The organism is Curtobacterium sp. MWU13-2055, assembly GCF_023242305.1.
In the GTDB taxonomy this organism is placed as follows: Bacteria; Actinomycetota; Actinomycetes; order Actinomycetales; family Microbacteriaceae; genus Curtobacterium.
On the sequence record NZ_JALLIO010000005.1, the window covers coordinates 54480 to 167782 of the forward strand.

Here is a 113303-nt window from a genome sequence, read left to right on the forward strand (position 1 = left end):
TGAGCGTGCCGTAGTAGAAGGCGCTGTTGAGCTTGCCCTTGCCCACGTCGGGGATGTCGACGTACGAGTCACGGGGGAACGAGATCATCGTCGCTTGCGTGCCGTCGGCGTTGATGTGCAGGACGATCATCGTGTCGGTGTTCGTCGCGCCACCGTCCGACGTCGTGCTGAGTTCCGCCATCTGCTCGGGGGTGGCGTTCTCCGGCCGGTGGTCGTCACCGACGAGCAGGATGTTCTGCGCCTTGCCGTCGACGTCGTCCTTCGTGTCCTTCTTACCGGTGATCGCGTTGACGATCGTGACCCCGCCGGACAGCTGGTTGTACGCGTACGCCGCGTAGCCGCCGCTCAGCACGACGGCCATGGTGAGCACACCCGCGATCGCCGGGAACACCACACCCGCTCGTCGCTTCTGGCGCCCGTGGCGCGGCGTCACGGCACCGCGGCGCGCGGGCTCCGTCGTCTGCTCGGGTTCGTTGCTCACCGGGAAACCATAACCGGAGCGCGCGCAGGGGACATGGAATCCGCCTGGAAGGTCACTCCACAGCCCCTGCGACCGGCCCGCGCTCGGCTCACTCGGCGACGAGTCCCTGCTTGTTCGTCTCGCGCGCCCGGAGCACCGTCACGCCGGTGATCGCGGCGGCGGCCATCACGTAGAAGGCCGGCGCGAACGTGTTGCCCGTCGCGCTGATCAGCCACGTGGCGAAGTACGGGGTGATGCCACCGAAGAGCGCCACGCTGATGTTGTAGGCGATGCCCATCGACCCGTAGCGGATGGCGGTCGGGAACAGTTCGGCCATCGCGGCGCTCATTGCCCCGTCGAACGCGGCCATGAACAGCCCGAGCACCACCATCGCGGCTGCGGCGGCCCAGAAGTTGCCGGCGTCCATGAGCATGAGCGTCGGGTAGGTCAGCACCAGGAACCCCGCGCACCCGGCGAGCATCACGGGCTTCCGGCCGATCTTGTCCGACAGCAGGCCGAAGAACGGGACGAGGCCGGCGATCACCAGGAAGCCGATGACGACGACCCCGTACGAGACGAGCGGCGAGTACCCGAGGTCCGCCTGCAGGTACGAGGGCATGAAGGTCTGCAGGATCCAGTGGCCGACGGCCTTGAGGACGACGAACCCGACGCAGAAGAGCAGGGCCTTCCACCCGGTCCGGAGCGAGCGGCGGAGCGGGTTCTTCGCGAGTTCCCCCTTGGCCTTGAGCGCGCGGAACTCCGGGGTGTCCTCGAGCTTCGTGCGCAGGTACAACCCGACCAGACCGAGCGGCACCGCGACGAGGAACAGGACGCGCCACCCCCACGACTCGAGGGCTCCGTCCCCGGCGATCGCCGTGAACAGGAAGACCAGGCCACCACCGACGATGAACGCCGCGAAGCCGAAGACGTCGATGAAGCTCGTCACGAAGCCGCGCCGGTTCGACGGGGCGTACTCGGCCAGGAGCGTCGTCGCCCCGGCGCCCTCGCCACCGGCGGCGAAGCCCTGCACCAGCCGCACCACGACGAGCAGGATCGGTGCGAGCATCCCGACGCTCTGGTACGTCGGCAGGATGCCCATCACGGCGGTCGCGCCGCTCGTGATCAGGATGACCGTGGCCAGCGTGGTCTTCCGGCCGACCCGGTCACCGAGCGACCCCCAGAACAGCCCACCGAGCGGACGCATCACGAAGCCGGCACCGAACACGGCGAAGGCCGACAGCAGTGCGACCTGCGGGTCGCCCTGTTTGAAGAAGTACAGCGAGATGACGGTCGCCAACGTGCCGTAGAGGCCGAAGTCGAACCACTCGACGAAGTGTCCGACGCCGGCGGCGACGATCACCTTCCGCATGCCCTGGCGGCGTGCGTCGTCGCCCAGGGCCACCTGGACGTCGGGGGCGGTGGCGGCATCGACGCTGGGTTGCGTCCGGGTTCCGTCGCTCATGGGTGGGGCCTCACACTTCGTTGTCGAGAATTCGTTGACGATAGCACTCGCCGGGCACACATTGCCACACAGTGGGAAAGACACGCCACCGAGTGATACCGTTCCGACCATGCAATCCCGTGAACAGCACCACGACGTCGTGGTCGTCGGCGGCGGTCTCGCCGGTGTCAGCGCGGCCGTCGCCGCCGCCCGCCTCGGCTCGAGCGTCGCCCTCGTCACCAACCGGCCGGTCCTCGGCGGCAACGCCTCGAGCGAGATCCGGGTGTGGGTGGTCGGCGCGACGGCGCACGGCACGCAGCGGTTCGCCCGCGAGACCGGGATCATGGGCGAGCTCTTCCTCGAGAACCAGTACCGGAACCCGCAGGGCAACGCGGTCTACTGGGACCAGGTCGTGCTCGACCTGGTCCGGGCCGAGCCGAACGTGCACCTGCACCTCAACACCGACGTCCGGACCGTGCAGACCACGGACGACGACAGCGGCGCACCACGCATCACCGCCGTCACGGGGTGGACCATGGGGTCCGAGATCGAGACGACGTTCACCGCACCGGTGTTCCTCGACTGCACGGGCGACGGCCTCGTCGGGGCTCTCGCCGGCGCCGAGTACCGCATCGGGCGCGAGGGCCGCGACGAGCACGGGGAGGAGTGGGCGCCGGAAACGGCTGACGACGAACTGCTCGGCAGTTCGATCTTCTTCTCCACGCACGGCACCGGCCGCCCCGAGAAGTTCGTGCCGCCGTCGATCGCGAAGGACCTCGGCACGACGCCGATCCTGGCGAACCGGGCGATCCGGACCGGCGACAACGGCTGCAACTACTGGTGGATCGAGTGGGGCGGCGAACTCGACACCGTCGCCGAGAACGAACGCATCCGCGACGAGCTCTGGGGCGTCGTCTACGGCATCTGGGACCACATCAAGAACTCGGGGGCGTTCGACGCGGACACCCTGACGCTCGACTGGGTGGGCGCGATCCCCGGCAAGCGCGAGTACCGCCGGTTCGTCGGCGACCACACCCTGACGCAGCAGGACCTGCTCGAGCAGCGTTCGTTCCCCGACACGGTGGCGTTCGGCGGTTGGTCGATCGACCTGCACCCCGTCGAGGGCGTCTACGCCGAGACCGCCGGCGCCCAGCAGCGGTACACCGACGGCACCTACGACATCCCGTTCCGGTCGCTGTACTCGGCGAACGTGTCGAACCTGCTGTTCGCCGGCCGGGACATCTCCGCGTCGCACGTCGCGTTCGGGTCCACCCGGGTGATGGCCACCTGCGCAGCCCAGGGGCAGGCAGCCGGCACCGCCGCGCACCTGGTCGCCCGGCACAGCACGACGCCACGGTCCCTCGGCACCGAGCAGATCGCCCTGCTGCAGCAGACCCTGCTGCGCGAGGACGCACCGGTCATCGGGGTCCGCGCCGACGACCCCGCCGACCTGGCCCGCACCGCCCGCATCACCGCGAGCAGCGAGCTGACCACGATCGACACGACGCCGTTCGCGACCGCCGACCGCTTCGACCTGGACCGCGACGTCGCGATCCTCCTGCCCGCCGACCCCGCGCTCGGCGAGTTCCGGCTCCGCACCGAGGCGGACGACGACACCGAGCTCACCATCGAGCTCTGGACCACCGGCAAGCCCCAGAACTACGCCCCGATCGACCACGTCAGCACGCACTCCGCACACGTCGCCGCCGGACCGGGCGAAGCAGTGGTCGACCTGGACTTCCACCCGGACGCACCCTGCAACGCGGTCGTCGTGGTCCGTCGGCAGCCCGGCGTCCGACTGGTCCTGACCGACGGCCACCCCTACGGCGTGATGGCCCTGCGCGCCCGCGCTGCCGACGACGAGCAGTTCGACGACCACATCCCCGAGGAGTCCGGACAGCCCGTGACGGACTGGGAGGCGCGCGCCCTGCGCGGACACGCGTTCGCGTTCACCGCAGCCGGCGAGACGGACGCGTGGCGGGCCTCCCGGGTCAGCGACGGCCACCAGCGCCCGTTCGGCGGACCGCACATGTGGTCGTCCGACGCGGGTGCCGGCGCAGCCGTGCTCTCGCTCGACTGGGCGGAGCCCGTCGACGTCCGCCAGGTGCGCATCGTCTGGAACGACGACGTCGACGCCGACCTCATCAACCTGCACCACCACCGGACCCCCTGGGACGCCGTGCCCACACTCGCCCGCGACTACCGGATCGAGGCGTGCGCCGACGGGACCTGGCGGACGCTCGCCGCGGTCGACGCGAACCGACACCGCCATCGCGTCCACGACGTCGATCCGGTGCGCACGGCCGCCCTGCGGGTCGTCGTGACCGCGACGAACGGGTCCCCGTTCGTCACCGCGAGCGCCGTGAAGATCTCCTGACGCGCGCCGGGACGGGCCAGAATGAGGGGATGGCGACCACCCCTCCGAACCAGAGCATCGAGCGAGCCGCAGCGGTCCTCGGTGCGCTCGGCGCGTCCGACGGCGCGGTGCGCGCCTCCGACATCGCGCGGGCGGTCGGCCTGGGGACCTCGACCACCGGGCGGCTCCTGGCGACGCTCGAGTCGCTCGAGTACGTCCGACGCGATCCGGAGACCCAGGCGTACTCGGTCGGTCGGGCCGTGCTCGAGCTCGCCAGCCAGGGGCTCAACCACAACCCGGTGCACCGCGAGAGCCGCTCGGCGGCGCAGGAACTCGCGCACCGCGTCGGGCTGACCGCCAACGTCGGCGTGCAGGACGCCGCGTCGTGCATCTACCTCTGCCACTTCGAGGGGTCGCTCGCGCCGAAGTCGCACACGATGATCGGGATGCGGCAGCCGATGCACGCGTCCGCACTCGGCAAGGCGCTGATGCTCGACCTGTCTCCGGACGAACGGCGCTCGCTGCTCGGGGACGACCTGGCCCGGTACACCGACCACACGATCACGACGCACGACGCCCTGACGGCCGATCTCGCCGCCTCGGCGAAGCGCGGCTGGTGCGAGGAGAACCAGGAGCTGGCGCTCGGCCGGTTCTGCATCGCGGCACCGATCCGCAACGCCTCGGGGCGGATCGCGGCGGCGCTGTCGATCTCGGGGCGCCTGACGCAGCTGCGCGACCGTGACCTGGACTCCCTCGCCGAGGACCTCATCGAGGTCGCCGACCGCATCAGCGTCGGCCTCGGGATGATCAGCGCCGTCGCGCACTGACGCGCTGGTCGCGGCCCGCCGCCCGCCGGGACGGGATTCCCGCGAAAGCGACAGTCTGCCGCGGACTGTTCGCGGACATCTGTCGCTTTCGCGCCCGAGACGCGCGTGACGGCGGACGGGAGGCCCGTGGCGGGATCGCCACGGGCCTCCTGTCCGGCTCCTGGTCGCGCTGGGCGACGGGGCGCTACGCGCGCGACGGCAGCAGGTGGATGGCCTCCATCGCGAGCTCGGCCGCGATCGGGTCCTTCGCCAGGACGGCTGCCTTGAGGTTGTCGAGTTCGGGCAGGATCACCGCGGCCGGGATCAGCTCGGCGAGTTCGGGGACCCGGAGCTTGAAGGACAGCCCGTCGGTGGTCGACCGGCAGAGCTGCACGAGCGACGGGTTGCCGCAGGCGTCCGCCCACTGCGAGTAGATGTCGGCGCCGTTGCGGGCGACCTGGTCCTGCTCGTCGGCGCCGACCCGCGCGATGACGTCGTCGAGCATCTTCACGATCTTCTTGCGCTGCGGCTCGGTGAAGTTGGGCACCGCGAGGCGCACGACGCCCCCGTAGATGACGCCGAGCGTGCGGTAGGCGTCGAGGAGCTCGTCCTTCGTCGGGGCCGCCACACGGGTGTAGCGGTTCGGTGCCATCTCGATCAGGCCGGCGCGGGCGAGTTCCGCCAGTGCCTCGCGGATCGGGGTGCGGGAGACCCCGAGCCACGCGATCAGGTCGTCGTCGTTGAGCCGCTCGCCGGGCTCCAGCGTGCCGTCCATGATCGCGTCGCGGATCTTGTCCTGCACGGTGTCACGGAGGAGCTTGCGCTCGGCGGCGGGCTGCGTCGAAGGAACTGGCATGCACCCAGCGTGTCACATGTGATGGTTCGCGCGCGAGAGGCGCGACGGCCACCAGGCCCGCCGACCGAGGTCGTACGCGATCGCCGGCACGAGCAGCGAACGGACGACGATCGTGTCGAGCAGGACGCCGAACGCCACGACGAACGCGATCTGCACGAGGAACAGGATCGGGATGACGCCGAGGGCCGCGAACGTCGCCGCGAGCACCACGCCCGCCGAGGTGATCACCCCGCCGGTGACCCCGAGTCCGCGCAGGACCCCCTCGTGCGGACCGTGCCGCAGCGCCTCTTCCCGCACCCGTGTCATGAGGAAGATGTTGTAGTCCACCCCGAGCGCGACGAGGAACACGAACGAGTACAGCGGCACGCTCGGGTCCGCACCGGGGAAGTGGAACACGTGGTCGAACACGAGCGCTCCGACGCCGAGTGCGGCGGCGAACGACACGATCACGCTGCCGATGAGCACGAGCGGGGCGACGACGCTGCGGAGCAGGAGCATCAGGATGAGCAGGATCACGACCAGCACCACGGGGATGATCAGCGTGCGGTCGCGGATCCCGGTGTCGTTCGTGTCGACGGCCGTCGCGGTGACGCCGCCGACGATCGCGCCGGGATCGACCCGTTCGACGGCGGTGCGGAGGTCACGGACCGTCTGCTCGGCGGCGTCGGAGTCGGCCGGGTCGGACAACGTGGCCTCGAGCAGCACGTCCCCGCGCGACACCGTCGGAGCGGCGGCGGCGGCGCCGCTCGAGGTCGAGTCGCTCCTCACGGGCACCGTGCCGGACGGGGCGTCCTTCGCGGCGGCGACGACCCCGTCGACGCCGTCGACCCCCGTGACGACATCGACGAGTGCGTCGAGGTCGCGTTCCGACCCGATGACCTGCGCCGGGCTGCCGGAGCCACCGGGGAAGTGGTCGGCCAGGACGTCCTGCCCGTCGCGTGCCTGTGAGGCCCCGATGACCAGGTCGCTCTGCGGGACCCCGTCGGCCTTGAGCCCGACCAGTCCCGTGCCCATCGCGAGCAGCCCGACCGTGCAGACGATCCACACCACCCGGGAACGCTTGGCGACGAGCCGACCGACGCGGGCCCAGATGCCGCGGGCGTCCGGACCGGTGAGGACCGGATGGGCGCTGCCGTACGCGGGACGGAGCGGCCAGAAGGCGGCGCGGCGGAACGCGAGCAGCAGGGCGGGCAGCAGCGACAGGGCGGCGAGCAGGCTGAACGCGATGCCGATCGCCGCGACGGGACCGAGCGCCTTGTTCGAGTTGAGGTCGGAGAGCAGCAGGCAGAGCACACCCACGATGACGGTGCCGCCCGAGGCCAGGATCGGCTCGAGGCTCCCCCGCAGGGCCGCCTTCGTCGCACCCCAGCCCGTGCGGTGGTCGCGCAGCGCCTCGCGGAAGCGCGCCGTGTAGAGCAGGGCGTAGTCCGTCGCGGCGCCGATCACCAGGATCGACAGGATCCCCTGCACCTGGCCGTTGACGGTGACGATGTCGGCCTTGGCGAGCCACCACACCACGAGGATCGAGGCGCACAGGGCGAACGTCGCGGTGCCGAGCACGAGGATCGGCAGCAGCGGTGACCGGTAGACGATGATCAGGATCACGAAGACCGCGGCGAGCGCCACCCCGAGCAGCAGGCCGTCGATGCCGGCGAACGCCTCGGTCAGGTCGGCGGTGAACCCGGCCGGTCCGGTGACGTACCCGCTGACGCCGCTGGGCAGGGCGTCGTCGACGTCGGCGCGGATCGCCTCGACCGCGTCACCGGTGTCGGCTGCCGTGGTGAGGGTCGCGACGATCTCGACCGCGTCGCCGTCCTCGCTCGGGATCACCGGGCTGACGGCTTCGACGTCGTCGCGGTCACCGAGCTGGGTCGCGAGGTCCTTCGCCGCGCTCAGGTCGGAGGACGACATGCCGCCGTCGCGCTCGAGCACGATGATCGCGGGTGCGCCCGACTCCTGCCGGAACTCCGACGACCGCTCCTGCACCTTCGTGGCGTCGGCCGACGCCGGCAGGAACGAGGTCTGGTCGTTCGTCGACACCTCGGAGATCTTGCCGAAGTACGGACCGCCGACGGAGGCGATCGCGAGCCAGACCACGATGACGAGCGCGGGGAGGACGATGCGGAGGAAGCGGGACACGACGGTGAGCGTACACCGGTCGTCAGCATGCTGATTACTAGACGGTAGCCACTACGACTGCGACACCGACCGCGACACCGACCGCGACACCGACCGCGACAGCTGTCGACCGTAGACTGCGCCCATGGACGACACGACCGAGCAGTGGCCCCTCGGCCGGCTGTTGTCGGCCGCGGCACGCTCGGTCGAGCGGGACTGGGATGAACGCCTCCGCGCCATCGGGCTGCCGCACGCGGCCCTCATCGCGGTCGACATCCTGATCCGCACGGGCCCCACCGGTGCCGACACGATCGCGCGCACGGCACGGGTGCAGCCGCAGACGATGTCACGGACCCTCGAGCGCATGGAGCGGGACGGCCTCGTCGAGCGCACCCCGCACCCCGACGACCGACGCCGGCGCCTCGTGACCGTGACCGATCACGGACGCCGAGCGTGGGAGACCGCTCGGCACATCGAGCGCGAGGTCCTGCCGGACGACCCGGCACTGCGGACCGCGCTCACGGAGCTGCTCGGGAAGTCACGGCTACCGAACAACTGACACGCTGTACCTGAAATACCACATGCGGTACGATGGATCGGTCGGTGGCACGCCGACGCGAACCCGTTGGAGTCCCGCATGTCCGAACGACGGGCGGCCCGCCTGGCCGCCGACACCACCACCCGAGGCGAACGCCACCCGCGGCGCCGACGCCCGTTCCTCGTCGCACTGCTCGCGACGGTCGGCTCGCTGGTCGGCATCGCCACCGTGATCGCCGTCGTCGCGAGCATCTTCGTCGGCGGCCTGGCGCGCAGCTTCGACGCCCGCCACGACACGATCGCGAACCCGTTCCCGAGCGGGACCCGACCCGCTGCGTCCGGCGGTCAGGACATCCTGCTCATCGGGTCCGACTCACGAGCTGCACGCGGACCGGACGGCAAGCCATCCGAGGCCGGTGGCCGCTCGGACACCCTGATGCTCGCGCACGTCCCGGCCGATCGGCAGGCTGTGTACCTGATGTCGATCATGCGTGACTCGTGGGTCGACGTGCCGGGTCACGGGCGCGCGAAGATCAACGCCGCGTACTCGTGGGGCGGGGTCCCGCTCACCGTGCAGACGGTCGAACAGCTGCTCGACGTCCGCATCGACCACGTCGCGGAGGTCGACTTCGCCGGGTTCGAGGACATGACCGACGCCCTCGGCGGTGTCACGGTCGACTCCGGGCAGGCGTTCGCCGCAGGCAAGCACGAGTTCGTCGCCGGCGCGAACCGACTCGACGGCGACGCCGCACTGGCCTTCGTCCGCGAACGCCACGCCTTCGCCGACGCCGACCACACCCGTGTTCGGAACCAACAGGCGTTCATGCGCGGGGTCGTCGGCGGGCTGCTCTCCCGCGGCACGATCACGAACCCCGGGCGCATCCAGGACTTCGTGACCGCGACGAGCGAGCACCTCGCCGTGGACGCCGGACTCTCGTTCCCCGCCCTGGTCGGCCTCGGGTGGTCACTGCGCGACGTCCGGACCGACGACCTCAAGACGTTCACGGTGCCGACTGCGGGGTCCGGAACCTCGCCGGACGGGCAGTCCATCGTCATGCTCAACGATCTGACGGTCCGCTCGCTGTCGCAGGCGTTGCGCTCCGACGACGTCGCGGCCTGGTTGGCCGACAACCAGCAGTAGCGCTCCCGTCCCTCCCGACACGCACCACGCACGACGACGCCCCGCGACCGAGGTCGCGGGGCGTCGTCGTGTTCGTTCGATGGAACGATCAGGCGGGGAGCTGCAGCTCCTGGCCCGAGTAGATGAGGTTCGCGTCGTCGATGGTCGACGTGTTCGCGGCCCACAGCTTGTTCCAGCCACCGTCGATCTTGAGCTTGGTGGCGATGGTGTCGAGCGTGTCGCCCGAGGCGATCGTGTACGTCTTGCCGCTCGTCTTCACGGCGGCGGGCTTGCTCGGCGTGGTGGCTGCCGGGGCGGCCTCCTGCGCAGGTGCCGGAGCCGGAGTGCTCGGCGCGGCCTGCTCCGGGGCAGCGGGGGCCGGTGCGGCCTGCTGCGTCGGGGCCGGAGCAGCGGGGGCTGCCGGAGCCGGAGCAGCGGCGGCCGGTGCAGCACCGCTCGTGCCGCTCAGTCCGAGCTGGGCCGAGCAGGCAGGCCAGGCGCCCCAGCCCTGCGTGGCGAGGACACGCTCGGCGACGGCGATCTGGGCCTCGCGGCTCGCGCCGGCGGGGCTGCCGACGCCACCGTTCGCCTGCCAGGTGCCGAGGTTGAACTGCAGGCCGCCGTAGTAGCCGTTGCCGGTGTTGATGGCCCAGTTGCCGCCGGACTCGCACTGCGCGAGGGCGTCCCAGGTCGAGCCGGACGCAGCGTTCGCGGGGGTTGCCGCGAGGCCGACACCGGTCGCGGCGATGCCGGCGAACGCGAGGCCGCCGACGATGGTGCGGGTACGGGAAAGCTTCTTCATGTGATTGCTCCACCGGGGTCACGAGCCGCTTCGAACGCGGAATCCACTGCCCACCCCGACCGATCGCGGTCAGTTGTGGGGTGCGCCACCGGGGGCAGTGGTCATCGGGCCGGCGGCACCTCGGTCGGCAACCATAGGAAACTCTTCACCGTTATCAAACCGAGACAAACGGTTCTACCCGTTGGTGCTATGTACCCCGCACTCGAACCTGTACGCCTCGATGCCCATGGCCATGGTCATCGACCCGTACCCGGGTACGTCACCTTGGCAATTCCCTGGCAATGCCGGCCAGGAGGCCCGGATCACGCCCGCGACAGCAGCGTGACGGCCTCGAGATGGCCGGTCTGGGGGAACATGTCGAGCACACGAGCGCGGCGCAGCCGGAACGAGGGCATGCGCGCGAGGTCCTTCGCCAGGGTCACCGGGTTGCAGCTCGAGTAGACGACGTGCTGCACGCCGGACTCCTCGAGCCAGGTCGACAGCGCCTCGCCGATCCCGCGTCGCGGCGGGTTCACCAGGACGAGCTCGGGCACCGTGTCGGGTCGGGCGCGGAGTGCGTGCTCGGTGGCGTCGTCGGCGGCGAACCGGAGCCCCTCGAGCCCGGCCTCGCGCGCGGACTGCTTCGCCGAACGGATCGCCTCGGCACTGGTCTCGATGCCCGTCACCGCTCGGCCCGGTCGCGCAGCGTGCAGGGCGAACCCGCCCACGCCGCAGTACAGGTCCCACATCGACGCCGGGTCGAGCTCGTCGATCCACGCCGAGGCCTGCGCGTACAGCTCGGTGGCGACGGCGGTGTTGGTCTGGAAGAAGCTCTGCGGCCGCAGGTGCATCGTGATCCCGCCCAGGCGCATCGGCAGCGTCTCCTGCTCGGTGAGGACGATCTCCCGGTCACCCTCGGTCACGGCCTTGTGCTCGGGAAGCAGGTTCACCGTGACGACCACCACGTTCGGCAGGGCGTCGCGCAGCACATCGAGGTACTGCCGGATCCGAGCCACCTGCCCTTCGGACCGCAGGACGAACCGCACCATGAGTTCGCCGTCGGGCGACTCGGTGACCAGGACGTACTTCAGCTCGCCGCGTCGGGCAGCGACGTCGTACGGGATCAGCCCCGCGGTCTGGACGAAGTCGGCGAGCAGGGGCAGCGCGTGTCGGATGCCGGGCGTGCAGATCCCGCAGTGCCGCAGGTCGACGCCGCGCTGCCGGTGGTCGAGGATGCCGACGGTCGGGTGCTCGGTCGAGCCGCCGACCACCATCTTCGCCTTGTTCCGGTACCCGGACTCGGGGCTCGTGATCGCCGGTGCCCACGTGACTGCTGCGGGGCCGCCAGCCGCCTCGACGGCGTCGTGCAGGAGTTCGCGGGTGCGGAGCTCCTTGTCGAGGACCTGGTCGGCGTAGGGCTGCCCCATGAGCGTGCAGGACCGGCACACCCCGCGGTCGAAGTAGTCGCACTGCATGGCCGAGTCAGGATACGGCAGCGTCCCGCGTCGTCGTGGCGATCCGGTAGACCGACGTCGTCGCCGTCAGGAACAGCGTCGTGCCGTCGTCGCCGCCGAAGCACAGGTTCGACGTCACCTCGGGGACGGCCACCTCGCCGATCCGCTCGCCGGAGGGGTCGAACACGACGACGCCGCGGTGCGACGACGACCACACGTTGCCGTGCTCGTCGACCCGGATGCCGTCCGGTGCGCCCTCGCCCGGCTCGAGTCGCGCGAACACCCGGCCGTTCTTCAGCAGGTCGCCGCCGTCACCGCCGCGGTCGTAGGCGCGGATGACCGGTTCGTCCCCCGACGAGCTCGCGATGTAGAGGACCTGCTCGGACGGGTCGAAGGCGAGTCCGTTCGGCTCGTCGACGTCGGTCGCGACGGGGCGCAGGTCCTCGCCGGACGGTCCGCAGCGGAACGTCCAGTGGTCGCCGTACTCGCGCACGCCGGGGTGGCCTTCGCGCGGCTGGGTGATGCCGTAGGCCGGGTCGGTGAACCACACGCTGCCGTCCCGCGCGACGACGACGTCGTTCGGCGAGTTGAACCGCACGCCGGCCCAGGCGTCGACGATCGGCGTGACGACGCCGTCGCGGTCGCGCTCCACCCGCCGGAGTCCGTGCGAGCACTGGACGACACTGCCGTCGCGGTCGAGCGTCCGGCCGTTGGTGAACTCGACGCCCTCGGCGTACGTGGAGGTCTCGCCGGAGTCGGCGTGCCACTGCAGGACCCGGTCGCCGGGGATGTCCGACCAGCGCAGGGTGCGGGACGCCGGGATCCAGCAGGGTCCTTCGGCCCACGTGCTGCCGGTGGCGATGCGCTCGAGCGCGTCAGGGTCCGGTACGAGGTCGTCGAGCAGCACGGGTTCTCCTTCGAACGGTGTCCCCACCCTACGTTCGTCAGGCCGCAGCCGCCGCCTCGCTGCGTCGTCGCACGGCCTTCTCGATCGCCGAGATCGCGAGGCCGAGCAGGATCGACGCCACGACCGCGAGGGTCGTGACGAGGAAGGGCTGCTCGCGGCTCCAGCGCCCGGTGGCCGCCGCGATGCCGACGCAGTACGCGGCCCACACGACGTCGGCGAGCACGCAGCTCACCAGGAACCGCCGAACGTCGAGCCCGCTGTCCGCGCCGACCAGGTTCGTCGTCAGCCGGCCCATCGGGATGAAGCGTCCGAGGACCGCGATGCGCCCGGGAGCGGCACGGTAGCGGCCGTCGATGGCGTCCCGGGCCTTGCGGACCTTCGGACGCGCGAACCACGACCTCGAGCCGAGGTCGACCGAGCGCGCCAGGTGGTACAGCCCGAGGTCGCCGAGGACCATGCCGATCGAGGCCGCGACGACGAGGACGAGGACCGGCAGGAGGCCGCCGTCACCGCCCACCAGGAGCGTGCCGACCGCGACGACGAGCGCCTGGCTGGGGAGGAAGACCGCGACACTGCCGACGGCGAGCACGAGGCCGACCACGACGAACGTCCACGGGGTGCCGATGAGCTGGACGACCAGGTCCTGTGCTGCGTCCACGCTCACCCTCCACGGGCGCCGGAGGAGCGCACCGGACTCCATCTTCCCAGGTCGGCGGGGCACCGCTCACGTGCGCTCGACGATCGCCCGCATCGCCGCGGCCGCGTCGTCCGGGTGGCCGTCGACGACGGCACCGGCGAGCGCGAGGTGGAGGCCGACGTCGTGCCGGTCCGGGCGGATGCTCCCGCGTTCGCGCAGCACCTGGACCACGACGCGGTGCAGGCGTCGGTACAGCGTGTTGTCGGACAGGTCGAGCACGAGCGCGTGGAGCCGCACGTCCGCGGCCACGAAGTCGAGGCGGTCGTCCCGGGCCGCCGCGGCGGCGAGCTCGTCCGCGGTGGTGCGGAGCGCCTCCCGTCGGTCCGCGCACTCGTCGAGGGGCGCCCGCCGGGCTGCTGCGGCGGCTGCGGCGGGTTCGACCGCCGCGCGGAGTTCGCGGAGCTCGACCGCCACGCGGTCACCGTCCGGGCCCCGGAGCCGCCACCGCACGACCCGCGGATCCAGGACGTCCCACTCCAGCACGCCGAGGACGGTCACGCCGACCCGGCGCCGCGCGGTGAGCAGGCCGAGGGCGACGAGGACGCGGACGGCCTCGCGGACGATGCTGCGACTGGCCCCGGTCGACGCCACCAGGTCGTCGATGCTCCGGCGACTGCCCACGGCGATGACGCCGGAGACGACGGCGGCACCGATCTGGTCGAGGACGCGGTCGAACGTGCTGGTCACCGCTGGGACACCGGGCTGACCACGAGCTCGTCGACGCGCATGTACGACGGCGCCTCGAGCACGAACGACACCGCGCGGGCGATGTCCTCCGGCTGCAGCATCGCCGATCGTGCGGCGGCGTCGGGCACCGACGGCCGCTGGTCGAGGAAGTCGGTCGCGACGTCACCGGGGCACAGGTGCGTCGCCCGGACCCCGTGGTGCGCCTCTTGCTGGTTGAGGCTCCGGACGACCGAACCGAGCGCGGTCTTCGAGGCGGAGTACGCGACGCCGGCGCCGGGCTGGAAGGACCACCCGGCGTAGGACGACACCACGACGACCACGCCGCCGGACTCGCGGAGCGCAGGCAGTGCGGCGTCGACGACCGCGACCACCGCGGTGAGGTTCGTGTCCACGATCGCGCGGAAGTCCGGCAACGACTGGTCGTCCCACCGGCGCCGCGGCGCGTTCAGCCCGGCGGCGAGCACGACCGCGTCGAGTCGTCCGAACCGCTCGAGCACGGTGTCCCGCGCAGACGCGACGGCAGCGGGATCGGCAGCGTCGAGGGGCAGGACCGCCGCCGTGCCGCCGGAGGCCGTGATCGTCGCCGCGACCTGCTCGAGCCGGTCCACGCGCCGCCCGCTCAGGACCACCGTCCACCCGTCGCGCGCAGCGGCCTCGGCACTCGCGGCACCCATGCCGCTGCCGCCGCCGGTGACCCAGAGCACCCGTTGCTTCGCCATGCTGCAATAGTATGCCTATTGCAGCAACCGACGACAGGAGCAACGATGCACCTCGACCTGACCGACCGTGTGGTGGTCGTGACCGGCGCAGCACGCGGGATCGGACGCACGCTCGCCGATCGCTTCGTCGCCGAGAGGTGCCGCGTGGTCGCCCTCGACCTGGCCTTCGAACCCGACTTCCCGCTCGACCACGTCGTGTGCAACGTCGCCGACCCGGATTCGGTCCGGGCCGCCGTCGACGAGGTCGTCACCCGGCACGGCACGATCGACGTGCTCGTGAACAACGCCGGCATCAACGTCGAGGGCACCGTCGCCGAACTGCAGTGGGACGCCTGGCGCCGGTGCATGGACGTCAACCTCGGCGGCACCTTCCTGATGAGCCAGGCCGTCGCGCCGGTGATGCAGGCCGCGGGGCGGGGGCGGATCATCAACGCCGCCTCGTTCGCCGCGATCGTCCCGAGTGTCGGCAGCGCTGCCTACGCGGCGTCCAAGGCCGCGGTCGTCTCGTTCACCCGGGTGCTGGCGTCGGAGCTCGGCCCGTGGGGCATCACCGTCAACGCGTACGCGCCGGGCATGGTCCCGACGGCGATGAACGGGTTCGCGACCATGCCGGCCGAGGCCCAGGACCGCCTGCTCGACACCCTGTCGCTGCGCCGGTGGGAGACCGCGGACGACGTCGCCGACCTGCTCGTCTTCGTGGCGAGCGACGCCTCGGGCTACGTCACCGGCACCCTGCTCGACGTCTCCGGCGGCAAGCTCGCGACACAGATCCCGGCACGCGCGCACGGCCGCTGAGGGGTCAGCGCAGCATCCGCTCCAGGAGTGCGCGCAGCTGCCGCCGGTCCCGCTCCGGCAACCGGGCGGTGAGCGGCAGCAGTGCATCGCGGATCGCGCCCTCGAGCGAGCGCGCCACCTCGAGACCGGCGTCGGTGATCACGACGTCCACCGCGCGGGCGTCGTCCGCGTTCGGCTGCCGCGCGAGCAACCCCTTCTTCTCCGCGCGCGCCACCAACCCGGTCATCGTCGACTTCTCGAGCCCCAGGTACTGCGCCAGGTCACCGATCCGCAGACGACGGTCACGCAGGATCGCGAGGACCCGCAGCTGCGTCAGCGACAGCCCGGCATCGGCCGCGAGCCCGGTCAGCGGCCCCATCGTCCGGAACGCGGCCTCGCCCAGGGCATCGACGAGCTGCTCGTCCTCGGTCATCTCCTGCACCACTCCAGCCTAGTTGACGAACTTCGTGATGCGAACTACTTTGTTCGTAACACGAAGCAAATGGAGGACACCATGCACGCAGCAGTCGTCACCGAGTTCGGCCACGCCCCGACCTGGCACGAGTTCGACGAACCGACTCCCGGACCCGGCGAGGTCGTCGTCGACGTCGTCGCGGCCGGTCTCCACCCGCGGGTCCGCTCGCAGGCCGACGGTTCGCACTACACCAGCGAGGGCGCGCTCCCCCTGGTCCCCGGCGTCGACGGCGTCGCCCGGTTCCCCGACGGCACGCTCCGCTACGTGGCCGTCGCGAGCGACACCCGCGGCACCATGGCCGAGCGCGTCGCGGTCGACCCGCGGGCGAGCGTCGTCCTGCCCGACGGTGCCGACCCGGTCACCGTGGCCGCCGGCGTGAACCCGGTGCTGTCGTCGTGGGTGGCCCTGCGCCGGCGGATCGACTTCGCCCCGGGCAGCCGCGTCCTCGTGCTCGGCGCGACCGGGGCCTCGGGCACCGCGGCGGTGCAGGTGGCGAAGCACCTCGGTGCCGCACACGTCGTCGCGAGCGGGCGCAACCCGGAGCGGTTGGCGGCGCTCACCGCCCTCGGCGCCGACGTCGTGCTGCCGTTGGCCGACGTCGACGCCCTCGGCGCAGCGGCAGCCGACGTCGACGTGGTCATCGACTACGTCTGGGGCCAGCCCGCGGCCGACGTGATGCGCGCCGTCGTCACCGCCCGCACCGAACCGGGTCGCCGACTCGACTGGATCGCGATCGGTTCCACCGCGGGCCACGAGGCGACGATCCCGTCCGCGGCACTGCGCGCCTCGGGCCTGACGATCGTCGGCAGCGGGCAGGGGTCGGTCGGGCGTGCCGGTTTCGTCGCCGAGCTCCCGGGCATCGTCAGTGCGATCGCGGACGGCACCGTCCGGGTGGACGCGACGGCCGTGCGGTTGGCGGACGTCGAGGCGACGTGGGCCGGACAGCCCGCCGGGAGCACGGGCAGAGTGGTGTTCACAGTGTGAACCGAGCGCGAGCAGGCTGTCCGGTCGCACAGGTTCTCCACATCCCACTCTTCGTAGGCTGTGAGGGCCCAGTGAGCCGGACTGCAGCCCGACCCCGAGGAGGTGCCCGATGGTCCTCGTCCTCGTCGCGTTCGCGATCGTCGCCCTGATCGTCCCCGCCCTGACCCCCGTCCTCGGCCGCCGCGTGTTCACCGTGGCCGCCCTCGCGCCCGCAGCCGCCGCCGTGCTCACGGTGCTGCAGACGGACGCGGCCCTGCACGGCAGCGTCGTCGAACGGCATCGGTGGGTCCCGCAGCTCGACCTCGAGATCACGCTGCGGATGGACGCCCTGTCGTGGGTGCTCGCGCTCGTGGTGTCGATCGTCGGGGCCCTCGTGCTCGTCTACTGCGCCTCGTACTTCGGGCGCGACGAACCGGGGATCGGCCGGTTCGCGGGCGTGCTGACCGCGTTCGCCGGGTCGATGTTCGGGCTCGTCCTCGCCGACGACGTCATCGTGCTCTTCGTCCTGTGGGAAGCCACCACGGTCTTCTCCTACCTGCTCATCGGACACGACGCCGACAAGCGTGCGAGCCGTGCAGCCGCGATGCAGGCCCTCGTCGTCACCACCGCCGGCGGTCTGGCGATGCTCGCCGGTCTGGTCATGCTGTCGGTCACGGCGGGCACGACCTCGCTCTCCGGCATCATCGCCGCCCCGCCGACCGGACCGATCGTCACCGTCTCGGTGGTCCTCGTCCTGCTCGGCGCGCTGACGAAGTCGGCGATCGTGCCGTTCCACTTCTGGTTGCCCGCGGCCATGGCAGCTCCGACCCCGGTCAGCGCGTACCTGCACGCCGCAGCGATGGTGAAGGCCGGCATCTACCTCGTCGCCCGGCTCGCTCCGGCGTTCGCACTGCTCGACGGCTGGCGCGAGACGATCACCGTGCTCGGTGTCCTCGGCATGCTCATCGGTGGCTACCGAGCGCTCCGCCAGACCGACCTCAAGCTCCTGCTCGCCTACGGCACCGTCGCGCAGCTCGGGTTCCTCGTGCTCGCCGCCGGGTGGGGCGCGCCCGCGGTGGCGCTCGGCGGGGTCGCCCTGCTCGTGGCGCACGCCGCGTTCAAGTCCACACTCTTCCTCGTCGTCGGGGCGATCGACCACACCACCGGCACCCGCGACCTCGGACGCCTGAGCGGCCTCGGCCGGAAGGCACCGTGGCTGGCCGTCGTGGCCGCCCTCGCGCTCGTGTCGATGGCCGGCATCCCGCCGACGATCGGCTTCGTCGCGAAGGAAGCCGTGCTGACCGGCTTCACCGAGTCGCTGCACGGCCCCGACGCCGGCTGGGCCTGGTTCGCCCTCGTCGGCGTGACGCTCGGCTCGGTGCTCACCGTGGCGTACTCGCTCCGCTTCTTCTGGGGAGCGTTCGCCCGCAAGCCGGACGTCGCCCAGACGGAACCGCACGCCCTGCACGGTCTGGGTGTGGTGCCGTCGATCCTGGCGCTGACCGGTCTCGCCCTCGGCCTGCTGACCCCGGTCGTCGCGCACGGCATCGAGCCCGCGGCGACGGCGGCCTCGCTCCCCGGCGAGGAAGTCCCCCACCTCGCGCTCTGGCACGGCCTCGAACCGGCGCTCGGCATCTCGGCCGTCACCCTGGTCGGCGGTCTCGCACTGTTCGCCCTCCGACGTCCGGTCGAGGCACTGCAGCACCAGCTCGCCGGGTTCCCGAGCGCCTCGGGCACCTACCGGCACCTCATGCGCGGCCTCGACCGGTTCGCGACGGGCCTGACCGCCGGTGTCCAGCGGGGTTCGCTCCCCTACTACCTGACGGTGATCCTGTCGGTGTTCGTGGCGGGTGCGCTCGCGAACCTCGTGCTCGGCGGGCCGTGGGAGTTCCACGTCCGGTTCTCCGACTCGTGGGGCCAGATCCCGGTCGTCATCGTGATGTCCGTCGGCGCCATCGCCGTCCTCACCGCGAAGACCCGGTTCGCCGCCGCCGTCCTGGTGGGCGTGACCGGCTACGGCATGTCCGTCCTGTTCGTCCTGCACGGCGCGGTCGACCTCGCCCTCACGCAGCTCGTGGTCGAGACCGTCACCCTCATCGCGTTCGTGCTGGTGCTCCGGCGGCTCCCCCCGCGCATCGCGACGACGAACCCGAGCCGGTTCCGCATCGTGCGCGCGCTCTTCGCGGGGCTGGCCGGCCTCACGCTGGCGATCGTCGTCATCGTCGCCGCCTCGGCGCGCACCGCCGACCCGATCTGGCCGGACCTGCCCGCGCTCACGAGCTCGTTCGGGCACGGCCTCAACGTCGTGAACGTCGCCCTCGTCGACCTGCGCGGCTGGGACACCCTCGGTGAGCTCACCGTCGTCGTCGCCGCGGCCACGGGCGTCGCGAGCCTCATCTTCGTGAACTCCCGCGAGGACACGCTGCCCCGGCTCCGTGACCTGCCGGAGAAGCTGACGGCGGACGGCCAGCGCACCGACGGGGAGCCGCGCGCCTGGCTGCCGACGAGCGCCGCCATCCCGACCGGCCGCTCGGCACTCCTCGACGTGGTGGTCCGACTGCTGTTCCACGGGCTCATCGTCCTGTCGGTCTACCTGCTGTTCGCCGGGCACAACGCGGCCGGCGGCGGCTTCGCCGGTGGCCTCGTCGCCGGCATCGCGCTGGCGGCCCGGTACCTGGCGGGCGGCCCGGCCGAACTCGGCGCCGCCGCCCCGGTCCGTGCCGGTCGACTGCTCGGACTCGGTGTCGCGACGGCAGCGATCACCGCGATCGTGCCGCTGTTCTTCGGGCGCGAAGCGCTGTACTCCGAGTTCTTCGAGGCGACCGTCCCGATCCTCGGTCACGTCGAGTTCGTCACGGCCACGTTCTTCGACATCGGCGTGTACCTGGTCGTCGTCGGCCTGGTGCTCGACGTCCTCCGCAGTCTCGGCGCCGAGGTGGACCGGCAACGCCTCGAGGATGCCGGGGCGCCCACCCGCGACACCACCGAGGGGTCGGTCCGCGACACCCTCGAGGCCCCCACCCCGGAAGGGAGCGCCACATGACCGTCACCCTCGTCCTCGTGATCGCGATGGCCGTGCTGTTCTCCTGCGGCGTCTACCTGCTGCTCGAACGGTCCCTGACCCGGATGCTGCTCGGCTTCCTGCTGCTCGGCAACGCCCTGAACCTGCTCCTGCTGGTGATGTCCGGCGCCGCCGGCAACCCGCCGATCGGCAAGTCCGCCGAGGGCATCACCGACCCGCTCCCCCAGGCCTTCGCCCTGACCGCGATCGTCATCACCTTCGCCGTCAGCGCGTTCCTGCTCGCCCTCATCCACCGCTCGTGGCAGCTGTCCCGTGCCGACGAGGTCGAGGTCGACGAAGCGGACGTCGCCATCGGCCGCACGCGCGACGACCCCGACGACGACCCGGAAGCCGACTTCGACCCGAAGTCCCCCGAGGACGCCGACGATCCGCACGAACACCAACCGCACCAGGACGGAGTGAACCGATGACCTGGCTCGTCCCGCTCCTCGTCCTCGTCCCGCTGCTCGGCGCAGCCGTCGCACTCGGCCTCCTGCGGCACCAGAAGCTCCAGCGAGCGATCACCGTCGTGGTGCTCGTCGTCGCACTCGCCGTCGCCGCAACCCTCATGGTGCTCGTCGACCACCACGGCACCATCGTCGTGCAGGTCGGCGGGTGGGACGCCCCGTACGGCATCTCGCTGGTGGTCGACCGCCTGAGCGCCCTGCTCCTCACGGTGAGCGCCAGCGTGCTGCTCATCGTCCTGCTGTTCTCGATCGGCCAGGGGCTCGCAGCCGACGACGGTGAAGCCCCGGTCACGATCTTCTACCCGACGTACCTCGTGCTGGCCGCGGGCGTGCTCGACTCGTTCATCGCCGGCGACCTGTTCAACCTGTACGTGGCGTTCGAGATGCTGCTCGTGGCGAGCTACGTGCTCATCACCCTGGGCGGCAGCGAGCAGCGGGTCCGGGCCGGCACCACGTACATCGTCACGAGCCTGATCGCGTCGGCGATCTTCCTCGCCGCGATCGGCCTGGTGTACGGCGCGACCGGCACGGTCAACATCGCCCAGATCAGCGAGCGCGTCGCCGATCTGCCCGAGCACGTGCAGCTGCTCCTGCACACGATGCTGCTCATCGGCTTCGGCATCAAGGCGGCGGTCTTCCCGCTGGCGTTCTGGCTGCCGGACTCGTACCCGACCGCCCCGGCCCCGGTCACGGCCGTCTTCGCCGGTCTGCTGACGAAGGTCGGCATCTACGCGATCATCCGCCTCGAGACGGTGATCTTCCCCGGGCCGCAGTTGAACAACGTGCTGCTCGTGGTGGCGGTGTTGACGATGGTCGTCGGGGTGCTCGGTGCGGTGTCCCAGACCGACGTCAAGCGCCTGCTGTCCTTCACGCTCATCAGCCACATCGGCTTCATGGTGATGGGTGTCGGGCTCGGGACGGTCGCGGGGACGGCGGCCGCGGTGTTCTACACGGTGCACCACATCGTCGTGCAGACCACGTTGTTCCTGGTGTCCGGCCTGATGGAACGCGTCGGGGGGACCACGTCGACCCGGTCGCTCGGCGGGTTGTTGAAGGCCGCGCCGCTGCTGGCCGCGCTGTACCTGATCCCGGCGTTCAACCTGGGCGGCATCCCGCCGTTCTCCGGCTTCATCGGCAAGCTCGGGCTGTTCCGCGCCGCCGCCGAGGACGGCTCCCCGTTGGCGTACGTCACGATCGCCGCCGGCGTGGTCACGTCGCTCCTCACGCTGTACGCGCTGATGCGCGTGTGGGACGCCGCCTTCTGGCGGCCGAAGCCCGCGGCCGAGGCCGCGGCGCCGCACGCGACGACCGCCGAACCGCACGCAGCCCTGCGGTCGCCGGAACCCGCCCCCTTGACCGTCTCCGAGGAGACGGGTGAGGCCTTCCACCCAGGAGGCTCGGTGACGGTCACCGACGCACCCCACGCGAGCAGTGCCTCCCGTCCGACCACCGGGTCGACCGAGACGGTCGGCGAAGCGCCGACCAAGGTCCGGCTGCCGCGCATGCTCGTCGGTGTGACGACGGTCGCGGTCCTCGGATCCGTCGCCCTCACCGTGGTCGCTGGCCCGCTCTACGGGTACGCGAGCCGCGCAGCGGAGTCGCTCGAGTCGCCGGACCGGTACGTGCAGGCCGTCCTCGGGGGTGACCGGTGAACACCGACACCCGACACGTCGCGAACGCCCGCCGCATCGCGGTGGCGTGGCGGTACGACGTCCCGCTCGTCGCCGGACTGACCGTCCTGTGGGCCCTGCTCTGGGGCTCGTGGACACCACTGACCCTGCTCTGCGGCATCGTGGTGGCGCTCCTGGTCACCCAGGCGCTGCCGCTCCCGCCGGTCCCGCTGTCGGCCCGGTTCTCGATCGTGCACGCCGTCCGGTTCCTCGTGGTGTGGTCCGGACTCGTCATCACGGCGTCGTTCCGGGTCGCCTGGGTCGCGTTCCGCCCGCGAGGTGTCCGCCGGAGCTCCATCACGCTCGTGCAGCTGCACTCCACCGCCGAGATGACCTTCACGCTGGCGACCCTCGCGATCTCGCTGGTGCCCGGCTCGTACGTCGCCGACGTCGACCTCCGCCGCCGACGCCTGCTGCTGCACGTGCTCGACACCGAGCGGGTCGAACAGGTCGAGGCCGCCCGTCGCGAGGCCCTCGGCATCGAGGCCATGGTCATCCGTGCCCTCGGTTCGAAGCAGGACGTCTCCGAACTGTCCGAACCGCTGCCGGAGGTCACCCGATGAGCGCCGCCGTCGTCGTCATGGGGATCGGCATCGCCCTGGTCCTGGCCCTGCTCGGTGCCACCCTCGCGCTCGCGGTGTTCCGGATCGTGCGCGGCCCGACGATCCTCGACCGGATGATCGGATCGGACATGGTCCTGACGACCGTGCTCGTGGTGATCGCGGCGTCGATGGTGGTCCGGCGCGACCTGACCGGGATCCCCGTGCTCGTGGTGATCGCGGCGACCAGCGTGTTCGCGACCGTCGCGGTGGCCCGAGCGGTCACGCCGTCGTCGGACCCGTCGGACGAGGGCCTGAGCGTCACCACCCCCGAGCACGCCGCCGAAGAAGAGGAGCAGTCGTGACCGAGATGATCCAGGCGTTCCTCGACGGCGCCGGCGTGCGGGCGTGGATCGCGCTCGCCCTGCTGCTCATCGGCTCGCTGCTGTCCCTCGGCGCCGGGGTCGGCATCGTGCGCTTCCCGGACCCGCTCGTCCGCCTGCACGCCATGGCGAAGCCGCAGGTGCTCGGGCTGGCGTTCGGGCTGGCCGCGATCGTCGTCGCGGTGGGGACCTGGACGGCGTTCTGGGTCGTCCTGCCCATCATGGTGTTCCAGCTGTTCCTGGTGCCGGTCTCGACGCACATGATCGCTCGCGCCGGGCTGCGTGCCGACGACTACCGGCACGAGGACCTGTTGGTCGACGACACCGAGTCCTGATCTTTCGGGGTTTATCCCATTTTATCTGCGATGACTAAAACGCGGTAAATCCGCTAAGGTCTCGCGCATGGACAGCGTGAGGAATCCCTACACTCCGAACGCCGGAGCGACTCCCGAGATCGTTGCGGGACGCTTCGAGCACACCCGCGCTTTCGAAGTGCTCCTCCAGCGGCTCGCCCGTGGGCGTACAGACCAGTCGCTGATCATGACCGGGCTCCGAGGCGTCGGGAAGACGGTGCTGCTCAACGAGTTCGCGGAGTTGGCGCGAACGGCGAACTGGGAGGTCGTCGAGCTGGAGGCGAGCAAGCACGACGATGGACAGTTCCGGCAGACGATGGCCTCGCTCCTCCGGTCGGCACTGCTCCAGATCTCTCCACGCAAGCGATGGACGGATCGCGCGCGGCGGGCGGCCGAAGTCCTGACCGCCTTCGGCATGTCCGTGGACCACACCGGTACGTGGTCGATGACCTGGGACGTCGAGCCGGCCGAGGGGCTGGCTGATCACGGAGACCTCGCCCTTGATCTGACGGACGTCCTCGTCGCGCTCGGACAGGCTGCGCAGGAACACGGTCGGGGCGTCGCGATCCTCGTGGACGAAGTACAGTTCCTGCGGTCAGTGCAGCTCGAAGCCATGATCCAGGCCCTGCACAAGACAGTCCAGCGCAAGCTCCCGATCACCTTCGTCGGCGCCGGGCTCCCCCAGATCGCCGAGCTCGCTGGCGACGCGAAGTCCTACGCGGAGCGCCTCTTCAGATTCCCGGAGATCGACTCGCTCGGGGACGACGACGCCAGGGAGGCGCTCATCCGCCCCGCCGAGCTGGAGGAGGCCTCATTCGCTTCCGACGCCGTCGACCTCGCACTGGAGATCACCAAGGGCTACCCCTACTTCCTCCAGGAGCTCGGGTACCAGGCCTGGGAGATCGCAGCTGGTCCCGAGATCACCGCCGACGACATCGACGCCGCTCGCGAGGGGTACCTCACCAAACTCGACCGGTCCTTCTTTCGGGTGCGCCTCGACCGCGCAACAGGACTGCAGACCGCCTACCTCCGTGCCATGGCGGAGCTCGGACCGGACGCGCACAAGGCCGCTGATGTTGCTCGAGTCCTCAAGCGGGAGTCCACGCAACTCGGGCCGACTCGAGCGGAGCTGATCGACATGGGCCTCCTGTACACCCCCGAACACGGATACGCAGCGTTCACTGTCCCGGACTTCGACCAGTTCATGCTTCGAGCCGTGCCGGAGCTCGTGGTCCCGGAAGTCCGACGCCGCGCTCGTCGAAACAGCGACGGCCATCCCTGAACGGCGACCGGGACCGGACGCCGAGGAGACCGCGATCGGCCCGGTGCGATCTGCTTCAGGCGGCGGTGCGGCGCCGCAGCAGCAGGTTGACCACGGCCGCCAGCACGACGACCGCTGCCGAGGCCGCGGGGAGCACCATCGCGACGGACGTGCCGTGCTGCTCCGCCAGGTCGCCCGTGATGGCGGAGGCGATCGACTGCCCGACGATCACGGCGGATCCGAGGATCGTCATCGTGGTCGCGGACCGGCCGACCGGTGAACGGTCCGACCCGAGGCTGTACTGCGCGACGAGGGTCGGACCGATGCCGACGCCCATGATCGCCAGGACGATGCCGACCGCCACGACGGAGTCGGCCTGCGAGAACGCGATCGCGCCGCCGAGCAGGACGACACCGAACACGAGCCAGCGCCAGCCGAGGCCGAACGACCGCGGGAACGCTGCGGACCCGAGGGCGAGTCCGGCCGAACCGATGCCCATCAGGCCGTAGAGCAGGCCGGCCTGGGACGCCTCGCCGTGGGTCTCCATGAACGCCGTCAGCGACGTCAGCGTCGAGCCGAAGAACAGGCCGATGCCGAGGATCCCGACGACCACGACGACGAGCCGCGGACGCAGGAGCTGGCGCGCCGGGGCCTGGGTCAGTTCCTCGTGCTGCCCGAGCACGAGCTTGCCGGTGGGGTGCAGCGCGAAGGCGGTCACGAACACGAAGGTCAGGGCCGAGGCGCCGGCGACCGCGACCCAGGGGGCGATCGCGCTGGCGAGGATGCCGACCAGGAACGGGCCGATGATGAAGACGGTCTCGTCGGCGGCGGACTCGTACGCCATCGTGCCGCTGAGGGTCTTCTCGCGGCGGGCCGGTCTCATGCGCTGCGCGATGATGGCGACGAGCCGGGTCCGGGACATCGGCGCGACCTGGGGCGCGGACGCACCAATGCAGAACGCCATCGCGAGCACGGCGAGGTCCGGCGCGCTGCCGCTGACGACGAAGGGGAACGCGCCGAGCAGCGCGGCGTTGACGAGGCCGACGGGGACGAGCACGGCACGCTGGCCGAACCGGTCCGCGGCGGCGCCGACCATCGGTCCGAACACCGCGGCACCGATGCCGACCGAGGCGGAGTTGACGCCACCGAGGGCGACGGAGTCACGCGCGGCCACGACGAGGGTGAGGACCCCGACGACCATCATGGCGAACGGCAGGCGGGCGATGAACGCCACCGGGAAGTACCAGCGTCCGGCGAGGGAGACGAGCGAGGCGTCTCCGGCGGTCGCGGTGTCCGTGCGCTCCGGGGCGGGCGCGGACGGGGTGGGACTGGTGTGGAGCATGGGGGTGTGCCTTCTCGGCCCGGCCCGGTTCGGTGGGGGCGGACCCATCGGGTGCCGCCGTTGTCCGCCGGGGAGCCGGCGGCCGGTAGATACACACTGCGTGTTTCAGAACTGCGTCCATCGTACCAACCGTTCCGGTCGGGGCCAGGGGTAATGCTTCGTCACCGGACCGTCCTGCGGCCCGCACGGCCCATATCGTGGCGCGCATGGAACAGCGACGCATGGGGCGCACGGGGGCGCCCGTCAGCTCGCTGACGCTGGGGACGCGTGCCGTCGCCGGCGTCGCGGCCCACGACCCGTCGGCCGGTGTGACCCTCGTGCTCGAGGCACTCACCCGCGGCGTGACGTCGGTCGACGTCTCGGACGCCGACGGCGCGGGCCTGGCCGAGACCGCTGTGGGCGCGGCGATCGCCGGACGGCGCGAGGACGTGTTCCTGTCGGTGCGGTTCGGAGCCCCGGTCGACCAGGACCCGGCGCACCGGGGCAACGGGCGGCGGTGGATGTTCCGTGCCGTGGAGCGGAGCCTGCAGCGACTCGGCACCGACGTCATCGATCTGTACCAGCCGGCACTGCCGGACCCGGCGACGTCGCTCGACGAGACGCTCGACGCCCTCGCCGACCTGGTCGCACAGGGCAAGATCCGCGCGTTCGGCCTCCCCGGGTTCCCGGCCGAGGAGCTCGTCGAGGCGCAGTGGCTCCGGTCCGGGTCGAAGAGCGCCACCGCGACACACGTGCCCTACTCGATCCTCACCCGCACGGCGGAGCGCACGGTGTTCCCGGTCGCCCGCCGCTTCGGTCTCGGGGTCTTGGCCGGAGCACCCCTCGCCGGCGGCTGGCTCGCGGGCACCTACCGCAACGGCACCGTCCAACCACGCTCACCGCACGTCGACGAGCACCCGGACGCGTACGACATCGGCGCCCCGCGGAACCGTCGGAAGCTCGAGGTGGCCGACCGGCTCGGACGCCTGGCCGACGACTCCGGCTTCACGGTGTCGGAGCTCGCGGTCGCCTTCGCCCTGACCCACCCGGACGTGTCCTCGGTGGTGATCGGGCCGCGCACCGTGTCGCACGTCGACGCCTACGTGCAGGCCTCCGAGATCGTCCTCGACGACGGGCTGCTCGACGCGATCGACCCGATCGTCGCGCCGGGCACCCACGTGCTCGAACGGGACACCGGGTTCGCGCTGCCGGCGCTCAGCCGCGAGCGACTCCGCGGTCGCACCCCGGTGGGTGCCGGACCGAACCGCTCGTAGGTCCGCGGTCAGGAGACCTCGCCGGCACGTGCTCCCGCCCACAGGTCGACGTCGGTGATGCCGACGGAGTGCTCGTCGATGGTGCGGAGCTCCTCGTCGGTGAACGAGGTGTTCGCCAGCGCCGCGACGTTGTCCTCGAGCTGCGACACCTTCGACGCCCCGATCACGAGCGAGGTCACCCGCTCGTCACGGAGTGCCCACGCCAGGGCGAGCTGCGCCAGGGACTGTCCACGAGCCGCGGCGACGTCGTTCAGTGCCCGGAGGTGCGCGACGACCTCTGGTGTGATGCTCGACGCGTCGAGCGACTTGCCGGCGGCGGCTCGGGAATCAGACGGCACCCCGTCCAGGTACTTGCCGGTGAGCAGGCCCTGGGCGAGCGCGGTGAACCCGATCACGCCGAAGCCCAGCTCGCCGGCGGCGTCGAGCAGCCCCTCGGTCTCGATCCAGCGGTTGAGCATCGAGTACGACGGCTGGTGGATGATGAGCGGGGTGCCGAGGTCGCGCAGGATCGCGGCGGCCTGGCGGCTGCGTTCCGCGTCGTACGACGAGATGCCGACGTAGAGCGCCTTGCCCTGCTGGACCGCCGTGTGCAGTGCGCCCATCGTCTCCTCGAGCGGGGTCGAGGCGTCGAGTCGGTGCGAGTAGAAGACGTCGACGTAGTCCAGGCCGGTCCGCTGCAGGGACTGGTCGAGCGAGGCGAGCACGTACTTCCGCGAACCGCCGCCCTGGCCGTACGGCCCCGGCCACATGTCCCACCCGGCCTTGGTCGACACGACCATCTCGTCGCGGTACGGCCGGAAGTCCTCACGCATCAGGCGCCCGAAGTTCACCTCGGCCGCACCGTAGGGCGGGCCGTAGTTGTTCGCGAGGTCGTGGTGCGTGATGCCGAGGTCGAAGGCCCGACGGCTGATCGCGCGCTGCGTCTCGAACGGCACGTCGTCACCGAAGTTGTGCCAGTACCCCAGGGAGAGCAGCGGCAGGTCGAGGCCCGAGCGGCCGGTGCGGCGGTACGTCATCGAGTCGTAGCGGTCGTCGCTGGCGATGTAGGTCATGGTCCGAGCCTGCCACCAGCGCCATCGGACGAGCGCAACGAGCGTGATCGGACGAGCGCAACGAGCGTGATCGGACGAGCGCCACGAGCATGATCGGGTGCATGATCGACGCACCGACACGGAAGGCCACCACCATGGCACGGACGACGAAGACCGAGGGCACCTTCACCGACGAGGAACGCGCGGCGATGCAGGAGCACGCCGCCGAGGTCAAACGCACCCGCGGCACGAAGGGCACCAAGGCGGAGAAGGCGGCAGCGGACGCCGCCGCGGTCGAGGCGAAGATCGCCGAGATGCCCCAGCCGGATCGCGGACTCGCGGAACGCATCCACCGCATCGCGCTCGAGGTCGCGCCCGACCTCGCGCCGAAGCTCTGGTACGGCATGCCCGCGTGCTACAAGGACGGCAAGGCGGCGTTCTTCTTCCAGGACGCCGCGAAGTTCAAGGCCCGGTACGCGACGCTCGGGTTCCAGGACTCTGCCGCACTCGACGACGGGACGTTCTGGCCGACGTCGTGGGCGATCACGCCGGAGTTCTCCGAGGCGGACGAGGCGACCGTCGCCGACCTGATCCGCCGCGCGGTCGCCTGACCCCGCGGCCGGTACCGTGAGCGCATGACCGCGCTCCGTTCGGCCGACCGATGACCTCCGTGGGGGTGCCGGCCTGCTTCGCGCTGGTTTTCCTGCTGCTGTACGTCGCGAGCAGGCGGCGTGACCCGCGGATGCTCCGGAACGGGGTGTTCCTGACGGCCGCCGCGTTCTTCGCGCTCGCGACGGCCGTGACCGCACTGACGCTCGTGGTCCCCGGGTTCAGCCTGGTCGTCGGCACCGTGCTGCTGCTCGTCCCGCTCGCGGTGGCCGTCCTCGGTGTGGCCCTCATCGCGAACGGGTTCCGGATGCTCCGCTCCGAGGGGCGCAGTCTCGGCAACACCCTGTCGTTGGTCGCGGGGGTGCTCGTGTTCGTGCTGCCGGCGGTGGCGATCGCGCTGTTCGTGTCCGCGAGCGGCGAGGGGTTCACGCTCTGGGACGGCGCCCGGATCGCGGTCGCCGTGCTGATGGTGTTCGTCTGCGGGTACTTCGCCGCGTCCCTCGTCGCGTTCGCCGTGTACTCCGTCGTCTACGGCCGGATGCGTCACGGCACCGTGCCGGACACGATCGTCGTTCTCGGTTCCGGACTGATCCGCGGTGAGGTGCCGCCCCTGCTCCGCAGCCGCCTCGACCGCGCACTCGTCGTGTACCGCGCCGAACGGGCCGCCGGGCGTCGGCCGCTGCTGATCCCGTCCGGCGGGCAGGGCGACGACGAACCGCGCGCCGAGGGCACCGCGATGGCCGAGTACCTGCTGGCGAACGGCGCGGACCCCGACGACGTCCGGCCCGAGACCGAGTCCCGCAACACCCGCGAGAACCTGCGGTTCTCGCGCGCCGTGCAGGCCGAGGCCGGGCGCGACGGTCAGGTCGTCGTGGTGACAAACGACTACCACGTGCTCCGCGCCGCCACCCTGGCCCGCCGGCTCGGCCTGCCGGCACAGGTGGTCGGCTCGCCGACGGCGCCGTACTACGTGCCGAGTGCGTTCCTGCGCGAGTTCGTCGCGGTGGTCGTCGAACACCGCTGGCTCAACGTGGTGGCGTGCACGCCGTTCGTCCTGTTCACCGCGTTCCTGCTCTGGGAGTCGTTCCAGCAGCGGTAGACGCGACCGACGGGCGGACGGGAGGCCCGTGGCGGGCCCGCCACGGGCCTCCCGACCGGCCGTTCGTCGCGTCGAGATCCACCGTAGGATCTCGACCATGGTCGAGATCCAGCCGCCCCGCCCGACCGACCTGCTCCCGATCGGCGAGATCGTCCGACGCACCGGCGTCGCCGCGTCGGCCCTGCACTTCTACGAGCGCAAGGGCCTGATCCGGCCCGAGCGCACCGACGGCGGCACCCGGATGTACCCGCGACACGTCGAACGGCGGATCGCGATCATCCAGGTGGCGAAGCGCCTCGGCATCCCGCTCAGCGAGGTCGCCGAGCAGTTCGGCACGCTGCCGGCCGACCGGATGCCATCCCTGCGCGACTGGAACCGGCTGAACGAGCGGTGGCGTGCACGACTCCGGGCCCGCCAGCTGGAACTCGAGCGGCTGCAGCAGGAGATGACGCAGTGCATCGGGTGCGGCTGCGTCTCGCTCGGGGCGTGCTCGGTCGTGAACCCGGGCGACACGCTCGGCGACGAAGGCCACGGCGCTCGGCGACTGCTGCCGATCGAGGACGACGCCCCGCAGGACTAGACCCCGCGGAGTGCCTCGTCGATCCGGTCGAGCAGCGCGAGGGCCTCGGGCAACCCGGCGTCGTCGTCGCCGAGCGCGGCGCGGAGCTTGCCGGCCCAGTGCGCGCGGAGGCGTCCGATGCTCTCCCGTGCCACGTCGGTCGAGTGCAGCTGCACGGTCCGTGCATCGTCCGGGTCCTGCCGACGTTCGACCATCCCCTTCTCCACCAGGGACCGCAGCGCGACGCTGAGGTTGCTGCGCTTGAGTGCCGTCGCCTCGGCCGTCGCGCTCGGCGAGGTACCCGGGTTGCGGTCGACCCAGCGCATCACGAGTGCCTCGGTCCCGGTGAGCGGCACGATGTCGAGCGCCCCGGCACCGTGCGGGTCGATCTCCCGCGAGATCCGCAGCACGACGTCGGCGAGGTCGGCGAGGACGTGGTCGGACACGGCGGAGTGCATGTCCGTACTGTACCGAGGATCGGCAATGAGTTATGCTTTCATAACAATGACCACGGACACCGGAACCATCCGCGCGCACGCCGCGACACCCACGACCAGGCAGCAGGGCATCACGACACCGCTGCTGCTGGTGCTCGGCCTGCTCAGCGCCGTCGCCCCCTTCGCCACCGACCTGTACCTGCCGGCGTTCCCGCAGATGACCACCGAGCTCGGTGCGAGCGCCACCACCGTGCAGCTCACGCTGACCGCGTTCCTGGTCGGCGTCACGGCCGGCCAGCTCGTCTTCGGCCCGCTGTCCGACCGGTTCGGCCGCGTGCCGCCGCTCATCGCCGGCGCGGCACTGTGCGTCCTCGCGAGCGTCGCCGCAGTGTTCGCACCGAACATCGGCGTGCTCATCGCAGCTCGACTCCTGCAGGGCCTGGGCGGTGCGGCCGGCATGGTGATCAGCCGTGCGGTCATCTCCGACCTGGCGACCGGCAAGCCCGCCGCCCGCGCGTTCTCGCTCATGATGATCGTCGGCGGGGTCGCCCCCGTCGTCGCTCCGCTGCTCGGTGGCCTGCTCACCGGTCCGATCGGCTGGCGCGGCCTGCTGTCGATCGTCCTCGGCCTGTCCGTGGTCATGCTCGTCGCGGTGCTCGCCGTCATCCGTGAGACCCACCTGAAGGCGCACCGCGACGTGCTGCGCGAGGAGCGGAAGGGCTCCGGTTCGCCGCTCCGTGCGCTGCGCTCCCGTACCTTCCTCGGCTACATCGCCGTGTTCGGCTTCGCGTTCGCCGTGATGATGGCCTACATCTCCGCCTCGCCGTTCCTGTACCAGGACATGATCGGGCTCGGCACCGTCGGCTACGGCCTGGCGTTCGGGCTGAACGCGCTGGCCCTGATGGGTGTGAGCATCGTGTCCGCCAAGCTCACCGAGACGCGCTCGGTCACCGGCGTGCTGTCGCTCGGCATCGCCCTGGTGTTCGCGTCGACGGTGGCGTTCGCGCTGCTCGTCGTCTTCGCGGCGCCCGTGTTCTGGCTCGCGGTCCCGCTGTTCACCGCGGTCGGCTCGCTCGGCCTGGTGCTCGGCAACGCCACGGCGCTGGCGCTCGGTGCGGTCCCCGCCGCTGCCGGCAGCGCGTCGGCCGTGCTCGGTGCGCTGCAGTTCGGGCTCGCGGCGCTGGTGTCCCCGCTCGTCAGCATCGGCGGCTCGGTGACGGCGGCACCGCTGGCGATCGTGATGCTCGCGTCCGCCGTGGTGGCCGTCGTGGCGCTGCTCGTCGCCCGGGGTCGCACCCGCCTGGCCTGACCCGGTCGGTCACCGACCCCGCAGGAACGGGATCCGCGGCATGAGCCAGTCGACCCACACCACCCGCACCCCCGGGGCCACGGCGAGCGCCCACAGGATCGAGGCCACCGCGTCGGTCGGGTAGTGCACCGCGTCGATCGACACCGAGAAGAACACCACCACGATCGCGACGACCCCGAGCGTCAGTGCGAGTCGGTGCCACCGGGTCTCGCGCAGCAGCCAGATCAGCGCGATCACGAACGCCGTGATGTAGACGGTGTGCCCGCTCGGGTACCCGGGGTCGGGCTGCACCGGGAACGGGTGCGGCAGCACGGCGACGTCGGGCCTGGCGCGGTGGACGATCTCCTTCACGACCGCGGACGGCACCCACGTGATGGCGATCGTGCCGCCGAAGGCCAGGGCCGGGCGGAGACTCCGGGTGCGCCACCAGATCACGGCCACGACGACGACGGTGATCCCGATCGCCGGACCCGGACTGATGACGTGGTAGACCGCCGTGGTGAACGCCCCGATCGCGCCGGTGTGCAGGGCGTTCAGGGCCTTCGACAGTCCGAGGTCGACGGTGCCGAGGGCGAACCCGACGAGCGTGATGACGACCACGGCGATGACCGCGATCGCGACGGAGACGAGCGGGTAGGGCGACGGCTCGAGGATCCCGGCGCCGTCGGACTCCGGTCGGCGGGGGCGGAGCAGCGGCGCGTCGGTCATCCGACCATCGTCCCAGCCCGGACTCCGACCACGGGTCCGGCGAGCCTCTGAAAGCACTCAGCGCAGCCGCCCGCGAGTAGACAGGAGGCATGCCAACCGTTGCCGAGAACATCGTCGCCACCCTCCGCAAGAACGACGTCGCCCGCGTCTACGGCCTGCCGGGGGACTCCCTCAACGGCTTCACCGACGCCCTGCGCAAGGACGGCACGATCCGGTGGGAGCACGTCCGCCACGAGGAGGCCGCTGCGTTCGCCGCGAGCGCCGAGGCCGAACTGACCGGCGAGCTCGCGGTCTGCGCCGGCAGCTGCGGCCCGGGCAACCTGCACCTGATCAACGGTCTGTTCGACGCCAACCGGTCGCGCGTCCCGGTCCTCGCGATCGCCGCGCACATCCCCACCGCCGAGATCGGCTCCGGCTACTTCCAGGAGACCCACCCGCAGGAGCTGTTCCGCGAGTGCTCGGTCTACGTCGAGTACGTCGCCGACCCGACGCAGATGCCCCGCCTGCTCGAGATCGCGATGCGCGAGGCCGTCGAGAAGCGCGGGGTCGCGGTGCTCGTGATCCCCGGCGACGTCCTGCTCGCCGAGGCGAAGGACGACCGCACCACCCGCATCGAGCGCACGACGCCGCGCATCGTGCCGAGTGAGGCCGAGCTGCTCCGCACCGCCGAGCTGCTGAACGGTGCCGACAAGGTCACGATCCTGGCCGGTGCCGGTGTCGCCGGGGCGCACGACGAGGTCATCGCGCTGGCCGAGCGCCTGCAGGCCCCGATCGTGCACGCCCTGCGGGGCAAGGAGCACATCGAGTGGGACAACCCCTACGACGTCGGCATGACGGGCCTGCTCGGCTTCGCGTCCGGGTACCGGGCGATGGAGGACGCCGACGTCGTGCTCATGCTCGGCACCGACTTCCCGTACCAGCAGTTCTTCCCCGCCAAGGCGAAGCACGTGCAGGTCGACATCCGCGGGTCGCAGCTCGGCCGGCGACACCCCGTCGACATCGGCCTGGTCGGCACCGTCAAGGACACCGCGCTCGCGCTCATCCCGCTGCTCACCGGTTCGCACCCGACGAAGCACCTCGAGGAATCGCTGAAGCGCTACCGGAAGACCCGCGAGAAGCTCGACGACCTGGCCGTCCCCGCGGGCCGGAAGAAGCCGCTGCACCCGCAGTACGTCGCCCGGGTGCTCGACCGGATCGCCGCGCAGGACGCCGTGTTCATCCCGGACGTCGGCTCCCCCGTCGTGTGGGCGTCGCGCTACCTCACGATGAACGGCAAGCGTCGCCTGATCGGCTCGTTCGTGCACGGCACGATGGCGAACGCTGTCCCGCAGGCGATCGGTGCGCAGACGGCGTTCCCGGACCGCCAGGTGATCGCACTCGCGGGTGACGGCGGCCTGACGATGCTGCTCGGCGAGCTCATCACGATCGTGCAGAACAAGCTGCCCGTGAAGATCGTCGTGTTCGACAACTCGTCGCTGAACTTCGTCGAGCTTGAAATGAAGGCCGCCGGGTTCGTGAACTACGGCACCGAGCTGCAGAACCCGGACTTCGCCGCGGTCGCCGAGGCGATCGGCATCAAGGGCTTCAAGGTCGACGTGTCCGACGACTTCGAGGAAGCGATGGCCGCCGCGCTCGCGCACGACGGCCCCGCGCTCGTCTCGGTGCGCGCGAACCGGCAGGAGCTGTCGATGCCCCCGGCGGTCACGCTCGAGCAGGCGAAGGGCTTCACGCTCTACGCCATCCGCACGGTGCTGTCCGGTCGCGGCGACGAGCTGCTGGACCTCGCGTCGACCAACGCGCGTCAGCTGCTGTAGACGCGACCGGATGACGGCCTGGAGGCCCGTGGCGGCGCAGCCACGAGCCTCCAGGCCGTCACGACGTCACCACCCGAGCGGCTGGCCGTCCTCCAGGAACACGCCGGTCGGGCCCTCCGGGCCCACGCTCGCGGCGGCCGCGACGGTCGCCGCGCTCACCTCGACGGGGCGACCGTGCGGGTTCGGCACCCCACCGAGCTCGGTCGCCGTGTAGCCGGGCTCGAGGACCACGAAGCGCACCTCGGGTGCGATGCGGGCGTACTGCACCGTGAGCATCGAGACGGCCGACTTGCTCGCGCCGTAGACCGCGGCCTGCACGGTCGACGCCGCACTGTCCGGGTCGTGGACCGCCGTGAACGAGCCGAGCGCGCTCCCGACGTTGACGACGAGGGGGCTGGCCGATCGGCGCAGGATCGGCAACGCGGCCTCGGTCGTGCGGACGATGCCGACGGCGTTCGTGTCGAACACGGCGAGCGCGTCCGGTCCGTTGAGACCCCACATCGCGATGCCGGCGTTGTTGACCAGGACGTCCAGGCCGCCGTTCGCGTCGATGTGCGCGAAGGCCGCGCCGATCGAGTCGTCGTCGCGGACGTCGAGCTGCACGGAGCGGGCGCCGATCTCGGCGGCGACGGCCGCTCCCTGGCCGGCGTCGCGAGCGCCGATCCAGACGGTGTGGCCGGCTGCGACGAGTTGGCGGGCGGTTTCCTTGCCGAGGCCACGGGTGGCGCCGGTGATGAGTGTCGTTGTCATGGGGCCAGCGTCACGCTCGACGCGGTCGGCAGGGAGTCGCCCGGTTGTCGTAGGACTGCTGGGGCCAGGACGCGGCCGCGACGTGCGCGCAGACTGGTGACATGGCGGACACGGACTTCGGGCACACCCTGCGACGGCTCCGCGACCACGTCACCCCCACGGCCGCCGGCATGACCGTCGGGCCGCGACGTCGCGCGGCGGGACTGCGGCGTGAGGAACTCGCGGGCCTCGCGGGGATCTCCGCCGACTACCTGACCCGCCTGGAGCAGGGTCGCGCGACGTCGCCGTCCGCCCAGGTGGTCGAGGCGCTGACCCGTGCCCTCCGGGTCTCGGACGCCGAACGGGAGCTGCTGTACCGGCTCGCCGGACATGCGACGCCGGGCGCGGACGTCGTGCCGTCGCGGATCCCGCCGAGCGTGCAGCGGCTGCTCGACCGGCTGGCGGACACCCCGGTCGCGGTGCTCGACGCCGCCGGGAACCTGCTCGTGACCAACGCTCCACACGAAGCCCTGATGGGACCGATCGGCGGGATGCGTGGGAACGAACGGAACACCGCCTGGCGGCACCTGGTCGGTGCCGGCAGCCGCGCCGTGCACACGCCCGCGGAACAGGCGGCGTTCGAGGAGAACCTGGTCGCCGGACTCCGGATGACCGCGGCTCGCTACCCGCTCGACCGGCAGTTGCAGCAGCTCGTGCGGGACCTGCGGGCGGCGAGCCCGCGGTTCGTCGAGCTGTGGGACTCGGGTGCGACGACCTTGGGCGAGACGGCCCGCCGCAAGGTGATCGACCACCCCGACGTCGGGCTCATCACGCTCGACTGCGACACCCTGGTCGTCGGGCCGGAGGACCTGCGGATCCTGGCGTACACGGCGGTGCCGGGGTCGGTGGACGCCGAGCGGTTGGCACTGGCGATCGTGCTGGGGACGCAGTCGTTGGTGGAGTGAGCTGGGGGGCGGCGAGGCGCGGCGCGGCGCGGCGCGGACGCACTGCGCACAACCAAAGTGACCGCGAACCGTGTGTTCGCGCGGTTCGTAGTGACTTTGGTTGTGCCGCACGCAAGGAGCGCACCGTGTCGCGGAACGGTGCGCTGCTCTACGCGGAGTCCTCGACGTCGAACACCACGACCCGGGCACTCGCACCGCCGATGAACTCGGCCACCGGACGGTGCTCCGGATGCGGCAGGTACCCGGCGAGCGCCGCCCGGTCGCGGATCCGCACCACGAGCATCCAGTGGAACCCGCCCTCGAGCCCCTCGGTGCTCACGCTCGTCCCCGACTGCACCGACTCGACACCGTCGATCCGCGGCAGGTGCTCGCGCGACAGGGCATCGGCCTCGGACGACCGGTCCGCTCCGTCCCACTCGACCAGCACGGTGTGCGTCACTCCTGACACGGGGTCTCCTTCGTCTGTCACGACGCCGGTCAGAACGCGGGCGTTCCGCCGGCGATCGTGATCGTCGACCCTGACTGGTAGCTCGACTCCGGGCTCACCAGGTGCACGTACGCGGCACCGAGTTCGGCGGGCTGTCCCGGGCGGCCGAACGGCGAGGTCTCGCCGAAGTGCGACACGGTCTCGGCGTCGTCGGATCCCGGCTGCAGCGGCGTCCAGACCGGTCCGGGGGCGACGGAGTTCACACGGATGCCCTTCGGTGCGAGCTGCTGGGCGACGGCCTCGGTGAAGAGCTTGATCGCGCCCTTCGACACGGCGTAGTCGATCTTGTCGGCCGAGGGCGTCGATGCCTGGATCGAACCGGTCGTCACGATGGTGGAGCCCGGCTCGAGGTGCGGCACCGCTGCCTTGGTCAGCCAGAACAGCGAGTAGATGTTGGTCTTGAACGTCGAGTCGAACATCGACGTGTCGAGGGTCAGGATGTCCTCGTTGCTGTCCATGCGGCCGGCGACCATGACCAGGGTGTCGAGGCCGCCGAACTCGTCGACGCCCTTCTGCACCAGGTCCTTGCAGTACTGCTCGTCGGAGATGTCCCCGGGGAACAGGACGGCGCGACGCCCCTCGGACTCGAGCAGGTCGCGGACTTGTTCGGCGTCCTCCTGCTCGTCCGGCAGGTAGGACAGCACCAGGTCGGCGCCCTCACGCGACAGGGCGATGGCGGCGGCGCGACCGATGCCGGAGTCGGCGCCGGTGATGATGCCGCGGTAGCCGGTGAGGCGTTCCCGTCCGACGTAGCTCTCTTCGCCGTGGTCGGGCTTCGGGTCCATCTTCCACGCGGCACCCGGCAGCGACTGCTCCTGCTTCGGGTACGGCGGGGCCGGGTAGAGGGTGTTCGGGTCGCGCTTGTCGTACTGGCTCATGCGTTCCACTGTCGTCGTCGCGCGTGGACACGCGTTCAGCCGCTGCGGTCCTGGGACACGGCTGATGACGGACGGGAGGCCCGTGGCGGCGTCGCCACGGGCCTCCCGTCCGCCACGTGGTTCAGACGCCGGCCGTGGTCCGGATCCAGGACGAGGCCTGCGACAGCAGGGCGTAGTTCGAGCCGGCCTTGGTGTCGGCACCGGGGTCGGCGCTGTCACCGGTGGAGCAGACGGCGACGACCTTGCCGTTCACGAGCAGCGGGCCGCCGGAGTCGCCGTGGTTCGAGGCACCGGTCACGCCGGTGAGGTGCTGCGCACGACCGCTGTAGGCGTCGGTGCTCGCACCGGTGAGCGAGACGGTGGCCTGGTAGAGGCCGTCGGACTGGGTCGCGTTCGCGCGCAGGCCGTAGCCCTGGATGGTGCCGGTCCCGCTCGACTTGGCGGTCGCGGTGAGGTCGAGGGGCGCGTAGGTGGACAGCGAGTAGGCGGTCCGCAGGTGCACGAGCGCGATGTCACCCGCGGGCGAGGCGCTGACTCGGTCGACGGCGACGGCGGTGCCCCGGTTGGTCGTGGAGTTCGAGTGGTAGACGTTCATCGCGCCGATGCCGTCGATGCAGTGGCGGGCGGTGAGGATCCACGAGGCGTTGATCTGCTCGCCGGTGCAGTTGCTGACGTAGCCCGACGGGATGGAGCCGCCCGACGCTTCGAGCTGGACGGCCCACGAGGTGGTGGGGGCCTTCTCGCCACCGACGACCTTCGTGCTGGCCGGCAGTGCCGAGGCGGGTGACGCGGCGAACACACCCGCGGTGATGACGGCCGCGGCGGCGAACGCGGCTGCGATGGACTTCTTCATGACGACTCCTCTGTCGGGGGAAGCACCTGACCCGTTGCGCTGTGCAACTAGGCAGCATCCTGACCCTCGTTCGGGGGCCGCGCCAGTCCGCACTTCGGCGGACGACCGAAAGGGAGATAGTCTCCTCTTGCGAGTTCCGGAGACAGTCTCCGGTGAGAGGACTGAACCCGTATGGCGACCACCACCCGAGCAGGCCGCGCTCCCCGAGCTGACGCGCAGCGCAATCGGGACCACATCCTGGACGTCGCCGAGCAGCACTTCTCGGCGCACGGCGTCTCCGGCTCGCTCGATGCGATCGCGAAGCAGGCCGGCGTCGGCGCCGGCACCCTGTACCGGCACTTCCCGAACCGGGAGTCCTTGCTGGCAACCCTGCTCGCCGCCCGCGATGACGCCCTCGTCGCGCGACGCGATCGGCTCCTCGCCGGGTCGGTGGCCACCGCCGACGCGCTGGCAGGCTGGCTCGACGCAGTCGTCGAGTGGGCCAGCGCCTTCGACGGGCTGCCGGACCCGTTGCGCACCGCGACGATGACCGACTCTTCCCCGCTGTCGATGACCTGCGAGGGGTTCGTCACGACGACCGCTTCGTTCCTGCGCGCTGCGCAGGAGGACGGCAGCGCCCGACGCGACGTGCGCGCACGCGATCTGTTCCTCGCGGCATTGGCCATCAGCTGGGTGCGAGGAGCAGCCATGGCGGACGCCACGACCACCGGCGCCCTCACGGCGCTGCTCAGGAGCGGCTGGACGGCCCCACCCACCGACGACCACGAACCAGCGACGCAAGGAGCACGACCATGACACGCATCGGCATCATCGGCAGCGGAGCGATCGGGAGCGCGATCGCCAGACGGGCCGTCACGGCCGGGCTCGAGGTCCTCGTCGCGAACTCACGCGGGCCGGAGTCGCTCGCCGACCTCGTCCACGAACTCGGGCCCCGCGCGCAGGCTGGCGACGCTCGAGCTGCCGCCCGGTTCGGGGACGTCACGGTGCTGACGGTCCCACTCGCTTCCTACCGGGCCCTGCCGCTCGACGCGCTGGCCGGCAGGACGGTGCTGTCCACGGGCAACTACTACCCCTACCGAGACGGCCGGATCGAGGAGCTGGACACGCTGACGAGCACGACCGCCGAGTACGAGCAGTCGCTGCTACCGGGTGTCGCGCTGGTCAAGGCGTTCAACAACATCGTGGCCCACCACATCCCGACGCTGTCCGGCTCCGAGCCGCGCACGGCACTGGCGGTCGCGGGGGACGACGCCGGGGCGAAGGCGTCCGTCTCGTCGATCGTGGACGCCCTGGGGTTCGACACCGTCGACTCCGGGAGTCTGGCGGAGTCGTGGCGCTCCGAGCCGGAGTCCGGTGCCTACACGCCGATCTACGCGGCCGATCCGGAGGGGTTCGCACGCGACCACCTCGCCGACCCCGGCGCACCCGTCAGCGCGGACCAGCTCCGTAGACTCCTCGCGGCGTCGCAGCGACCCGACGTCGCCGCCCGCGAGTTCTGAGCAGACGACGAAGCCGTCAGCGGGTGCTCCAGAACGAGATCGAGCGGCTCTCGTCGCGGATGACGATCGTGTGCGACGCCGCACGGTCCGCCACCGGACGGTTGCCCTCGCCGCCGTACCAGTACGAGACGTACCGGCGCTGGCTCGGCGACCAGCCGACGACCTCGACCTTGTAGCGTCCGGGGCTCAGCACCGCGCCGAAGGTCCCGCCCCGACCGGGCGACCAGTAGCTGAGGTGCGTGTCGAAGGTGCTGCCGATCGACTCGCCGTACACGTGGACGGTGGCGCCGGTGAAGTCGGTGTCGAGCTGCGGGTTGAGGATCCCGGTGAGGGCGACGCCCCGGGTCGAGCTCGCATCGATGCCGTCCACGACCGTCTCGGTGCGGCCCCCGACCTGGTGCGCGACCCGGACGTACGAGCGCTCCGCAGTGGAGCCGGGATCACGGTGGAAGCCCCACGACTCGTTGCGCAACGCCGGCCACGAGTCGAGCGTCTCGTCGTGCGCGTTGACCTGCACGCTGTAGTCGTCGCTCGGCAGGCCGTGCACCCAGTAGTGACCGTCGGGCGAGGTGACGGTCCGCCGCACGGTGCCGGTGTTCCAGCCACGGACGACGACCGCTGCGCCGGACAGGTCCGCGCCGTACGGGTTGTGGGCGGTGCCGCCGATCGAGGCACCCCGCCGCACCACGAGCACGACGGTCTCGTGCCCACCGGCGCTGACCACGACGCCGGTCCGCTCCGCCGGGACCACGTCGTCGAAGCCGTACGAGCCCTCGCGTTCACCGTGCAGCGTCCAGGTGCCTGCCGGGACCGCGTCGAACGTCATCCGGCCGCGGCGGTCGCTCGTCGCCGAGTCAGCGGTGCTGCCGTCCGGGGTGCGGAGGTCGACGACCACGCCCTCCATCGCGAGCGGCCGCTTCTCCGGGTCGGTCAGCATGACGGTGAGCGCACCGTCGTCCGGAGCGGCCACCGCCGCGGTGACGGGCGCGATGAGCACGCCGATCAGTGTGAGTGCGATCGTGATCCCGACCGTCGCGCGTCGTCGTCCCGTCATGGTGTGCCCCTGGTCCCCTGGTGGGGCCGCCCCTGGCCCCGGTGGAGTGGAGCGTAGCCGCGACCCGCGCGGAGCGCGCGGTCGCTCTCCGCTCAGCTCACCAACCGCGACGCGTCGCGTTCCGTGCCACAGCGTCGGCGAGCTCTCGACCGAATGGCTCCTCCACCGTTGCCGCCGCCTGCGCGAACGCTGCGGCGACGCCGGAGGTGATGTTTCGGTAGCGATCGGTTGCCTCGTCCGGAGCGATGTCCAGGGACCTGCCGATGTCACGGAACTGCTCCTCACCGATCCCGTCGAAGCGGTACTCGTCGCCGACGGACATCGCGCCGCGCAGCGTCGAACCGTCAGCTGACGGGTACGCAGCGTGTGAGCCGAGGTCGTACAGCGGCGCCAGGCGGACAGAGGGGCCGTCGAGGAGGAGCGAGTAGTTCTTCGCGTGAGCATCCGTTCCGAGCATCGCGACGTTCAGCACCAGCGCCTCGAAGAACCGTCGCTGCGCATCACGGCGTTCGTCGGGCTGCGCGATGGCTCCGCGGAGGAGCACCGCGATCTGCTTCGCCGATGGTCCGCCCTCTTCCTGGTACTTCCTGGACGGGTAGACGGACAGCGCTTGGCAGAGGTCCTCCTGGTGGAGCCGACGCCATGACCCGTCATCGTCACGGACTCGGTCGTACCGCTTGCTGACGAACACCCGGGCGCCGGTTGAGGTCCGCAGCAACTCGTGGTCCGCGACCTGCAGCCCGAGGAGCCGAGCGGCCTCCATCGACACGTACTCGTTCACGTCGTGGTCCGGCATCGTCGCGATGACCGGCTTGATGATGTGGGTCGTCGGGGTCGAGTCCTGCGGCACACCCCAGGTCCCGTCGTCGAAGCGGAACAGGGCGGCTTTGCTCTGCGCGCCCGCGAGCGACCACCGTCCGGCATTCATCGTGCCGCCCCACGATCCCGGGTTGCGCGCGAGCGCGTCGACCAAGCCGTCGAAGTCGTCGTCCGTCAGGCGGTGCACGGCACCACGCCGGACCGCCGCGTCCGAGGAGTCCGTCGCCGGAGGGAGCAGCTGCACGGCACCAGCGGCATCACGGCCGAGGCGCTCAAGCAGCCGGAACGGGTTCTCGGTGACGTGGTGCTCCGAAGCGAGTTCGCGCAGCCGCTCCGGGCTGTCGGGAAGCAGTCCCGCGAGGAACGGTCCGGCCGCCTTTGCCTTCCATCTGGCGCGGCCGGTTCGCATCGACAACGACACCGGGGTCGCGTCGGGCAGGTTCCGGTACGCCTCGTCGTAGGTGAAGGTGGTGTTCCCACCGGTGCTCATCTCGAAGGTGCCGACCGGCACACCGTCGAGGAACGCGCGCAGCTCGCTCATCGGTCACGCTCGTTCGCCTCGAGGACAAGGCCGAGGACGGTCAGCGCGTCGAAGGCCAGACGGAGCTGCGCGGTGCCCTTTCCGCCCTCGAACTCGTTGACCCATCGGCGGCTGACACCCATCCGCTCGGCGAGTTCAGCCTGGGACCAACCGAGACGCGTGCGGCGTTCGTGCACGAGATCGCCCAGTGCAAGGGCAGTGTCGACTCGCATGTGCGCCTCCGCTGTAATCGTTCGGTTACAGCGTAACCCTGTCACCGATCGCTTACAAGTACCACCAGTAACCCATCGCTTACACAACGTGTTCGGAACCGATCGATCCCACGGAGCCTTGTGGTCGTGGTGGTCGCCGTGGTCGGCACGCCCGTGGCGATCGTCGTCCTCGCTTCACGATCGCGCAGTCCTGAACGACGCACGAGGGCCCCGCGACCGGAGTCGCGGGGCCCTCGCTCGGTGCACTGGTGTTACTTGATGACGATCGACTGCACCGGGCTGGTGCTCGGCGTCAGGGTGTCGGTGCCGGCGAAGACGGCGTGCAGCTTGTGCGTGCCCTTCTTCAGCGAGAGCGCCGAGGTGACCTTGCCGTTCTTGACGGTGACGGTTGCCAGGCGCTTCGTGCCCTGGTAGATCCGCGCGGTGCCGTTCACGGTGAAGCCCGTGGCCTTGACCTGCACGGTCGCCTTGCCGCCGCTGTACTTGAGCGCCGTCCGGGACGGGGCCTTCGTGACGGTGACGGTGGTGGCCTTCGCGGTCGCCGAGTCGGTGCCCGAGAAGGTCGAGTCCGCGTTGACGAACTTGGCGGTGAGCGAGTGCGTGCCGATGGCCAGGGCGCTCGGGAGCGTCATGGTCGCGGTGCTGTTCTTGACGGGGACGGTGCCGAGGACCTTCTTGCCGTCCGAGACCGTCAGCGTGCCCTGCTGCTTGCCGATGCCACCGGCGATGGTCGCGGTGACCGTGGCCGGCTTCGCCGCGTTGACGGTCTGCGACGCGGCGGAGACGGCGAGCGTCGTGGTCGTCGCGGGCAGCGTGGCGTGCAGGTCGAACTGGTCGACGGTCGAACCGATCGCGGCCGGGTCGGCGGTGGCGGTCGGCTGGAGCGTCACGCCGCAGCTGTCGACGTTGCCGTGCTGGACCGCCGAGTTGAGCGTGGTGCAGTCGCCGGCGCGGATGTCCTGCACGGAGAGCTTCTCGTCGGTGACCGAGACCTTGACGAAGGAGCGGACGTGCTCCTGGTTCTCGACCGAGTTGGCCCAGTGGCGCTTGCCCGTCGGGTCGAGCGGGTCTGCGCCGTAGCCGCTCTGGGTGGCGTCCGGAGCGGTCAGGTCGTAGTACTTCGAGCCGGAGGCCGAGTTCGCCGTCATGTAGATGACGCCGCCGGGGCCGGAGAAGACCTCGGGAGCAGCGGGCTGCTCGTTGACGTTGGCCTTCTTGCCGTTCTTGATCGCGTAGCTGCGCGAGTAGGAGTGGTCGTGGCCCTGCAGGACGAGGTCGACGCCCATGTCGGAGAACGCACGCGTGAAGTCGAACCGGCGCTGCTGGTTGTCCTTGTCGTTCGCGTGGTCGGCCGGCGAGTAGATCGAGTGGTGGTAGACCAGCGTGGTCCACTTCGCGTCGTCGCCGTAGCGGTTGATGACGTCGCGCACGTAGTTCACGTGGGCAGCGTCCGATCCGGCCGCGTAGGCGTTCGAGTTGATGTCGATGAACAGGACGCCCTTGTACATGTACCAGTAGTCGCCACCCGAGTTCGCGGTGGTGTTGCCGCCCGGGTAGAAGTCCGGCACCTTGAGCGAGTTCGGCACCTGGTTGTGCTGCTCGTACGCCTTGCCGCCGACGTCGTGGTTGCCGATGGTCGAGGCCCACGGGTAGCGCTTGAGGACGTCGCTGCTGTCGGCGAACGCACCCCACTCGTACTCGTTGTTGGCGTGCTCGATCTGGTCGCCACCGGAGACCAGGAGCTCGGCGTCCGGCTCGGTCGTCGTGGCGTACTTCAGCGTGTCCGCCCAGCCCGCGCCGTCGTCGTCGACGTAGCCCGACGAACCGATCTGCGGGTCACCGAAGAACAGGAAGTCGAAGTCGCCGGAGAAGCTCTTCGTGGTGAACGTGTACGACGCCGACCAGGCCGACCCGTCCGCCGCACCGACGTGGTACGTGTACGAGGTGTTCGGCTCGAGGTCCGAGATCGTGGCGTGGGCATTGATGTAGCCCGACTCGGCGGCGATGCCGTCGATGCTCTTCGTGTTCGAGTCCGTCGTGCTCGTGTCGACTGCGGTGTTGGCGGCCTTCGACGCGGCGATCGTCGACTTGGCGTCGGTGAAGACCCCGTCGGTCATCGACGCGGTCTTCTGGATCTCGAGCGACTGCGCGACGTTCGTCGGGAAGTACCACGAGGCGATGCGCTGGCTCTCGGTGGCACCGACGCCCAGCAGGATGTGGAGCGGGCCGCCGGTGGAGATGTTGGTGGTGGGGGTGTTCGTCGCGGCGGAGGCGACGTTCGTGCCGACCATCGAGGCGCCGGCGATGAGCGCGGCCCCGAGGACGGCTCCGCACACGCGGAGGGTGGTGGTTCTGCGCCGTGTGGTGGCGCCGGACAGGAGACTCATGGTGGTCCGTTTCTCAGACGTGGGATGGTGCAGCACGGAAGACTCTGCATGCACTGCGAAACGTCTTGGTAAACGCTGAGTGACAAGTCGTCGCTGTTCAGGAGCGGACCACCGTCATCCCGCCGCGAGTCGCTCGACGAACCAGATCATCCCCATCACGAACACCCCGGCGGTCACGACTCCGGTGACCCAGAGCGAGACCCGGTGGGCCTTCCGACGCAGGAGCGACAGCGGTGGGAAGACGATGACGATGATCGCGAGCTGCACCGCCTCGATGCCGACGTTGAAGACGAGGAGCGACACGAGCAGCTGCCACGAGAACGCCTCGTGGATGCCCAGCGCCCCGGCGAACCCGAGCCCGTGGATGAGCCCGAACGCGAACACGACGGCCAGGCGTGTCCAGCCCGCCCGGTCGAGCGAGAAGTGCCCGTGTTCACCGACCACGAGTTCGTCGGCCCGCGACCGGCGCCGCCAGAGCCGCCACAGGTACCAGCCGGCCACGGCGGCGATGGACAGGGCGATGAGCGGCTCGACGACGATCGCGGGCGGGCTGACCACCCCGAGCGCGGCGAGGATGAACGTGATCGAGTGCGCGATGGTGAACGCCGACGCGGTGTAGACCACCTCGCGCAGGCGCCGTGACCCGGCGATGAGCGCGACGAGGAACAGGATGTGGTCGATGCCGGTCAGCAGGTGCTCGGCACCGAGGCGGAAGAACTCCCAGAAGCGCTGCCCGGCCGACTGCTCGGTCGAGAACGACGGCTGCGAGGCATCGAGCGTCGCCGATCCCTGCTTCGCGTCGACGTTGTAGGTGACGATCGTCTTGGTGTCGCGCACGAAGGTCTCACTGTCCGGGAACAGTGTCGACGTCACGACGTGTCCGGTCTGCGTCTCCGACTGCGGCGGGCAGGTGAAGTCCGCCGTCACGTGGGCGTACGGCACCTCGTCCTGCAGGTCGACCGTGACGCTGTCGCCGAGCACGCCCGTGCAGGCCCGCCCACCCGCGCCGGACACCGAGAACCGGTCGAACACGTACTTCCCGAGCGCGTCAGTGTGCGCCTCGGCCGCCGACACCATCCCCGGGAAGTCGCCGTCGTCCCAGGCCTTCTGCCCCTGCGTGTGGAATGCGTCGTCGTGCTCGCTCGTGGCGACCGACACGAGCATCAGGTCGTACTCGAGCCCGAGTTCCGCGTGCACGACGGTCGGTTCCGTCGACGTCACCTTCGCGTAGACGACCGAGCTGAAGCCGTGCGCCGATGCCGGCGACGCCCCGGCCAGCACGCCGACGACGACCACCCCGAGCAGCAGGAGCGCGGCGACGACCCGTGCGATCAGCGCGGACGGGCGGGACGGACGGACAGGGCGGGCAGGACGGGCAGGGCGGGCGCGCAGCAGCGCGACGGGGGTTCCGGAAGGCACGCGCAGACGATCCGGCCCTCGGACGACCGGCAGGTGAACAGGTGGTGACCAGCAGTGGGACAGGTGCCGGACAGCCGCCGGAGCCGGCCCGGTGCGGCACACCGACGTGTTTCGATGATGCAGTGACCCGCCTCGCTGCCCGGACGACCGTCCTGCTGACCACCGTCGCCCTCGTCAGCACCGGCGTCGCCCTGCTGGCCGGGTGCTCGGCGACACCCGGCGGGACCGACGCTGGAGCCGGAACCGACGCCGGCGACGGCACCGGCACGTCGGCGACGGCGCACGCCACGGCCGGTGCCCTCGGCGCGGGCTTCTCCGACCCGACGCAGCCGCCGGCACCCGAGGCCACCATCCACCCGGAGCCGGGTTCGTGGTCCGGGGTCCACGCCCCCGACGACTACGACGTCGTACTCCTGTCGGACGCCGGTGACGCCGACGACGCCCCGACTCGGACCCTGCTCGACGCCGTCGCGTCGTGGGCGGCGGACGAGGACGTCACCGTCACGAGGGTGTCGGCGACGGACGCCGACGACCGGATCGCGGCGGTCACCCGGGCGATCGACGAGCGGTCCGACCTGGTGATCAGCGTCGGCAACCACATGGTCGACCCGCTCGCCGCGGTGTCGCCGACGGCGCTCCACCAGCAGTTCCTGGTCGTGGGTGCCGAGATCGCCGAGCCGACGTCGAACGTGACGGCCGCGGACTGGACCGGCGGCGGCTTCCGTGGCGAAGGACTCGGACCGTCGAGCCACTACGACCCGTCCACCTTCACGGAGGAGCGCGCCGACCGCGCGCTGCGCGCGGGTCTGGCGGCCGTGCTGCACGACCTGCGCGGCATCGTCGTCTGGGTGCGCTGACCCGACCCGCCCCGGGTCCGTCGCTACGCCGGCTCGGCCTCGCGCACGAGCGCGCGCACCTGCGACGCGGCACCGAGCGCCACGGCGTCCGACCCGAGGGTCGACTGCGCCAGCCGGATCGTCGCACCGCTCACCGGGGGCTCGGCCGCGATCGCCGCGGTGATGGCCGGTTCGAGCAGGTCCCACGACCGCGCGATGCCGCCGCCGATCACGATCGTCGTGACGTCGAGGATCCCCGCGGTGAGCAGGGCGGCGCGCGCCAGGCCCCACCCCGCGGCCTGGAAGACGGCAGCGGCGTCCGTGTCACCGGCACGTGCGGCGACGGCGACGTCACGCGCCGACAGCCGCCGGCCGGATCGTTCGGCGTACCGGTCGGCGATGCCACGCGCGCCCGCGATCGTCTCGAGGTGTCCGATCTGTCCGCAGGTGCACAGCGCGTCACCGAAGCCCGGCACGTGGCCGATCTCACCGGCGGCGCCGCGCGGCCCCGCGAACAGCCGTCCGCCGAGCACGAACGCACCGCCGACGCCGGTGCCGAGGGTCATCCCGAGCACGTCGGACTCCCCCGCGACGGCACCCGTGGCGATCTCGCCGAGCAGGAACGCGTTCACGTCGTTGTCGAGCGTCGCCGGCACGCCGAGGGCGTCGTTGACCGCGCGGGTCACGCCGTAACCGGCCCAGCCGGTGAACGAGTTGCCCGTCACCAGGACGGTGCCCGTGGCCGCGTCGACCACGCCGGCCGCGCCCACCCCGACACCCGTCAAGGAGGCCCGGTGCCGGACGAGCAGGCCCGTCACCGCCCCGACGGCGGCCGTCACGATCGCCGCCCCACCCGCGTGGGCGGGCGTCGGCAGGTCGACGCGGTCGATGACCTCGAGGTCGGGGGTCGTCAGCACGACCTTGGTGTTCGTGCCGCCGACGTCGACGCCGGCGATCACCCGGGTCACGCGGTCACCGCCGCGAGCGAGGCGAGACGCTCCGTCCGGCGCTGCCGTTGCAGGACGGGGTCGGGCACGGGTACGGCGGCGAGCAGGCGCCTGGTGTAGTCGGTCGTGGGGTGGAGCAGGGTCGTGCCGGTGGTGCCCTGCTCCTCGACGACACCCTGGCGCATCACCACGACGCGCTCGGCGAAGTGCTGCACGACGGCCAGGTCGTGCGAGACGAACAGGCACGCGAACCCCAGGTCGTCCTGCAGTTCACCGAGGACCTCGAGCACGGTCTCCTGCACGCTGACGTCGAGCGCCGAGGTCGGTTCGTCGGCGACGAGCAACCGCGGCTCGAGCACCAGGGCACGGGCGAGCGAGACCCGCTGGCGCTGCCCGCCCGAGAGCTCGCGAGGTGCACGCGAGGCGAGGGACCGCGGCAGCCGGACGGCGTCGAGCACCTCGTCGATCCGCCGACGACGGTCCGCCGACGACATCCCACGGCGGTGCACGGCGAGCGGTTCGGCGATGCACTCCGCCACGGACATCCGGGCGTCGAGCGAGGCCACCGGGTCCTGCAGCACGACGCCGATGCCGGCGCGGAGTGCACGGCGGTCACGGCCCTTCGCGGTCCGCAGGTCCTGCCCGAACAGCGACACCGTGCCGGACGTCGGCGTGATGAGCCCGAGCGCCACCCGGGCCGCGGTGGACTTGCCGGAGCCGGACTCGCCGACCAGGCCGACCGTCTCGCCCGCGTGCACGGCGATGTCGATCCCCTGCAACGCGTGGACGGCGCGCGCCCCGCGCCCGAACGTCACCGTGACGTCCCGCAGGCCGACCACCGGGGCCGCACCGGGCCTCCCGGCCGCCGCGTCAGCGGACCCCGTGTCGACCGGGGCGGCGGGACGGTCGCCCGCCACGTCGAGCCGCGGCACCGCGGCGAGCAGCCGCTTCGTGTACTCGTGCTCCGGACGGAGCAGGACGTCCTCGACGCTGCCGGTCTCGACGATCTCCCCCTGCAGCATGACCGCGACGCGGTCCGCGAAGTCCGCGACGACGCCCATGTTGTGCGTCACGAGCAGCACGCCCGTGCCGGTGTCGACGGCGAGCTTGCGGAGCAGTTCGAGGATCTCGGCCTGCACGGTCACGTCGAGGGCGGTCGTCGGCTCGTCCGCGATGAGCAGCTTCGGCGAGTTCGCGATCGCCATCGCGATCACCACGCGCTGGCGTTGCCCACCCGACAGCTGGAACGGGAACGACCGCGTGCGCGACTCGGGGTCGGGGATGCCGACGCGGCGGAGCAGGTCGACGGCCTCGGCCGCGGCCTGCGCGGCGGTGACCGTCCGGTGGTTCCGGATCACCTCGGCGATCTGCGCGCCGACCCGGGTGAGCGGGTCGAGGGCCGTCGCGGGCTCCTGGAAGACCATCGACACCGTCGAGCCCCGCAGGGCACGGAGCGACGGTTCGGGAGCACCGACGACCTCGTGACCGGCGACGAGCGCGCTGCCCGTCGCCGTCGCGTTGCCGGAGAGCAGCCCCATCGCGGCGAGCGCCACCGTGGACTTGCCGGAGCCGGACTCGCCGACCAGGGCGAGCGTCTCGCCGGGCGCGACCGTCAGGGACACGCCCCGCACGGCTGACACGGTGCCGGACTCGGTGCTGAACGAGACGCCGAGGTCGGTCGTCCGCAGGATCGGTTCGGTGGTCATCAGCGGCCCCTCACGTCGAAGGCGTCCCGGAGTCCGTCGCCCACGGCGTTGAACGCGCAGACGATCAGGATCACGGCCAGACCCGGCGGCACGATGAGCCACCAGCGTCCGGAGTACGCGGCGGTGAGTCCCGCCGAGAGCATGCCGCCCCAGTCCGTCGCGGGCGGCTGCACGCCGAGCCCGAGGTACGAGACGTAGGCGACGAGCAGGATCGCGTCGGCGACCTGGAAGGTCGCGGCGACGACGATCGTGGACACCGAGTTCGGCAGCAGGTGCTTGCCGATGGCGCGGGCGTGCGAGCCGCCGATCGCGCGCAGGGTGAGCACGTAGTCGCGATTCTTCAGCGTCAGGGTCTCGGCGCGGATCAGGCGGGACGGCACCAGCCACGACACCAGCCCGAGGATCAGGATGAGCCCGGCGACGCCGGGGGTCGTGATGGCCGAGATGACGAGCAGGATGAACAGCGCCGGGATCGCGATGCCCGCGTCGACGACGCGCATCATCAGCGCGTCGACCCAGCCGCCGACGTAGCCCGCGACGGAACCCCACAGGGTGCCGACGACCGTGGCCAGGACCCCGGCGGCGATGCCGACCATGAGCGAGACCTTGCCGCCGTACATCAGCCGGCCGAGCACGTCGTGGCCGACGGCGTCGGTGCCGAGCCAGTGCGCCGCGCTCGGTCCCTGGTTGGCCTGCTCGAGCAGGGTGTGGGTCTGGTCGGTCGGGTACAGGAACGGCCCGACGAAGCAGAACAGGACGATGACGACGATCACGGCCAGGCCGATCACGGCGAGCGTGTTGCCGCGGAACCGGCGGGCGGCGAGCCGGAACCCGGTGGCCGCGACCGTGACGGGAGCGCCCGGGGCTTCGGGTGCCAGTTGTACGGCGCTCATGCGCGGCTCGCCTTCACGTCATGGGTGGACGCAGTGTCGATGATTGACGCGGCGGTCATGCGCGGCTCGCCTTCACTCGCGGGTCGATGAGGGACTGCGCGACGTCGGCGAGCAGGGTGCCGATGACGGTCGCGATGGAGATGACGAGGACGCAGCCGAGCAGCGTCGGGTAGTCCGACGACTGCGCCGCGTTCCAGAACAGGAGCCCCATGCCGGGGTAGTTGAACAGCTGCTCCGTGACCAGGGCACCGCCGAACAGCACGGGCAGGTAGTAGCCGAGCATCGCGACGACGGGCGTCAGCGAGTTCCGGAACACGTGCCGGCGCAGGATCGTCATCGTCGAGGCGCCACCGGCGCGGGCGGTGCGGACGTAGTCCTCCTGCAGGTTCTCGAGGGTCGAGGCCCGCATGTACCGGCTGAACACGGCGATCATCGCGAGCGCTCCGGTGACGACGGGCAGGACGAGCCCGGCGGGGTCCTCGAACACCTCGGCGAGCGTGGTGCCGCTCGGCGCCTGCGACGGCAGCCACGGCAGCTGCTGGCTGAACACGATGATCAGGATGAGGCCGAGGAAGAAGGCCGGCGTCGAGTAGAAGACGAAGGCCAGCGCGGTGGCGGCGTAGTCGACCGCGCCGTTGCGGCGGGCGGCCTGGAGCATGCCGACCGGGATCGCGATGACGAGGCCGAGGACGGCGGAGATGCCGGTGAGGACGAGGGTCTTCGGCAGGCGCTCGGCGATGAGCTGCGACACCGGTTCGTTGAGCGTGTACGAGGTGCCGAGGTCACCGGTGAGCAGGCGGCCGAGGAACCGCAGGTACTGCACCGGCAGGGCCTGGTCGAGTCCCTGCGCCTGGTTGAACGCGGTGATCTGCGCGGGCGTCGCGGAGACGCCGAGGACACCGCGGGCGGGTCCGCCGGGCAGCGCGTGCAGCAGGCAGAACACCACGATCGTGACGATGAGGATCACCGCGAGCGCCTGCAGGACGCGCCTGGTGAGGTAGAGGACTGTGGTCATGCGGCTTCCGTCGTCTGGGTTGTTGCGTCGGAGCGGACGGGAGGCTCGGTGTGCGTCGGGCGCACACCGCGCCTTCCGTCCGTGGTCACGTTCCTACTTGGTCCACTTCCACTGGGCCGGGTGGAAGTTGGCGAGCGAGTCCTGGTCGAACCCGGACAGGCCCTTCTTGACGACCGAGATCTGGTAGTCGGGGCTCGGCAGCCAGATCACCGGCAGGTCCTTCGCGACCGCGGCGCTGTAGTCCTGCACGGCGGTGGCGTCGGTCGAGGTGGTGGTCGCGTCGATGAGGTCGTCGACCTCGCTGTTCGAGTAGCTGCCGAAGTTCGCCGAACCACCGGTCGAGAAGAGCGACTCACCGGTCGGGTAGGCCGGGAAGTACCAGCTGCCCGCGGTGCCGAAGAACGACAGGTCCCAGTCGCAGCTGGCCTCGTCGCTCGTGCACGTCGGGGTCTGCGACAGCACGCTCGACACCGGCGCGGTCTTGATGGTGAAGCCGATGCCGGTCTTGGCGAGCGAGGACTGGATCGCGCTCATCATGTTGTCGGTCACGGTCGAACCGGACTGCGACAGGACACCCATGGTGAACTTCGTGCCGTCCTTCACGCCCTCACCGCACTGGCTGTCGGACGTGCCGGGGTCGGTGCAGACCATCGTGCCGCCCTGCTCCTCCCAGCCGTGGCTGGTCAGCAGGTCCTTGGCCTTCGACGTGCTGAACGGGTAGGGGTTGTCCTTCTGCACGTCGGAGACGTAGTCGGACTCCTGCGCCTGCGGGATCGGGCCGTAGGTCGAGGTGGCGGTGCCGTTGAAGACGACCTTCGACAGGGACTTCTGGTCGATCGACATCTGCACGGCCTGGCGGGCGTACAGCTGCTTGAAGACGGCGCCCATGTCCGGGTTGTTGAAGTTGTACGGCATGTAGGTGATGGCCCAGCCGGTCCACGGCTCGACCTCGTAGCCCTTCGCCGTGAACGAGGACTCCTGGTCCATGTCCGTGGCGTTGATGTAGCCGTAGTCGACCTCGCCGGAGCGGACCGCGTTCACCTCGGCGTCGGCCGTCGTGAACGGCAGCAGGTTGACGGTCGTGATCGAGGGCTTCTCGCCGCCGTCGTACTTCGTGTTCGCGGTGAGGGTGACCTTGCCGGCGGTGGTGAACGCCTTGACGCCGTAGGGACCGGAGATGGTCTTCCACAGGTCGTCGGTGGCGTAGTCGGAGATCTTGCCGGCCGCGGTGTTCAGGTACTTCCAGACCTGCTTCGCGCCGGCGGTGGTCTCGTCGGCGTCGGTGACCTTGGCGCTCGCGCTCGTCTTGTCCCAGGCGTGCTGCGGCAGCGGGATGATGTGGCTCAGCTGGTTGGCGAGCATCCAGTCCGAGTTGTACGCCTTGTCGAACGTGATCGTGAAGTGGGTGTCGTCGACGGTCTTGAACGAGGTCCAGTTGTCCGGCGCCTTGCCCTTCGAGTACGAGCCCCACTGGTCCTTGTTCGCCTTGATCAGGTTGAACCAGAACTCGACGTCGCGGCTCGTGATCGCCTCGCCGTCGGACCAGTGCCGGTCACCGAGGGTGATCTCGACGCTCTTGCCGTCGTCGGCGAACTCCGCGTCCGTGGCGACGGACCCGTCCTTGTTCCACGCGATCTTGCCGGTGGAGCCGTCGTACGCGACGAGCGGCTCGTACAGCGACTGCGCGATGGAGCCGTTGTTCGTGTTGAGGTGCGCGGCGGTGCCGATCGGCAGGATCCAGTTGGGCGTGAAGTTCGCGGGGAGGGCGTAGTTGATCTCGTCCGGGTTCGCGTTCGAGGTGGCGGAACCGCCCCCGGAACATCCGGCGAGCAGGGCGCTCACGGCGATCGCTGCTCCGGTGAGGAGCGCCCAGCGGCGGGGCTTGGTCATGTGTGTCTCCTGGTGCGTGGGAGTTCTGGGGAGGTGGAGCACGCGTGCCGAGCGGCACGGACACAGTCAATGGCCAAAGCCGTTGGAAAAACAAACATCTTCGTGTAAAAACTGCGTTTCTGCCGTTTGGACGAAAGGGTGAACGGGCCGTTCCGCCGGTTAGGCTCCGGGTGTTCGGTCGGTTCGACCGTCGTTTCCCCCGGATTGGAGAAAGTCGTGACGGACCTCTCTGCTCGCGTCCTCGAACTCGTCGCGTCGGGTCAGGCCGCGAGTCGCACCGAGATCGCCACACTGCTCGGCGCCGCTCCGTCGACGGTGTCGCACGTCGTCACCCAGCTGCTGTCGCACGGGCTGCTCGCAGAAGAGGGCACCGACGTCTCGACCGGCGGACGCCCCCGCAAGGTGCTCCGCATCGGCGGCGTCGACGAGTACGCGGTCGCCGCCGACGTCGGCGGTGGGCACGCGCGGGTCGGGATCGTGCTGCCGGGAGGCGCGCTCGAGTCGGTCGCGAACGTCCCGTTCGCGCTCTCCGACGGTCCGACCGCCGGCCTGCAGCGACTGGCCGGCCTGCTCGAGCGGCTCGCCGACGACCGTGGCCGCGCCGGTCTGCGCGGGGTCGGCCTCAGTCTGCCCGGTCCCGTCGACGTCGAGGCCGGTGTCGTCGACCTGCCGAGCCGGATGCCGGGCTGGAACGGGTTCCCGGTGGCCGCCTGGCTGTCCGACCGCTTCGGCCTGCCGGCGATCGTCGACAACGACGCGAACTGCATGGCCGCCGGCGAGCAGAGCGTGCAGCCCCCGGGACGCCGGCAGACCATCACGATCAAGGCCGGATCGGCGATCGGCGCGGGCATCGTCATCGACGGCCGCCTGTACCGCGGGTCCACGGGCTCGGCCGGGGACATCACCCACGTGCGGATCGACGCCGCCGGCGACACCCCCTGCTCGTGCGGGAACACCGGGTGCCTCGAGACCGTCGCGTCCGGAGCCGCCCTGGTGCGGATCCTGTCGGGCGCCGGGGTCGACGTCTCCTCGACCGCCGACGTCGTCCGACTCGCCTCGGACGCCCACCCCGAGGCCACCCGTGCCGTGCGCCTGGCCGGTCGGTACCTCGGCGAGGTGCTCGCGGCCAACGTGAACTTCTTCAACCCGGACGCCGTCTACTTGGGCGGCATCCTCTCCACCCTCGACCCGTTCATCGCGGCCGTGCGCAGTCAGCTCTACGAGAGCTGCCACCCGCTCATGACGCAGCACCTGGCGATCGAGCCGGTGTCGCTCGGTGCCGATGCCGGGCTCGTCGGTGCCGGCCAGTTCGCACTGCAGCGGGGCCTCGCCGCCTCGCTCGAGGAGCTGTCCACCCCCATCCCGCAGTCCACCACCAGGAACAGGAGCGTCCGTGTCTGAGACCGTGTCCGCCACCCCCGCCGTCCCCGCCGGTGCCCGTCGTCCGGTCGTCGCCATCGCCGGGCTGGCGATCGAGACGTCGACCTTCACCCCCACCCGCACCCACGCACCGGCGTTCCACCCGGACCGTGGCGACGAGGTCGTGGCGCGGTACCCGTTCCTGTCCGCGATGTCGGACGCGGCGGACTTCCGCGGGGCGCTCATCGGGCATGCACTGCCCGGCGGCATCGTGGACCGGGCGTCGTACGAGGAGCTCGCGGCCGAGATCGTCACGCGACTGCGCGCGATCGTCGACGACGAGCACGTGGACGGCCTCTGGTACGACATCCACGGCGCGATGGTCGTCGAGGGCCTCGACGACGCCGAGGCGGACCTGCTCGGCCGGATCCGTGCGGTGATCGGCCCGGACGTCATCGTGTCGGCGTCGATGGACCTGCACGGCAACGTCACGCGCGAGCTCGCCCACCAGGTCGACCTCGTCACCTGTTACCGGATGGCCCCGCACGAGGACGCCATGGAGACCAAGGAACGTGCCGTCCGGAACCTGGTCGACGTGCTCACCACGCGTCCTGCCGGAGCGCAGCGCCCCGTGAAGGCCTGGATCCCGATCCCCGTCCTGCTGCCCGGCGAGCAGACCTCGACCCGCCTCGAACCCGCCGCCTCGCTGTACGCGCAGGTGCCGCTCGTCGAGCAGACCGACGGTGTGCTCGACGCCGCGATCTGGGTCGGCTACGCCTGGGCGGACCAGCCCCGCGACCAGGCCGTCACCGTCGTCACCGGGTGGGACGAGGCCGCCGTGGCCGCCGGTGCCGAGCGACTCGCCCGTGCCTTCTGGGACGTCCGCGAGGACTTCGTCTTCGTCGCACCGACCGGCACGTTCGACGAGTGCCTCGCCGCCGCGCTCGCACCCGGCGCCGCACACCCCTACTTCGTGTCCGACTCCGGCGACAACCCCACCGCGGGCGGCTCCGGCGACATGACCTGGGGTCTGACGCAGGTGCTCGCGAACCCGGCCTTCGCGAGCGCCGACGGCCCCACCCTGATCTACGCGAGCGTCCCCGGCGCCGCCGCCGTGGCGACCGCGGTCGAGGCCGGTGTGGGTGCGACCGTCACGGTGACCGCCGGTGCGTCGGTCGATGCCGTGCACGCCGGACCGATCACCATGACCGGCCGGGTCCACGCGATCAAGCACGGCGACCGCGACGCCGAGACCGAGGTCGTGCTGCAGGTCGGCAGCGTCTTCGCGATCCTGACGAAGCTGCGGAAGCCCTACCACCACGAGCACGACTTCACCGACCTCGACCTGGCACCGCGGCAGGCCGACGTCGTCGTCGTGAAGATCGGGTACCTCGAGCCGGAGCTGTTCGACATGGCCGCCGACTGGATGCTCGCGCTCACCCCGGGTGGTGTCGACCAGGACCTGCTCCGCCTCGGGCACCACAGGATCGAGCGGCCGATGTTCCCCTACGATCGAGTGTTCCCCGAGGCCCCGGACCTGACCGCCAGGATCATCCCGGCCTCGGACCAGCCACTCGGAGCCTCTGCATGACCCCTTCGCCCGTTGCACTCGAGATCGCGGTCACCTCGCCGCAGGGTGCGGTCGTCGCACGGGACGGCGGGGCCGACCGGGTCGAGCTCTGCGTCGGGCTCGAGCTCGGCGGGCTGACCCCGTCGCAGGCCCTGGTCGAGACGACCCACGAGACCGGGATCCCGGCGCACGCGCTGGTCCGGTGCCGCCCCGGCGGGTTCGTGCACACCCCTGACGAGGTCGAGCTCATGGTGCGCGAGGTCCGGACGGTCCTGCGCTCCGGTGCCGCCGGTGTCGTCGTCGGCGCGCTGCGCCCGGACCGGACACTCGACGAGGACGCCCTGCGCCGCTTCGTCGACGCCGCCCGCTCGGTCAGCACGACCGCCGAGATCACCCTGCACCGGGCGATCGACCACGCGGAGGACCCCGTCGCCGCAGCAGCCACGCTCGCCGCCCTCGGGTTCACCCGCGTGCTGACCTCCGGCGGAGCCCCCACCGCGGGAGCCGGCGCTGCCACGATCGCCCGGATGGTCGACGCCGCCGGGCCGGTGCAGGTCATGGCCGGTGCCGGCGTCACCCCGGCCGACATCCGGGCGCTGGTCGCGACGGGCGCCGCCGCCGTGCACCTGTCGGCGAAGCGTGCCGCGCCGGACAGCGCCCACGCCGGGGTCCCGATGGGTGGGGCCGACGACGGTTCGGCGCACTTCGTGACCGATGCCGAGGTCGTGGCGGCCGCCCGGCGCGCCCTCGACGCCTGACACCGAGCCCGCGTCAGCCGCGACGCCCGGCTCGCGTGGCGAAGGCGTCGAGCGCTGCCAGGACCTCGTCGTTGCGGTACAGGACCCCGTGCTGGTACTCGTTCTTCGACACCAGGATCCCTGCTCCGAGGAGTTTCTGGAGGTGCGGGTACGCGTTCCGCGGTTCGATCCCCATCTGGGAAGCGAGTACCGTCGCGTTCAGCACCGGCTGCCGCGCGACGACGTCGAGTGCGGCCCAGACGCCCGAATCGCTCCGAGCATCGACGCGGTCGCGCCAGCCCTGACGGATCCGCTGGATGTCGTCGACCAGTTCCGTGGCGTTGCCGATGGCGGTGAACGACGCTTCCGCCACCCGTCGGATGATCGGCTCGACGGCACCGCGGCGGTACGCCGTCAGCGCCTCGACGTAGCTGTCCGTGTCGGTCAGGAGGCCCGCCGACACGGGAACCGTCACATTCCGGGTCAGCTCGTTCGAGCGCAGCATCGCCTGCAGCAGGGCACGCCCCGTGCGACCGTTCCCGTCGGTGAACGGGTGGACCGTCTCGAACTGAGCATGCGCCACCGCGACCTGCGCCAACCGCGGCAGGTCGAGGCGCCGCGCGAACGCCATCACGTCATCGATCAGCGTTGGGACACGCTGCCAGGCCGGAGCGACGTAGTCGGCACCGACCGGGGAGCGTCCGTCCGTGCCGATCCAGACGGGCTCCCGCCGGAACGCACCGGCGTCGTGATGGGGATCGCCGTCCATCAGCACCGCGTGCATCGCAAGCACGGTGTCCGCTGTCAACTCATCGGACAACTCGATCGCGGTGCGCATGGCTCGGGTGTTGGAGACGATCGCCGTGGCGTTGCGTTTGCCCGGAGCACCGATCTCGGCGGCGAAGACCTGTCGGGCACTGGCCGTCAGGTGCTCGATCTGCGAGGACGCCGCGGCTTCGGACCGCAGGAGCAGGGACGAGAACGGTGCCACCTCGCCACCGAGTTCGCCGTCGAAGCGCACGAGCGCCGTGGAGGCCTCGTCGACCAGCGTCGCCACCTCGTCGCGCAACCGGAGGGCGGCCGCGGAGATGTGCGGCGGCACGGCGGCGAGGTACTGTTCGCGCACCGTGTTGCGTCGAGCGGCACGAGGACCGTAGTCGGCGTCACGCCGCTCCCAGTCGAGTTGCTCGTACTCCAGCGCGGGCCAGGTGCTCGTGGCCACTCCTGCCTCCAGACCTCAGAACAACTGCGTCAGATTTTCTGACTTGTGCCACTATCTCAGAAAATCCGTCCGACCGGTTCTGACATCGGCCCGACCACGGGACGGGAGGCACGGTGCCCGCTGGCACCGCGCCTCCCGTCCGCCGTCAGCGCGTCAGCCCTTGACCGGGATCGACTGCGCCTTGAGCGCCGCCACCGTCTTGGACTGCCCGGACTCGAGTGCCTCGAGCAGCGTGCCGTCACCGGACGCCGCCGAGCCGAAACCGTCGGAGACGTCCGAGTAGGTCTGCGTCATCGTCGGACCCCAGGTGAAGGGCTGGATGTCCTTCGCCGCGGTCGCGAACTCCTCGTAGATCTTCTGGTTGCCGTAGAACGGGAGTCCCTCGGTCAGCGCGGGGAGCTCGGCGCCGGTGGAGGACGCCGGGTAGAGGTTGGCCTCCTTGTTCAGTGCGGACAGCGCCTCGGTCGAGGTGTTCAGCCAGACCAGGAACTTCGACGCCTCGGCGGGGTGCTCGCTGCCGGCGAAGACGACGTTCGACGAACCGCCCCAGGCGGCCGACTTCGACTCGCCCTCGCTCCACTGCGGCATCGGCGCGACGGCCCACTTGCCGGAGGTCGACGGCGCACCGCTCGAGATGGTGTTCGCACCCCAGACGGCGGAGACCCAGGTCCAGTCCTGGCCGCTGTCGTACGCGGCGTTCCACTGGTCGGTGAAGCTCGGCAGGGTGTTGACGAGCTTCTTGTCGATCAGGTCCTGCCAGTAGTCGGCGACCTTCTTCGACTTCGCGTCGGTCAGGTCGACCTTCCACGAGTCACCCGAGTTCGCGAACCACTGGCCGCCGGCCTGTGACACGAGCCCGGCGAACTGGTTGACGTCACCCTTGGCGAAGTTCGTGATGTTGCCGCCGAGCGCCTTGATCTTGACGGCGTCCTCGGCGTACTCCTCCCACGTCTTCGGGGCGTCGAGCCCGGCCTTCTCGAACAGGTCCTTGCGGTAGTACAGCGCCATCGGACCGGAGTCCTGCGGCACGGCGTAGACGGACTTCGACTCGCCGAAGGTGACCTGGTTCCAGAGGCCGTCGGAGAAGTCCTTCTTCGCCGCCGAGATGCCGGAGCACGCACCGATGTCCTCGAGGCCGCCCTGCACCCGGAACGCCGGCAGGGTGTCGTACTCGACCTGGCCGATGTCGGGCGCCTGCTTCGCCTTGAGCTGGTTGAAGAAGTTCTGGTACGTGCCGCTGTTGCCGTTCGCGACGATCGAGGTCTTCACCTGGATGTCCGGGTTCGCCTTGTTCCAGATGGCGACGACCTTGTCCATGTTCGGCACCCAGGTCGTGAAGTCGAGCGTGACCTTGCCGCTCGAGGGCTTGCAGCTCGCGGCTGCGGTGTCGGAGGAACCGCCGCCGCTGCCGCTGCCGCCGGCACTGCAGCCGGCGAGGGCGACGGTCGCGGCGACCGCCAGGGCGGCGACGCTGAGGAACTTCGTTGTCTTCATGCTGTTTCCGTTCGGGATGTGGTGTGGGGAGGACTGGTGTGCGGAGGGAGTGCTGGTCGGGTGGCTACTTCAGACCGCCGGACCCGAGGCCGGAGCGCCAGAAGCGCTGCAGGCTCAGGAACGCGATGAGCAGCGGGATGATCGAGACGAACGACCCGATGAGCACGAGGGTGCGCAGGTCGGGGTACTGGTTCACGCTCGAGTTCCACGTGTAGAGGCCGAGCGTGACGGGGAACAGCGACGAGTCGCGGAGCATCACGAGCGGCAGGAAGAAGTTGTTCCAGACGGCGACGAACTGGAACAGGAAGATCGTCACGAGGGCCGGCGACATGAGCCGGACGGCGACGGTGAAGAACGTGCGGACCTCGCCGGAGCCGTCGATGCGCGCGGCCTCGATGATCTCGTCGGGCACGCTCGACGCCGCGAACAACCGCGACAGGTAGACGCCGAACGGGCTGACGATGCTCGGCAGGAACACCGACCAGAACGTGTCGGTCAGGTCGACCTGGCTGAAGATGAGGAACAGCGGCAGGGCGAGTGCCGTGGCCGGCACGAGGACGCCGCCGAGGAAGGTGTTGAACAGCGCCTCACGCCCACGGAACCGGTATTTGGCCAGGGCGTACCCGCACATCGCCGACAGCACGGTGCCGAGCAGCCCGGCGACACCGGCGTACGCGATGCTGTTGAGCAGCCAGCGCAGGTAGATGCCGTCCTGCCGGGTGAACAGCTCGGCGAGGTTCGCGAAGAAGTCCTGCACCGAGGTCGCGCTGAACCACAGCGAGAACGTGGTGTTGAAGTTCGCGGCCGTCTTGGTCGACGAGACCAGCAGCCAGAAGATCGGCAGCAGGAAGTACAGGGTGAAGACACCCATCACGATCATCGCGGCGCTGCGCGAGATGACGCTCTCCCGCGGCCCGCGTGCACCGTGCTGGTGCGGACGGGAGGCCCGGTTCGGCTCGAGCGGTCGGCCCGCGTCGCGCACGGTGTCGCCCGGGGTGGGTGCGTGGACGGTCACTGGGCGGCCTTCCGCTGGGTCAGTCGGAGGAACCCGATCGACAGGATGAACGTGGCGAGGGCGAGGACGACCGAGAACGCAGCCGCCAGGTTGAAGTTCGGCACCGACGAGGTCGAGTAGACGAGCATGTTGGGCGTGAACGTCGACGAGATCGTCGAGGTGAACTGCCGGAAGACGGTCGGTTCGGTCAGCAGCTGCAGCGTCCCGATCACCGAGAACACCGCGGTCAGCACGATCGCCGGCACGACCAGGGGGATCTTGATCGACAGCGCGATCCGGAGCTGCGAGGCCCCGTCGAGCTTGGCGGCCTCGTAGATCTCGGCCGGGATCGCCAACAGCGACGAGTAGATGATGAGCATGTTGTAGCCGACGAAGACCCAGGTCACGACGTTCGCGACGGCCCAGAGCACGGTGCCGGACCCCAGGAAGTCGACTTTCGAGGTCACGGCGGAGAACGGCGACAGGTCCGGGGCGTAGAGGTAGCCCCACATGATCGCGGCGATGACACCGGGGACCGCGTACGGCGCGAAGAAGGCCAGGCGGAAGAACCGCTTGCCACGCAGCAGCGGGGAGTCGAGCAGCAGCGCGAACAGGAGCGCGAGCCCGAGCATCACGGGGACCTGCACGACACCGAACAGCAGCACGCGGAGCACCGAGTCCCAGAACGCGCTGTTCTGGAACACGAGCGCGTACTGGCTCAGCCCGCCGAACACCTGTGTCGGGGCGCCGAACGTGCCCTGGCGCTCGATCTTCTGCAGCGACTGCCACACGGCGTACAGGATCGGGACGAGGTAGAACGCGGTGAACAGCAGGGCGAACGGGACCACGAAGATCGCGATCGCCAGGCGGTAGCGGGAGCCCCCGCCCCGACGACGGACGGCGCGGGGCCGCTGGGTGGTGGTGGTCATGATCGGTTCCTGTCGGTGCGGATGATCTGGGTGCTGCCGGCGTCGAGGACGGTGACGCCGTCGACGGGTCGGTCGGTGACGAGCTCGTGGCCCGTGACGGTGTGCGAGGCGGGCTGGTCGGAGTGGTTGAGCAGGAACACCCACTCGTGCTGGTCGTCGCGGCGCCGGACGACCTCGACACCCGGTGCGGTCGCGGGATCCGGGGAGACGCCGGCCTCGGCGAGCACGCGGCGGAGCAGGTCGCGCAGCGCGTCGGCCTCGAGCACGGTGGACGTGTACCAGGCGGATCCGGCGCCGTGGTCGTTGCGGGTGACCGCTGCGGAGCCGGCGAGCGGGCCCTCGGCGTACTCGACGACGCTCGTGGCACCGCGCAGCGCGACGGGCTCCGACCACACGGTGCCGGTGGTGCCGTCGGACAGCGCGATCGCCTGGTCCGCGGCGAGCGGCAGGAACTCGTCGACCCGGATGCCGAGCAGGTCGCGGAAGGCGCCGGGGTAGCCGCCGGTGCGGACCCGGTCGCGTTCGTCGACGATCCCGCTGAAGAAGGTGACGACCGCGTGGCCACCGGCGGCGACGTGGTCGGCGATCACGGCGGCGTGCTCGTCGCGCACCAGGTAGAGCTCGGGGACGACGACCGCGGCGTAGCCGTCGAGCGGGGCGCCCGGCGCGACGACGTCGACCGTGACCCCGAGGTCCCGGAGCGCGGCGTGGAACGCGTGCACCTGCTCCAGGTACCGGAGCGCAGTGGTGGGGTGGGCCTCCAGGTCGGCGGCCCACTGGTTCTCCCAGCTGAAGACGAGCGCGACCTCGGCGACGACCCGGGATCCGCGCAGTTCGCCGAGCCGCTCGACGAGCGACCCGAGGGCGACGACCTCGCGCCAGGTGCGCGAATCGGTGCCGGCGTGCGGCAGCAGTGCGGAGTGGAACTTCTCGGAGCCCTGCACCGACGCGCGCCACTGGAAGAAGCAGACGCCGTCCGCGCCCCGGGCGATGTGCGCGACGGTGTCCTGCAGCATCTGGCCCGGTGCCTTCGCGACGTTGTGCGGCTGCCAGTTCACGGCGCCGGTCGAGTGCTCCATCAGCAGCCACGGGGCTCCGCCGGCGAGTCCGCGGGTTGTGTCCGCGGCGAAGGCGAGCTCGGCGTGCGGGCGGGGCAGGCGGTGGTCGAGGTAGTGGTCGTTCGCGATGACGTCCATGTCGGCCGTCCACGACCAGTAGTCGAGCGCGGTGATGTGCGCGGCGACCATGAAGTTCGTGGTGACGGGCTTGTCGCTCAGTTCGCGCAGCACGGCGGCCTCGGCACGGTGGTGGCCGAGGAGTTCGTCGGACGAGAACCGGTCGAAGTCGATGGTCTGCGCGGGGTTCGTGGACGACAGCGTCGCGCGGGGCGGCAGCACCTGCTCCCACGCCGAGTACCGCTGGCTCCAGAACGAGGTGCCCCACGCGGCGTTCAGTTCGTCGACGGTGCCGTAGCGGGCACGGAGCCAGCCACGGAACGCCTCGGCCGAGACGTCGCAGAAGCAGTGCGCGTTGTGGCAGCCGAGCTCGTTCGACACGTGCCAGAGCTTGACCGCGGGGTGGTCGCCGTAGCGCTCCGCCGTGGCGCGGACCAGGGCGAGGGCGTGCTCGCGGTACACCGGGGAGCTCGGGCAGAACGCCTGTCGCCCGCCGGGCCAGCGCGTGGTGCCGTCCGCCACGACGGGCAGGACCTCGGGGTGCAGCGTGGTGAGCCACGGCGGGGTCGAGGCGGTGCCGGTGCCGAGGTCGACGCCGATGCCCGCGCCGTGCAGCAGCTCGATGACGGTGTCGAGCGCGGTGAAGTCGCACTCGCCCTGACGCGGCTCGACGTGCGACCAGCCGAAGACGTTGATCGCGACCAGGTTCACCCCGGCCTCGCGCATCAGCCGGACGTCCTCGACCCAGACCGCAGGGTCCCACTGCTCGGGGTTGTAGTCGCACCCGAAGGCGAGCCCGGTCGAGCCGAGGCCGAGCGCCCCGGTGGCGGGCGTCGGCAGGGTGGTCGTGGTCACGTCAGGGTCCTCGCTGATCGGGGCGACCGCTGCCGCTCCGGTCGTTGACGACCCCTTCGACGGCGAAGGTCACCCAGGTTCTGGGAGCGCTCCCAGTCCAGCCGGACCGAACGGGTTCGGGTCGTTCTGGGAGCGCTCCCAGAGTGAACACCAGAAGCGGACCGCTGTCAACAAGACGCGTGCTGGAGCCCGTCGTGGGACGGATATGGTTGCCGCATGTCCGAGGTCCGATCCGCACGCCAGCGCGCCACGATCCAGGACGTCGCCGACGAATCGGGGCTGTCCCGGGGCACCGTCTCACGGGTCCTGAACGACGAACCGTACGTGTCGCCCGAGGCCCGCGAAGCCGTGCAGGCAGCCGTCCGGCGCGTCGGCTACGTGCGCAGCGCGGCGGCCCGGAGCCTGGTCACCCGACGCTCCGGAGCGATCGCCCTGATCGTGCACGAGCCGTCGGTCCAGGTGCTCGACGACCCGAACATCGGCAACATCCTGATCGGCACCAACACGGTCTTGTCGCAGGCCGACCAGCAGCTCGTCACGATCATGGTCGACTCGGCCCGCGACAACGAGCGCGTCGTCGAGTACCTGCGCGGCGGGTTCGTCGACGGTGCCATCGTGCTGTCCGCCCGCGACGGCGACCCGATCACCCGGGCGATCGAGGAGATCGGCATGCCGGCGTGCTTCGTCGGCCACCCGTCCGACGCCGCGAACATCTCGTACATCGGCATCGACAACCGCGCGGCCGCCGAGCAGATCACGCGGCGCCTGGTCGCCACCGGCCGAAAGCGGATCGGCATGCTCGCGTCCGGGCTCGACCGCGACTCGGGGCAGGACCGACTGGCCGGCTTCACCGCGGCCCTCGGGGACCGCTTCGACCCCGAGCTGGTGGCCCGCAACCCGCTGTTCAGCTACACCGCCGGCGCCGACGGCATGCGTGAGCTCCTCGACCGGGCCCCCGACCTCGACGGGGTGTTCGCCGCCTCGGACGCCGTGGCTGCCGGCGCGATGGACGTCCTGCAGCGCAGCGGCCGGTCGGTCCCCGGTGACGTCGGCGTAGTCGGCTTCGACGACAGCGCCTGGGCACTGCGTTGCGACCCGCCGCTGTCGACGGTCCGACAACCCGCGCACACCCTCGGCGAGAGCGCGGCGCAGCAGGTGCTCGCGCAGATCGCCGGTGCCGACGAGGGCCCGCACGGACTCATCCTGCCGACCGAGGTGGTCTGGCGCGGCTCCGCCTGAGCACCACCCTCCGACCGCCGGCTCGGTAGCATGGCCCGGTCCCCGTCACCGTCGACCGGTCCACCCCGCGAAGGAGCCCCGATGCCCCCGACCCCTCCCCGGATCGGCCTCGTCGGCGCCGGCGGCATCGCCCACGCGCACATGCCCGGCCTCCTCCGCCTCGGCCCGGTCGTCGTGTACGCGCAGGACGGTGCACAAGAGCTCGCGGTCGCGTTCGCCCCAGCAGCAGCCGCCGCGGGGTCGTCGATCACCGTCGTCGACTCGCTCGACGACCTGTTCGCGGTCGTCGACGTCGTGGACGTGGTGACGCCGACCTTCGCCCACGCCGAGGTCGTGCGCGCCGCACTCGACGCCGGCAAGGACGTCGTGTCGGAGAAGCCGCTCGCCCGGACCGATGCCGACGCTGCCGACCTGGTGGCGCGTGCGCAGGACGCCGGCCGACAGCTCTTCCCGGCCCACGTGGTGCGCTTCTTCCCCGCGTACGTGCGCCTGCACGACGCCGTCACCACGGGCCTCCTGGGCGACCTGGCCGTCTTGCGGTTCGTGCGCTCCGGGGCCTTCCCGATCCGCACCGCGTGGTTCGCCGACCGGGCACTGTCCGGCGGCATCGTGATGGACCAGATGATCCACGACCTCGACATCGCGCGGTGGGTCGCCGGGCCGGTCACCACGGTGTCGGCCCTCGGCGTCCGCGCCGGCACCGAGGCCGAGCCGGTGGAGGCAGCTCACGTCCTGCTCACGCACGAGTCCGGGGCGATCAGCCACGTCGCCGGGATCTGGGGACCACAGCACCTCGCGTTCTCGACCGAGTACTCGGTGACGGGCACGCGCGGCAGCCTGGCGCACCGGTCGCTCGACGAACAGGACTACGTCGCCGACCTCGCGGTGCCCGACGCCGCGGACGGCTTCCTGCCCGAGGTCGACCCCGCCGACGACCCGTACGGGCTCGAGCTCGCCGAGTTCCTCGGAGCGTTCGCCGGCGGCGCCGCTCCGCGGGTGACGGCGGCGGACGGCGCCGAGGCGGTCCGGATCGCGAACGCGGCACTCGAGTCGATGGACACCGGGCAGCCGGTGTCCCTGACGACGGGGGCTCGCGCGTGACCGCTCTGAAGATCGCCGTGATGTCGTTCGCCCACACCCACGCGATCGGTTACCTCACCGCCCTCACCGCGATGCCCGGGGTCGAGGTCCGCGGTGCCGACCCGGACGGCGTCAGCACCGGCGAGACCGTCATCGAGCTCCGCGGCCGCGACTTGGCCGACGAGCTCGGCGTCGACTACGCGGACACGTACGACGAGCTGCTCGCCTGGGGCCCGGACGCCGTCGTCGTCACGAGCGAGAACGCCCGGCACCGCGAACTCGTCGAGGCCGCGGCGGCCGCCGGTGCGCACGTCCTGTGCGAGAAGCCGCTCGCGACCACGTGGGAGGACGGCCTTGCGATCCGCGACGCCGTCGAGGCCGCGGGGGTCATGCTCATGGTGGCGTTCCCGGTGCGGTTCACCTCGGCGTTCGACAAGCTCTGCGCGGCGCACGACTCCGGAGCACTCGGGCAGCTGTTCTCCGTCCGCGGCGCGAACAACGGCATGCTCCCCCTGACCCGGTCGTGGTTCACCGAGCCCGAGCTGTCCGGCGGCGGCGCGATCGTCGACCACGTCGTGCACATCGCGGACCTGCTCGAGGGCCTGATGGGGTCGGCACCCGTCACCGTGACCGCGGTGGCGAACCGCACGCTGCACGCGGCCCGGGCGCAGGCGGAGACCGCCGGACTCGTCACGATCACGTACGCGAACGGCGTCGTCGCCGCGATCGACTGCTCGTGGAGCAAGCCGGACACCTCGGCGGTGTGGGGTGGGCTGACGCTCGACGTCGCCGGGACGGGCGGCACGGTGTCGCTCGACTTCTTCGGGGCGGCTGCTCGCGGGATCGTCGCGGAGACCGGGCTGCCGATCGAGTCCCGTTACGGCGCCGACCCCGATGCCGCGATGCTCCGGACGTTCGTCGACGCCGTCCGGTCGGGCGTGCAGCCGCAGCCGGACGTGCACGTCGGGCTGCGGACCCTGTCGATCGTGCTCGCGGCGCAGGAGTCGGTGGTGTCGGGCCGCACCGTGCCGGTACCCACCGAGTAACGACACGACACGCGGGAATGGCCCGCGACCGGCACTGCTTGACGAACCCATGACCTCGACAGCAGAGCGCCGCGGGTGGCTCGGTGTCACGTCCGTCGCACTCGGATCCTTCGTCCTCGTGCTCTCCGAGTTCCTGCCGATCGGACTCCTGCCCGCCATCGCCGCCGACCTCGACGTCGGGATCGGCACGGCCGGGCTCATGGTCGTCGCCACCGGGCTGGTCGGTGCCGTCGCGGCGCCGGTCGTCACGGTCCTGACCTCGCGCGTGGACCGCCGTGTCGTGCTCGTCTCGCTGACCGTGCTGCTCGTCGTGGCGGACGGGCTCGCGGCGATCGCGCCCTCGTTCGGTGTGCTGCTCGTGGCCCGGATGCTCCTGGGCGTCGGCATCGGCGGGTTCTGGGCGATCGGCGCCGGCATCGCCGGTCGACTGGTCCGGCCGGCCGCCACGATCCGGGCGACCTCGCTCATCACCGCCGGGGTCTCGGTCGCGAGGGTCGTGAGCCTGCCGCTCGGCGCCCTCGTCTCGTCGCTCGCCACCTGGCGGCTCGCGTTCGTCATCGGCGGTGTGCTCGGCCTGGTCGCGCTCGTCCTGCAGCTCGCGATGCTGCCGCGCATCCCCGCGCAGCAGCAGGTCCGGTTCGCGACGCTCGGCTCGCTGCTCCGCGTTCCCCGTGCCCGTGTCGGTCTGATCGCCGCCGCGTTCCTGTTCGCCGCACAGTTCGCCGCGTACACGTACATCGCGCCGTACCTGCAGGACCTGGTCGGGGTCGGCCCGGACACCGTCACGCTCGCGCTCCTGGTGTTCGGCGTCGCGGGGATCGTCGGGAACTTCGCCGCCGGCTTCACCCTGGGACGGAGCGTGCTCGGGACGATCAGCGTGTCGAAGGTCGCCCTCGCGGTCGCCGTGGTCCTGCTCCCCCTGCTCGCGCACTCCGTCGTCGGGGTGTTCGTGCTGCTCGTGGTGTGGGGGCTGGTCTGGGGCGCGTTGCCGCTCGGCATGCAGACGTGGATGTCCACGGCGTCGCCCGCCGGGTCCGAGACCGGGCTCGCGCTGTTCGTCACGACCATCCAGCTCGCGATCGCCGCGGGATCGGTGCTCGGCGGCGCAGCGGTGTCGTCGTTCGGACTCGCCGCGGACTTCTGGTTGTCCGGAGGGGTCGCCGTCGTGGGCGCGATCGTGCTCGTCTCCCTCGGGCTGCGCCGCTCGAGCGCAGCGCCGGTCGCCGACGAGGCTCCGGCACCCGTTCCGGTGACGACCTCGACGGGTTCCGTCGCCGTCGCCTGCCCCTGACCGCCGCCCGCGCCATCAGAGCGCGGGGAGGGTGACCACGGCGTCGGCTGCGGCGATCGCCACCGGATCGTGTGCGGCGTGCACGACCACCACGCCGTCGGCAGCCTCGGCGGCGAGCGCCGCCACCACGAGCGCCGCGGACGCCGCGTCGACGCCGGCCGTCGGTTCGTCGACGAGCAGCACCCGCGCCCGCTGCGCCAGCCCGAGTGCCACGAGCGTGCGCTGCCGCTGGCCGCCGGACAACGCGTCGAGCGGGCGGTCGGCCAGTTCGGCGATCGCCATCCGCTCGAGCTGCGCGTCGACGACGGCGCGGTCGTCGCGTCCGAGCGGTCGCCACCAGGCCCGGTGACGCCACCGGCCCATCGTGACGGCCGCGCGGACCGTGAGCGGGAGCGTGGTCGGCGGGACGGACTGGCTCACGTGGGCGACGCCGTCGGACAGGAGGCCCGTGATGCGCCCGGCGGTCGGCCGCAGCACGCCCGCCACCACGTCGAGCAGCGTCGACTTGCCGGATCCGTTGGGTCCGGTCAGCGCGGTGACCCGGCCGGCCGGGAAGGCCGCGTCGAGGCCGTCGAGGACGGTCCGCTCCCCGCGCAGGGCGGTCACCTGCTCGAGGCGGACGACGGGTCGCGTGTCGGCTGCTGGCACCTGAACACGCTATCAGTATCGATAGTCGTTTTCATGTAGCGTCTCGGATCGTGACCTGGCTGACCGACCCCTTCACCGTCGACTTCATGGTGCGCGCCCTGACCGGCGGCGCCCTGGCCGCGGTGCTGTGCGCCGTCGTCGGCACGTGGGTGCTCGTGCGCGGGATGGCGTTCCTGGGCGAGGCGCTGTCGCACGGCATGCTGCCCGGCGTCGCGATCGCAGCGCTCACCGGAGTCCCCGCGGTGCTCGGCGCCGCCGTGAGTGCCGGGGTGATGGTGTTCGGCGTCGGGGCGCTGCGACGGCGCGGTGGCCTGTCCTACGACACCTCGATCGGGCTGCTCTTCGTCGGGATGCTCGCGCTCGGGGTCATCATCGTCTCGGCGTCACGGTCCTTCGCCACCGACGTCACCGCGATCCTGTTCGGCGACGTGCTGGCCGTCACCCGCGCCGACCTCGGCGGCCTGGCGATCGCGGTCGCCGTCGCCCTGCTCGTCGCCGCTGTGTTCCACCGACCGTTCACGGCACTGGCCTTCGACGTCCGCAAGGCCGCGACGCTCGGCCTGCACCCCCGCCTCGCCGAGGTGGTCCTCATCGGCCTGGTCACGCTCGCCGTCGTCGCCTCGTACCGGGCGGTCGGCACCCTGCTGGTCGTCGGGCTGCTGCTCGCGCCCGCCGCCGCGGCCCGCGCCTGGACGAAGCACGTGGCCTCGACGATGCTCCTCGGCGCGGTGCTCGGTGTCCTCGCCGTCCTGGTCGGCCTGCTCGTCTCGTGGCACGCCGGAACCGCCGCCGGCGCCAGCATCGCGGCCGTCGCCGTCGCCGGGGTCGCCCTGTCCCGAGGGCTGGCAGCCGTCGCACGCAGCACCGCGCGCGCGACCACCAGGCCCGTCGAACACCCCGTCCGAGCACCAGCACGAGAGGCATCATGAACCACGACCCGACCACCGACCGCCCACACACACGCGCACGACGCACACGACTCCTGGGTGCCCTGGGCCTGACGACCGGCCTCGCGCTGACGGCCACTGCGTGCTCCACCCCGTCGACACCGCCGGCCGACGACGCCAGCGCGACCACGGCCCCGCACGGCTGGGTGGCGGGCGCGACCGAGTCCCAGGAACCGCAGTTGGGCCTCCTGGCCGTCTCCGCGACCGGCGAGACCGCGTTGCACGACCTGCTCACCGGCGAGACGACCGACCTGGACCGCGTCGGCGCAGCCGAGCACTCCGCGACCGACGGTCGGTTCCTGGTGACGAGCGACGGCGACCGCACCACGGTCGTCGACGGGGGCTCCTGGACCGTCGACCACGGAGACCACACGCACTACTACGCCGCCGAGCCGCGCGTCGTCGGGACGCTCGAGGGCGGCGGTCCGGTCCAGGTGCACTCGTCGGAGACGATGACCACGATCGCCTGGCCGGAGCGCGGCGAGGCGGTGGTGCTCGACCGCGCGGCACTCGGGCAGGGCGAGCTCGACGAGACCGCACGACTCGACGCGACCGTGCTGCTGCCGCTCGGCGAGCGCCTGGTGGCTGCCGAGGGCGACACCGTCCGCGTCCTCGATGCCGACGGAGAGCAGACCGGGTCGACCGGGTCCACCGGGTCGACCAGCGCCGGACAGGCCTGCACCGACGCCGCTGGTGGCATCGTCACCCGGGCCGGCGCGGTGGTGGGCTGCGCCGACGGAGCGGTCGTCGTCGACGATGCCGGTGCGACCTCGTTCGTCAAACTGCCGGACGACGCCGAGCGTCCGACCGCCTTCGCCGCACGGGCCGGCCGCCCCACGGTCGCCGGACTCGCGGGCGACACCGGATTCTGGTTGCTCGACGTGCGGGAACGCGCGTGGCAGCACGTCGCGACCGAACGACCGCTGCGTGCGGTGGTCGCCGTCGACGACCAGGACGAGCACGTGGTCGGGGTCGACGACGCCGGTCGGGTGGTCGTGGTGACCGCCTCGACCGGGAAGGTCGCGACGACTGATCCCCTGGTCGACAGCGACACCGGAACCGACACCGCGCCGCTGCTGCAGCTCGACGCGCAGCGCGCCTACGTGGCCGACCCCACGGCCGCCGTCGTGCACGAGGTCGACTTCGCGGACGGCGCCCGCGTGGCCCGGACCATCGAGCTCCCGTTCGCGCCCGTCGCGTTCGCCGAGGTGGGACTGTGAGCGGAACCTTGCCGGTCGGGCGCACCGCGCGTGCGGTGGCAGCGGCCCTCGTCGCCACAGCCGTCGCCGTCACGACGGCCGGCTGCACCGCCGCCGGGTCGGACCGCCCGCTGGTCGCCGTGACGACGAACATCCTGGGCGACGTCGTGACCGAGGTCGTCGGCGACGGCGTCGACGTCATGGTGCTCATGCCCCCTGGCGGCGATCCGCACTCGTTCGAGGTGTCGGCGCAGCAGGCGGCGCGACTCCGGAGCGCAGACCTGGTGGTCGAGAACGGCCTCGGGCTCGAGGAAGGGGTGGCCCACCACGTCCGCGCCGCGGCCGACGACGGCGTGGCCGTCTTCACCGCCGGTGACGCGATCGACGCCCTGGAGTGGACCACCGACGACGACAGCGGCCCGGACCCGCACTTCTGGACGGACCCCGCGCGCATGGTCGACGTGGTCGAGGCCCTCGACGACGAGCTGGACGCCGTCGGCATCGACGCTCCCGGCACCGAGGCCTACACCGACCGGCTCGATGCCCTCGACGACGACATGACCGCCGCGTTCGACACCATCCCCGCCGATCGCAAGGCCCTGGTGACGAACCACCACGTGTTCGGCTACCTCGCCGACCGCTACGGGTTCCGGGTGGTGGGTGCCGTGATCCCGAGCGGCACGACCCTGGCGTCCCCGAGCGCCGCCGACCTGCGTGACCTGGCGGACGCGATCGAGCAGGCGGGCGTCCCGACGATCTTCGCCGACGCCTCGCAACCCGCTCGCCTTGCCGAGGTCCTGGCGGACGAGGTCGACGTGCAGGTGTCGATCCGCTCGCTGGCGACCGAGTCCCTGACCGAGGACGGCGCTGCGTCGACCTACCTCGGGATGATGCGCTCGAACACCGACTCGATCGTCGACGGCCTGACGCCTCCGATTTCTAGATGAGAATGAGAATCAGTACAGTGTTGTCCATGACCAGAACCAAGACCCTCCGCGCCGCAGCACTGCCGGCCGCGCTGCTCGGCACCGTTGCCCTGGCCCTGACCGGGTGCGCCACGAACGCCGCCGACGCCGAGAGCACCTCGGCCCCGAAGGCAGACAGCACCCGCATCACGCTGACCTACGACGGCGGCCTGCTCGTGCTCGACCAGGACCTGCAGGTCGTGGCCGACGACTCCGTCGATGGCTTCACCCGCGTGAACCCCGCCGGCGACGGCCGCCACGTGCTCGTCACGGTGCCCGAGGGCTTCCGGGTGCTCGACACCGCAGCGGACCCGGCCCTCACCGACGCGGTCTTCCCGGCCGACACCGGTGGGCACGCAGTCGTTCACGGCGACCGCACCGCCCTGTTCGCCGACGGCACCGGCGACGTGACGACCTTCGACAACACCGACCTCGACGGCGACGCCCTGCCCGACACCCGGGCCACCGAGTCCGAGGCGGCGCACCACGGCGTCGCGATCGAGCTCGAGGACGGCACGCTCCTGACCACCATCGGCACCGAGGAGAGCCGCACGGGCGTGCGCGCCCTGGACGCCGACGGCGAGGAACTCACCCGCTCCGAATCGTGCCCGGACGTGCACGGCGAAGGTGCGGTCCAGGACGAGGTCGCGGTCTTCGGCTGCACCGACGGCGCCCTCGTCTACGCCGACGGCGCGTTCGAGAAGCTCGACGCCCCGACCGAGTACGGCCGCACCGGCAACCTGTTCACCACGGACACGTCGTCGGTCGCGGTCGGTGACTACAACGACGACCCGGACAGCGAGGGCTACCTGCTCGACCAGATCGCCCTGATCGACGCGGCCTCGGGGAAGTACACCGTCGCGGACATGCCCGACGGCGTCGGCTTCACGTTCCGCGACCTGGCGCGCGGCCCCGGCGACGAAGCGGTGGTCCTCGGTGACGACGGCGCCCTGCACACCTTCGACGAGACCACCGGCGCCCCGCTCGACTCGTTCCCCGTGATCGACGCGTGGGAGGGCCCGGCCGAGTGGCAGGACGCCCACCCCGCCGTGAAGGTCGCCGGCGACATCGCCTACGTCACCGACCCCGCCGAGCGGAAGGTCCACGCCGTCGACCTGACCACCGGGAAGGTCGTCGCCTCCAGCGACGCGCTGCCGGGCGTGCCCAACGAGATCGCGGTCGCGTAGCGCTCTCGACGGAACCAGACGGCGGACGGGAGGCCCGTGGCGACACCGCCACGGGCCTCCCGTCCGTCCTGGGGTCGCGTCAGCCCTGCGGCGGCGCGTAGAACTGCAGGTCGTTGCCCTCGCTGTCCTTGAACGGGACGATCTTGCCCCACGGGTGCTCGCTGATCTCGCCCTGCACGTCCGCACCGCGCTCGCGGATGCTGGCCAACTCGTCCTCGATCGACCCGTCCGGCTGGAACGTGATGACCGCTCCCCCGCCGCTCGACGGACTCGCCGACTCACGGCCGTTCAGGCCGATCATCAAGCCGTTCGCGTCGATCTCGCTCCAGTCGTCGGACTCGTCCGTGACCGTCAGTCCGAGGGTGTCGCGGTAGAACGCGACCGCCCGCTGCATGTCGGTGACCGGGACCCATACCGCTGCGACTCCGCTTGCCATGGTGCTGCCTTCCGTCGGTGTTGCCGTACGGCGGAGCGTAGGCAGCACGCGATGCGCACCGACTCAGCGGTCCCTCGCGCGTTCGGAAATCGGATGGCACCTGCAATCCGACTGCGCATCGGCCTCGAATACCCTGTGCGCGACATCCGTGGCGCGATCGACAAGAGAGGTCTCACCATGACCAGCAACGCAGCAACCGCTCGCAACCGCACCGGCTCGACGTGGACCCAGAAGGGTGCGCTCCTCTTCGGTGTCGTCTTCCTGATCGTCGGCATCGCCGGCTTCATCCCCGGACTCACCATGGACATGGGCTCGATGTCGATGGCCGGCCACGGTTCCATGGCCCTGCTCCTGGGCCTGTTCCAGGTGTCCGTCCTGCACAACATCGTGCACCTGCTCTTCGGCATCGTCGGACTCATCGCAGCCCGTTCGGCGTCGGGCGCGCGCCTCTACCTGGTCGTCGGCGGCATCGTCTACGCGGTCCTGTTCGTCTACGGTCTGTTCACGGCCGGCATGGCGGACCCCGCGAACTTCGTCCCCCTGAACAGCGCGGACAACGTGCTGCACGCGTTCCTGGCCGTCGCGATGATCGTCCTCGGCTTCGTGCTGCCGCGGGTCGGCGCGCGCACGCGCTGATCGCTCCGGACGCGACCAGACGACCGACGGGAGGCCCGTGGCGACACCGCCACGGGCCTCCCGTCCGCCTCCGCGTTGCGTCCCGTGACCGCCCGCGGAACCGAGCGGCGTACTGTCCGCAACATGCCTGCTCTCACCGACACGTTCACCCTGTCCAACGGCCTGCACATCCCGAAGATCGGCTTCGGCACCTGGCAGATCCCGTCCGGCGACGACGCCTACGACGCCACGAAGACCGCCCTGGACGCCGGCTACCGCCACATCGACACCGCCCTGGCCTACGGCAACGAGGCCAGTGTCGGCCAGGCCATCCGTGACAGCGCCGTCCCCCGCGACGAGGTCTTCGTCACGACGAAGCTGCCCGCCGAGATCAAGACCGCCGACGGCGCCCGCGAGGCCTTCGAGACCTCGAGCCGCAACCTCGACGTCGGCGTCATCGACCTGTACCTCGTGCACGCACCGTGGCCCTGGGACGCCATCGGCTCCGACCACCGCGACGGCAACGTCGAGGTGTGGAAGGTCCTGGAGGAGGTCTACGACGCCGGCCGGACCCGCTCGATCGGTGTCTCGAACTTCGCCGTCGCCGACCTCGAGGACCTGCTCGGCCGCACCGACGTCGTCCCGCACGCCAACCAGATCCGCTGGTTCATCGGCAACACCCAGGACGAGACCACCGCGTTCGACCGCGAGCACGACATCCTCACCGAGGGCTACTCCCCGCTCGCCACCGGTGGCCTGCTCGAGAACACGCAGATCGCCGAGATCGCGGCGAAGTACGACAAGTCCGTCGCCCAGGTCGCGATCCGCTACCTGCTCGAGAAGGACGTCCTGCCGCTCCCGAAGTCCACCACCCCGTCGCGCATCGCCGCGAACGCCGACGTCGACTTCGTGCTGTCAGCCGACGACGTGGCCGCGCTCGACGCGCTCGAGGACACCACGAACTGACGCGATCCGACATCCGGCGACACGGGAACACCGCAGCCCCGTTGCCGGTTGCACCACACGGTGCCGCAGCCAGCGGCACGACGACCTCAGGAGGCCACCATGACCACCACCGAAACCGCCATCCTCGCCGGCGGCTGCTTCTGGGGAGCGCAGCAGCTCCTCCGCCGCCGTCCTGGCATCATCAGCACCCGCGTCGGCTACTCGGGTGGCGACACACCGAACGCGACGTACCGCAACCACGGTGACCACGCCGAGGCGGTCGAGATCGTCTTCGACCCGTCGGTGATCTCGTACCGCGACCTGCTCGAGTTCTTCTTCCAGATCCACGACCCGTCGACGAAGGACCGCCAGGGCAACGACGTCGGCCGCGCCTACCGTTCGGCGATCTTCTTCACCTCGCCCGAGCAGGAGCAGGTCGCGCGCGACACCATCGCCGACGTCGACGCCTCGGGCATCTGGCCCGGCAAGGTCGTCACCGAGGTCGAGCCCGCTGGTGACTTCTGGCAGGCCGAAGAGGAGCACCAGGACTACCTCGAGAAGTACCCCGCCGGGTACACGTGCCACTTCGTGCGCCCGGGGTGGAAGCTCCCGCACCGCGACGAGGCGACCGCGGCGGTCTAGGGCAACCCACCAACGAACGGGAGGCACGGTGCCAGCTGGCACCGTGCCTCCCGTCCGTTCAGGGGTCACGCCCACTGCATCCGGCGTGCGTCAGCCGCGCGGCACCAGTGCGTCGATCGCCGCGAGCTCCTCGTCGGTGAGCGGGGCACCCGCGAGCGAGTCGAGCGTGCCGTCCAGCTGACGGACGCTCGATGCCCCGACCAGCGCCGACGTGACGGCCGGCTGCCGGAGCACCCATGTGATCGCGAGCTGCGCGAGCGTCTGCCCGCGCGCCGCAGCGATGTCGTTGAGCGCCCGCGCCGTGGTCAGGTACTCGTCGTCGATGCGGTCCGCACCGAACCAGCGGCCCTCGGCCGCACGCGACCCCACCGGAACCGAACCGTCCAGGTACCGGTCCGTCAGCAGCCCACCGGCCAGCGGCGAGAACACGATCGCACCGGTGCCGAGACGCGTGAGCTCGTCGAAGAGCCCGTCCTCGGGGACCCGGTCGAACATGTTGTAGCGCGGCTGGTGGATGAGCAGGTGCATGTTCTCGGCGGCGAGCGCCTCGGCTGCCGCGGCGGTCTGCGCCGGGTCGTAGTTCGAGATGCCCGCGTAGAGCGCCTTGCCCGAACGGACCGCGGTCACGAGCGCGCTGACCGTCTCCTCGATCGGGGTCTCGGGGTCGGGACGGTGCGAGTAGAACACGTCGACGTAGTCGAGCCCGAGGCGCCCGAGCGACTGGTCGAGCGACGCGAGCATGTACTTGCGGGACCCCCGGTCACCGTACGGGCCCGGCCACATGTCGTAGCCGGCCTTCGTCGACACCACGATCTCGTCTCGGTACGGACGCAGGTCCGACTCGAGGATGCGGCCGAACTGCTCCTCTGCCGACCCGGGAGGCGGACCGTAGTTGTTCGCCAGGTCGAAGTGGGTGATCCCGCGGTCGAAGGCGTGCAGCACGATGTCGCGCTGCGTGGCGAGTGCACGGTCGGCGCCGAAGTTGTTCCACAGGCCGAGGGAGATGCGCGGCAGCATGAGGCCACTCCTTCCCACGCGCTGGTACGGGAGCTGCTCGTAGCGGTCGGCGGCAGGCAGGTGGACGTCAGGCATCGTTGCTCGATCCGGGGTCGGGGACAGGCCATCGAGAACGCTACCGCTTCGGGTCACGCAGCCGCTTGGTCACCTGAGGGACACGTCCGGTTGGGCAGTTGTCGGGTCACACAGGACAGGATGGGACCAGCCGACCGATCGGCGGGCAGAGGAGACACCGTGGACACAGCGCCGTACTCGCAACCACTCCGGGAGTACATCGAGCAGCTCCGGACCGAGGGCTACAGCGTCGCCGACGGGCACACCGCCGACCCGGACCTCATCGACCCGCACGGCAACCCCGTCCTGACGTGGCGCGACGACTACCCGTACGACGAGCGGCTGCCGCGCGAGGAGTACGAGTACGCGAAGTACCAGCTGCAGATCGAGCTCCTGAAGTGCCAGTACTGGCTCGAGGACACCGGCCAGAAGGTCGTCGTGCTGTTCGAGGGGCGTGACGCCGCGGGGAAGGGCGGCACCATCAAGCGGTTCACGGAGCACCTGAACCCCCGCACCTCGCGCGTGGTGGCGCTCAGCAAGCCGAGCGAACGGGAACGCGGTGAGTGGTACTTCCAGCGCTACGTGCAGCACCTGCCGTCGGCCGGCGAGATGGTCCTGTTCGACCGCTCCTGGTACAACCGCGCCGGCGTCGAGCGGGTGATGGGGTTCTGCGACGACGACCAGTACGAGTCGTTCATGACCCAGGTGCCGCAGTTCGAGCGGATGCTCGTCGACTCCGGCATCCACCTGACGAAGTTCTGGTTCTCGGTCACCCGCCGCGAGCAGCGCACCCGGTTCGCGATGCGGCAGCTCGACCCCGTGCGCCGGTGGAAGCTGTCCGACATCGACCTGCTGTCCCTCGACCGCTGGGAGGACTACACCGAGGCGAAGATGGCGATGTTCACGCGCACCGACAAGCGGTACGCGCCGTGGACCATCGTGCGGTCGAACGACAAGAAGCGCGCCCGACTCAACGCGATGCGGTACTTCCTGACCCAGTTCGACTACCCGGACAAGGCGGTCGACGTGATCGGCAAGCCGGACCCGCTCATCGTGCGGCGCGGCAAGCGGGACGTCGACATCGAGTGACGGTGGTGGCTCAGCGCCGCCAGGCCGCCCACTCGGGGTCGTGCCCGGGCCAGACCTCGACGCCGGGCTCGGCGGCCAGGTCCGCCAGCCGGTCGATCGAACGCTGCGCCTCGAGCTCGTCCCCGGCCCTCCCCACCCACCCGCACGGAGTCCGCTCGGTGAGGTTCCGCTCGAGGTCGGCGGCGTCGCACGCGAGCACCACGGTCCGATCCGGCAGGTCGACGCGGAACGACTGGTGCCCCGGCGTGTGTCCGCGGGTGTCGAGTGCAGTCAGGCCGGGTGCCAGTTCCGTGTCCCCGTCGAGCAGGAACACCCGGACGTCGGCGTCGAGCACGTCGTCGACGACGACCGTCTCCCGCCGGCCGATGCCGCTCTGCAACCAGTCCCACTCCCGTCGCTGCAGCGCGACGGGGGTGCCCGGTGGGACGAGCCGCAGGCCGCCCGTGTGGTCGAGGTGCACGTGCGAGATAGCGCAGAGCGCCAGGTCGTCCCAGGCCAGTCCCGCAGCCGCGACCCCCTCGGCGAGCGCGTCGCCGGGCGGTACGACCGCCGTGTAGCTCTCGTACTCGTAGTGCGCGGCCCGCTCCCGGGGATCACGCACGCGGTCGACGTTGAACCCACCGTCGAGGAGCACCCAGCCGTGGTCGAAGACGACGGCCGCGGCGGTGACGGGTTCGAGGAGGAATCGTGCGGGATCGCCGCCCCGCAGGGAGATCGACTCGGGGATCGGTTCCCACCCGAGCACGAGCGGCACGACCCGCTCTGGCCGACCGCCGACCACGAGTCCAGCGCGCGTCGTGTCGTCGAACGCGTTCGCCATGCCTTGCACCTCCGTGATGATTGGATACAATTTGCAACAATCCGAATCCATTGTGCCGGAGTTCCGGGAGGAAGCCATGACCGACGCGATCGACATCAACATCCCCATCTCCCCCGAGATGCTGCACTGGGGCCGGCGCCCCACCTTCGAGATGGTCGAGGAGATCGCGGACGGGTACCCGTCGGACGTGTCCCGCTGGCTGATCGGTGCGCACACGGGCACGCACGTCGACGCCCCGTCGCACTTCGTGCCCGGCGCGACGACCGTCGACGAGATCGCGCTCGAGAGCGTGGTCGGCCCGGTCCGCGTCCTCGACCTGCGACACGTCGTCGAGGAGATCACCGCCGACGACCTCGAGGAGGCGGGTGCGGCCGGCGCCGAGCGCGTGCTGTTCCGCACGCGCAACTCGACCGACGCGCTGACCCGGAACGAGCGGTCGGAGACGTGGGTCGGCCTCGGCCCGAGCGGCGCGCAGTGGCTGGTCGACCGCGGGGTCCGGTTCGCCGGCATCGACTACATGACGATGGAGGCCCCGGCGCACACCGAGGCGTGGCCGACACACGTCGCCCTGTGCGGCGCCGGCGTCGTGATCCTCGAGAACGCGGACCTGTCCGAGGTCGAGCCCGGCGACTACCTGATGGTCTGCCAGCCGGTGCCGTTCGCGGGGCGCGAGGCCGCTCCCGCTCCGACCGTCCTGCTCCCCCTCGCCGTGGCGACCCACGTATGAGCGTCCACGTGGTCCTGGTCCACGGTGCCGGCGGTTCGCCGTCCACCTGGTCGTCCGTCGCCCCGCTCCTGCGCGACCGCCGCATCCCGTACTCGCTCGCCGACAACGCGATGACCTCGCTCCGCGACGACGAGGCCTCGGTCCGCGCCCTGGTCGACGGCATCGACGGCCCGGTCCTGCTCGTCGGCCACTCCTACGGCGGCGCCGTCATCACGAACGCGGGCACGCACGACCGCGTCGTCGGACTGGTCTACGTCGCGGCCTTCGCTCCGGACGCGGGCGAGTCGGTCTCCGGGATCGTCGAGACCCGGGAACCCGCTCTCGTCTCGCAGTACATGCACCGCGGCCCGGCCGGCGAGTGGATCGCACAGGACGACGAGGAGTCGCGGCTGGCGCTCGCCTGGGACGTCCCGGAGGACGTGCTGCTCGCCGCACGTGCCGAGGGGCGGGTCACCGCCGACGCCGCCTTCCAGCAGCCCACGGCAGAGCCCGCCTGGCGGACCCGCCCGAGCTGGTACCTGGTCGCCACGAGCGACCGGCACCTGCTGCCCGCGATCCAGCGCGACTTCGTCGCCCGGATGGGTGCAGTGGTCGACGAGGTCGACACGAGTCACGCCGTCGCGCACGCCGCTCCGGACCGGGTCGTCGCCGTCATCGAGCGCGCGGTGGCCGCGCTGCGCTGACCACCGCCGGCTGCGCGGGTGGCGCCACGGTCAGGAGGCCGTGGTCACCAGTCCGTCCAGGTCCTTGACCACACGACCCGCCTGCAGGACCGCGCGCACGCTGGCAGCGTCGGCCAGCGCGCCGACGTCGGCGAGCGGGTCGACGCCCGAGACGACCAGGTCACCGGCCTTGCCGGGCTCGACGGAGCCGAGCCGGGCCTCCAGACCGAGCAGCCGGGCACCCTGCAGCGTCCCGGCCGTGATCGCGTCGAGCGGCGAGAGCCCGACCTGCACGAGGCGGGCGAGTTCGGCGAGGTTCCGACCGTGCGGGTGCACACCCGCGTCGGTGCCGAGCGCGACGGGCACGCCGGCGGCGACGGCACGTCGCACGCTGTCGAGGCCGCGAGCGTGCAGTGCCGCGCGCTGTGCGAGGCGTTCCGCAGAGGCGGTGGACGGGTCGAGTTCGCGCAGGAGCGTGCTGAGGGTGGGGACGAGCACCGTGCCGCGTTCGACCATGAGCGCGATGGTCTCGTCGTGCAGGTCGTAGCCGTGTTCGATGCTGGCGGCTCCGCCGAGCACGGCGGCACGGACCGCGGCGTCGGTGAGCGCGTGGGCGGTGACCGGGCGGCCGCCGCGTTCGCCGACCAGGTGGACGACGAGCCGTACCTGGTCCTCGGTGATGCCGACGTCGTCCGGGTCGTCGGTCGGCGAACCGACCCCTCCGGACGTGGAGACCTTGATCGCGTCGGCGCCGGTGCGGAGCAGCGAGCGGACCGTCCGGACGACGTCCTCGTCGGTGTCGACGACGCCCGGCGCGGGCATGCCCGGCCGGACGGCCCAGGCCGGCAGCGACCCGTTCGGCCGGACCGGGTCGGCGTGGCCACCGGTCGGCGAGAGCATGGCGATCGCGAGGTGCAGGCGCGGACCGACGACGGTGCCCCGGGCGACGGCCTCGCGGTAGCCGGGGGTCAGCCCGTCCAGGTCCCGCGCGGTCGTGACGCCGGCGTGCAGGGTGCTCCGGAGCACCTCGGCGACCTCGAGCACGTGCTCCTCCGGGAACCGTGCCCGCTGTTCCTCGGGCGTCGTCGGCACCATGCTGAGGTGCACGTGCGCGTCGACGAAGCCGGGCAGCAGCCACCGGCCGGTCAGGTCGACCGTCGGCACGTCCGCAGCCGGGGCGCGCCGTGGACCGACGTAGGCGACGTCGCCGTCACGCAGCTCGACCTCGGCGTCGGCGCGGGGCGGCGCACCCGTGCCGTCGACCAGGGTCGCGCCGACCAGTCGGAGCACGCCGTCGGCGTGCGGGGTCGTCGGGAGTCGTGCCGCCACAGCGGGCCTTCCGGGTCGGTCAGCCGGCCAGGCTGAAACGGGCGGAACCGGGGTCCGCGTCGAGGAGACGACGCGTGTACCAGTGCTGCGGATCGGCGTAGATCTGCTCGACCGGACCGGCCTCGACGACCTCACCCTGGTACAGCACGACGACCTCGTCGCTCACACGCTGCACGACCGCCAGGTTGTGCGAGATGAACATCATCGTCAGGCCGAGGGACTCCTTGATGTCGGCGAGCAGCTCCAGGATCTGCGCCTGCACCGAGACGTCGAGCGCCGAGGTGATCTCGTCGGCGATGACCAGGTGCGGGTCGATGACGAGGCCGCGGGCGATGGCGATGCGCTGCCGTTGCCCGCCGGAGAACTCGTGCGGGTAGCGGTGCATCATGTCCCGGGACAGCCCGACCCGCTCGAGCCAGCCGCCGATGCGGTCCTCGTGGGTGGCGACCCGGGGGCGGACGGGGTCGATCGCCTCGGCCAGGGTCTGCGCGACGGTCCGTCGCGGCGAGAGCGACGAGTACGGGTCCTGCGGGATCATCTGGATCCGGCGACGGTAGCGGCGCAGGGTCGACCGGTCGGCCGCGGTCAGGTCGACGCCGTCCACCGCGGCGCTGCCCGAGGCGGGCTTCACGGTGCCGACCAGGACCTTCGCGAGGGTGGACTTGCCCGAGCCGGACTCGCCGACGACGCCGACGGTGCGACCTCGCTCGAGGCGGAGGTCGACGCCGTGCAGGACGGTCGTCGAGCCGAACGCGACGTCGAGGGCGCGGACGTCGATCATGGGGGCCGTGTCGGTGTCGGTTGCGCGGCGTTCGCGTGTCGTCGTGGTGTCGGTCATGCGTGTGCCTCCGCCTGCTCGGTGCGCGTGGACTCCGTGGGCACGGTGGACTCTCTGCGCACCGTCACGACCGGGGTGGCCGCGAGGAGCTGCTTCGTGTACGGGTGGTCGACGGTGTCCGGGGAGAGCCCGGCGACGTCGTCGATGCGCTCGACGATCTCGCCGTTCCGCATCACCAGGACCCGGTCGCACAGTGCTCGGACGACGCCGAGGTCGTGGGAGATGAACAGCACGGCGGTGCCGGAGTCCTCGTTCATCCGCTTCAGCACCGTCAGCACCTCACGCTGGACGGTGACGTCGAGGGCGGTGGTCGGTTCGTCCGCGATGAGCAGGTCGGGCTTCGTGCTCATCGCCGACGCGATCATCGCGCGCTGCTTCATGCCGCCGGAGAGCTGGTGCGGGTACTGGCGCAGTCGACCCTCGGGATCGGTGAGCATCACGGCGCGGAAGCCCTGCGTCAGGAGTCGGATCGCGTCACGTCGGCTGTGTCGCAGCCGCATCCGCAGCACGTCGGACAACTGGATGCCGAGCACCATGGCCGGGTTCAGCGCGGTGCCCGGGTCCTGGTAGACGAGCCCGATGCGGGAGGCGAGCACGCGGTCCGGCACACGACCGAGCAGGTCGACGCCGCCGAGTTCGAGCCGCCGCGCGGAGCCCTCGAGCCCCTCGCCCAGCAGCTTGGCGACGAGCGAGGCCGTCAACGACTTGCCCGAACCGGACTCGCCGACGATCCCGAGCACCTCGCCCCGCCGGATGGTGAACGAGACGTCCTTGACCAGGGCGCGTCCACTGGCGGCGTGCTGCACCGAGATGCCGTCCGCGACGAGCACGGCGTCGTCCTCGACCGCGAGCGTCGACGGGCCGGTCGCGCGTGTGGTGCGGGACCGCGTGGTGTTCGACCGCGGGTTCGCGGCAGCGGCCAGTCCGTCCCCGACGAGCAGGGCGGCGAGGGAGGCGAAGGTCAGCGCGACCGCGGGGCCGACGATGACGACGGGGTTCACGACGATCCGGTCGAGTCCGTCGTTGAGCAGGGTGCCCCAGTCGAACGCGGGGGTCTGCGCGCCGAGGCCGATGAAGGACAGTCCGGAGATCTCGACGAGCGATCCGGAGAAGGCGCCGGCGATCAGGATCAGCGTCGGCTCGGCCATGTTCGGCAGGACGTGCCGCATCGCGACCCGGTGCGCCGGGACGCCCATCAGGCGCGCGGTGGTGACGTACTCGCTGGTGGAGATCTTCGCCGCCAGGTTCGCGGTCAGGCGGGCGAAGCCGGCGATGTTCGCCACCGCGATGGCGACGACGACCTGCACCATGCCCTGACCGAGGATCGCGGCGACGATGATCGCGACGAGCATCGTCGGGTAGCTGACCGCGAACTCGATCGCCCGCAGGCCGAGCTCGCGCACCCGTCGCGGTGCCAACCAGACACCGATGCCGAGGGCGATGCCGACCACCGCGGAGAGCGCCGTGGCCGCGAGCGCCATCAGGACCGTCGCCCGGGTGGCGACCAGGGTGCGCGCGAGCATGTCGCGCCCGAGCGTGTCGGTGCCGAGCGGGTGCTCGGCGGTGGACCCCAGCCCGGAGGTTCCGCCGATGCCCGTGGCCTGGGCGCCGAACACGAACGGGGCGACGACCGCCACGATCAGGATCAGTCCGAACATCGCGAGTCCGACGATCAGCCCGCCGTTCCAGGCGAAGGTCCGAGGGCGCGAGGCCGGGTCGGTGGTGGCGGCCCGGACGGCGGTGATGGTGTCAGCCACGCTTCTCCCCGAGGGTGCGCGGGTCGATGAGACCCAGGATGATGTCGATGACGAGCGTGATCACGAGCGAGATGAGCCCGATCACGAAGACCGCGGCGCGGATCACCGGGTAGTCCTTGTCCACCGCGATCGCCTGCACGATGACGCCGCCGAGGCCCGGCCACGCGAAGACCGCCTCCGTGATGAGCGCCGACCCGAGCAGGGCCGTCAGGATGATCCCGGACAGCGTCAGTGCGGTGGTGAGCAGGTTCGGCAGCATGTGCTTCGCGTAGATCGACAGCGCCGGCAGCCGCCACCCGCGGGCGGTGCGCATGTAGTCCTGCTCGAGGATCACGGCGGTCTCGCGGCGGACGATGCGGGCGACCGAGCACGTGCCGCCGACGGTGAGCGAGGCGATCGGCAGGACCGCCGCCGCGCCGAAGTCGTAGGCCGGCGAGTACGCGGGCGGCAGCACGTGCAGCAGGACCGCGAAGACGACGACGAACCCGGTGGCGAGCACGTACGTGGGGATCGACGAGATCAGGCCGGTGACCGCCGAGAACGAGACGTCGAGCCAGCGGTGCCGGTCACCGCGGGTGAGGACGCCGACGGTCATGCCGAGTGCGAGTCCGAGGACGAGCAGCAGCAGGACCGCGGCGATCGTGATCGTCAGCGTGTACGGCACGGCCGTCATGACGATGTCCATCGCCGGCGCGCGGTACTTGTACGAGTCACCGAAGTCGCCCTGCACGACGCCGGTGACGTAGTGCCACAGCTGGACGGGGATCGGCTGGTCGAGGCCGAGTTGGTGCCGGACGAGCTCAACCTGGGCGAGCGTCGCGGTGTCGCCGGCGATGGCCGTTGCCGGGTCGCCGGGGATGAGCTGCACGATGAGGAACGTCACGAGGACGAGCAGCGCCAGGTTGATGACGAGTCCGACGGCACGGCGGAGCAGGAAGCGGCGCCATGCGCCACCGAGGCTCGCGGCCCGGGGTGCGGCGGCGGTCGGGGTTCCCGGAGACCCGGGGGTGCCCGGACCGGGCACGGGGAGATGGTCGACGGTGGTGGTGCTCATCGCGGGTCCTCCTGGTGCTCCGGTCCGGGCTGGGGTGGTGCGGTGGTGCTCGTTGCGTGGTGCGTGGTGCTCGCTCGGTCAGGCGATCAGGAGACGATCCGCATCGCGGAGACGTCCCAGTAGCCCGAGAACACGTGGGTCTCGAAGCCCTTGCGGGCGACGTACCGGTGCGTGTCCGTGATGAGCGGGGTCATGTCGACGCGCTCGAGGATCGACTTCTGCGCGGTGGCGAAGTCCTCGCACTGCTGGTCGGCGTCCGACGTGGCCATCGCCGCCTGGTAGGCCGCGAGTCCCTCGGGGTTGTCGCTCGAGGACACGTTCGTGCCGCCCTCGGCGTAGGTCGGTCCGACGTAGCGCGCGATCGAGGTGTTGATCAGCCCGGTCTGCGCGTCCTCGGCCGCCACGGCGACGTCCCAGGTCTTGGGCTCGGTGCGCATCTGCTTGGTCCAGTCGGCAGGGTCCGGTGCCGAGACCTTCACGGTCGCACCGGCGTTCCGCAGCGACTCCGCCAGGAAGTCGGCGGCGGGGTCCCAGTTCGACATGATGAGCAGGCGGATCTTCTTGCCCGTGAGCTCCTTCGTCGCGGCCTTCGCGTCGTAGGACTGCACGAGCGACGAGTCGTCCACCGCGCAGCGGTAGCTCGCCGCGTTCACCGTGTTCTGCTCGACCCCGAGTCCGTCGAGACCGGCGTTGTTGAACCCCTTCGTGTCGATCGCCTGGGCGACCGCGGCACGGAGCGGCTGGTCGTCGGCGAACACCGAGCCGGAGCCCTCTGCCTCGTTGAACACGAGGTTGTAGGCCGAGCTGGCGAACTTCACGGTGGAGTAGTCGTCGCCGCTGAAGCGCTCGGCGTTCGAGTCGTAGAAGCGTGCGACGTCGACACCGCCGGACTGCAGCAGGTTGGCGCTCGTGTTCGAATCGCCCTGCACGGTCAGGTTGATCGTCTTGGCCGGCTCACCGGTGACGGTCTTCCACGCCGGCCAGGCGTCGTAGTCGGACCGCAGCGCGTAGGAGACGCTCTTGCCGGCCGAGGACTTCGCGAGCGTGTACGGGCCGGACCAGGCGCCGTCGACGGTGCCGGCCGCGAGGCCCTTCGTGTCGGCGAGACCGGCCGGGCAGATGATCCCGGTACCGGGGCGGGTCAGGCCGCCGAGCAGCTGCGAGTACGGCTCGCTGAGCGAGATCGTCAGCGTGCCGGCGGCGTCGTCGGCGGTGAACTTCGGGTCACCCGAGCCGAAGGCCTGGTTCTTCCAGGTCTGCGCACCCGAGTCGTCGAGGCCGACCAGGTACTCGAAGGACTTCTCGACGACCGTCGGCGTGATCTCGGTGCCGTCGGAGCACGTGGCGCCGTCGCGGATCGTGAACTCGTACTTCGACGCCGACTCGGCGTCCCACTTCGTCGCGAGCCCGCCGATGTAGCCGCCGTCGTCGCCCTCGCCCTGCCGGAGCAGGGTGTCGAAACCGAGTCGTGCGACCTCGACGTCCGAGCTGGCCGAGGCCTTCGCAGGGTCGAAGGTGGCCGGGGCGTACCAGAGCTCTGCGTTGATCGTGTCGGTGCTCGACGAGCTGTCGCCGCCGTCAGCGGAGCCGGACGCGGTGCACGCGCTCAGGGAGAGTCCGACGGCGGTCGCCAACGCGACGCCGACGAGGATGCGCTTCCTCACCATGGTGCTGTCCTCCAGTGGGATTCGGGGTGATGCCAGGGAGTCAGTCCCAGGGTCGGGTCCAACTTGGATCCAATTTAGAACAATCCGCATCCAACTATGTTTCGAGTGCATTACATCTGCCCGGGACGAGCCGCGGCGTCGAAGACCGTCACGCCGCCGACGTCGGTGCGCAGGACCCGCGCCGCGGCGAACTCGTCGACCGTGCACGCGGCCGGGTCCACGTCGAGCAGCACCCAGTCCGCCAGGGCGCCGGCGCGCAGCACGCCGCGGCGATCCTCGGCGAAGGACGCGTGTGCCGCACCGCGCGTGTAGGCCTCGACCGCCTCGAGCACCGAGAGCGCCTGTGCCGGGCCGATCGGCTCGTCGAGGCCGCGCATCCGACGGGCTGCGGCGACGGGGACCACCTCACGCGGGTCGAAGGGGAAGTACGGCGCGTCCGAGCCCATGGCGACCGTGGCGCCGGCGTCGGCCCAGGTCCGCATCGGGTTGACCTCGTCGACACGGCTGCCGAGCCGGCGCTGCAGCCCGGCGGCGTTCTTCCAGGCGATCGAGGGCTGCAGCGAAGCCACGACACCGAGGCGTGCCGCACGGTCGGCGCTCGCGACGCTCGGCTCGAGGTACGCGTGGATGAGCTGGCAGCGGAGTCCGGCGACCGATCGCCCCGTGTCCCGTTCCGCTGCCTCGAGCCCGTCGAGCACCTCGGCGACCGCACGACTGCCCACCGCGTGGACGCCGAGTCCCCACCCCGCGGCCACGCACGACGCCGCAAGGCGTGCGAAGTCAGCCGCCGAGATCCGCTGCACGCCGTGGTCGTCGCCGGTCCAGGGCCGTTCGAGCAGCGCCTGCCCCTTCATGCCCTCGCCGTCGTAGTAGACCTTGACCGGGCCGAGCCGGAGGCGGTCGTCGCCGTCACCGGTCACGCCGTCGATCGAGTCGAGCACCGCCAGGGCCGCATCGACGTCGGGAACCGCTGCACTGCCGAGCTCGGGGTAGGGCATCGCGACCACGCGCAGGGTCAGGAGTCCCTGCCGGTGCGCCTCCCGGTACCCCTCGAGCTCGGGCAGCGTGACGGCCGGGTCGACGACACCGGTGAACCCCATCGCGTGCAGCAGCGGCTGGATGCGGCGGATCGCGGCGAGCCGGTCCCCGAGCGTCGGCGGTGCGTCCCCGATCCAGTCCGGGGCGTCCGGGTCCGCGTCGCCGTCGGCGAGCATCGCGGCCGAGAACGTCGCGGCGTCGGCGTCGCCGTCCACGAGCTGCAGCGCTTTGAGTCCGGCGCGCTGCGCGTGCGCGTGGGCGTCGGTGAACCCCGGCAGGACGGTGCCCTCGACGTGGTCCTCGGCCGTGCCCTCCGAAGCCGCCGCCCGCACGTCGTCGAGCGTCCCGACCGCCGCGATCCGGTCGCCGACGACGAGCAGGGCCTCGGCGGTCGGTTGCACCGGGTCCATCGTCCGGACGTGCCCGACGACGATCCGCGCGGACCGGCCGGCCGCCTCACACACCGACGGCCTCCCGCTCGTCGAGCCAGGTGCGCACGTCCGCAGCGGTCACGAGGGCGTCCCGCTGCAGGTACCCGATCGCCTCCAGTGCCGCGTCGTGCGCGCGTTCGCTCGACCCGGCGACGCAGTCGGTCAGGACCCGGACGGCGTAGTCGTGCTGGTGGGCGTCGGCCGCCGTGTAGTGGATGCAGACGTCGGTGAGTCCGCCGACGAGCAGGACGGTGCCGGCTTTGTACGCCTTGAGCACGATCTCGAGCTCGGTGCCGAAGAACGCCGAGTAGCGCCGCTTGCGGATGACGAACTCCTCGGGCCGAGGGTCGATCCACGAGGCCAGCTCGGTCTGCTCCTCGCCCTCGATGCAGTGCGGGCCCTCGGCGCCGTCGAGCTCACGGCCGATGTCGACGAGGTCCGGCTTGTGGACCTCCTGGATGAAGACGACGGGCACACCCGAGGAGCGGCAGTGCTCGATGAGGTCACGGACGCGCGGTGCGCGCTCGGCACGGCCGCCCATCACGGGGATGCCGGGCGTGGGCATCGTCGAGGCAGCTCCGCCCTGGATGTCGACGACGATCAGGACGGGGTTGCCGGAGACGGCGAGCATGCTGGTGGTTCCTTCCGGGACGGATCGTGCAGCGGGTGGGGACCGGTGCGCGCCGTCGCCGTCATCCTCTGACGGGATCCGGCACCGCAGGGGTCCGGGGTGTTTCCGCGGTGTTAAACCTCAGGTGTCGCCGAACCGGGCGGTGTCGCCGAACCGGGCGGTGTCCCCGCGGGCGCCGTCACCGCTCCAGCCGCCGCCCGCGCGCTCCGCCGCCGCCGGAACGGCAGCAGCTCGGCGACCCCGACCGACCCGAACCCGTTCCCGACCGCGACCCACACCCGGGCGTCGGGCGCGTGGTCACCGAGCAGCTCCGCGCAGACCCCGCACGGCTCGATCAGGTGCATCGTCCCGCCCGGCCTGCGGAGCACCCCCACGACCGACACCACCGGCGACCCGGCGACGACGGCCGCGCTCACCGCAGCGGACTCGGCGCACACCGACGCGCGGCCGGCCGAGGCCTCGACGTGCAGCCCGGTGACCACACTGCCGTCGTCGAGCCGGAGTGCCGCGGCGACCTCGTGCACCCCCGTGCGGTACCGCCGGTCGAGCACGTCCGACGCGATCCGGAGCAGCTCCTGGTCCGCGGCGTCCATGCCGGACGGCGGGCCGGCGAGCACCGGACGGTCACTGCCGCCGGACGGAGCCCCGCCCGTCGAGTCGCTCACGACCAGCCCAGGATCCGCGCCATGTTGCCACCCTCGACCAGGGCACGGTCGGCCTCGTCCGGGATCGCCTTCGCGATCTTCATGCGCTCGAGGTCGAAGTCGCTGCCCGGCCACTCCGACCCGAGCAGGATCTTCTCCGCGCCGAGGCGCGCGTACGCCCGCTTGACGTCGGACATCAGGGTGGCCGAGGTCTCGAGGTAGACGTGCGGGTTCCGCTCGGCGACGATGATCGCCTCCGGCACGTTCCACACCGCACCCATGTGCGCGATGATCGTCGGCACCGTCGGGAAGTTCCTCGCGATCTCCTCGATCGAGAACGGTGCACAGAACGCGTCGTCGAGTGCGTTGATCAGCACGGGCAGGCCGAGCTCGGCGCAGACCTCGAACAGCGGGTCGAGCAGGCCGTGGTCTGCGACGTGGTAGCCGTGCAGGCTGGGGTGCAGCTTCAGGCCGACCAGCCCGCCCTCGGCGAAGCGACGGATCTCGTCGGTGGCGTTCTCCCACTGCGGCATGACCTGGCCGAAGCCGAACAGCCGGTCCGGGTGCGCGGCGACCAGGTCCATCAGGAAGTCGTTCTCGATCCCCTGCGCGAGCGAGCAGACCATGGCGCGGTCGACCCCCGCGGCGTCCATGCGGTCGAGGATCCGGTTCGCGTCGAACGGCGTGTACGCCGGCGGCTCCTCGCCCGGGCGCACGCCGCTCAGGTAGTCACTGCGGCCGCGGCGGTCCTGGGTGGTGTTGTAGGCGTCGATGATCATCGTGGGCGTCTCCTCGTCGGCGGCTCGTGGGGCGGAACTCCCCCACATGTGATCCGATACTGCCAGAATTGGATCCAATTTGGTAGCGCCGGGTCGCGGAACACCCCGCCTGGAGGAGCGACCCACCCCCGCCACGCGCCGCCGACTCAGTGCACGACGACCATCGCGCCCATGGTGAGCACGCTCACGAGCGAGGCCGCCCGCCGCACGGACTCGACCCGCGGCACCCGGCCGCCGACGACGTTCCACAGCACCACACCGGCGTGCACCGCGACCGCCACCCCGACCGGCAGCAGCACCGCAGCGTGGGAGTGCCCCGCGCCGGCATCGGCACCGGCATGGCCACCTGCGAGCAGCACGAACACCGCGCCGAGCAGCATCCCGAGCGCGTGCAGGTGGTCACCACCGGGGCGACTCCGGCGACGCCACCGGTCAACGGCAGCCGTGCCCATCGCGCAGCCACCGAGCAGGAGTGCCCAGAACGGCGCCGGCACCACGTGGAGCGCCGGCACGTGGACGTCGAGCATCGCGACGAGCATCGCCGACTCGGCGACGAGCGCCACCCGCCCGACCCGACGTCCGCCCGCGACCCCGAGCACGAGGGCGACGACGGCCGCGGCCAGCATCAGGACGAGCAGGACGGTCATGATTGGATCCAATCACGAGCGAGTCGGATACGGCAACGGGATCCAACAACTGGCAGGATTGGATCCGCAGCGGGGGTTCGCTGTGACGACGTACCGAGGGAGACCACGACGTGACCACCAGCGACGGCAACGCACTCGTCGACGACCTCGCCGCGCGGATCCGCGCGAAGATCATGTCCGGCGAGATCCCCATCGGCGCACCGCTCCGCCAGGCCGACCTCGCCGCGCAGTTCGGCATCAGCCGGACCCCGGTCCGCGAAGCCCTCCGGCAGCTGCAGACCGGCGGCCTCATCGAGGTCGTCCCCAACCGCGGCGCAGTGGTCCGGGTGCCCGTGCCGTGGGAGGTCCGCGAGGCCTACGAGGTCCGCGCCGAGCTCGAGTCGCTCGCAGCCCGACGCGCCGTCGACCGGCTCGACGACGCCACCATCGCGCAGCTCCGTTCGGTGAACCAGGCGATGTACGAGCGATCCCTGGCCGCGGCGGAGGGCGAGCAGCCGAAGCAGCGCGAGGGCAGCGACAACGACCAGTTCCACGGGCTGATCTACCAGGCCTCCGGCAACACCCGGCTGACCCGGATGCTCGTCGAGATCAACGACGCCTTCCCGCGCAACGTCTCGGCCCTGGTGCTCCGCGAGAACTCCCGGCACCGCGAGGAGAACTTCCGCGAGCACGAGGAGCTCATCGAGGCGTTCGTCGCCGGGGACCGCGAGCGCGCCGCCGAGCTCATGCGCGACCACGTCCTGCGCGCCGGCGAGCACCTGGCGCACTGGTACGAGCGCCGCTCGTCCACCGTCTTCACCGGCTGACCCGGCGCAACCAGCGGAAGCGGCGCGAGAGACCGGACCGCTCAGCGCCGCACCGACGGGGCGGGGCCGACCCGCGCCTCCCGACCGGACCGTCCCGGCCGTCTACAGGACCGGCGCCCGCCGGATCCAGCCGGTGGCCTCCTCGATCGCGCGCGTCACCGCGAGCAGCTGGGCCTCGCGGCCGTACCGCCCGACGACCTGCACGCCGACCGGCAGCCCCTCGGGCGTGAACCCGGCCGAGGTCACCACGACCGGGTGCGCCGTCAACGTCAGCCGGTTCGCGAGCATCTGCCACGTGAAGTAGCGGTCGAAGCGGTGGCCGTCGACCTCGTCGACCCACTCGACCTCGGCCGGCGGCGCGACCACCGGCGTCGCCGGCAGCACGAGCACGTCGTGCCGGTCGAGCACCGCAGCCGTGTCCCGGTACATCCGGGTCCGACGCTCGTACGCATCGGCGAGCTGCGCCGCCGTGGTGACGCGCCCCTGCTCGACGTTGCGGACGTAGTCCGGGCGGAACCCGGTGGCACCGGCGTCGACGGCGTGCCGTCCGCCCAGGAAGAACTCGAACGTCTCGATGGTCTCCCACGCTTCGTCGGCACCCGCGAAGTCGGGCTCGTCCGCCTCGACGACCGCTCCGAGCCCGGCGAGCTGCTCGCCGAACGCGCGGTGCACGGCACGCACGGCCGGGTCGATCGGCAGGCCGCCGGCGTCATCGCTCCACGCGACGCGCAGGCCGTCGAGCGCAACCGGCCGGACCGGGTGCTGCGTCATGGCGGACATCGGCCAGACGGTCTTCTCGACGGCCAGGGCTTCCATGAAGCGTGCGGCGTCGGCGGAGTCGCGTGCCATCGGGCCGGTGACGCCGTGCGGCGTCCAGGCGTTGCCGGTCCGGCCGCTCGGCACCCGGCCCGGGCTCGGCCGGACGCCGACGACGTTGCAGAACGCGGCCGGGTAGCGCAGGCTCCCGCCGCTGTCGGAGCCGTCGGCGATCGGCAGGATCCGCCCGGCGAGGGCCGCTGCGGCGCCACCACTGGACCCACCCGCGTGCCGCGAGGTGTCCCACGGGTTCACGGTCGTGCCGAACACCGGGTTGAAGGTCAGCACGCCCTGGCCCATCTCCGGCGTGTTCGTCTTGCCGATGATGATCGCGCCGGCATCGCGGAGCAGCGTCGCGAGGACGCTGTCCTGTTCGGCGGGGCGCGCGTCGGCGAACGCCGCCGACCCGTTCGTGGTCGGCAGGCCGGCGACGTCCATCAGGTCCTTCACCGCGGTGGGCAGGCCGTGCAGGAGCGGGAGCGGTTCGCCCGCGGCGCGTGCCGCGGCGGTGCGGCGGTCCGCCGCTTCTGCCGCGGCCAACGAGACCGAGTCGGGCTGCTGGGAGACGACGGCCTGGAGGCGCGGGTTGCGTTCCTCGATCCGCTCCAGGTGGGCGCGCATCACCTCCACCGCCGACACCTCGCGGTTCGCGACGGCGTCGGCCAGGCGGACGGCGGACCAGTCGGCGAGGTGCTCCGGGGTGTGCTCGGGCGCGGGCATCAGCGGCCGCCCTCGTGGTCGTGCTGCTGCTCGGCGTGGACGTGCCCGTCGTGCGCGGCGTCGGTGTGGTGGTCGTGCGCCGCGTGGTCGTGGTCGTGGCCGGCACCCGGCGCGCAGTGGTCGGTCGCCGACGGCGGGACGTCGAGCGAGGGGTTCCGGTCGAAGAAGCCGTCCGGTTCGAGCCGGAAGCCGATCGTGTCGACGGGCATGATCGGCCACTGTTCGGGACGCGGGAAGTGGTGCACGCCGAGGACGGGCCACAGCACGAGGCGCTCGTTCTCGAGGGACCGGTCCGCCTGCTGCCAGACGTGCACCCCGTCGTCGCCGAGCTCGCCCTGGTTCGGGTACTCGCCGGCGATGAAGCGCTCCTCGGGGTCGAAGGCGCTCGCCCAGAGGTGCTTCGCGACGAACGGCGCCTTCCGCTCGACGATGCTGCCCGGGCGGACGTGCAGCTGCGCGGTGTTCTGGACCGCCAGGCGGTAGGCCGTGCTCTCGCCGTAGCGGTTCTGCGCGGACTCGCTCTCGATGCGCCAGTGCAGCGCGCGGGCCGGGTCGGTCATCCGGGCGCCGTCGGCCTCGGAACCGATCGGCGTCTCGACCGCGATGCAGGCGTTGCCGTAGGGGTTCAGGGCCTCGTCGGGCTCGGGCTCGGCGTGCACCTCGACCAGCCGGTTCAACGGCCCGTCGACGGCGGTGTCGAGCCGGACGGCGAAGTAGTGCTGGTGCGTCGGGGCCTGCACGTTCGGTGCGACCATCCGGCCGTACCGCGGGGTCTCGCCGTCGGCGATGCCGGACACCGACATCAGGCCGGTGAGCTTCACCTCGAGCTCGACGGAGCCGTCCTGGTACAGCGACCAGTAGAAGCCGTAGTCGTAGTTCGCCACGGTCGCGAAGCTCGAGATCACGAGTCGGCGGCTGCGACGGACCTCGGCGCTGCCGGTGCGGGTGTTCACGTGCTTCCAGAGGATCGAGTCGTCCTCCTCGTGCAGGCAGATGCCGTTGACGATCGTCTGCGGTTCGCCGTGGCCGTCCAGGAAGTCGACGTCGAAGTACCGGATCTCCCCCAGGCAGTCGCAGCCGAGCTCCAGGCTCGCGGTCAGCGGGCCGGCGCCGTACTCGCCCCAGTCGAAGAAGTTCTTCCGGTACGCGGTCGGGTCGCTGTCCAGGTACGGCACGTACATCTCGTTGACGGCCGCACGGTGCAGCACCGGCCGCTCGACGTCGCCGTCACGGTAGGACAGGTCGTGCAGCACGAGCCCCTCGCGGTGCGAGAAGCCGACACGGAACGTCCAGTTCTGCCAGCGGACCTCGTGCCCGTCGATCGTGAAGCCGGGGCCGTTCGGCTGGACGATGTCGAGCGCCGACACCTCGCGGTCGGGACCCCAGGTGCCGGAGGTGTACGTGCCGGTCTCGCTCGCCATCGGGATGACGCCGTGGTCCTCGATCCGGATGACCTCGAGGGTGTCCAGGTCGAGGATCGGGACGAGCCCGGCGACGGGTCGTGCGTAACCGTTGTCCTCGGGGAACTCGCGGTACCAGACCGTGCCCCAGCTCAGGCGGCGGTCGGCGAGGTCCTCGGGCACGAAACCGGTGATCGACTCCGGGTCGACCCAGACGAGCGACGTGTCCGTGATCCCGCGCTTCGCGAGCGCCTCGATGACGAGCGGCGACTTCCGTGCGGCCTGCGCGATGAGCCGTGCTTCGTCACTCGAGACGCCGGGGCGACGGTGGTCCACGTCGGTCCACAGCTCGACGATCGCGGGCGAGTCCGGGCCGGCGGTCCACCCGCGCACCTCCCACGCGGCGTGGGCGTCCGGGTCCATCACGACGATCCGCACCGGACGGGCGCCACCGGCGGTCGTGCCCCTGGCCTTCTCCTCGTCGAGCGCGATCCCCCAGAAGCGCGGCCGGGCCCCGATGCGCCCGGAGGCACGGACGGCGGTGACGAAGGAGGCGATCTCGACGGAGGTCAGCGGATCGAGGACGTGGGTGCTGCTCATGGGCTTCCTTCTCGGGTGGATCGTGCGGTCAGTGGGCGTCGAGGACGACGGCGCGGCCGTCCGCGCGGGGGTCGCTCGCGGCGTCGAGGTGTCCGTCGGCGTGGAGCCGGACGGTCTGGACGTGCCCGGCCTCGTCGACGGGGCCGCCCGTGCGGGCAATGGGCAGGCCGAGGGCGTCGGCCGCGGCGATCGCGTCCTCGGAACCGGGTTCGGCGACGAGCGTCATCACCTCGTGCCCGAGGTCGCGCGCACCGAGCACGAACCGCGGTCGGCCGAGGACCTCGTCGGGGTCGCTGCCCGCGGCGACCAGGTCACGGGCGAGCTGCGCGAGGATCCACGGCTGGGCGCTGCCGCCCTGGCAGCCGAGGCCGAGCACCAGGTCGTCGGTCTCGGCGATCACCGGCAACAGGGTGTGCGGCGGCCGCAGGCCCGGTCCGACGTGGGCGGGGTGCGCGGGGTCGGTGCTGAAGGCGGAGCCGCGGTTGTGCAGCACCACGCCCGTCCCCGGGTCGAGGATGCCGGAGCCGAAGAGCTGGTAGACGCTCTGGATGAGCGTGACGACGGTGCCGTCGCTGTCCGCAGCGGTCACCGCGACGGTGTCGCCGAGGGCACGGCCGGCACGGGGCAGTGCGCCGACCCGACCGGAGTCGCGTGGGTCGAGCATGGCCGCGACGTCGATGGAGCCGCCGCGGGGGTCGCCGAGTTCGGCCTGGCGGACGAGCGCGGCACGGTGCACGGCGTCGACGAGGTCGGCGGTCGCAGTGCCGTGCTCGCTGCCGTCGGCGAGCGCTTCCGGCAGGATCCCGAGCAGCACGACGCCCTGCGTGGGCGGCGGCGCGACCCACCACCGGGCCCCGCCGATCGTCGTGCCGCGGGGCTCGACGAGCTCGGCGTCGTGCGAGGCGAAGTCGGCCTCGGTGTGTGCGCCCCCGAGTTCCCGCAGCCGGGCGGTGATCGAGGCGGCGATCCGTCCCCGGTACATCGCGCCCGGGTCGGCAGCGAGTTCGGTCAGGGTCGCGGCGAGTGCCGGCTGCACGAGCGGGTCGCCTTCGGCCAGGAGCGCCCCGACGTCGTCGGTGAAGACCTCGCGCATCCCGGGGTCGGCGTGGAGCTCGTCGGTCCGGACCGCGATCGCACGGCCGAGTCCGGCGGAGACGGGGACCCCGTCGGCCGCGAGTCGTGCTGCGCGGGTCAACGGGTCGGCGAGCCCGAGTCGGCCGCCGAGTGCGTCGATCGCCTGCCATCCCGCGACGACGCCGGGGACCGTGACGGTCTGGGCGCCCTGCCGGGGCATCCGGTCCTGCTGCGCGAGCGCCGCGACGTCGATGCCGGCCGGTGCGGCGCCGGCGGAGACCACGGCGACGACGGGCCGTCCTGGCCGACGGACGAGGGCGACGAGGTCCCCGCCGATGCTGCACTGGTGCGGGTAGACGACGGTCAGTGCCGTGGCCGCCGCGAGCGCGGCGTCGATGGCGTCCCCGCCGGCCGCGACCGCCTCGGCGGCGGCGTCGAGGGCGGCCGGGTGCGGTGCGGCGACGGCGACGCGTCGGGTGGAGGGTGCTGCTGGGGCGGTCATGCGGTGGTCACCATCCGTGCGGGGCTGAGGAACGCGAGGTCGGGGCGGTCGATGCCCTGCACCAGGTCGGCGACGGCCGCACCGATCGCCGGCCCGAACTTGAAGCCGTGGCCGGAGCAGGCTGCGGCGAGGAGCACCTCGGGCTGCTCGGGCAGGGCGCCGACGACGAACCGCTTGTCCGGGGTCATCGTGTACAGGCATGCGACTGCCTGGGCACCGGCGGTGACGATGCCGGGGACGAACCCTTCGAGGAGCTCGGCCAGGTGCGCGACCTCGGCCTCGGTCGGCGGTGCGACGGGCACGTCCGGGTCCCACACGGGTCCGGCGTCGATGCCGATCTTCGCGCCGGATCCGGCGGTCTCCGGGAGCCCGAAGACGAGCCCCTCCGGCAGGTCGATCGAGAAGCACCCGAGCGCGGGCGGCTGCGCCACGGTCTGCCCCGTCGGCGCGGTGAGCGTGACGATGCGCCAGACCTCGAAGAACGCGGCGGCCTCGGGTACCAGGTGCGACGCCCAGGCGCCGCCGGCGAGCACGAGCCGTCGCGCGCGGACACTGCCGGCGTCGGTCCGGACGGTGACGACGCCGTCGTCGACCTGCCAGTCGAGCACGGTCTCGCCGTACCGCAGGTCGGCGCCGGCCGCCGCGGCGGCGGACTGCGCGAACGCGAGCGCCCGCGCGGCCTCGAGCACACCGGCGTCGGGGTCGTGGACCGCGCCGTACGACTCGGGCGGACGCAGCGAGGGCGCGAGCGTCGGCCAGGCTGCGCGGTCGACCGGGAGGCTCGCCCCACCCTGCATCGTCGGCTCGCCCCGGTGCGCGTACAGTCCACCGGTCCGGTGCAGGAAGGGCGCGCCGGCGGCGGTCCCCCAGCGGTCCCACCCGCGGTACGCACGGTCGACGAGGTCGTTCCACACCGGGTGCGGGTAGGCGCGGCGGATCATCCGGGTGGCGCCGTGCGACGAGCCGCGCTCGTGCCCCGGTGCGAAGCGCTCCACCGCGACGACGTCGAGTCCGCGGCGCGCGAGCTCGTACGTGGCGGCGGATCCGTGGATGCCGAGTCCGAGGACGACGACGTCGTGCACGGCCGTCACGCGCGGACCTCGGCGACGACGTCCGCGACGCCCTCGAGCAGGACCCGGACGTCCTCGTCGTCGTTGTACACGTGCGGCGAGACGCGGACGACGCTCGGCAGGCCACGGGCGCCCAGGTCCCACTGCGCGTGGCTCGCGGGGACGGAGATCGAGTCGATGCGGCGCTGCCGGAGCCGGGCCGAGACCTCCTTGCCGGCGACGCCGTCGACCGTGAAGGTGACGATCGCGGACGCTGACGCGGACGGGTCCGCCACGGTGACGCCGTCCACGGCGTCGAGCGCGGTGCGCAGGTGGGCGCCGAGGCCGACCAGGTGCGCCTCGGTCGCCGCCGGCCCGCGGTCGAGCGCTTCGCGCAGCGCCACTCCGAGGCCGAGCCGTGCGGCGACGGAGCACTCCCACGTCTCGAGCTGTCGCGCGGTGCCGTCCATCGTCCACTCATCCTCGCCGGTCCAGACGGCTCCGCGGACATCCGGCGCCCACGCACCGACGCCCTCGAGCATCCCGCGGCGCAGGTAGGCGATCCCGGTGCCGCGCGGCCCACGCAGGAACTTCCGGCCGGTGGTGACGAGGGCGTCGCAGTCGACGGCGCGCACGTCGATGTCGATCTGGCCGACGGACTGCGTGGCGTCGACGACGGTCAGGGCGCCGTGGCGACGGGCGACGGCGCTGATCTCCGCGATCGGTTCGACGAGGCCGGACGAGGTCGGCACGTGCACCGCGCTCACGACGACACGGCCGCTCGCTCCGGCGACGGCGCGGTCCAGGGCCTCGAGGTCCATGGCACCGGTGGCGTCGCTCGGCACGACCTCGAGCCGCACGTCGTCGTGCCGCTGCATGGCCAACAACCGGAGCGCCTGGCTCACGTAGCTGGAGCGGGGTGCGACGACGGTGTCCCCGGCACCGAGCCGCAGCGCGTCGAAGACACCGCGCAGGCCGCTCGTGGCGCTGTCGAACAGGGCGATCTCGTCCGGCGCCGACCCGAGCAGGGTGGCGGCCGCGGTGTAGACGTCGGCGACCTCGTCGGCGACCTGGTTGGCGGCTTCGTACCCACCCACCCGCTGTTCCCGGCGCAGGTGGGTGACCACTGCCTCCAGGACGCCGTCGCTGACCAGGCCCGCGCCGGCCGCGTTGAAGTAGTGGCGCCCTGCGGTGCCGGCGGTGCGGGACCGCTCGGCGGCCACGTCGATCGCCGTCACTGCCTGGGCGGCCATCGTGCCGTCCTCGAGACCGATCGTCATGTCGCGGGTCCTCCCTCGTGCGCGCCACCCCCGGACGCTGAATGGATCCCATCATAAACAGGTTGTATCCATTACCGCCACCGCCGGATACTGTTGAGCCATGGAGCACTCCGCTGAAGCCCGCGCGCAGGAACTCGGACTCGTCATCCCGGACTACGCGAACCCGCCCTACGGTGGCCGGTACGGCAGCTCGCTCCGCGCGTTCCACCGCACCGGGGACCTGCTGGAGCTGAGCGGCATGACCCCGGAATCACGGGACGGCACGATGCTGCACCCGGGGTCGGTCGGGGTCGACATCACCCTCGAGCAGGCTCGTGAAGCGGCCCGCTACACCGCGGTCAACGCCCTCGGCATGATCCGCTACGCCCTCGGCTCACTCGACGAGGTCACTGCACTGTCCCGCGGGCTGTGCTTCGTCCTCTGCCCGCCCGGGTTCGAGCAGCTCAACCAGGTGTCGAACGCGGCCAGCGACCTGCTGTTCGACGTCTTCGGACCGGACGTCGGTCGGATGGGCCGCGCGTCGATCGGTGCGACCGCCCTGTCGCGGAGCGCCTGCTTCGAGCTCTGGCTCAGCCTGGAGTGCCGCCCCCGCCGAGCCGGGGAGTGAGACCGCTCGCCGAGACCGGCACGCGGGGGACCGCGTTCTGGCTCCTCGTCGTGGCGTCGACCGCCGGCTACGTCGTCAACGGTGCGAGCACCCCGGTGGTGCCACGGGTGGCGACGGACCAGCTCGGCGCCGACCCCGCCGTCGGTGGGCTGCTCGTGTCGCTCGCGGGGTTCGTGGCGATCGGCGCGATGCCACTCGCCGGCATCCTGAGCGACCGGCTCGGTCCACGACGTGTCCTCCTCGGTGCCGGGTTGCTGGCGGCGGCCGGACTCGGCATCGTGCTCGTCGCGCTGAGCGTCCCGAGCCTCGCGGTCAGCCGGCTCGTCTTCGGCGCCGGCAACGCGGCCACCGCCACCGGCCTGACTGCCTGGGTCGTCGCCGAGGTCCCGGTGACCCAGCGGAGCCGCGCACTCGGCCTGTTCGGGCTCGCCGTCTGGATCGGTCTCGCCCTGGGGCCCGTGGTCGGCGAGAACCTGTACCAGTCGGCCGGACACCGCACCGTGTGGGTCGTCGCGATCGGCATCCAGCTCGCCGGGCTCGGAGTGGCACTGCTCACGCGGGGCGGATCGGCTCCGGTGCACCGCAGCCCGGCACGACCGGCCGGTGCGGGTCTCGCGGCGGTGCTGCGGGCCGTCGTACGACCGGGCGCGGCGGGACTCGTGGCCTGGGCGGCCGAGGGCTTCATGATCGCGTTCCTCATCCAGCACCTGGTCGGGCAGGGCGTCGGCGCGCAGGGACTGACCGGGGCCGCGAACGTCTTCACGGTCTTCGCAGCGAGCGTCGTCGGGGTGCGACTGCTCCTCGGCGGACTGCCGGACCGGATCGGGCCCGTCCGCACCGCACGAGGAGCCCTGGTCGTCCTCGCCGCAGGGCTGGTCGTCCTCGCGGTCGCACACGACTTCCCGACCGCGGCCGCCGGTGCCGTCCTGGTCGGTGCCGGGTACTCGCCGCTGTTCCCGACGCTCACGATCCTGAGCACCCGGACGCTCGACGACCGCACCCGGGCCACCGGCGTCGGCGTCTTCTCGGCCGTCACCAGCGCGGGCTACGCCGTCGGCTCACTCGTGGGCGGGGTCCTGGTGTCTGCGGTCGGTTCCGGGTGGGCGCTCGTCGTCCTCGCCGCCTTGCAGCTCGCCGCGGTGCCCGCACTCGGCAGGCACGACGGCGGCGGCACCGGTCGCGACCTCAGAGCGCGATGACGACGCTCTTCGACTCGCAGAACGCGCGCAGGGCCTCTTCGCCGAGGTCGCGGCCGAGGCCGGACTCGCCGACCCCGCCGAAGGACAGTGCCGGGTCGAACAGGTTGTAGGTGTTCACCCACACGGTGCCGGCGTGCAGCCGCTGGCCCATCCGGTGGGCGCGGGACAGGTCACGGGTCCAGACCCCGGCGGCGAGGCCGTACGTCTGGTCGTTCGCGATGGCGATCGCCTCGTCCTCGTCGTCGAAGGGGATGACGCCGACGACGGGCCCGAAGATCTCCTCGCGCGCGATGGTCATCGTGTTCGAGACGCCGGTGAAGAGCGTCGGCTCGACGTAGTAGCCCGGGCGCTCGGGCACGCCGCCGCCGACCGCGACCGTCGCCCCCTCGGCCTTGCCCTGCTCGATGTACCCGAGCACCTGCTGCCGCTGCTCCTCGGACACGAGCGGTCCGACGGTGACCCCGCCGTCGAGCCCGTCGCCGACGGGGACCTTCCGGACGGCGGCGACCAGGCGCTCGGTGACCTCGTCGAGGACCGACCGCTGCACGAGCAGGCGGCTGCCCGCGGTGCACATCTGGCCGGAGTGCCCGAACGACGCACGCATCGCGGTGAGCACGACGGCGTCGAGGTCGGCGTCCTCGAACACGATGTTCGGGCTCTTGCCGCCGAGCTCGAGGGTCAGGCGCTTGAAGTCCGCACTCGCGGCGGTCATCACCTTGCGGCCGACCTCGGTGCTGCCGGTGAACGAGACCTTGTCGACACCGGGGTGCGCGGTGAGCGCGGCACCGACCCGGCCGTCACCGGTCAGGACGTTGACGACGCCGGCGGGCACACCGGCTTCCTCGCAGATCGCGGCGACCCGGAGCATCGTGAGCGGGGTCTGCTCGGCCGGCTTGACGACCACCGTGCAGCCCGCGGCGAGCGCCGGTGCGAGCTTGAACGCGCCGGTCATGATCGGGAAGTTCCAGGGCAGGATGAGCGCCGCGACGCCGACCGGTTCGAGGGTCGTGTACACGTGGTGCGCTCCGCCGTCGACGGGGACGACCGTGCCGGTCAGGCGCGAGGGAGCGCCGGCGTAGTAGCGGAACACCCGGGCCGAGGTCGCGGTGTCGGCGCGGGAGCGCTCGATCGGCTTGCCGTTGTCGCGGGTCTCGAGCACGGCGAGTTCTTCGAGCCGCTCCTCGATCAGGTCCGCGACGCGGTTCAGGATGCGGCTGCGGTCGTGCGGGCTCATCCCGCTCCACCGGCGGTCCTCGTGTGCCCGGCGCGCGGCGGCCACGGCGGCGTCGACGTCGGCCGGACCGGCCTGCGGCACCCGGGTGAGCAGCACCTCGGTGGCGGGGTCGAGCACGTCGAGGAGTTCGGCGCCGTCGGGTGCGGTCCAGGTGCCGTCGACGAGGAACGGCTCGAGCGGGGCCAGGGGTGCGAGCGTGTCTCTCATGACGGTTCCTCCGTGGGACGTGGGTGCGGTGGGTCGGGGTGCTCGGTCAGGGGCGGTCGAGCAGTCGAGCGGGCTCGTCGACCGTGATCCGGGTGAGGACCTCGTCGGGCACGCCGAGTGCGCGGAGGCCGGGGACGACCCGGGCGGTCAGGTGGTCGAGGCCGTGTCCGCCGTACCGACGGAGCTGGCCCTTCGTCCAGGTGGCGTGGCCGAAGACCCAGCGGGTGTCGGGGGTGCTCTCGCGCAGGGCCAGGAAAGCGTCGAGCCGTTGCGGATCGCTGGCGTTGCGGATGCGACCGACGTGCGAGCCCTCGTTGCCGAAGCAGAGTTCGAGCACGGCTCCTGCCTGGCCGAGGTCGCGCAGGTAGGGCAGGTCGAGGAACTCGTCGACGGTCGAGAACACGACCCGGCTCGGGTCGACCCCCTCGGCCACGACGTGCTCGAGCACCTCGAGGCCGTTCCGGGCGTCGGCGGCCAGCCGGACGACGACGGCCGCGCCGGTGGTCGCCGCCGCTCGTGCAGCCGCCGTGAGACTGCGGCGTTCCTCGAGTCCGTCGGCGGTCGCGAACGCCGTCGTCGTCCCCATCAGGCCGAGCAGCCCGGCGCGGTACGTGGTGCCGGGTACCGAGTCCGTCAGTGCCCGTTCGAAGAGCCCCTGTCGCCCGTCGGTGTCCAGGTCGAGGTACCACTCGGGCAGCAGTCGTGGCAGGTAGGCCCCGTAGCCGGCGACGATCCCGACGCCGCTCGCCCGTGACAGGTCGGGCAGCCGGGCGTGGTCGGGGCCGAAGCCGAGGGAGCTCAGGTCGACGGCGAGCCCGAGGCCGCTGCTCCGCGCGGTGCGGAGTTCGTCGGCGAGCAGGTCGACGTCGTCGAGGCGCAGGTTGTCCGCGAGTGCGAGCTGGCTCCACCGCAGGGCGGCAGCCAGGTCCGCGGTGACCGCGAGGCTCGGTTCCAGCGCTTCGACACCGGGCCGCTGCAGGGCGCTCGCGTCGGTCAGCAGGTGCTCGTGCATCGACACCGCACCGATCCCGGACGACTCGACGGGGCCGAGGACGGTCTGGATCACGACGTGCCTTTCGCGGTGGCGGACTTGACGGATCCAATCTACATCGGTTTGGATCCCTCTTGTCCACAGCAGTCGCCGAGCTCCTCGCTCGACTCCGAACGTTTACACGCGGGCCCCTTCCGTCACGTGCCCGAAACAGCCGGGCAACGACGGCGACACGGGTCCGCACGACACTGGTCGCACTACCTGTCGCCCGACAGGTACTCCGCGAAAGGTCTGCAGCCATGCGCTCTCCAGAGTCACCGCTCCACGCACCGCGCGCCACGTCCAGCGTCGACCCCGTCGACACCCAGGGCTCCGCCCGACTCGGCTACGAGCAGGAACTCCACCGCGGGGTCGGCTCGTTCTCGTCGTTCGCGGCCGGGTTCTCGTTCGTCTCGATCCTGACCACCGTCTTCCAGCTGTTCGGCCTCGGGTTCGGACTCGGCGGTGCCGCCTTCTTCTGGGCCTGGCCACTCGTCTTCGGCGGCCAGCTGCTCGTCGCGCTGAACTTCGCGCAGCTCGCCGCCCGGTGGCCGATCTCGGGCGCGATCTTCCAGTGGTCCAGTCGTCTGGCGGGCGCGCGCTTCGGGTGGTTCACCGGGTGGACGATGATCATCGGGCAGATCCTCACCGTGGCCGTCGCAGCCATCGCGGTGCAGGCCGTGCTCCCTGCGATCTGGAACGGGTTCCAGGTCGTCGGCGGCCCCGGAGCCGACCCCTCCCTCGCCTCGTCGACCGGTGCTGCGAACGCGGTGGTGCTCGGCATCGTGATGCTCGTCGTGACGACCCTGGTGAACATCACGAGCGTCCGGCTGATGGCGCGGGTCACGAGCTTCGGCGTGCTGATCGAGATCATCGGCGTCGTCGTGCTCATCGGCGCGCTCTTCCTGCTGCCGCACCGCAGCCCTGCGGTGGTGTTCACGACCGCCGGCTCGACGAGCACCGAACCGTACGTCTGGGCGTTCCTGGCATCGTCCCTGATGGCTGCCTACGTGATGGTCGGCTTCGACTCCGCCGGTGAGCTCGCCGAGGAGACGCACAACCCCCGCCGGACCACCCCGAAGACCATCGTCCGCGCGCTCACCGTCTCCGGCCTCGGCGGTGGGCTGCTCATCATCGGCGCCCTGGTCGCCGCCCCGAGCCTGACCGACGGCAAGCTGGCGACGCAGGGACTCGCCTGGGTGATCACCTCGACGCTCGGCGACGTCTTCGGCCGGCTGCTGCTCTGCACCGTCGCGGTCGCCGTGTTCGCCTGCACCCTCGCCGTGCAGACCGCCGGTGCGCGCATGGTCTACTCGATGGCCCGCGAGAAGGCCCTGCCCTTCCACCGCACGCTCGCTCGGGTCTCACCCCGGACCGGGACACCGATCGCCGCGTCGATCGTCGTCGGTGTCGGTGCCGGCCTCGCACTCGCCGTGAACATCGGTCAGTCCGCGATCTTCACCGCCCTGTCCAGCCTGTGCATCGCGATGCTCTACCTGGCCTACCTCGGCGTCACCGGCCCCCTGCTGGTCCAACGCATCCGGCTCCGACGGTCCGGCTTCCCCGCCGGCGTGGACGAGGACGGCAAGCCGCTGTTCACGCTCGGCCGGTGGGGCATCCCGCTCAACGCCCTCGCCGTCGCCTTCCAGATCGGCATGGCGGTCAACCTCATCTGGCCGCGCCCGGAGATCTACGACCTGACCGGGAACTCGTGGTGGCTGCAGTACAGCGCCCTGCTGTTCATCGGCGCCGTCCTGCTCGTGGGTTGGGTGTGGTCGGCCCGGCGGCACCGTGCGCACGGACCGATCACCCTCGCCGAGGTCCCGTCCACCGCCTCGGTCCCCGCCGTCCAGGCACCCGCCTCCGCGACCGCGACCGTCGAAGCCTGACCGAAGGAACCCCATGCGCGACCTCCACCAGACCGACAGCGTGCTCGCCTCGCGTTCCGATGCGCGCGCCCAGGCCGGGACGCAGTCCGAGTACATGCCGTACCTGCCGGCGTCGACGTCCCCGTTCGCCCCCGAGGGCGTGGACCGCGCACAGCTCGTCTGGGCAGAGACGGTGGCCCCCGGCGGGTACACGCACAAGATCCTGGCCAGGGGCTCTCGTCTCCGCTTCGACGACCCGACGGGGCAGGCCTGCGCCAACCTCCTGGTGTTCAACGCGCTCGAACCGTGGGAGCGGTTGAACGTCGCCGACACGCAGAAGATCCCGTGGCAGGCCTACCTCGGTGCCGGCACGCCACTGCTCAGCGGCGACGGCCGGGCCCTGGCGACGGTGGTCGAGGACACGTCCGGGCACCACGACGCCTTCTGCGGAACCTCCACCGACGCCTGGAACGAGACGAAGTACGGTGGCGCGGCGCCCGAGGGTCCGACGCCGAGCGGCCGGTCGCTGTTCGCGAAGGCAGCGGCGAAGCACGGGCTGACGAAGCGTGACCTGCCGCCGAGCATCTCGTTCTTCCAGGGCGTCCGGATCGACGACGAGGGGGCGATGACCTTCACCGGTTCGGCCGGAGCCGGGCACCACGTCACCCTCGTCGCCGAGCTGCCGCTGCTCGTGCTCGTCGCGAACGTCGCGCACCCGATCGCCCCCCGGCCGGAGTACGCCGTCGGCCCGCTCCGGGTGCACGCCTGGCGTGGGGCACCGACGACCGACGCGGACGAGCGGTTCACGGCCACGCCGGAACTCACCCGCGCCTACCTGAACGCGATCGACTACGCGGAAGCACGAGGCCTCTGATGCCCGACACGACGACGCACACCCGCACCTCCACCGTCCCGGTCGGCGCCGTCCACGCCCCCGACGTCGCCCTGGACTGGAGCGAGTCCCTCGTGCCCGGCGAAGTCGTCCGCGACGACCGGGTCGAGCCGCTCGCGCCCTGGTCCGCCGTCGTCCGCGCCGGCCAGGTGCTCACGATCGTCGACGTCGGCGGCAACCAGAGCGCCGACTGCCTGGTCTACGACGCGCACGACCCCGACGAGCGCTACAGCGTCCCGGACACCCTCGCGGCCCAGGGGAACGCCTACGTCCGCACCGGCACCGTGCTGATGTCGAACGAGGGGCACCCGCTCATGACGGTCGTCGCCAACGAGATCGACCGGCAGGACACCATCGGCGGCGCGTGCTCGAAGGAGTCCAACACCCTGCGGTACGGCCACCACACCCAGTACCAGCACGGCTGCCGCGAGAACTTCCTGGCCGAGGCCGGCCGGCACGGCCTCGGTGCCCGCGACATCGTCTCGAACCTCAACTGGTTCATGAACGTCCCGGTCGAGGCCGACGGCGCCCTCGGGATCGTCGACGGCATGAGCGCACCGGGCAAGCGCGTCGCCGTCCGGGCAGAACGCGACGTGCTCGTCATCGTGTCGAACTGCCCCCAGATGAACAACCCGTGCAACGACTTCTCCTGCACCCCACTGCGCATGATCGTGGTCCAGCCGTGACCGCCGCGCCCGACCCCACCGGGACCGACACCGTGACCCTGAGCCAGAACACCGTCCTCGTCGCCAACCGCGGCGAGATCGCCCGCCGGGTGATCCGGTCCGCGAAGGCCCTCGGCATGCGGACCGTCGCCGTCTACTCGGACGCCGACCGGGCCGCTCCGCACGTCCGCGAGGCCGACGTCGCCGTCCGCCTCGGCCCGGCCCCCGCCCGCGACTCGTACCTCCGCATCGACGCCGTGGTGCAGGCAGCGAAGGACACCGGCGCCGGCTTGGTCCACCCCGGCTACGGGTTCCTGTCGGAGAACACGGACTTCGCCCGCGCCTGCGAGGACGCCGGCATCCGGTTCGTCGGGCCGACCGCCGACCAGATCGTCCGCTTCGGCGCGAAGCACACCGCCCGCGAGCTCGCCGCCGCTGCCGGGGTCCCGATGCTCGCCGGCACCGGCCTGCTCGCCAGCGTCGACGACGCCGTGGCCGAGGCCGAGCGCATCGGCCTGCCGGTGATGCTCAAGGCCACCGGTGGCGGCGGCGGCATCGGCATGCAGGCGTGCGCGACCCTCGCCGAGGTCCGCGCGGCGTACACGAGCGTCACCCGCACGGCCACCGCGGCCTTCGGGTCGGCCGGCATCTTCCTGGAGCGCCTGGTGCGACCGGCCCGGCACGTCGAGGTCCAGCTCTTCGGCGACGGGAACGGCCGCGTCGCGGTCATCGGCGACCGGGACTGTTCCCTGCAGCGCCGCAACCAGAAGGTCATCGAGGAGTCCCCCGCACCGGCGCTCCCCGAGCACGTCCGGACCGAGCTGCACGAGTCCGCCCGTCGCCTGGCCGCGAGCGTCGGCTACCGCAGCGCCGGCACCGTCGAGTTCGTCTACGATCCGGTGCGCGAAGAGGCGTCGTTCCTCGAGGTGAACACCCGCCTGCAGGTCGAGCACCCGGTGACCGAGGAGGTCTTCGGAGTCGACCTCGTCGACCTCATGCTCCGCCTGGCCCGTGACGGCGCCGACGGCATCGGCGACGACGTCTTCGACCGCACCTGGACCCCGAACGGCCACGCCGTCGAGGCCCGTGTCTACGCCGAGGACCCGGCGAAGGGCTCGCTGCCCTCGAGCGGCCTCGTCACCCAGGCGGTGTTCCCGAGCGCGACCACCGAGTCCGGCGACCCGAGCGGACTCCGCGTCGACGGCTGGGTCGAGACCGGCTCCGAGGTCTCGGCGTTCTACGATCCGATGCTCGCGAAGGTCATCGCCACCGGCGAGACCCGCGACGATGCCCTCGACCGGTTGCGCGACGGCCTCGCCGCCACGCGGATCGACGGCATCGTGACGAACACCGGGCTGCTCCGTGCACTGACCGACGACCTCGAGCTCCGCACCGCCACGCACTCCACCTCGACGCTCGACGAGACCGACGACCCGGACCCGCGCATCGACGTCATCGCACCGGGCACCATGACGATGATCCAGGACCTGCCCGGCCGGGTCGGGTACTGGCAGGTTGGCGTCCCGCCGAGCGGCCCGTTCGACGCCGCGTCCTTCGCCGAGGCGAACCGCGCCGTGGGCAACCCCGACGGCGCTCCCGCGCTCGAGATCACGGCGACGGGTCCGACCCTGCGCTTCTCGACCGCCGGCGTCATCGCGATCACCGGCGCACCCGTGCCCGCGACCATCGACGGCGAACCCGTCGCGGCGTGGGAGCCGATCGAGGTCGGCGCCGGACAGACCCTGGCGATCGGCACGGCCCCCGGGCCCGGCCTGCGCACCTACCTGGCCGTCCGCGGTGGCTTCGACGTCCCCACCTACCTCGGCTCCACCGCCACCTTCACGCTCGGCGGCTTCGGTGGGCACGCCGGCCGTGCGCTGCTCGCCGGCGACGTCCTGCGGCCGGGCTCACCGGACTCCGACGCCGCGCACCCGGCGTTCCCCGCCGGCACCCGCCTGTGCCTGGTCGGCGGCCCGACCCCGGCCGATCGGCGCACGGCACTCACCGACACGTGGGAGATCGGCGTCACCGAGGGCCCGCACGCGGCACCGGACTTCTTCACCCGCGCCGACCTCGACGTCTTCTACGCCACCGACTACGGCGTGCACCACAACTCGGCGCGCACCGGCATCCGGCTGATCGGGCCCCGACCCGAGTGGGCGCGGACGGACGGCGGCGAGGCCGGCCTCCACCCCTCGAACATCCACGACACCCCGTACGCGGTCGGTGCGATCGACTTCACCGGCGACACCCCGATCATCCTGGGTCCGGACGGGCCCTCGCTCGGCGGCTTCGTCTGCCCCGCCGTGGTCGCCAGCGGCGACCTGTGGAAGCTGGGCCAACTCCGACCAGGTGACACGGTCCGGTTCGTCCCCGTCCGCGAAGCCGACGCCGCCGCGCTCGAGGCGAACCGGGCCTCCCGGACCGTCCCCCGCACCGGAGGCGACGGCGACGACGGCGTGATCACCCGCCTGGAGGCGACCGACGTCCGTCCGAGCGTCGCCTACCGACGCGACGGCGACGACAACGTGCTCGTCGAGTACGGCGACATGACGCTCGACATCGCGCTGCGCATGCGCGTGCACGCGCTCATGACGAAGCTGCAGGAACACACGCCGAAGGGGATCCTCGACATCACGCCGGGCATCCGCTCGCTGCAGGTGCACACCGACGCGTCCGTGCTCAAGGCGCGCGACGTCGCCGCGCTGCTCCGCGAGTTCGAGGACGAGATCCCGCCGACCGACCAGCTCGTCGTGCCCTCGCGCACCGTGAAGCTGCCGCTCTCGTGGGACGACCCCGCCACCCGCCTGGCGATCGAGCGGTACATGAACGGCGTGCGGAACGACGCCCCGTGGACGCCCTGGAACATCGAGTTCATCCGGCGCATCAACGGTCTGGAGAGCGTCGACGACGTCTTCCGCACCGTCTTCGACGCGAGCTACCTCGTGCTCGGCCTGGGCGACGTGTACCTCGGCGCCCCGGTCGCCACACCGCTCGACCCCCGGCACCGTCTCGTCACGACGAAGTACAACCCGGCCCGCACCTGGACCGCCGAGAACTCCGTCGGCATCGGTGGTGCGTACCTCTGCATCTACGGCATGGAGGGGCCGGGCGGCTACCAGTTCGTCGGGCGCACCGTGCAGATCTGGAACCGGTTCCGCCGCGGCGGGCTGTTCCAGGAGGACCCGTGGGCGCTGCGCTTCTTCGATCGCATCGAGTGGTACCCGGTCGGTGCCGACGAGCTGCTCGAGCTGCGGGCCGAGACCGACGCCGGACGGGGCTCGTTCGAGACCGTCGACGGCGAGTTCTCGATCGCCTCGTACAACCGCTTCCTCGAGGCGAACGCGGGCTCGATCGCGGACTTCCGGGCGCAGCAAGCGCGGGCGTTCGGCGAGGAGAAGGAGCGGTGGCGAGCCTCCGGCGAGTTCGACGTGCGCGACGAACCGGCCGCCGTCGTGGCGGACGAGGTCGTCCTGCCCGCCGGGGCGACGGCCGTGACCGCGCCCTTCACCTCGACGGTGTGGCAGGTGGACGTGCGACCGGGCGACCGGGTGGACGAGGGACAGAAGTTGTTGGCAGTGGAGGCGATGAAGATGGAGTCGATGGTGCACGCACCGGTGGAAGGCCACGTGTTGGAGGTCTACATCAAGCCGGGCGACCAGGTCGCACCGGGGCAGGTCCTGGCCGCGATCGGAGCGGCGGCGTGAGCGCGGCGAGCGCCGGGGCGAGCGCCGCCACCGCCGCTGCGGACCGCGTCCGCGACGCCTTCGCCCGCATCGACGCCGTCGACCGGCCCGAGGTCTGGATCACCCTGCGCGACCGCGCCGCGGTCCTGCAGGAGGTCGAGGCCGTCGACCCGACGCTCCCCCTCGCCGGCCTGCTGTTCGCCGTCAAGGACAACATCGACGTCGCCGGCCTGGCCACCACCGCAGCCGCCCGCTCCTACGCGTACGAACCCGCCGCCGACGCGACCGCCGTCGCCCGCCTGCGCGCCGCCGGCGCGGTCGTCGTCGGCAAGACGAACCTCGACCAGTTCGCCACCGGCCTGGTCGGCACCCGGTCGCCCTTCGGCGCGGTCCGGAACGCGTGGGACCCGACGCGGATCTCCGGCGGCTCGTCGAGCGGTTCCGCCACAGCCGTCGCGCTCGGCATCGTCGACTTCGCACTCGGCACGGACACCGCCGGGTCCGGCCGCGTGCCGGCGGCGCTCGGCAACCTGGTCGGTGTGAAGCCGACCAAGGGCCTGGTGCCGAACACCGGTGTCGTGCCGGCCTGCCGCTCGCAGGACTGCGTCACGGTCTTCGCCCGATCGCTCGACCTCGCCCGCACGGCGGCGGAGCTGATGGCCGGGCTGGACGACACCGACCCGCTCGCCCGCATCGACGTCGCCCTCGCCGACGTGCCGGCCGTCCCGCGGATCGCGATCCCGCTGCCGTCGCAGCTCGAGGGCCTCGCACCCGGCTGGGCGGAGGCCTTCGCCGCGGCCGTCGAGCGCTTCCGCGCACTCGGCCACGAGGTGGTCGAGGTCGACATCGCACCCCTGCTCGACGCAGCGTCGCTGCTCTACGACGGCGCGTTCGTCGCCGAGCGGTACGCCGCCGTCGGCGCGCACGTCGAGGCGCACAGCGACCTGGTCGGCGACGACCTGGACCCGTCGGTCGCCACGATCGTCCTGGGTGGCGCCCGACCCACGGCAGCGGACCTCTTCGCGGACCAGGAACGCCTCGACGTGCTCGGCGCCGCGGGACGCGCCGCCCTCGCCGGCACCACAGCGCTCCTCACGCCCACCACGACGTGGCACCCCACCCTCGACGAGGTCGCGGCCGATCCGATCGGCGCGAACAGCCGGATGGGTCGGTACACGAACTTCGCCAACCTGCTCGACATGGCCTCGCTCGCCGTCCCTGCCGGGTTCGTCGACGGCCTGCCGTTCGGGGTCATGCTGACCGGTCCCGCGTTCACCGACCGACGGCTCGCGGCGCTCGGCGCCGCGTTCCTCGCGCCCGGCGTCGACCTGTTGGTCGTCGGAGCGCACCTCCGTGACCAGCCGCTGAACGGCCAGCTGGTCGCGTCCGGCGGATCGTTCGTCCGGGAGGCCCGCACCGCGTCCGACTACCGGCTGTACGCCCTCGACACGGTGCCGCCAAAGCCCGGGCTGGTCCGCGTGGGGCCGGTCGCGTCCGGCGGCGGGGGTGTCGCGTCGCCATCCGGCATCGCCGGTGAGGTCTGGCGCCTGCCCGCCGCTGGGTTCGGCACCTTCGTGGCAGGCCTGCCCGCGCCGATGGCCATCGGCACCGTGGCACTCGACGACGGCGCCGAGGTCACCGGCTTCCTGGTCGAACCCTTCGCCGTCGAGGGCGCCCGGGACATCACCCACCACGGCGGGTGGCGCGCGTACCGGGAGCAGGCGTGACGGACC

General features: G+C 71.5%; 103 protein-coding genes (1 of these 103 only partly in view). 48 read left to right on the forward strand and 55 right to left on the reverse strand.

Annotated features, from left to right (window positions below; all coding sequences use genetic code 11):
* Positions 1-481, reverse strand: partial view of an LCP family protein gene (locus tag M4960_RS11930; protein WP_248704348.1) — the beginning only. The gene continues 1013 nt to the left of window position 1, outside the view; the window shows 481 of its 1494 coding nt (coding positions 1-481); its start codon is at positions 479-481; its stop codon lies beyond the left edge, outside the window.
* Positions 482-569: 88 nt separating this feature from the next.
* The gene (locus M4960_RS11935) at positions 570-1922 is read right to left on the reverse strand and encodes an MFS transporter (protein ID WP_248704349.1); all 1353 of its coding nucleotides are present in this window, start codon (positions 1920-1922) and stop codon (positions 570-572) included.
* 109 nt (positions 1923-2031) lie between these two features.
* Between M4960_RS11935 and M4960_RS11940 the strand changes: the two genes are divergently transcribed.
* Positions 2032-4278, forward strand: a complete 2247-nt coding sequence (locus M4960_RS11940; RefSeq protein ID WP_248704350.1) for an FAD-dependent oxidoreductase — start codon at positions 2032-2034, stop codon at positions 4276-4278.
* A 29-nt stretch (positions 4279-4307) separates the two neighbouring features.
* Positions 4308-5084 carry an IclR family transcriptional regulator gene (locus tag M4960_RS11945; RefSeq protein ID WP_248704351.1) on the forward strand — a complete coding sequence of 259 codons (777 nt, stop codon included), beginning with the start codon at positions 4308-4310 and terminating at the stop codon, positions 5082-5084.
* Positions 5085-5268: 184 nt separating this feature from the next.
* On the opposite strand, the gene M4960_RS11950 is transcribed toward M4960_RS11945, so the two are convergent.
* Together M4960_RS11950 and M4960_RS11955 are read right to left on the reverse strand one after the other, a co-directional pair.
* Entirely contained in the window at positions 5269-5919 is a 651-nt protein-coding gene (locus M4960_RS11950; RefSeq protein WP_248704352.1) for a GntR family transcriptional regulator, read from the reverse strand.
* A 12-nt stretch (positions 5920-5931) separates the two neighbouring features.
* Positions 5932-8058: an efflux RND transporter permease subunit gene (locus tag M4960_RS11955; RefSeq protein ID WP_248704353.1), complete on the reverse strand. Its 2127-nt coding sequence runs from the start codon at positions 8056-8058 to the stop codon at positions 5932-5934.
* Positions 8059-8182: 124 nt separating this feature from the next.
* Here M4960_RS11955 and M4960_RS11960 point away from each other — a divergent pair, with 124 nt between their 5' ends.
* Positions 8183-8596 (forward strand): MarR family winged helix-turn-helix transcriptional regulator, encoded by a 414-nt coding sequence (locus M4960_RS11960; protein ID WP_173170229.1) that lies wholly within the window; start codon positions 8183-8185, stop codon positions 8594-8596.
* Positions 8597-8674: 78 nt separating this feature from the next.
* The gene (locus M4960_RS11965) at positions 8675-9715 is read left to right on the forward strand and encodes an LCP family protein (protein WP_248704354.1); all 1041 of its coding nucleotides are present in this window, start codon (positions 8675-8677) and stop codon (positions 9713-9715) included.
* Positions 9716-9803: 88 nt separating this feature from the next.
* Here M4960_RS11965 and M4960_RS19780 read toward each other — a convergent pair whose 3' ends face one another.
* The 6 genes from M4960_RS19780 to M4960_RS12000 form a co-directional block, all read right to left on the reverse strand.
* Positions 9804-10496, reverse strand: coding sequence for a transglycosylase family protein (locus M4960_RS19780; RefSeq protein WP_131844842.1), 693 nt, complete (start codon positions 10494-10496; stop codon positions 9804-9806).
* Between the two features lie 302 nt (positions 10497-10798).
* On the reverse strand, positions 10799-11950 hold the full coding sequence (gene rlmC / locus M4960_RS11980) for a 23S rRNA (uracil(747)-C(5))-methyltransferase RlmC (protein WP_248704355.1): 1152 nt from the start codon (positions 11948-11950) through the stop codon (positions 10799-10801).
* A 7-nt stretch (positions 11951-11957) separates the two neighbouring features.
* Positions 11958-12833, reverse strand: a complete 876-nt coding sequence (locus M4960_RS11985; protein WP_216834957.1) for an SMP-30/gluconolactonase/LRE family protein — start codon at positions 12831-12833, stop codon at positions 11958-11960.
* A 40-nt stretch (positions 12834-12873) separates the two neighbouring features.
* On the reverse strand, positions 12874-13494 hold the full coding sequence (locus M4960_RS11990; protein WP_165901140.1) for a DedA family protein: 621 nt from the start codon (positions 13492-13494) through the stop codon (positions 12874-12876).
* Between the two features lie 66 nt (positions 13495-13560).
* A complete protein-coding gene (locus tag M4960_RS11995) occupies positions 13561-14220 on the reverse strand; it encodes a FadR/GntR family transcriptional regulator (protein WP_248704357.1) in 660 nt (219 codons plus the stop codon).
* Positions 14217-14939: an SDR family oxidoreductase gene (locus M4960_RS12000; RefSeq protein WP_248704358.1), complete on the reverse strand. Its 723-nt coding sequence runs from the start codon at positions 14937-14939 to the stop codon at positions 14217-14219. Before M4960_RS12000 ends, M4960_RS11995 begins: the two co-directional genes overlap by 4 nt.
* 45 nt (positions 14940-14984) lie before the next feature.
* On the opposite strand from M4960_RS12000, the gene M4960_RS12005 reads away from it, so the two are divergent.
* The gene (locus tag M4960_RS12005) at positions 14985-15734 is read left to right on the forward strand and encodes an SDR family NAD(P)-dependent oxidoreductase (RefSeq protein ID WP_248704359.1); all 750 of its coding nucleotides are present in this window, start codon (positions 14985-14987) and stop codon (positions 15732-15734) included.
* A gap of 4 nt (positions 15735-15738) precedes the next feature.
* On the opposite strand, the gene M4960_RS12010 is transcribed toward M4960_RS12005, so the two are convergent.
* On the reverse strand, positions 15739-16146 hold the full coding sequence (locus M4960_RS12010) for a MarR family winged helix-turn-helix transcriptional regulator (protein ID WP_111085883.1): 408 nt from the start codon (positions 16144-16146) through the stop codon (positions 15739-15741).
* Positions 16147-16227: 81 nt separating this feature from the next.
* Here M4960_RS12010 and M4960_RS12015 point away from each other — a divergent pair, with 81 nt between their 5' ends.
* The 8 genes from M4960_RS12015 (at position 16228) to M4960_RS12050 (ending at position 24906) form a co-directional block, all read left to right on the forward strand.
* The gene (locus M4960_RS12015; RefSeq protein WP_123937279.1) at positions 16228-17172 is read left to right on the forward strand and encodes a zinc-binding alcohol dehydrogenase family protein; all 945 of its coding nucleotides are present in this window, start codon (positions 16228-16230) and stop codon (positions 17170-17172) included.
* Between the two features lie 109 nt (positions 17173-17281).
* Positions 17282-20194 (forward strand): Na+/H+ antiporter subunit A, encoded by a 2913-nt coding sequence (locus tag M4960_RS12020; RefSeq protein WP_248704360.1) that lies wholly within the window; start codon positions 17282-17284, stop codon positions 20192-20194.
* Complete coding sequence (locus tag M4960_RS12025; protein WP_243648937.1) at positions 20191-20643, forward strand: Na(+)/H(+) antiporter subunit C; 453 nt, start codon at positions 20191-20193, stop codon at positions 20641-20643. The genes M4960_RS12020 and M4960_RS12025 overlap by 4 nt, the downstream gene beginning before the upstream one ends.
* Positions 20640-22331 carry a Na+/H+ antiporter subunit D gene (locus M4960_RS12030; RefSeq protein ID WP_123339137.1) on the forward strand — a complete coding sequence of 564 codons (1692 nt, stop codon included), beginning with the start codon at positions 20640-20642 and terminating at the stop codon, positions 22329-22331. Before M4960_RS12025 ends, M4960_RS12030 begins: the two co-directional genes overlap by 4 nt.
* Positions 22328-22912: a Na+/H+ antiporter subunit E gene (locus M4960_RS12035; RefSeq protein WP_123294606.1), complete on the forward strand. Its 585-nt coding sequence runs from the start codon at positions 22328-22330 to the stop codon at positions 22910-22912. The genes M4960_RS12030 and M4960_RS12035 overlap by 4 nt, the downstream gene beginning before the upstream one ends.
* Positions 22909-23253: a sodium:proton antiporter gene (locus M4960_RS12040; protein WP_131844853.1), complete on the forward strand. Its 345-nt coding sequence runs from the start codon at positions 22909-22911 to the stop codon at positions 23251-23253. The genes M4960_RS12035 and M4960_RS12040 overlap by 4 nt, the downstream gene beginning before the upstream one ends.
* A 5-nt stretch (positions 23254-23258) precedes the next feature.
* Entirely contained in the window at positions 23259-23606 is a 348-nt protein-coding gene (locus tag M4960_RS12045) for a monovalent cation/H(+) antiporter subunit G (protein WP_243648940.1), read from the forward strand.
* Between the two features lie 67 nt (positions 23607-23673).
* The gene (locus M4960_RS12050) at positions 23674-24906 is read left to right on the forward strand and encodes an ATP-binding protein (protein WP_173170208.1); all 1233 of its coding nucleotides are present in this window, start codon (positions 23674-23676) and stop codon (positions 24904-24906) included.
* Positions 24907-24961: 55 nt separating this feature from the next.
* On the opposite strand, the gene M4960_RS12055 is transcribed toward M4960_RS12050, so the two are convergent.
* Positions 24962-26227 (reverse strand): MFS transporter, encoded by a 1266-nt coding sequence (locus M4960_RS12055; RefSeq protein ID WP_131881058.1) that lies wholly within the window; start codon positions 26225-26227, stop codon positions 24962-24964.
* 206 nt (positions 26228-26433) lie between these two features.
* On the opposite strand from M4960_RS12055, the gene M4960_RS12060 reads away from it, so the two are divergent.
* Positions 26434-27480: an aldo/keto reductase gene (locus tag M4960_RS12060; protein WP_248704361.1), complete on the forward strand. Its 1047-nt coding sequence runs from the start codon at positions 26434-26436 to the stop codon at positions 27478-27480.
* 8 nt (positions 27481-27488) lie between these two features.
* Here the strand turns inward: M4960_RS12060 and mgrA are convergent, their stop codons facing one another.
* Positions 27489-28532, reverse strand: a complete 1044-nt coding sequence (gene mgrA / locus M4960_RS12065) for an L-glyceraldehyde 3-phosphate reductase (protein WP_248704362.1) — start codon at positions 28530-28532, stop codon at positions 27489-27491.
* A gap of 101 nt (positions 28533-28633) precedes the next feature.
* On the opposite strand from mgrA, the gene M4960_RS12070 reads away from it, so the two are divergent.
* The 3 genes from M4960_RS12070 to soxR all read left to right on the forward strand — a co-directional run bounded on the left by M4960_RS12070 (position 28634) and on the right by soxR (position 30799).
* Positions 28634-29122, forward strand: coding sequence for an iron chaperone (locus tag M4960_RS12070; protein WP_248704363.1), 489 nt, complete (start codon positions 28634-28636; stop codon positions 29120-29122).
* Between the two features lie 50 nt (positions 29123-29172).
* The gene (locus M4960_RS12075; protein WP_248704364.1) at positions 29173-30219 is read left to right on the forward strand and encodes a YdcF family protein; all 1047 of its coding nucleotides are present in this window, start codon (positions 29173-29175) and stop codon (positions 30217-30219) included.
* Positions 30220-30316: 97 nt separating this feature from the next.
* On the forward strand, positions 30317-30799 hold the full coding sequence (soxR, locus tag M4960_RS12080; RefSeq protein WP_111085894.1) for a redox-sensitive transcriptional activator SoxR: 483 nt from the start codon (positions 30317-30319) through the stop codon (positions 30797-30799).
* On the opposite strand, the gene M4960_RS12085 is transcribed toward soxR, so the two are convergent.
* Positions 30796-31236, reverse strand: a complete 441-nt coding sequence (locus M4960_RS12085; protein WP_243692348.1) for a MarR family winged helix-turn-helix transcriptional regulator — start codon at positions 31234-31236, stop codon at positions 30796-30798. The two genes, soxR and M4960_RS12085, sit on opposite strands and share 4 nt — an antisense overlap.
* Positions 31237-31261: 25 nt before the next feature.
* Here M4960_RS12085 and M4960_RS12090 point away from each other — a divergent pair, with 25 nt between their 5' ends.
* The gene (locus M4960_RS12090; RefSeq protein WP_228510644.1) at positions 31262-32524 is read left to right on the forward strand and encodes a multidrug effflux MFS transporter; all 1263 of its coding nucleotides are present in this window, start codon (positions 31262-31264) and stop codon (positions 32522-32524) included.
* A 9-nt stretch (positions 32525-32533) separates the two neighbouring features.
* Here M4960_RS12090 and M4960_RS12095 read toward each other — a convergent pair whose 3' ends face one another.
* Entirely contained in the window at positions 32534-33232 is a 699-nt protein-coding gene (locus M4960_RS12095) for a phosphatase PAP2 family protein (protein WP_134195604.1), read from the reverse strand.
* 89 nt (positions 33233-33321) lie between these two features.
* Between M4960_RS12095 and poxB the strand changes: the two genes are divergently transcribed.
* On the forward strand, positions 33322-35046 hold the full coding sequence (gene poxB / locus M4960_RS12100; protein WP_173170196.1) for a ubiquinone-dependent pyruvate dehydrogenase: 1725 nt from the start codon (positions 33322-33324) through the stop codon (positions 35044-35046).
* Between the two features lie 66 nt (positions 35047-35112).
* On the opposite strand, the gene M4960_RS12105 is transcribed toward poxB, so the two are convergent.
* Positions 35113-35796, reverse strand: coding sequence for an SDR family NAD(P)-dependent oxidoreductase (locus M4960_RS12105; RefSeq protein ID WP_173170194.1), 684 nt, complete (start codon positions 35794-35796; stop codon positions 35113-35115).
* Between the two features lie 101 nt (positions 35797-35897).
* Here M4960_RS12105 and M4960_RS12110 point away from each other — a divergent pair, with 101 nt between their 5' ends.
* Positions 35898-36740, forward strand: coding sequence for a helix-turn-helix transcriptional regulator (locus M4960_RS12110; protein WP_248704365.1), 843 nt, complete (start codon positions 35898-35900; stop codon positions 36738-36740).
* Between the two features lie 148 nt (positions 36741-36888).
* Here the strand turns inward: M4960_RS12110 and M4960_RS12115 are convergent, their stop codons facing one another.
* The 3 genes from M4960_RS12115 to M4960_RS12125 form a co-directional block, all read right to left on the reverse strand.
* Positions 36889-37188: a Dabb family protein gene (locus M4960_RS12115; RefSeq protein WP_248704366.1), complete on the reverse strand. Its 300-nt coding sequence runs from the start codon at positions 37186-37188 to the stop codon at positions 36889-36891.
* A gap of 29 nt (positions 37189-37217) precedes the next feature.
* Positions 37218-38105: an SDR family oxidoreductase gene (locus M4960_RS12120; RefSeq protein ID WP_131881036.1), complete on the reverse strand. Its 888-nt coding sequence runs from the start codon at positions 38103-38105 to the stop codon at positions 37218-37220.
* 121 nt (positions 38106-38226) lie between these two features.
* On the reverse strand, positions 38227-38958 hold the full coding sequence (locus tag M4960_RS12125; RefSeq protein ID WP_123671152.1) for a trypsin-like serine protease: 732 nt from the start codon (positions 38956-38958) through the stop codon (positions 38227-38229).
* Positions 38959-39129: 171 nt separating this feature from the next.
* Here M4960_RS12125 and M4960_RS12130 point away from each other — a divergent pair, with 171 nt between their 5' ends.
* Both M4960_RS12130 and M4960_RS12135 read left to right on the forward strand, forming a co-directional pair.
* The gene (locus M4960_RS12130) at positions 39130-39753 is read left to right on the forward strand and encodes a TetR/AcrR family transcriptional regulator (RefSeq protein WP_173170186.1); all 624 of its coding nucleotides are present in this window, start codon (positions 39130-39132) and stop codon (positions 39751-39753) included.
* The gene (locus tag M4960_RS12135; protein WP_248704367.1) at positions 39750-40457 is read left to right on the forward strand and encodes an NADPH-dependent F420 reductase; all 708 of its coding nucleotides are present in this window, start codon (positions 39750-39752) and stop codon (positions 40455-40457) included. The genes M4960_RS12130 and M4960_RS12135 overlap by 4 nt, the downstream gene beginning before the upstream one ends.
* Before the next feature lie 16 nt (positions 40458-40473).
* On the opposite strand, the gene M4960_RS12140 is transcribed toward M4960_RS12135, so the two are convergent.
* The 5 genes from M4960_RS12140 to M4960_RS12160 all read right to left on the reverse strand — a co-directional run bounded on the left by M4960_RS12140 (position 40474) and on the right by M4960_RS12160 (position 46889).
* Positions 40474-41511: a carboxypeptidase-like regulatory domain-containing protein gene (locus M4960_RS12140; protein ID WP_173170182.1), complete on the reverse strand. Its 1038-nt coding sequence runs from the start codon at positions 41509-41511 to the stop codon at positions 40474-40476.
* 97 nt (positions 41512-41608) lie between these two features.
* Positions 41609-42871 (reverse strand): type II toxin-antitoxin system HipA family toxin, encoded by a 1263-nt coding sequence (locus M4960_RS12145; RefSeq protein ID WP_248704368.1) that lies wholly within the window; start codon positions 42869-42871, stop codon positions 41609-41611.
* Positions 42868-43083, reverse strand: coding sequence for a helix-turn-helix domain-containing protein (locus M4960_RS12150; protein WP_123937260.1), 216 nt, complete (start codon positions 43081-43083; stop codon positions 42868-42870). Before M4960_RS12150 ends, M4960_RS12145 begins: the two co-directional genes overlap by 4 nt.
* Before the next feature lie 251 nt (positions 43084-43334).
* On the reverse strand, positions 43335-45470 hold the full coding sequence (locus M4960_RS12155; RefSeq protein ID WP_248704369.1) for an Ig-like domain repeat protein: 2136 nt from the start codon (positions 45468-45470) through the stop codon (positions 43335-43337).
* Positions 45471-45584: 114 nt separating this feature from the next.
* Positions 45585-46889: a HupE/UreJ family protein gene (locus tag M4960_RS12160; RefSeq protein ID WP_248704370.1), complete on the reverse strand. Its 1305-nt coding sequence runs from the start codon at positions 46887-46889 to the stop codon at positions 45585-45587.
* A gap of 122 nt (positions 46890-47011) precedes the next feature.
* Between M4960_RS12160 and M4960_RS12165 the strand changes: the two genes are divergently transcribed.
* Complete coding sequence (locus M4960_RS12165; RefSeq protein ID WP_123937258.1) at positions 47012-47746, forward strand: hypothetical protein; 735 nt, start codon at positions 47012-47014, stop codon at positions 47744-47746.
* A 23-nt stretch (positions 47747-47769) separates the two neighbouring features.
* Here M4960_RS12165 and M4960_RS12170 read toward each other — a convergent pair whose 3' ends face one another.
* The 5 genes from M4960_RS12170 to M4960_RS12190 form a co-directional block, all read right to left on the reverse strand.
* Positions 47770-48693, reverse strand: a complete 924-nt coding sequence (locus M4960_RS12170) for an ROK family protein (protein WP_248704371.1) — start codon at positions 48691-48693, stop codon at positions 47770-47772.
* Positions 48690-50378, reverse strand: coding sequence for an ABC transporter ATP-binding protein (locus tag M4960_RS12175; RefSeq protein WP_248704372.1), 1689 nt, complete (start codon positions 50376-50378; stop codon positions 48690-48692). Before M4960_RS12175 ends, M4960_RS12170 begins: the two co-directional genes overlap by 4 nt.
* A complete protein-coding gene (locus tag M4960_RS12180; protein WP_111085912.1) occupies positions 50378-51271 on the reverse strand; it encodes an ABC transporter permease in 894 nt (297 codons plus the stop codon). The genes M4960_RS12175 and M4960_RS12180 overlap by 1 nt, the downstream gene beginning before the upstream one ends.
* Positions 51272-51326: 55 nt before the next feature.
* The gene (locus M4960_RS12185; protein ID WP_248704373.1) at positions 51327-52286 is read right to left on the reverse strand and encodes an ABC transporter permease; all 960 of its coding nucleotides are present in this window, start codon (positions 52284-52286) and stop codon (positions 51327-51329) included.
* A 93-nt stretch (positions 52287-52379) separates the two neighbouring features.
* Positions 52380-54176: a peptide ABC transporter substrate-binding protein gene (locus tag M4960_RS12190; RefSeq protein WP_248704374.1), complete on the reverse strand. Its 1797-nt coding sequence runs from the start codon at positions 54174-54176 to the stop codon at positions 52380-52382.
* A 216-nt stretch (positions 54177-54392) separates the two neighbouring features.
* On the opposite strand from M4960_RS12190, the gene M4960_RS12195 reads away from it, so the two are divergent.
* The 3 genes from M4960_RS12195 to M4960_RS12205 are packed head-to-tail and all read left to right on the forward strand — an operon-like array spanning position 54393 to position 57863.
* Entirely contained in the window at positions 54393-55577 is a 1185-nt protein-coding gene (locus tag M4960_RS12195) for an ROK family protein (protein ID WP_111085915.1), read from the forward strand.
* Positions 55570-57126: a M81 family metallopeptidase gene (locus M4960_RS12200; RefSeq protein ID WP_248704375.1), complete on the forward strand. Its 1557-nt coding sequence runs from the start codon at positions 55570-55572 to the stop codon at positions 57124-57126. Before M4960_RS12195 ends, M4960_RS12200 begins: the two co-directional genes overlap by 8 nt.
* A complete protein-coding gene (locus M4960_RS12205) occupies positions 57123-57863 on the forward strand; it encodes a copper homeostasis protein CutC (protein WP_173170164.1) in 741 nt (246 codons plus the stop codon). Before M4960_RS12200 ends, M4960_RS12205 begins: the two co-directional genes overlap by 4 nt.
* A 13-nt stretch (positions 57864-57876) precedes the next feature.
* Here the strand turns inward: M4960_RS12205 and M4960_RS12210 are convergent, their stop codons facing one another.
* The 5 genes from M4960_RS12210 to M4960_RS12230 all read right to left on the reverse strand — a co-directional run bounded on the left by M4960_RS12210 (position 57877) and on the right by M4960_RS12230 (position 64511).
* Positions 57877-59064, reverse strand: coding sequence for a Fic family protein (locus M4960_RS12210; protein WP_248704376.1), 1188 nt, complete (start codon positions 59062-59064; stop codon positions 57877-57879).
* Positions 59065-59217: 153 nt separating this feature from the next.
* Entirely contained in the window at positions 59218-60558 is a 1341-nt protein-coding gene (locus M4960_RS12215) for an ABC transporter substrate-binding protein (RefSeq protein WP_131844876.1), read from the reverse strand.
* A 64-nt stretch (positions 60559-60622) separates the two neighbouring features.
* A complete protein-coding gene (locus M4960_RS12220) occupies positions 60623-61573 on the reverse strand; it encodes a carbohydrate ABC transporter permease (RefSeq protein WP_243648935.1) in 951 nt (316 codons plus the stop codon).
* Complete coding sequence (locus tag M4960_RS12225) at positions 61570-62481, reverse strand: carbohydrate ABC transporter permease (protein ID WP_123294575.1); 912 nt, start codon at positions 62479-62481, stop codon at positions 61570-61572. The genes M4960_RS12220 and M4960_RS12225 overlap by 4 nt, the downstream gene beginning before the upstream one ends.
* Positions 62478-64511: a beta-galactosidase gene (locus M4960_RS12230; RefSeq protein ID WP_248704377.1), complete on the reverse strand. Its 2034-nt coding sequence runs from the start codon at positions 64509-64511 to the stop codon at positions 62478-62480. Before M4960_RS12230 ends, M4960_RS12225 begins: the two co-directional genes overlap by 4 nt.
* A gap of 216 nt (positions 64512-64727) precedes the next feature.
* Between M4960_RS12230 and M4960_RS12235 the strand changes: the two genes are divergently transcribed.
* From M4960_RS12235 to M4960_RS12250, 4 genes are all read left to right on the forward strand, one after another.
* Positions 64728-65750 (forward strand): LacI family DNA-binding transcriptional regulator, encoded by a 1023-nt coding sequence (locus M4960_RS12235; RefSeq protein WP_248704378.1) that lies wholly within the window; start codon positions 64728-64730, stop codon positions 65748-65750.
* Positions 65751-65831: 81 nt separating this feature from the next.
* Positions 65832-66851: a Gfo/Idh/MocA family protein gene (locus M4960_RS12240; RefSeq protein ID WP_248704379.1), complete on the forward strand. Its 1020-nt coding sequence runs from the start codon at positions 65832-65834 to the stop codon at positions 66849-66851.
* On the forward strand, positions 66848-67876 hold the full coding sequence (locus tag M4960_RS12245; RefSeq protein ID WP_248704380.1) for a Gfo/Idh/MocA family protein: 1029 nt from the start codon (positions 66848-66850) through the stop codon (positions 67874-67876). The genes M4960_RS12240 and M4960_RS12245 overlap by 4 nt, the downstream gene beginning before the upstream one ends.
* A gap of 49 nt (positions 67877-67925) precedes the next feature.
* On the forward strand, positions 67926-69167 hold the full coding sequence (locus M4960_RS12250; RefSeq protein ID WP_248704381.1) for an MFS transporter: 1242 nt from the start codon (positions 67926-67928) through the stop codon (positions 69165-69167).
* Positions 69168-69182: 15 nt separating this feature from the next.
* Here M4960_RS12250 and aztA read toward each other — a convergent pair whose 3' ends face one another.
* Positions 69183-69815, reverse strand: coding sequence for a zinc ABC transporter ATP-binding protein AztA (gene aztA / locus M4960_RS12255; protein WP_248704382.1), 633 nt, complete (start codon positions 69813-69815; stop codon positions 69183-69185).
* 50 nt (positions 69816-69865) lie between these two features.
* Here aztA and aztB point away from each other — a divergent pair, with 50 nt between their 5' ends.
* The 4 genes from aztB to M4960_RS12275 are packed head-to-tail and all read left to right on the forward strand — an operon-like array spanning position 69866 to position 74113.
* Positions 69866-70744, forward strand: a complete 879-nt coding sequence (aztB, locus tag M4960_RS12260) for a zinc ABC transporter permease AztB (RefSeq protein WP_248704383.1) — start codon at positions 69866-69868, stop codon at positions 70742-70744.
* On the forward strand, positions 70741-71982 hold the full coding sequence (locus M4960_RS12265) for an ABC transporter (RefSeq protein ID WP_248704384.1): 1242 nt from the start codon (positions 70741-70743) through the stop codon (positions 71980-71982). The genes aztB and M4960_RS12265 overlap by 4 nt, the downstream gene beginning before the upstream one ends.
* Positions 71979-72908: a metal ABC transporter substrate-binding protein gene (locus M4960_RS12270; RefSeq protein WP_248704385.1), complete on the forward strand. Its 930-nt coding sequence runs from the start codon at positions 71979-71981 to the stop codon at positions 72906-72908. Before M4960_RS12265 ends, M4960_RS12270 begins: the two co-directional genes overlap by 4 nt.
* A gap of 26 nt (positions 72909-72934) precedes the next feature.
* Positions 72935-74113 (forward strand): hypothetical protein, encoded by a 1179-nt coding sequence (locus M4960_RS12275; RefSeq protein WP_248704386.1) that lies wholly within the window; start codon positions 72935-72937, stop codon positions 74111-74113.
* A 79-nt stretch (positions 74114-74192) separates the two neighbouring features.
* On the opposite strand, the gene M4960_RS12280 is transcribed toward M4960_RS12275, so the two are convergent.
* The gene (locus M4960_RS12280) at positions 74193-74549 is read right to left on the reverse strand and encodes a VOC family protein (RefSeq protein ID WP_123294566.1); all 357 of its coding nucleotides are present in this window, start codon (positions 74547-74549) and stop codon (positions 74193-74195) included.
* A gap of 177 nt (positions 74550-74726) precedes the next feature.
* On the opposite strand from M4960_RS12280, the gene M4960_RS12285 reads away from it, so the two are divergent.
* From M4960_RS12285 to msrA, 3 genes are all read left to right on the forward strand, one after another.
* Positions 74727-75185, forward strand: coding sequence for a DUF4383 domain-containing protein (locus M4960_RS12285; RefSeq protein ID WP_131880995.1), 459 nt, complete (start codon positions 74727-74729; stop codon positions 75183-75185).
* Between the two features lie 123 nt (positions 75186-75308).
* Complete coding sequence (locus tag M4960_RS12290) at positions 75309-76130, forward strand: aldo/keto reductase (protein WP_123294565.1); 822 nt, start codon at positions 75309-75311, stop codon at positions 76128-76130.
* A 99-nt stretch (positions 76131-76229) separates the two neighbouring features.
* A complete protein-coding gene (msrA, locus tag M4960_RS12295) occupies positions 76230-76751 on the forward strand; it encodes a peptide-methionine (S)-S-oxide reductase MsrA (RefSeq protein WP_111086459.1) in 522 nt (173 codons plus the stop codon).
* A gap of 90 nt (positions 76752-76841) precedes the next feature.
* On the opposite strand, the gene M4960_RS12300 is transcribed toward msrA, so the two are convergent.
* On the reverse strand, positions 76842-77843 hold the full coding sequence (locus tag M4960_RS12300; protein ID WP_131844884.1) for an aldo/keto reductase: 1002 nt from the start codon (positions 77841-77843) through the stop codon (positions 76842-76844).
* A gap of 120 nt (positions 77844-77963) precedes the next feature.
* On the opposite strand from M4960_RS12300, the gene ppk2 reads away from it, so the two are divergent.
* Positions 77964-78911, forward strand: a complete 948-nt coding sequence (gene ppk2 / locus M4960_RS12305; protein ID WP_111086461.1) for a polyphosphate kinase 2 — start codon at positions 77964-77966, stop codon at positions 78909-78911.
* A 10-nt stretch (positions 78912-78921) separates the two neighbouring features.
* Here ppk2 and M4960_RS12310 read toward each other — a convergent pair whose 3' ends face one another.
* Positions 78922-79731 (reverse strand): N-acyl homoserine lactonase family protein, encoded by an 810-nt coding sequence (locus M4960_RS12310; RefSeq protein WP_248704387.1) that lies wholly within the window; start codon positions 79729-79731, stop codon positions 78922-78924.
* 76 nt (positions 79732-79807) lie between these two features.
* On the opposite strand from M4960_RS12310, the gene M4960_RS12315 reads away from it, so the two are divergent.
* Together M4960_RS12315 and M4960_RS12320 are read left to right on the forward strand one after the other, a co-directional pair.
* Positions 79808-80458, forward strand: coding sequence for a cyclase family protein (locus M4960_RS12315; protein ID WP_248704388.1), 651 nt, complete (start codon positions 79808-79810; stop codon positions 80456-80458).
* Positions 80455-81141: an alpha/beta fold hydrolase gene (locus M4960_RS12320; RefSeq protein WP_131880978.1), complete on the forward strand. Its 687-nt coding sequence runs from the start codon at positions 80455-80457 to the stop codon at positions 81139-81141. The genes M4960_RS12315 and M4960_RS12320 overlap by 4 nt, the downstream gene beginning before the upstream one ends.
* A 30-nt stretch (positions 81142-81171) precedes the next feature.
* Here the strand turns inward: M4960_RS12320 and M4960_RS12325 are convergent, their stop codons facing one another.
* From M4960_RS12325 to M4960_RS12370, 10 genes are all read right to left on the reverse strand, one after another.
* Positions 81172-82449, reverse strand: a complete 1278-nt coding sequence (locus M4960_RS12325) for an amidohydrolase family protein (RefSeq protein WP_248704389.1) — start codon at positions 82447-82449, stop codon at positions 81172-81174.
* Between the two features lie 19 nt (positions 82450-82468).
* The gene (locus M4960_RS12330; RefSeq protein WP_159572887.1) at positions 82469-83287 is read right to left on the reverse strand and encodes an ABC transporter ATP-binding protein; all 819 of its coding nucleotides are present in this window, start codon (positions 83285-83287) and stop codon (positions 82469-82471) included.
* Positions 83284-85044: a dipeptide/oligopeptide/nickel ABC transporter permease/ATP-binding protein gene (locus tag M4960_RS12335; protein WP_248704390.1), complete on the reverse strand. Its 1761-nt coding sequence runs from the start codon at positions 85042-85044 to the stop codon at positions 83284-83286. Before M4960_RS12335 ends, M4960_RS12330 begins: the two co-directional genes overlap by 4 nt.
* Complete coding sequence (locus M4960_RS12340) at positions 85037-86098, reverse strand: ABC transporter permease (protein ID WP_248704391.1); 1062 nt, start codon at positions 86096-86098, stop codon at positions 85037-85039. Before M4960_RS12340 ends, M4960_RS12335 begins: the two co-directional genes overlap by 8 nt.
* 86 nt (positions 86099-86184) lie before the next feature.
* Positions 86185-87765: an ABC transporter substrate-binding protein gene (locus M4960_RS12345; RefSeq protein WP_248704392.1), complete on the reverse strand. Its 1581-nt coding sequence runs from the start codon at positions 87763-87765 to the stop codon at positions 86185-86187.
* A 110-nt stretch (positions 87766-87875) separates the two neighbouring features.
* Positions 87876-89204 carry an amidohydrolase gene (locus tag M4960_RS12350; RefSeq protein ID WP_248704393.1) on the reverse strand — a complete coding sequence of 443 codons (1329 nt, stop codon included), beginning with the start codon at positions 89202-89204 and terminating at the stop codon, positions 87876-87878.
* Between the two features lie 55 nt (positions 89205-89259).
* Positions 89260-89865, reverse strand: a complete 606-nt coding sequence (locus M4960_RS12355; RefSeq protein WP_194672867.1) for a cysteine hydrolase family protein — start codon at positions 89863-89865, stop codon at positions 89260-89262.
* Between the two features lie 113 nt (positions 89866-89978).
* Positions 89979-90530 (reverse strand): hypothetical protein, encoded by a 552-nt coding sequence (locus M4960_RS12360; protein ID WP_248704394.1) that lies wholly within the window; start codon positions 90528-90530, stop codon positions 89979-89981.
* Complete coding sequence (locus tag M4960_RS12365; RefSeq protein WP_133938734.1) at positions 90527-91288, reverse strand: amidohydrolase family protein; 762 nt, start codon at positions 91286-91288, stop codon at positions 90527-90529. Before M4960_RS12365 ends, M4960_RS12360 begins: the two co-directional genes overlap by 4 nt.
* Positions 91289-91434: 146 nt before the next feature.
* Positions 91435-91935 (reverse strand): hypothetical protein, encoded by a 501-nt coding sequence (locus M4960_RS12370; protein WP_248704395.1) that lies wholly within the window; start codon positions 91933-91935, stop codon positions 91435-91437.
* Positions 91936-92045: 110 nt separating this feature from the next.
* Between M4960_RS12370 and M4960_RS12375 the strand changes: the two genes are divergently transcribed.
* Positions 92046-92741 carry a GntR family transcriptional regulator gene (locus tag M4960_RS12375; protein WP_200849186.1) on the forward strand — a complete coding sequence of 232 codons (696 nt, stop codon included), beginning with the start codon at positions 92046-92048 and terminating at the stop codon, positions 92739-92741.
* A gap of 102 nt (positions 92742-92843) precedes the next feature.
* On the opposite strand, the gene M4960_RS12380 is transcribed toward M4960_RS12375, so the two are convergent.
* The 5 genes from M4960_RS12380 to M4960_RS12400 are packed head-to-tail and all read right to left on the reverse strand — an operon-like array spanning position 92844 to position 100182.
* Positions 92844-94277: an amidase gene (locus M4960_RS12380; protein WP_248704396.1), complete on the reverse strand. Its 1434-nt coding sequence runs from the start codon at positions 94275-94277 to the stop codon at positions 92844-92846.
* Complete coding sequence (locus tag M4960_RS12385; protein ID WP_248704397.1) at positions 94277-96277, reverse strand: primary-amine oxidase; 2001 nt, start codon at positions 96275-96277, stop codon at positions 94277-94279. Before M4960_RS12385 ends, M4960_RS12380 begins: the two co-directional genes overlap by 1 nt.
* A gap of 28 nt (positions 96278-96305) precedes the next feature.
* Positions 96306-97853, reverse strand: coding sequence for a gamma-glutamyltransferase (locus M4960_RS12390; protein WP_248704398.1), 1548 nt, complete (start codon positions 97851-97853; stop codon positions 96306-96308).
* A complete protein-coding gene (locus M4960_RS12395) occupies positions 97850-98944 on the reverse strand; it encodes an FAD-dependent oxidoreductase (protein WP_131844895.1) in 1095 nt (364 codons plus the stop codon). Before M4960_RS12395 ends, M4960_RS12390 begins: the two co-directional genes overlap by 4 nt.
* Positions 98941-100182, reverse strand: coding sequence for an aminotransferase class V-fold PLP-dependent enzyme (locus M4960_RS12400; RefSeq protein WP_173170121.1), 1242 nt, complete (start codon positions 100180-100182; stop codon positions 98941-98943). Before M4960_RS12400 ends, M4960_RS12395 begins: the two co-directional genes overlap by 4 nt.
* Positions 100183-100282: 100 nt before the next feature.
* Here M4960_RS12400 and M4960_RS12405 point away from each other — a divergent pair, with 100 nt between their 5' ends.
* Together M4960_RS12405 and M4960_RS12410 are read left to right on the forward strand one after the other, a co-directional pair.
* On the forward strand, positions 100283-100789 hold the full coding sequence (locus M4960_RS12405) for a RidA family protein (protein ID WP_131844897.1): 507 nt from the start codon (positions 100283-100285) through the stop codon (positions 100787-100789).
* Positions 100786-101988: an MFS transporter gene (locus M4960_RS12410; protein ID WP_248704399.1), complete on the forward strand. Its 1203-nt coding sequence runs from the start codon at positions 100786-100788 to the stop codon at positions 101986-101988. Before M4960_RS12405 ends, M4960_RS12410 begins: the two co-directional genes overlap by 4 nt.
* Here M4960_RS12410 and M4960_RS12415 read toward each other — a convergent pair.
* Both M4960_RS12415 and M4960_RS12420 read right to left on the reverse strand, forming a co-directional pair.
* Positions 101975-103429 carry an aldehyde dehydrogenase gene (locus M4960_RS12415; RefSeq protein WP_248704400.1) on the reverse strand — a complete coding sequence of 485 codons (1455 nt, stop codon included), beginning with the start codon at positions 103427-103429 and terminating at the stop codon, positions 101975-101977. The two genes, M4960_RS12410 and M4960_RS12415, sit on opposite strands and share 14 nt — an antisense overlap.
* 46 nt (positions 103430-103475) lie before the next feature.
* Positions 103476-104495 carry a hypothetical protein gene (locus M4960_RS12420; protein WP_248704401.1) on the reverse strand — a complete coding sequence of 340 codons (1020 nt, stop codon included), beginning with the start codon at positions 104493-104495 and terminating at the stop codon, positions 103476-103478.
* A gap of 224 nt (positions 104496-104719) precedes the next feature.
* Between M4960_RS12420 and M4960_RS12425 the strand changes: the two genes are divergently transcribed.
* Genes M4960_RS12425 through atzF form a run of 5 tightly spaced genes read left to right on the forward strand, consistent with a single transcriptional unit; the run spans position 104720 to position 113297 of the window.
* Positions 104720-106348, forward strand: coding sequence for an APC family permease (locus M4960_RS12425; protein ID WP_131844901.1), 1629 nt, complete (start codon positions 104720-104722; stop codon positions 106346-106348).
* Between the two features lie 13 nt (positions 106349-106361).
* Positions 106362-107201: an urea amidolyase associated protein UAAP1 gene (locus M4960_RS12430; RefSeq protein WP_248704402.1), complete on the forward strand. Its 840-nt coding sequence runs from the start codon at positions 106362-106364 to the stop codon at positions 107199-107201.
* On the forward strand, positions 107201-107905 hold the full coding sequence (locus M4960_RS12435) for an urea amidolyase associated protein UAAP2 (protein ID WP_134195549.1): 705 nt from the start codon (positions 107201-107203) through the stop codon (positions 107903-107905). The genes M4960_RS12430 and M4960_RS12435 overlap by 1 nt, the downstream gene beginning before the upstream one ends.
* Complete coding sequence (gene uca, locus M4960_RS12440) at positions 107902-111591, forward strand: urea carboxylase (protein ID WP_248704403.1); 3690 nt, start codon at positions 107902-107904, stop codon at positions 111589-111591. Before M4960_RS12435 ends, uca begins: the two co-directional genes overlap by 4 nt.
* Positions 111588-113297, forward strand: a complete 1710-nt coding sequence (gene atzF, locus M4960_RS12445; RefSeq protein WP_248704404.1) for an allophanate hydrolase — start codon at positions 111588-111590, stop codon at positions 113295-113297. The genes uca and atzF overlap by 4 nt, the downstream gene beginning before the upstream one ends.
* Positions 113298-113303: the final 6 nt, after the last annotated feature.

What these genes read in the sequence shown, in the direction of transcription:
- M4960_RS12215 (WP_131844876.1), bottom strand. Translation starts at nt 60,558, where the DNA reads ATGAAGACAACGAAGTTCCTCAGCGTCGCCGCCCTGGCGGTCGCCGCG.
- M4960_RS12140 (WP_173170182.1), bottom strand. Translation starts at nt 41,511, where the DNA reads ATGACGGGACGACGACGCGCGACGGTCGGGATCACGATCGCACTCACA.
- M4960_RS12390 (WP_248704398.1), bottom strand. Translation starts at nt 97,853, where the DNA reads ATGACCGCCCCAGCAGCACCCTCCACCCGACGCGTCGCCGTCGCCGCA.
- M4960_RS12345 (WP_248704392.1), bottom strand. Translation starts at nt 87,765, where the DNA reads ATGGTGAGGAAGCGCATCCTCGTCGGCGTCGCGTTGGCGACCGCCGTC.
- M4960_RS12430 (WP_248704402.1), top strand. Translation starts at nt 106,362, where the DNA reads ATGCGCGACCTCCACCAGACCGACAGCGTGCTCGCCTCGCGTTCCGAT.
- M4960_RS12055 (WP_131881058.1), bottom strand. Translation starts at nt 26,227, where the DNA reads ATGCTCCACACCAGTCCCACCCCGTCCGCGCCCGCCCCGGAGCGCACG.
- M4960_RS11960 (WP_173170229.1), top strand. Translation starts at nt 8,183, where the DNA reads ATGGACGACACGACCGAGCAGTGGCCCCTCGGCCGGCTGTTGTCGGCC.
- M4960_RS12415 (WP_248704400.1), bottom strand. Translation starts at nt 103,429, where the DNA reads ATGAGAGACACGCTCGCACCCCTGGCCCCGCTCGAGCCGTTCCTCGTC.
- M4960_RS12425 (WP_131844901.1), top strand. Translation starts at nt 104,720, where the DNA reads ATGCGCTCTCCAGAGTCACCGCTCCACGCACCGCGCGCCACGTCCAGC.
- M4960_RS12315 (WP_248704388.1), top strand. Translation starts at nt 79,808, where the DNA reads ATGACCGACGCGATCGACATCAACATCCCCATCTCCCCCGAGATGCTG.
- M4960_RS12005 (WP_248704359.1), top strand. Translation starts at nt 14,985, where the DNA reads ATGCACCTCGACCTGACCGACCGTGTGGTGGTCGTGACCGGCGCAGCA.
- M4960_RS12020 (WP_248704360.1), top strand. Translation starts at nt 17,282, where the DNA reads ATGGTCCTCGTCCTCGTCGCGTTCGCGATCGTCGCCCTGATCGTCCCC.
- M4960_RS11965 (WP_248704354.1), top strand. Translation starts at nt 8,675, where the DNA reads ATGTCCGAACGACGGGCGGCCCGCCTGGCCGCCGACACCACCACCCGA.
- M4960_RS12405 (WP_131844897.1), top strand. Translation starts at nt 100,283, where the DNA reads ATGGAGCACTCCGCTGAAGCCCGCGCGCAGGAACTCGGACTCGTCATC.
- M4960_RS12435 (WP_134195549.1), top strand. Translation starts at nt 107,201, where the DNA reads ATGCCCGACACGACGACGCACACCCGCACCTCCACCGTCCCGGTCGGC.
- M4960_RS12075 (WP_248704364.1), top strand. Translation starts at nt 29,173, where the DNA reads ATGACCTCCGTGGGGGTGCCGGCCTGCTTCGCGCTGGTTTTCCTGCTG.
- M4960_RS12265 (WP_248704384.1), top strand. Translation starts at nt 70,741, where the DNA reads ATGAACCACGACCCGACCACCGACCGCCCACACACACGCGCACGACGC.
- M4960_RS12180 (WP_111085912.1), bottom strand. Translation starts at nt 51,271, where the DNA reads ATGAGCGCCGTACAACTGGCACCCGAAGCCCCGGGCGCTCCCGTCACG.
- M4960_RS11935 (WP_248704349.1), bottom strand. Translation starts at nt 1,922, where the DNA reads ATGAGCGACGGAACCCGGACGCAACCCAGCGTCGATGCCGCCACCGCC.
- M4960_RS12340 (WP_248704391.1), bottom strand. Translation starts at nt 86,098, where the DNA reads ATGAGCACCACCACCGTCGACCATCTCCCCGTGCCCGGTCCGGGCACC.
- M4960_RS12095 (WP_134195604.1), bottom strand. Translation starts at nt 33,232, where the DNA reads ATGACCGACGCGCCGCTGCTCCGCCCCCGCCGACCGGAGTCCGACGGC.
- M4960_RS12015 (WP_123937279.1), top strand. Translation starts at nt 16,228, where the DNA reads ATGCACGCAGCAGTCGTCACCGAGTTCGGCCACGCCCCGACCTGGCAC.
- M4960_RS12330 (WP_159572887.1), bottom strand. Translation starts at nt 83,287, where the DNA reads ATGACCGACACCACGACGACACGCGAACGCCGCGCAACCGACACCGAC.
- M4960_RS12190 (WP_248704374.1), bottom strand. Translation starts at nt 54,176, where the DNA reads ATGACCAAGCCCCGCCGCTGGGCGCTCCTCACCGGAGCAGCGATCGCC.
- M4960_RS12110 (WP_248704365.1), top strand. Translation starts at nt 35,898, where the DNA reads ATGGCGGACACGGACTTCGGGCACACCCTGCGACGGCTCCGCGACCAC.
- M4960_RS12130 (WP_173170186.1), top strand. Translation starts at nt 39,130, where the DNA reads ATGGCGACCACCACCCGAGCAGGCCGCGCTCCCCGAGCTGACGCGCAG.
- M4960_RS12175 (WP_248704372.1), bottom strand. Translation starts at nt 50,378, where the DNA reads ATGACCACCGAACCGATCCTGCGGACGACCGACCTCGGCGTCTCGTTC.
- M4960_RS12010 (WP_111085883.1), bottom strand. Translation starts at nt 16,146, where the DNA reads ATGACCGAGGACGAGCAGCTCGTCGATGCCCTGGGCGAGGCCGCGTTC.
- M4960_RS12240 (WP_248704379.1), top strand. Translation starts at nt 65,832, where the DNA reads ATGCCCCCGACCCCTCCCCGGATCGGCCTCGTCGGCGCCGGCGGCATC.
- M4960_RS12250 (WP_248704381.1), top strand. Translation starts at nt 67,926, where the DNA reads ATGACCTCGACAGCAGAGCGCCGCGGGTGGCTCGGTGTCACGTCCGTC.
- M4960_RS12185 (WP_248704373.1), bottom strand. Translation starts at nt 52,286, where the DNA reads ATGACCACAGTCCTCTACCTCACCAGGCGCGTCCTGCAGGCGCTCGCG.
- poxB (WP_173170196.1), top strand. Translation starts at nt 33,322, where the DNA reads ATGCCAACCGTTGCCGAGAACATCGTCGCCACCCTCCGCAAGAACGAC.
- M4960_RS12365 (WP_133938734.1), bottom strand. Translation starts at nt 91,288, where the DNA reads ATGATCATCGACGCCTACAACACCACCCAGGACCGCCGCGGCCGCAGT.
- M4960_RS12125 (WP_123671152.1), bottom strand. Translation starts at nt 38,958, where the DNA reads ATGAAGAAGTCCATCGCAGCCGCGTTCGCCGCCGCGGCCGTCATCACC.
- M4960_RS12380 (WP_248704396.1), bottom strand. Translation starts at nt 94,277, where the DNA reads ATGCCCGCGCCCGAGCACACCCCGGAGCACCTCGCCGACTGGTCCGCC.
- M4960_RS12300 (WP_131844884.1), bottom strand. Translation starts at nt 77,843, where the DNA reads ATGCCTGACGTCCACCTGCCTGCCGCCGACCGCTACGAGCAGCTCCCG.
- rlmC (WP_248704355.1), bottom strand. Translation starts at nt 11,950, where the DNA reads ATGCAGTGCGACTACTTCGACCGCGGGGTGTGCCGGTCCTGCACGCTC.
- M4960_RS12290 (WP_123294565.1), top strand. Translation starts at nt 75,309, where the DNA reads ATGCCTGCTCTCACCGACACGTTCACCCTGTCCAACGGCCTGCACATC.
- M4960_RS11950 (WP_248704352.1), bottom strand. Translation starts at nt 5,919, where the DNA reads ATGCCAGTTCCTTCGACGCAGCCCGCCGCCGAGCGCAAGCTCCTCCGT.
- M4960_RS12385 (WP_248704397.1), bottom strand. Translation starts at nt 96,277, where the DNA reads ATGAGCAGCACCCACGTCCTCGATCCGCTGACCTCCGTCGAGATCGCC.
- M4960_RS12045 (WP_243648940.1), top strand. Translation starts at nt 23,259, where the DNA reads ATGATCCAGGCGTTCCTCGACGGCGCCGGCGTGCGGGCGTGGATCGCG.
- M4960_RS12285 (WP_131880995.1), top strand. Translation starts at nt 74,727, where the DNA reads ATGACCAGCAACGCAGCAACCGCTCGCAACCGCACCGGCTCGACGTGG.
- M4960_RS12225 (WP_123294575.1), bottom strand. Translation starts at nt 62,481, where the DNA reads ATGACCACCACCACCCAGCGGCCCCGCGCCGTCCGTCGTCGGGGCGGG.
- M4960_RS12310 (WP_248704387.1), bottom strand. Translation starts at nt 79,731, where the DNA reads ATGGCGAACGCGTTCGACGACACGACGCGCGCTGGACTCGTGGTCGGC.
- msrA (WP_111086459.1), top strand. Translation starts at nt 76,230, where the DNA reads ATGACCACCACCGAAACCGCCATCCTCGCCGGCGGCTGCTTCTGGGGA.
- soxR (WP_111085894.1), top strand. Translation starts at nt 30,317, where the DNA reads ATGGTCGAGATCCAGCCGCCCCGCCCGACCGACCTGCTCCCGATCGGC.
- M4960_RS12105 (WP_173170194.1), bottom strand. Translation starts at nt 35,796, where the DNA reads ATGACAACGACACTCATCACCGGCGCCACCCGTGGCCTCGGCAAGGAA.
- M4960_RS12280 (WP_123294566.1), bottom strand. Translation starts at nt 74,549, where the DNA reads ATGGCAAGCGGAGTCGCAGCGGTATGGGTCCCGGTCACCGACATGCAG.
- M4960_RS12320 (WP_131880978.1), top strand. Translation starts at nt 80,455, where the DNA reads ATGAGCGTCCACGTGGTCCTGGTCCACGGTGCCGGCGGTTCGCCGTCC.
- M4960_RS12400 (WP_173170121.1), bottom strand. Translation starts at nt 100,182, where the DNA reads ATGACGATCGGTCTCGAGGACGGCACGATGGCCGCCCAGGCAGTGACG.
- M4960_RS12060 (WP_248704361.1), top strand. Translation starts at nt 26,434, where the DNA reads ATGGAACAGCGACGCATGGGGCGCACGGGGGCGCCCGTCAGCTCGCTG.
- mgrA (WP_248704362.1), bottom strand. Translation starts at nt 28,532, where the DNA reads ATGACCTACATCGCCAGCGACGACCGCTACGACTCGATGACGTACCGC.
- M4960_RS12090 (WP_228510644.1), top strand. Translation starts at nt 31,262, where the DNA reads ATGAGTTATGCTTTCATAACAATGACCACGGACACCGGAACCATCCGC.
- M4960_RS19780 (WP_131844842.1), bottom strand. Translation starts at nt 10,496, where the DNA reads ATGAAGAAGCTTTCCCGTACCCGCACCATCGTCGGCGGCCTCGCGTTC.
- M4960_RS11940 (WP_248704350.1), top strand. Translation starts at nt 2,032, where the DNA reads ATGCAATCCCGTGAACAGCACCACGACGTCGTGGTCGTCGGCGGCGGT.
- M4960_RS11945 (WP_248704351.1), top strand. Translation starts at nt 4,308, where the DNA reads ATGGCGACCACCCCTCCGAACCAGAGCATCGAGCGAGCCGCAGCGGTC.
- M4960_RS12155 (WP_248704369.1), bottom strand. Translation starts at nt 45,470, where the DNA reads ATGAGTCTCCTGTCCGGCGCCACCACACGGCGCAGAACCACCACCCTC.
- M4960_RS12030 (WP_123339137.1), top strand. Translation starts at nt 20,640, where the DNA reads ATGACCTGGCTCGTCCCGCTCCTCGTCCTCGTCCCGCTGCTCGGCGCA.
- M4960_RS12120 (WP_131881036.1), bottom strand. Translation starts at nt 38,105, where the DNA reads ATGAGCCAGTACGACAAGCGCGACCCGAACACCCTCTACCCGGCCCCG.
- M4960_RS12205 (WP_173170164.1), top strand. Translation starts at nt 57,123, where the DNA reads ATGACCCCTTCGCCCGTTGCACTCGAGATCGCGGTCACCTCGCCGCAG.
- M4960_RS12275 (WP_248704386.1), top strand. Translation starts at nt 72,935, where the DNA reads ATGACCAGAACCAAGACCCTCCGCGCCGCAGCACTGCCGGCCGCGCTG.
- M4960_RS12070 (WP_248704363.1), top strand. Translation starts at nt 28,634, where the DNA reads ATGATCGACGCACCGACACGGAAGGCCACCACCATGGCACGGACGACG.
- M4960_RS12050 (WP_173170208.1), top strand. Translation starts at nt 23,674, where the DNA reads ATGGACAGCGTGAGGAATCCCTACACTCCGAACGCCGGAGCGACTCCC.
- M4960_RS12145 (WP_248704368.1), bottom strand. Translation starts at nt 42,871, where the DNA reads ATGAGCGAGCTGCGCGCGTTCCTCGACGGTGTGCCGGTCGGCACCTTC.
- M4960_RS12355 (WP_194672867.1), bottom strand. Translation starts at nt 89,865, where the DNA reads ATGCTCGCCGTCTCCGGCAACCCCGTCCTGATCGTCGTCGACATCCAG.
- M4960_RS12025 (WP_243648937.1), top strand. Translation starts at nt 20,191, where the DNA reads ATGACCGTCACCCTCGTCCTCGTGATCGCGATGGCCGTGCTGTTCTCC.
- M4960_RS12000 (WP_248704358.1), bottom strand. Translation starts at nt 14,939, where the DNA reads ATGGCGAAGCAACGGGTGCTCTGGGTCACCGGCGGCGGCAGCGGCATG.
- M4960_RS12150 (WP_123937260.1), bottom strand. Translation starts at nt 43,083, where the DNA reads ATGCGAGTCGACACTGCCCTTGCACTGGGCGATCTCGTGCACGAACGC.
- ppk2 (WP_111086461.1), top strand. Translation starts at nt 77,964, where the DNA reads ATGGGACCAGCCGACCGATCGGCGGGCAGAGGAGACACCGTGGACACA.
- M4960_RS12235 (WP_248704378.1), top strand. Translation starts at nt 64,728, where the DNA reads ATGTCCGAGGTCCGATCCGCACGCCAGCGCGCCACGATCCAGGACGTC.
- M4960_RS12135 (WP_248704367.1), top strand. Translation starts at nt 39,750, where the DNA reads ATGACACGCATCGGCATCATCGGCAGCGGAGCGATCGGGAGCGCGATC.
- M4960_RS12370 (WP_248704395.1), bottom strand. Translation starts at nt 91,935, where the DNA reads ATGACCGTCCTGCTCGTCCTGATGCTGGCCGCGGCCGTCGTCGCCCTC.
- M4960_RS12085 (WP_243692348.1), bottom strand. Translation starts at nt 31,236, where the DNA reads ATGCACTCCGCCGTGTCCGACCACGTCCTCGCCGACCTCGCCGACGTC.
- M4960_RS12040 (WP_131844853.1), top strand. Translation starts at nt 22,909, where the DNA reads ATGAGCGCCGCCGTCGTCGTCATGGGGATCGGCATCGCCCTGGTCCTG.